The 115,343-nt window shown below is 50.8% G+C and carries 107 protein-coding genes, 1 tRNA gene and 1 pseudogene (2 of these 109 cut by a window edge); 65 read left to right on the top strand and 44 right to left on the bottom strand.

What is annotated here, in order from left to right:
* A protein-coding gene (locus tag A3193_RS10340; RefSeq protein ID WP_083218671.1) for a bifunctional diguanylate cyclase/phosphodiesterase crosses the window boundary here: on the top strand, window positions 1-886 show its final stretch. It extends 1,511 nt beyond the left edge of the window; the window shows 886 of its 2,397 coding nt (coding positions 1,512-2,397); its start codon lies off the left edge, out of view; the stop codon is at window positions 884-886.
* A gap of 438 nt (window positions 887-1,324) precedes the next feature.
* On the opposite strand, the gene A3193_RS20420 is transcribed toward A3193_RS10340, so the two are convergent.
* Window positions 1,325-1,648, bottom strand: coding sequence for a transposase (locus A3193_RS20420; RefSeq protein ID WP_141694613.1), 324 nt, complete (start codon window positions 1,646-1,648; stop codon window positions 1,325-1,327).
* 406 nt (window positions 1,649-2,054) lie between these two features.
* Here A3193_RS20420 and A3193_RS10330 point away from each other — a divergent pair, with 406 nt between their 5' ends.
* Both A3193_RS10330 and A3193_RS10320 read left to right on the top strand, forming a co-directional pair.
* Window positions 2,055-2,807, top strand: coding sequence for a hypothetical protein (locus tag A3193_RS10330; protein ID WP_069006743.1), 753 nt, complete (start codon window positions 2,055-2,057; stop codon window positions 2,805-2,807).
* Window positions 2,808-3,037: 230 nt separating this feature from the next.
* The gene (locus A3193_RS10320; RefSeq protein WP_141694612.1) at window positions 3,038-4,834 is read left to right on the top strand and encodes an alkaline phosphatase D family protein; all 1,797 of its coding nucleotides are present in this window, start codon (window positions 3,038-3,040) and stop codon (window positions 4,832-4,834) included.
* 208 nt (window positions 4,835-5,042) lie between these two features.
* On the opposite strand, the gene A3193_RS10315 is transcribed toward A3193_RS10320, so the two are convergent.
* Both A3193_RS10315 and A3193_RS10310 read right to left on the bottom strand, forming a co-directional pair.
* Window positions 5,043-6,881, bottom strand: coding sequence for a putative bifunctional diguanylate cyclase/phosphodiesterase (locus tag A3193_RS10315; RefSeq protein WP_069014644.1), 1,839 nt, complete (start codon window positions 6,879-6,881; stop codon window positions 5,043-5,045).
* Window positions 6,881-8,026: an FIST signal transduction protein gene (locus tag A3193_RS10310; protein ID WP_069014643.1), complete on the bottom strand. Its 1,146-nt coding sequence runs from the start codon at window positions 8,024-8,026 to the stop codon at window positions 6,881-6,883. The genes A3193_RS10315 and A3193_RS10310 overlap by 1 nt, the downstream gene beginning before the upstream one ends.
* Window positions 8,027-8,472: 446 nt before the next feature.
* Here A3193_RS10310 and A3193_RS10305 point away from each other — a divergent pair, with 446 nt between their 5' ends.
* The 5 genes from A3193_RS10305 (at window position 8,473) to A3193_RS10285 (ending at window position 14,989) form a co-directional block, all read left to right on the top strand.
* Entirely contained in the window at window positions 8,473-9,381 is a 909-nt protein-coding gene (locus A3193_RS10305) for a diguanylate cyclase (protein WP_069014642.1), read from the top strand.
* A 436-nt stretch (window positions 9,382-9,817) separates the two neighbouring features.
* The gene (locus A3193_RS10300; protein ID WP_083218670.1) at window positions 9,818-11,140 is read left to right on the top strand and encodes a heterodisulfide reductase-related iron-sulfur binding cluster; all 1,323 of its coding nucleotides are present in this window, start codon (window positions 9,818-9,820) and stop codon (window positions 11,138-11,140) included.
* Between the two features lie 504 nt (window positions 11,141-11,644).
* The gene (locus tag A3193_RS10295; RefSeq protein ID WP_069006736.1) at window positions 11,645-12,613 is read left to right on the top strand and encodes a TAXI family TRAP transporter solute-binding subunit; all 969 of its coding nucleotides are present in this window, start codon (window positions 11,645-11,647) and stop codon (window positions 12,611-12,613) included.
* 98 nt (window positions 12,614-12,711) lie between these two features.
* Window positions 12,712-14,445, top strand: a complete 1,734-nt coding sequence (locus A3193_RS10290) for a TRAP transporter permease (RefSeq protein ID WP_305782018.1) — start codon at window positions 12,712-12,714, stop codon at window positions 14,443-14,445.
* Between the two features lie 10 nt (window positions 14,446-14,455).
* A complete protein-coding gene (locus tag A3193_RS10285) occupies window positions 14,456-14,989 on the top strand; it encodes a universal stress protein (protein ID WP_069006735.1) in 534 nt (177 codons plus the stop codon).
* Window positions 14,990-15,947: 958 nt separating this feature from the next.
* Here A3193_RS10285 and A3193_RS10280 read toward each other — a convergent pair.
* From A3193_RS10280 to A3193_RS10270, 3 genes are all read right to left on the bottom strand, one after another.
* Window positions 15,948-18,245, bottom strand: coding sequence for an efflux RND transporter permease subunit (locus tag A3193_RS10280; RefSeq protein WP_069014640.1), 2,298 nt, complete (start codon window positions 18,243-18,245; stop codon window positions 15,948-15,950).
* Between the two features lie 519 nt (window positions 18,246-18,764).
* Window positions 18,765-19,820 carry a sulfotransferase family protein gene (locus tag A3193_RS10275; RefSeq protein WP_083218496.1) on the bottom strand — a complete coding sequence of 352 codons (1,056 nt, stop codon included), beginning with the start codon at window positions 19,818-19,820 and terminating at the stop codon, window positions 18,765-18,767.
* 1,032 nt (window positions 19,821-20,852) lie between these two features.
* Complete coding sequence (locus A3193_RS10270; protein WP_069006732.1) at window positions 20,853-21,269, bottom strand: hypothetical protein; 417 nt, start codon at window positions 21,267-21,269, stop codon at window positions 20,853-20,855.
* Window positions 21,270-21,836: 567 nt separating this feature from the next.
* Here A3193_RS10270 and A3193_RS10265 point away from each other — a divergent pair.
* Window positions 21,837-22,631, top strand: coding sequence for a DUF2189 domain-containing protein (locus A3193_RS10265; RefSeq protein WP_069014777.1), 795 nt, complete (start codon window positions 21,837-21,839; stop codon window positions 22,629-22,631).
* 62 nt (window positions 22,632-22,693) lie between these two features.
* Here A3193_RS10265 and A3193_RS20415 read toward each other — a convergent pair whose 3' ends face one another.
* The 7 genes from A3193_RS20415 to A3193_RS10235 all read right to left on the bottom strand — a co-directional run bounded on the left by A3193_RS20415 (window position 22,694) and on the right by A3193_RS10235 (window position 28,767).
* Window positions 22,694-22,885 (bottom strand): hypothetical protein, encoded by a 192-nt coding sequence (locus A3193_RS20415; protein WP_139117092.1) that lies wholly within the window; start codon window positions 22,883-22,885, stop codon window positions 22,694-22,696.
* Between the two features lie 178 nt (window positions 22,886-23,063).
* Window positions 23,064-24,140, bottom strand: coding sequence for a dissimilatory-type sulfite reductase subunit beta (gene dsrB, locus A3193_RS10255; protein ID WP_069006730.1), 1,077 nt, complete (start codon window positions 24,138-24,140; stop codon window positions 23,064-23,066).
* A gap of 11 nt (window positions 24,141-24,151) precedes the next feature.
* Entirely contained in the window at window positions 24,152-25,414 is a 1,263-nt protein-coding gene (gene dsrA, locus A3193_RS10250; RefSeq protein ID WP_414630417.1) for a dissimilatory-type sulfite reductase subunit alpha, read from the bottom strand.
* A 186-nt stretch (window positions 25,415-25,600) separates the two neighbouring features.
* Window positions 25,601-26,563 carry a YeeE/YedE family protein gene (locus tag A3193_RS10245; protein WP_162273703.1) on the bottom strand — a complete coding sequence of 321 codons (963 nt, stop codon included), beginning with the start codon at window positions 26,561-26,563 and terminating at the stop codon, window positions 25,601-25,603.
* Between the two features lie 72 nt (window positions 26,564-26,635).
* Window positions 26,636-26,953 carry a thiosulfate oxidation carrier complex protein SoxZ gene (gene soxZ / locus A3193_RS20060; protein ID WP_071933791.1) on the bottom strand — a complete coding sequence of 106 codons (318 nt, stop codon included), beginning with the start codon at window positions 26,951-26,953 and terminating at the stop codon, window positions 26,636-26,638.
* A gap of 31 nt (window positions 26,954-26,984) precedes the next feature.
* Complete coding sequence (locus A3193_RS10240; RefSeq protein WP_069014637.1) at window positions 26,985-27,452, bottom strand: thiosulfate oxidation carrier protein SoxY; 468 nt, start codon at window positions 27,450-27,452, stop codon at window positions 26,985-26,987.
* A 433-nt stretch (window positions 27,453-27,885) separates the two neighbouring features.
* A complete protein-coding gene (locus A3193_RS10235; RefSeq protein ID WP_235614952.1) occupies window positions 27,886-28,767 on the bottom strand; it encodes a phosphate ABC transporter substrate-binding protein in 882 nt (293 codons plus the stop codon).
* A 598-nt stretch (window positions 28,768-29,365) separates the two neighbouring features.
* Here A3193_RS10235 and A3193_RS10230 point away from each other — a divergent pair.
* Window positions 29,366-30,520: a diguanylate cyclase gene (locus A3193_RS10230; RefSeq protein ID WP_069014636.1), complete on the top strand. Its 1,155-nt coding sequence runs from the start codon at window positions 29,366-29,368 to the stop codon at window positions 30,518-30,520.
* Between the two features lie 234 nt (window positions 30,521-30,754).
* Here the strand turns inward: A3193_RS10230 and A3193_RS10225 are convergent, their stop codons facing one another.
* The 8 genes from A3193_RS10225 to A3193_RS10195 all read right to left on the bottom strand — a co-directional run bounded on the left by A3193_RS10225 (window position 30,755) and on the right by A3193_RS10195 (window position 41,359).
* Window positions 30,755-32,350 (bottom strand): thioredoxin-like domain-containing protein, encoded by a 1,596-nt coding sequence (locus A3193_RS10225; protein WP_235614951.1) that lies wholly within the window; start codon window positions 32,348-32,350, stop codon window positions 30,755-30,757.
* A 158-nt stretch (window positions 32,351-32,508) separates the two neighbouring features.
* A complete protein-coding gene (locus tag A3193_RS21090) occupies window positions 32,509-33,573 on the bottom strand; it encodes an ATP-binding protein (protein WP_071938092.1) in 1,065 nt (354 codons plus the stop codon).
* A gap of 10 nt (window positions 33,574-33,583) precedes the next feature.
* A complete protein-coding gene (locus tag A3193_RS10220; protein WP_069014635.1) occupies window positions 33,584-34,357 on the bottom strand; it encodes a TorD/DmsD family molecular chaperone in 774 nt (257 codons plus the stop codon).
* The gene (locus A3193_RS10215; RefSeq protein WP_069006526.1) at window positions 34,357-35,022 is read right to left on the bottom strand and encodes a 4Fe-4S dicluster domain-containing protein; all 666 of its coding nucleotides are present in this window, start codon (window positions 35,020-35,022) and stop codon (window positions 34,357-34,359) included. The genes A3193_RS10220 and A3193_RS10215 overlap by 1 nt, the downstream gene beginning before the upstream one ends.
* Window positions 35,023-35,039: 17 nt before the next feature.
* Complete coding sequence (locus tag A3193_RS10210) at window positions 35,040-37,604, bottom strand: molybdopterin-dependent oxidoreductase (RefSeq protein WP_069006527.1); 2,565 nt, start codon at window positions 37,602-37,604, stop codon at window positions 35,040-35,042.
* Between the two features lie 25 nt (window positions 37,605-37,629).
* The gene (locus A3193_RS10205; RefSeq protein ID WP_069006528.1) at window positions 37,630-38,421 is read right to left on the bottom strand and encodes a hypothetical protein; all 792 of its coding nucleotides are present in this window, start codon (window positions 38,419-38,421) and stop codon (window positions 37,630-37,632) included.
* Between the two features lie 117 nt (window positions 38,422-38,538).
* Entirely contained in the window at window positions 38,539-39,549 is a 1,011-nt protein-coding gene (locus A3193_RS20700; RefSeq protein WP_201258778.1) for a hypothetical protein, read from the bottom strand.
* Between the two features lie 1,030 nt (window positions 39,550-40,579).
* Window positions 40,580-41,359 (bottom strand): hypothetical protein, encoded by a 780-nt coding sequence (locus A3193_RS10195; protein ID WP_069006529.1) that lies wholly within the window; start codon window positions 41,357-41,359, stop codon window positions 40,580-40,582.
* Between the two features lie 203 nt (window positions 41,360-41,562).
* Between A3193_RS10195 and A3193_RS10190 the strand changes: the two genes are divergently transcribed.
* Window positions 41,563-43,419, top strand: coding sequence for an ATP-binding protein (locus tag A3193_RS10190; protein WP_069006530.1), 1,857 nt, complete (start codon window positions 41,563-41,565; stop codon window positions 43,417-43,419).
* The gene (locus A3193_RS10185) at window positions 43,416-44,783 is read left to right on the top strand and encodes a sigma-54-dependent transcriptional regulator (protein WP_069014633.1); all 1,368 of its coding nucleotides are present in this window, start codon (window positions 43,416-43,418) and stop codon (window positions 44,781-44,783) included. The genes A3193_RS10190 and A3193_RS10185 overlap by 4 nt, the downstream gene beginning before the upstream one ends.
* A gap of 9 nt (window positions 44,784-44,792) precedes the next feature.
* Here A3193_RS10185 and A3193_RS10180 read toward each other — a convergent pair whose 3' ends face one another.
* Window positions 44,793-45,125 carry a c-type cytochrome gene (locus A3193_RS10180; RefSeq protein ID WP_068987239.1) on the bottom strand — a complete coding sequence of 111 codons (333 nt, stop codon included), beginning with the start codon at window positions 45,123-45,125 and terminating at the stop codon, window positions 44,793-44,795.
* A gap of 42 nt (window positions 45,126-45,167) precedes the next feature.
* Window positions 45,168-45,539: a hypothetical protein gene (locus A3193_RS10175; RefSeq protein WP_069006532.1), complete on the bottom strand. Its 372-nt coding sequence runs from the start codon at window positions 45,537-45,539 to the stop codon at window positions 45,168-45,170.
* A 37-nt stretch (window positions 45,540-45,576) separates the two neighbouring features.
* On the opposite strand from A3193_RS10175, the gene A3193_RS10170 reads away from it, so the two are divergent.
* A complete protein-coding gene (locus A3193_RS10170) occupies window positions 45,577-46,035 on the top strand; it encodes a hypothetical protein (protein ID WP_069014632.1) in 459 nt (152 codons plus the stop codon).
* A gap of 41 nt (window positions 46,036-46,076) precedes the next feature.
* Here the strand turns inward: A3193_RS10170 and A3193_RS10165 are convergent, their stop codons facing one another.
* From A3193_RS10165 to A3193_RS10145, 5 genes are all read right to left on the bottom strand, one after another.
* Window positions 46,077-46,403: a c-type cytochrome gene (locus tag A3193_RS10165; protein WP_235614950.1), complete on the bottom strand. Its 327-nt coding sequence runs from the start codon at window positions 46,401-46,403 to the stop codon at window positions 46,077-46,079.
* Between the two features lie 114 nt (window positions 46,404-46,517).
* Window positions 46,518-47,330: a hypothetical protein gene (locus tag A3193_RS10160; protein ID WP_069014631.1), complete on the bottom strand. Its 813-nt coding sequence runs from the start codon at window positions 47,328-47,330 to the stop codon at window positions 46,518-46,520.
* Between the two features lie 47 nt (window positions 47,331-47,377).
* Window positions 47,378-48,631 (bottom strand): sulfate reduction electron transfer complex DsrMKJOP subunit DsrP, encoded by a 1,254-nt coding sequence (dsrP, locus tag A3193_RS10155; RefSeq protein ID WP_069014630.1) that lies wholly within the window; start codon window positions 48,629-48,631, stop codon window positions 47,378-47,380.
* Between the two features lie 14 nt (window positions 48,632-48,645).
* Window positions 48,646-49,674 (bottom strand): 4Fe-4S dicluster domain-containing protein, encoded by a 1,029-nt coding sequence (locus A3193_RS10150; protein ID WP_069006536.1) that lies wholly within the window; start codon window positions 49,672-49,674, stop codon window positions 48,646-48,648.
* A gap of 53 nt (window positions 49,675-49,727) precedes the next feature.
* Window positions 49,728-50,063, bottom strand: a complete 336-nt coding sequence (locus A3193_RS10145) for a hypothetical protein (RefSeq protein ID WP_069006537.1) — start codon at window positions 50,061-50,063, stop codon at window positions 49,728-49,730.
* A 653-nt stretch (window positions 50,064-50,716) separates the two neighbouring features.
* Between A3193_RS10145 and A3193_RS10140 the strand changes: the two genes are divergently transcribed.
* Window positions 50,717-51,907, top strand: a complete 1,191-nt coding sequence (locus tag A3193_RS10140) for a M23 family metallopeptidase (RefSeq protein WP_069014629.1) — start codon at window positions 50,717-50,719, stop codon at window positions 51,905-51,907.
* A 134-nt stretch (window positions 51,908-52,041) separates the two neighbouring features.
* On the opposite strand, the gene A3193_RS10135 is transcribed toward A3193_RS10140, so the two are convergent.
* Complete coding sequence (locus A3193_RS10135; RefSeq protein ID WP_235614949.1) at window positions 52,042-52,581, bottom strand: DUF1287 domain-containing protein; 540 nt, start codon at window positions 52,579-52,581, stop codon at window positions 52,042-52,044.
* Between the two features lie 277 nt (window positions 52,582-52,858).
* On the opposite strand from A3193_RS10135, the gene A3193_RS10130 reads away from it, so the two are divergent.
* From A3193_RS10130 to A3193_RS10120, 3 genes are all read left to right on the top strand, one after another.
* Window positions 52,859-53,059, top strand: coding sequence for a hypothetical protein (locus A3193_RS10130; RefSeq protein WP_069014627.1), 201 nt, complete (start codon window positions 52,859-52,861; stop codon window positions 53,057-53,059).
* A 118-nt stretch (window positions 53,060-53,177) separates the two neighbouring features.
* Entirely contained in the window at window positions 53,178-53,507 is a 330-nt protein-coding gene (locus A3193_RS10125; RefSeq protein WP_069014626.1) for a helix-turn-helix domain-containing protein, read from the top strand.
* Window positions 53,501-54,796 (top strand): type II toxin-antitoxin system HipA family toxin, encoded by a 1,296-nt coding sequence (locus A3193_RS10120; protein WP_069014625.1) that lies wholly within the window; start codon window positions 53,501-53,503, stop codon window positions 54,794-54,796. The genes A3193_RS10125 and A3193_RS10120 overlap by 7 nt, the downstream gene beginning before the upstream one ends.
* Window positions 54,797-54,933: 137 nt before the next feature.
* Here the strand turns inward: A3193_RS10120 and A3193_RS10115 are convergent, their stop codons facing one another.
* On the bottom strand, window positions 54,934-56,124 hold the full coding sequence (locus A3193_RS10115; protein ID WP_083218474.1) for a serine hydrolase: 1,191 nt from the start codon (window positions 56,122-56,124) through the stop codon (window positions 54,934-54,936).
* Window positions 56,125-56,626: 502 nt separating this feature from the next.
* Here A3193_RS10115 and A3193_RS20555 point away from each other — a divergent pair.
* On the top strand, window positions 56,627-56,788 hold the full coding sequence (locus A3193_RS20555; RefSeq protein WP_155523057.1) for a protein-tyrosine phosphatase family protein: 162 nt from the start codon (window positions 56,627-56,629) through the stop codon (window positions 56,786-56,788).
* On the opposite strand, the gene A3193_RS10110 is transcribed toward A3193_RS20555, so the two are convergent.
* Window positions 56,767-56,853: transfer RNA gene (locus tag A3193_RS10110), tRNA-Leu, on the bottom strand. The genes A3193_RS20555 and A3193_RS10110 overlap by 22 nt on opposite strands.
* A 161-nt stretch (window positions 56,854-57,014) precedes the next feature.
* On the opposite strand from A3193_RS10110, the gene A3193_RS10105 reads away from it, so the two are divergent.
* From A3193_RS10105 to ndk, 5 genes are all read left to right on the top strand, one after another.
* The gene (locus A3193_RS10105) at window positions 57,015-57,848 is read left to right on the top strand and encodes a M23 family metallopeptidase (RefSeq protein WP_069006543.1); all 834 of its coding nucleotides are present in this window, start codon (window positions 57,015-57,017) and stop codon (window positions 57,846-57,848) included.
* A 111-nt stretch (window positions 57,849-57,959) separates the two neighbouring features.
* Window positions 57,960-59,279: a TolC family outer membrane protein gene (locus A3193_RS10100; protein WP_069006544.1), complete on the top strand. Its 1,320-nt coding sequence runs from the start codon at window positions 57,960-57,962 to the stop codon at window positions 59,277-59,279.
* Window positions 59,280-59,299: 20 nt separating this feature from the next.
* The gene (gene aroC / locus A3193_RS10095) at window positions 59,300-60,391 is read left to right on the top strand and encodes a chorismate synthase (protein ID WP_069014624.1); all 1,092 of its coding nucleotides are present in this window, start codon (window positions 59,300-59,302) and stop codon (window positions 60,389-60,391) included.
* Window positions 60,392-60,408: 17 nt separating this feature from the next.
* Window positions 60,409-61,575, top strand: coding sequence for an MFS transporter (locus A3193_RS10090; RefSeq protein ID WP_069014623.1), 1,167 nt, complete (start codon window positions 60,409-60,411; stop codon window positions 61,573-61,575).
* 256 nt (window positions 61,576-61,831) lie between these two features.
* Complete coding sequence (gene ndk / locus A3193_RS10085; RefSeq protein ID WP_069006547.1) at window positions 61,832-62,260, top strand: nucleoside-diphosphate kinase; 429 nt, start codon at window positions 61,832-61,834, stop codon at window positions 62,258-62,260.
* On the opposite strand, the gene A3193_RS10080 is transcribed toward ndk, so the two are convergent.
* Complete coding sequence (locus tag A3193_RS10080) at window positions 62,257-63,144, bottom strand: LysR family transcriptional regulator (protein WP_069006548.1); 888 nt, start codon at window positions 63,142-63,144, stop codon at window positions 62,257-62,259. The genes ndk and A3193_RS10080 overlap by 4 nt on opposite strands.
* A gap of 123 nt (window positions 63,145-63,267) precedes the next feature.
* Here A3193_RS10080 and leuC point away from each other — a divergent pair, with 123 nt between their 5' ends.
* The 13 genes from leuC to gspC all read left to right on the top strand — a co-directional run bounded on the left by leuC (window position 63,268) and on the right by gspC (window position 78,607).
* Window positions 63,268-64,671, top strand: coding sequence for a 3-isopropylmalate dehydratase large subunit (leuC, locus tag A3193_RS10075; protein ID WP_069014622.1), 1,404 nt, complete (start codon window positions 63,268-63,270; stop codon window positions 64,669-64,671).
* 75 nt (window positions 64,672-64,746) lie between these two features.
* Complete coding sequence (gene leuD / locus A3193_RS10070) at window positions 64,747-65,385, top strand: 3-isopropylmalate dehydratase small subunit (protein WP_069006550.1); 639 nt, start codon at window positions 64,747-64,749, stop codon at window positions 65,383-65,385.
* Window positions 65,386-65,397: 12 nt separating this feature from the next.
* Window positions 65,398-66,474 carry a 3-isopropylmalate dehydrogenase gene (gene leuB, locus A3193_RS10065; protein WP_069006551.1) on the top strand — a complete coding sequence of 359 codons (1,077 nt, stop codon included), beginning with the start codon at window positions 65,398-65,400 and terminating at the stop codon, window positions 66,472-66,474.
* Window positions 66,475-66,622: 148 nt separating this feature from the next.
* Window positions 66,623-67,738, top strand: a complete 1,116-nt coding sequence (gene asd, locus A3193_RS10060) for an aspartate-semialdehyde dehydrogenase (RefSeq protein ID WP_069006707.1) — start codon at window positions 66,623-66,625, stop codon at window positions 67,736-67,738.
* 338 nt (window positions 67,739-68,076) lie between these two features.
* Complete coding sequence (locus A3193_RS10055) at window positions 68,077-70,851, top strand: FimV/HubP family polar landmark protein (RefSeq protein ID WP_069006552.1); 2,775 nt, start codon at window positions 68,077-68,079, stop codon at window positions 70,849-70,851.
* A gap of 220 nt (window positions 70,852-71,071) precedes the next feature.
* The gene (truA, locus tag A3193_RS10050; protein WP_069006553.1) at window positions 71,072-71,824 is read left to right on the top strand and encodes a tRNA pseudouridine(38-40) synthase TruA; all 753 of its coding nucleotides are present in this window, start codon (window positions 71,072-71,074) and stop codon (window positions 71,822-71,824) included.
* A gap of 87 nt (window positions 71,825-71,911) precedes the next feature.
* Window positions 71,912-72,538 carry a phosphoribosylanthranilate isomerase gene (locus tag A3193_RS10045; RefSeq protein WP_069006554.1) on the top strand — a complete coding sequence of 209 codons (627 nt, stop codon included), beginning with the start codon at window positions 71,912-71,914 and terminating at the stop codon, window positions 72,536-72,538.
* A 4-nt stretch (window positions 72,539-72,542) separates the two neighbouring features.
* The gene (trpB, locus tag A3193_RS10040) at window positions 72,543-73,739 is read left to right on the top strand and encodes a tryptophan synthase subunit beta (RefSeq protein WP_201258744.1); all 1,197 of its coding nucleotides are present in this window, start codon (window positions 72,543-72,545) and stop codon (window positions 73,737-73,739) included.
* The gene (trpA, locus tag A3193_RS10035) at window positions 73,736-74,551 is read left to right on the top strand and encodes a tryptophan synthase subunit alpha (protein ID WP_069006556.1); all 816 of its coding nucleotides are present in this window, start codon (window positions 73,736-73,738) and stop codon (window positions 74,549-74,551) included. Before trpB ends, trpA begins: the two co-directional genes overlap by 4 nt.
* 21 nt (window positions 74,552-74,572) lie before the next feature.
* Complete coding sequence (accD, locus tag A3193_RS10030) at window positions 74,573-75,433, top strand: acetyl-CoA carboxylase, carboxyltransferase subunit beta (RefSeq protein ID WP_069006557.1); 861 nt, start codon at window positions 74,573-74,575, stop codon at window positions 75,431-75,433.
* Between the two features lie 71 nt (window positions 75,434-75,504).
* On the top strand, window positions 75,505-76,779 hold the full coding sequence (folC, locus tag A3193_RS10025; protein WP_069014620.1) for a bifunctional tetrahydrofolate synthase/dihydrofolate synthase: 1,275 nt from the start codon (window positions 75,505-75,507) through the stop codon (window positions 76,777-76,779).
* 193 nt (window positions 76,780-76,972) lie between these two features.
* Complete coding sequence (locus A3193_RS10020) at window positions 76,973-77,560, top strand: SPOR domain-containing protein (protein WP_235614948.1); 588 nt, start codon at window positions 76,973-76,975, stop codon at window positions 77,558-77,560.
* A gap of 96 nt (window positions 77,561-77,656) precedes the next feature.
* Window positions 77,657-78,607 carry a type II secretion system protein GspC gene (gspC, locus tag A3193_RS10015; protein WP_069006559.1) on the top strand — a complete coding sequence of 317 codons (951 nt, stop codon included), beginning with the start codon at window positions 77,657-77,659 and terminating at the stop codon, window positions 78,605-78,607.
* A 120-nt stretch (window positions 78,608-78,727) separates the two neighbouring features.
* On the opposite strand, the gene A3193_RS21015 is transcribed toward gspC, so the two are convergent.
* The 3 genes and pseudogenes from A3193_RS21015 to A3193_RS10005 all read right to left on the bottom strand — a co-directional run bounded on the left by A3193_RS21015 (window position 78,728) and on the right by A3193_RS10005 (window position 80,346).
* Window positions 78,728-78,988, bottom strand: a complete 261-nt coding sequence (locus A3193_RS21015) for a MoaD/ThiS family protein (protein ID WP_305782032.1) — start codon at window positions 78,986-78,988, stop codon at window positions 78,728-78,730.
* Window positions 78,989-79,018: 30 nt separating this feature from the next.
* Window positions 79,019-79,366: pseudogene (locus tag A3193_RS21010) on the bottom strand (gamma-butyrobetaine hydroxylase family protein); the annotation flags it as partial.
* A 131-nt stretch (window positions 79,367-79,497) separates the two neighbouring features.
* On the bottom strand, window positions 79,498-80,346 hold the full coding sequence (locus A3193_RS10005; RefSeq protein WP_069006561.1) for an SDR family oxidoreductase: 849 nt from the start codon (window positions 80,344-80,346) through the stop codon (window positions 79,498-79,500).
* Between the two features lie 198 nt (window positions 80,347-80,544).
* Here A3193_RS10005 and pomA point away from each other — a divergent pair, with 198 nt between their 5' ends.
* The 7 genes from pomA to nudB all read left to right on the top strand — a co-directional run bounded on the left by pomA (window position 80,545) and on the right by nudB (window position 86,363).
* Entirely contained in the window at window positions 80,545-81,303 is a 759-nt protein-coding gene (pomA, locus tag A3193_RS10000; protein WP_069006562.1) for a flagellar motor protein PomA, read from the top strand.
* A gap of 2 nt (window positions 81,304-81,305) precedes the next feature.
* Complete coding sequence (gene tssL, locus A3193_RS09995) at window positions 81,306-82,172, top strand: type VI secretion system protein TssL, long form (RefSeq protein ID WP_069014618.1); 867 nt, start codon at window positions 81,306-81,308, stop codon at window positions 82,170-82,172.
* A 15-nt stretch (window positions 82,173-82,187) separates the two neighbouring features.
* The gene (locus A3193_RS09990; RefSeq protein WP_069014617.1) at window positions 82,188-82,811 is read left to right on the top strand and encodes a PilZ domain-containing protein; all 624 of its coding nucleotides are present in this window, start codon (window positions 82,188-82,190) and stop codon (window positions 82,809-82,811) included.
* A 313-nt stretch (window positions 82,812-83,124) separates the two neighbouring features.
* Window positions 83,125-83,385: an FmdB family zinc ribbon protein gene (locus tag A3193_RS09985; RefSeq protein ID WP_069006565.1), complete on the top strand. Its 261-nt coding sequence runs from the start codon at window positions 83,125-83,127 to the stop codon at window positions 83,383-83,385.
* A gap of 20 nt (window positions 83,386-83,405) precedes the next feature.
* Window positions 83,406-84,032, top strand: coding sequence for a DUF502 domain-containing protein (locus A3193_RS09980; protein WP_069006566.1), 627 nt, complete (start codon window positions 83,406-83,408; stop codon window positions 84,030-84,032).
* A 48-nt stretch (window positions 84,033-84,080) separates the two neighbouring features.
* Window positions 84,081-85,868: an aspartate--tRNA ligase gene (gene aspS / locus A3193_RS09975; RefSeq protein ID WP_069014616.1), complete on the top strand. Its 1,788-nt coding sequence runs from the start codon at window positions 84,081-84,083 to the stop codon at window positions 85,866-85,868.
* Between the two features lie 45 nt (window positions 85,869-85,913).
* Window positions 85,914-86,363: a dihydroneopterin triphosphate diphosphatase gene (gene nudB, locus A3193_RS09970; RefSeq protein WP_069006568.1), complete on the top strand. Its 450-nt coding sequence runs from the start codon at window positions 85,914-85,916 to the stop codon at window positions 86,361-86,363.
* A gap of 55 nt (window positions 86,364-86,418) precedes the next feature.
* Here the strand turns inward: nudB and A3193_RS09965 are convergent, their stop codons facing one another.
* On the bottom strand, window positions 86,419-87,015 hold the full coding sequence (locus A3193_RS09965; RefSeq protein ID WP_083218475.1) for a peroxiredoxin family protein: 597 nt from the start codon (window positions 87,013-87,015) through the stop codon (window positions 86,419-86,421).
* A gap of 361 nt (window positions 87,016-87,376) precedes the next feature.
* Between A3193_RS09965 and A3193_RS09960 the strand changes: the two genes are divergently transcribed.
* The 3 genes from A3193_RS09960 (at window position 87,377) to A3193_RS20645 (ending at window position 88,660) form a co-directional block, all read left to right on the top strand.
* Window positions 87,377-87,838, top strand: coding sequence for a hypothetical protein (locus tag A3193_RS09960; protein ID WP_069006569.1), 462 nt, complete (start codon window positions 87,377-87,379; stop codon window positions 87,836-87,838).
* A gap of 5 nt (window positions 87,839-87,843) precedes the next feature.
* On the top strand, window positions 87,844-88,224 hold the full coding sequence (locus A3193_RS09955) for a tautomerase family protein (RefSeq protein ID WP_069006570.1): 381 nt from the start codon (window positions 87,844-87,846) through the stop codon (window positions 88,222-88,224).
* 208 nt (window positions 88,225-88,432) lie between these two features.
* Window positions 88,433-88,660 carry a YceK/YidQ family lipoprotein gene (locus A3193_RS20645; RefSeq protein WP_162273741.1) on the top strand — a complete coding sequence of 76 codons (228 nt, stop codon included), beginning with the start codon at window positions 88,433-88,435 and terminating at the stop codon, window positions 88,658-88,660.
* Between the two features lie 46 nt (window positions 88,661-88,706).
* Here the strand turns inward: A3193_RS20645 and A3193_RS09945 are convergent, their stop codons facing one another.
* Together A3193_RS09945 and A3193_RS09940 are read right to left on the bottom strand one after the other, a co-directional pair.
* Window positions 88,707-89,336, bottom strand: a complete 630-nt coding sequence (locus A3193_RS09945; protein ID WP_069006572.1) for a dUTP diphosphatase — start codon at window positions 89,334-89,336, stop codon at window positions 88,707-88,709.
* Window positions 89,333-89,830 (bottom strand): C-GCAxxG-C-C family protein, encoded by a 498-nt coding sequence (locus tag A3193_RS09940; RefSeq protein ID WP_069006573.1) that lies wholly within the window; start codon window positions 89,828-89,830, stop codon window positions 89,333-89,335. The genes A3193_RS09945 and A3193_RS09940 overlap by 4 nt, the downstream gene beginning before the upstream one ends.
* Before the next feature lie 234 nt (window positions 89,831-90,064).
* Between A3193_RS09940 and A3193_RS09935 the strand changes: the two genes are divergently transcribed.
* The 8 genes from A3193_RS09935 to A3193_RS09900 all read left to right on the top strand — a co-directional run bounded on the left by A3193_RS09935 (window position 90,065) and on the right by A3193_RS09900 (window position 100,735).
* Entirely contained in the window at window positions 90,065-90,925 is an 861-nt protein-coding gene (locus A3193_RS09935; protein ID WP_069006574.1) for a DUF4743 domain-containing protein, read from the top strand.
* 330 nt (window positions 90,926-91,255) lie between these two features.
* The gene (locus tag A3193_RS09930; RefSeq protein ID WP_235614947.1) at window positions 91,256-93,244 is read left to right on the top strand and encodes a carboxy terminal-processing peptidase; all 1,989 of its coding nucleotides are present in this window, start codon (window positions 91,256-91,258) and stop codon (window positions 93,242-93,244) included.
* Between the two features lie 477 nt (window positions 93,245-93,721).
* Window positions 93,722-95,347 (top strand): glutamate--cysteine ligase, encoded by a 1,626-nt coding sequence (gshA, locus tag A3193_RS09925; RefSeq protein ID WP_069006576.1) that lies wholly within the window; start codon window positions 93,722-93,724, stop codon window positions 95,345-95,347.
* Window positions 95,348-95,428: 81 nt separating this feature from the next.
* Window positions 95,429-96,619: an O-succinylhomoserine sulfhydrylase gene (locus tag A3193_RS09920; protein ID WP_069006577.1), complete on the top strand. Its 1,191-nt coding sequence runs from the start codon at window positions 95,429-95,431 to the stop codon at window positions 96,617-96,619.
* On the top strand, window positions 96,616-97,212 hold the full coding sequence (locus A3193_RS09915; protein WP_069006578.1) for a class I SAM-dependent methyltransferase: 597 nt from the start codon (window positions 96,616-96,618) through the stop codon (window positions 97,210-97,212). The genes A3193_RS09920 and A3193_RS09915 overlap by 4 nt, the downstream gene beginning before the upstream one ends.
* Before the next feature lie 324 nt (window positions 97,213-97,536).
* Window positions 97,537-97,845, top strand: a complete 309-nt coding sequence (locus tag A3193_RS09910; protein ID WP_069006579.1) for a tetratricopeptide repeat protein — start codon at window positions 97,537-97,539, stop codon at window positions 97,843-97,845.
* A gap of 87 nt (window positions 97,846-97,932) precedes the next feature.
* Window positions 97,933-98,868 (top strand): oxygen-dependent coproporphyrinogen oxidase, encoded by a 936-nt coding sequence (gene hemF / locus A3193_RS09905; protein WP_069006580.1) that lies wholly within the window; start codon window positions 97,933-97,935, stop codon window positions 98,866-98,868.
* Window positions 98,869-99,121: 253 nt separating this feature from the next.
* A complete protein-coding gene (locus tag A3193_RS09900; protein ID WP_069006581.1) occupies window positions 99,122-100,735 on the top strand; it encodes a cation:proton antiporter family protein in 1,614 nt (537 codons plus the stop codon).
* Between the two features lie 65 nt (window positions 100,736-100,800).
* On the opposite strand, the gene A3193_RS09895 is transcribed toward A3193_RS09900, so the two are convergent.
* Window positions 100,801-101,178 carry a winged helix-turn-helix transcriptional regulator gene (locus A3193_RS09895; protein ID WP_069014614.1) on the bottom strand — a complete coding sequence of 126 codons (378 nt, stop codon included), beginning with the start codon at window positions 101,176-101,178 and terminating at the stop codon, window positions 100,801-100,803.
* A 95-nt stretch (window positions 101,179-101,273) separates the two neighbouring features.
* Here A3193_RS09895 and A3193_RS09890 point away from each other — a divergent pair, with 95 nt between their 5' ends.
* Complete coding sequence (locus A3193_RS09890) at window positions 101,274-102,278, top strand: alpha/beta fold hydrolase (RefSeq protein WP_083218658.1); 1,005 nt, start codon at window positions 101,274-101,276, stop codon at window positions 102,276-102,278.
* 107 nt (window positions 102,279-102,385) lie between these two features.
* On the opposite strand, the gene A3193_RS09885 is transcribed toward A3193_RS09890, so the two are convergent.
* Window positions 102,386-103,198, bottom strand: a complete 813-nt coding sequence (locus A3193_RS09885; RefSeq protein ID WP_069014613.1) for an ABC transporter permease — start codon at window positions 103,196-103,198, stop codon at window positions 102,386-102,388.
* Window positions 103,195-104,130: an ABC transporter ATP-binding protein gene (locus tag A3193_RS09880; RefSeq protein ID WP_069014612.1), complete on the bottom strand. Its 936-nt coding sequence runs from the start codon at window positions 104,128-104,130 to the stop codon at window positions 103,195-103,197. The genes A3193_RS09885 and A3193_RS09880 overlap by 4 nt, the downstream gene beginning before the upstream one ends.
* Window positions 104,131-104,479: 349 nt before the next feature.
* Here A3193_RS09880 and A3193_RS09875 point away from each other — a divergent pair, with 349 nt between their 5' ends.
* The 8 genes from A3193_RS09875 to A3193_RS09840 all read left to right on the top strand — a co-directional run bounded on the left by A3193_RS09875 (window position 104,480) and on the right by A3193_RS09840 (window position 111,382).
* Window positions 104,480-105,730 (top strand): outer membrane beta-barrel protein, encoded by a 1,251-nt coding sequence (locus A3193_RS09875; protein WP_162272497.1) that lies wholly within the window; start codon window positions 104,480-104,482, stop codon window positions 105,728-105,730.
* Window positions 105,727-106,575, top strand: a complete 849-nt coding sequence (locus A3193_RS09870) for a prenyltransferase (protein WP_069014610.1) — start codon at window positions 105,727-105,729, stop codon at window positions 106,573-106,575. Before A3193_RS09875 ends, A3193_RS09870 begins: the two co-directional genes overlap by 4 nt.
* Window positions 106,572-107,441, top strand: a complete 870-nt coding sequence (locus A3193_RS09865; RefSeq protein ID WP_069014609.1) for a bile acid:sodium symporter family protein — start codon at window positions 106,572-106,574, stop codon at window positions 107,439-107,441. Before A3193_RS09870 ends, A3193_RS09865 begins: the two co-directional genes overlap by 4 nt.
* A 188-nt stretch (window positions 107,442-107,629) precedes the next feature.
* Entirely contained in the window at window positions 107,630-108,244 is a 615-nt protein-coding gene (locus A3193_RS09860) for a DUF938 domain-containing protein (RefSeq protein WP_235614946.1), read from the top strand.
* A 95-nt stretch (window positions 108,245-108,339) separates the two neighbouring features.
* Complete coding sequence (locus A3193_RS09855; RefSeq protein ID WP_069006589.1) at window positions 108,340-108,876, top strand: glycine zipper 2TM domain-containing protein; 537 nt, start codon at window positions 108,340-108,342, stop codon at window positions 108,874-108,876.
* A 159-nt stretch (window positions 108,877-109,035) separates the two neighbouring features.
* Window positions 109,036-109,302, top strand: coding sequence for a PepSY domain-containing protein (locus A3193_RS09850; RefSeq protein ID WP_069006590.1), 267 nt, complete (start codon window positions 109,036-109,038; stop codon window positions 109,300-109,302).
* 66 nt (window positions 109,303-109,368) lie between these two features.
* Window positions 109,369-110,049: a response regulator transcription factor gene (locus tag A3193_RS09845; protein ID WP_069006591.1), complete on the top strand. Its 681-nt coding sequence runs from the start codon at window positions 109,369-109,371 to the stop codon at window positions 110,047-110,049.
* Complete coding sequence (locus A3193_RS09840) at window positions 110,033-111,382, top strand: ATP-binding protein (RefSeq protein WP_235614945.1); 1,350 nt, start codon at window positions 110,033-110,035, stop codon at window positions 111,380-111,382. Before A3193_RS09845 ends, A3193_RS09840 begins: the two co-directional genes overlap by 17 nt.
* Before the next feature lie 70 nt (window positions 111,383-111,452).
* Here the strand turns inward: A3193_RS09840 and rsgA are convergent, their stop codons facing one another.
* The 3 genes from rsgA to A3193_RS09825 all read right to left on the bottom strand — a co-directional run bounded on the left by rsgA (window position 111,453) and on the right by A3193_RS09825 (window position 114,087).
* Entirely contained in the window at window positions 111,453-112,448 is a 996-nt protein-coding gene (gene rsgA / locus A3193_RS09835) for a small ribosomal subunit biogenesis GTPase RsgA (protein ID WP_069006592.1), read from the bottom strand.
* Window positions 112,449-112,538: 90 nt separating this feature from the next.
* Window positions 112,539-112,826 carry a c-type cytochrome gene (locus A3193_RS09830; RefSeq protein WP_069006593.1) on the bottom strand — a complete coding sequence of 96 codons (288 nt, stop codon included), beginning with the start codon at window positions 112,824-112,826 and terminating at the stop codon, window positions 112,539-112,541.
* 13 nt (window positions 112,827-112,839) lie between these two features.
* Window positions 112,840-114,087, bottom strand: coding sequence for a M48 family metallopeptidase (locus A3193_RS09825; protein WP_069006594.1), 1,248 nt, complete (start codon window positions 114,085-114,087; stop codon window positions 112,840-112,842).
* A 314-nt stretch (window positions 114,088-114,401) separates the two neighbouring features.
* Here A3193_RS09825 and orn point away from each other — a divergent pair, with 314 nt between their 5' ends.
* The gene (orn, locus tag A3193_RS09820) at window positions 114,402-114,950 is read left to right on the top strand and encodes an oligoribonuclease (RefSeq protein ID WP_069006595.1); all 549 of its coding nucleotides are present in this window, start codon (window positions 114,402-114,404) and stop codon (window positions 114,948-114,950) included.
* A gap of 18 nt (window positions 114,951-114,968) precedes the next feature.
* Window positions 114,969-115,343 carry the start of a VanZ family protein gene (locus tag A3193_RS09815; RefSeq protein WP_069014607.1) on the top strand. 732 nt of this gene lie beyond the right edge of the window, so only the first 375 of its 1,107 coding nucleotides appear in the window; the start codon lies at window positions 114,969-114,971; its stop codon lies off the right edge, out of view.

Below are 115,343 nucleotides of genomic sequence, written 5' to 3'. Positions count from 1 at the left end.
AATGGAAGATGAGAATGCAGACGACATCCTACGTCATGCAGATACCGCTATGTACAGGGCTAAAGAGGCAGGGCGCAATACAGTGCGTTTCTTTCTGCCAAGTATGCAGCATGCGGCAGAAGAACTGCTGCGCCTGAAGAATAATATACAGCAGGCGCTGGAGAGACGGGAGTTCCAATTGCACTATCAGCCCCTGGTCGATCATGCTAATAATCTACTGGGATTGGAGTCATTGATACGTTGGCAACACCCAAAACGGGGGCTGATTCAACCCGATCAATTCATTCCTGTGGCCGAGGACACAGGACAGATTCTGAAGATTGGCGAGTGGGTCCTGGCAAACGCGCTCCAACAATACAAAACCTGGACACATTTCCCAGGATTCCCGCTGCCTAGCAGAATGTCAGTCAACATCAGTCCACGGCAATTCCTCAATCCGGATTTCGTCATAAAGGTTGAGCGCCTCCTCGCAGAAAGTGATGTTGATCCTGCCTGCCTGACACTTGAAATCACCGAAGGCGTACTTGTGAATAAGCTGGATATGGCACGGGACAAGATGCTGACATTGAAGAAGTTGGGCGTTCGTTTCAGTATTGACGATTTCGGCACTGGATATTCATCTCTAGCATACCTGCGCAGATTACCTGTGGACGAGATCAAGATCGATCGTTCCTTCATTCGTGATATCAGCAACGATCCCGAGGATGCCAGCCTGGTCGAGACTATTATCACGCTCGCAGATAAACTGTGCCTCCAAGTGGTTGCTGAAGGAGTGGAGACTGAAGAACAGTGCCGTTTCCTGAGAGAATGCGGCTGCAGTTGTTTCCAAGGCTATTATTTTCACCGGCCTCAATCGGCTGATACATTGGAGGCATTGTTCAAGTAGTGTTAACTGATCCAATCTCGATCGGGGAAAAGGGAAAAGGGGTCAGTACCCTTATTTCACTTATTAATTACTGTTTTCTTTTTATTTGGGCGTCCTCTTCTTGCCTGACATACTTTACACTCTAGTTGCTTTTTAAATCTGCTCGCAAAAGCGAGCACTGCCAAGGGTGTGCCGGTTTAAACAGTCGCACGGATATCGTGAACCCGATCAGCTGCTAGCGCATTGCAGAATAATTTAAGATAAAAAAATTGCCTGTCTTGGTAACCCTGGGCAAGTTGTCGATATACAGCATGAGGAGTAGGCAATTTGTCAGTGTACTGGGTGGCGTTGCCCGATAACTGGACCAACGATAATTGATTGGTTTTTTTACCATACCCGCCCGAACTGGATTGAGTTCTATGTAACGCATACAAGACAATAGATACGTGTCACTGTCAATTACGCATCCTTTGTAGCGGCCTTCCCGCAATGTACCAGACCTACTGTAGGTATATTATTGATATAGGGGACATAATGGCGGCCTACGAACTGCATGATTTTACTGATCGCCTCAGATGATTCGGGTGTTAGAAGTAAATGGACATGATTAGTCATTAAACAATAGGCGTGGATGGCGCAACCGTGCTTGTTCGCACCCTCTTTCAAGCATCCCAAATAGGCCTGATAGTCATCAGATTCAAAGAATACGGGTTGGCGACTATTGCCACGCTGGATCACGTGGACCGGGATACCTGGTAAATAGAAACGGCGTTTTCTTTGCATTTGAATATCCTTGTTCAGATGGCTATTGAAGAATGATTGAACTAACTATATGGGATTAAGGGTACTGACCCCTTTTCAACCTTTTCAGGGACGTCGCTTTAAAGTGCGAATGATATATCGACTCTGACTCCACGTGATCAGTATCAACGCCATCATTCGCTGCTACACTCAACAGTAAAGGAGAACTCATTTAACCATTCATGAGGAGTGCTCGTCGGCCAGCCCATATTGCCTGGCATACGGATTTACAGAGTGACTTCACTGAATCCAAGTGTACTTACGGATAGAGCATCGGCGAAATAATCACCTATAAGCCAAGGGCCGACAAGGTGCATTGAGATTCACGATTCACACTCAAACGAGCACGGGATCTAGCGGATAAACAATTAACATGGAGTGAAGTGACATGACTAGAGTATTTCGAGGTGTTACCACCACACCAGAAAAGCTTATCAAACGTCATGGGTTCAAGGCATGGCAGTCTTTGGATAGAAATGCCGCGCTGAATGTGATTGCCTCATATTGCTTGAAAGGCACATACAATCCTCCAAATGTGAACAATGCATTAGTTTCCAATATGCTGAAAAGGCAAATAGATCTTGCACTCATTCGACGACCGACTGAGGGCGAGCAAGATTACCAGCGTCGAAGAGAGGCGTTTTGCCCCAACCTCAATGATCTCAGGGTACTTGTTAAGAAGGAAAAGCGGAATGACACATTTTGGATCTCCACGGATCCAACACCTGCCTGCGGCGGATATGCCGGCAACTACGTATACTGGATTGAACTGCCTGAATTGAGAGTTGTCAGCCCAGGCTTTAAGCACAAAGGCATTTCCATAGGTAACCGGCAGGGGAGATTTGCCAAGCTTATGACCGATGGCTCCGGACAGGTCGTCGCCCTCGATCTGTACGGAAATGCGGGCGCGGAATACGCATTCCTAACCGGTATCAAATTGGACTGGATAAAGTATGTAAAGCATAAGCAAAGGAGTGCAATTCCGGAATCATATGAACTTGTAACGGGCCTGGAATTTGAAGGACCCTGGTATAAAATGCCAACAGGCTGGCAACACAATAAGGTGCAACCCAAGCCGCCAACAGCAAGAACAAAGCCTCCAAGACCGGACAAGAGGAACCGGCCTAGAATTACCAAATAGAAAAGCCCCTATGCCATTAGTATCGGGTTAAAATTACAAGGACAGGCATCATTTGCACATTCTGAACACGCATTTCCATATGCTGTTTATGGATGGCGTTTACACTAATGATCACTTTTCTGATCCCAACTATCGATAGGAAACCTTCCTGTCGCCGGAATGACATAAATATTTCATGTCCACTGATTAGAATCGCGTGCTTCCTCACGCCACCCATATGAGCCATCAGCATGAAAATCAGTCGCCGGGATCTGTTAAAATTGGGCACTTACTCCACCGTTCTGATCACCTCCTCAGGCCTGCACGGCTGTAATCACGAGGATGGTGACTACAGCTTCGATCATGGTGTCGCCAGCGGTGATCCACAGCACGACAGTGTGGTGATCTGGACCCGCGTGACACCTGCAGAAGATGAAGATGAGGCCGTTATCGTCAGTTGGCAGGTGGCAACCGACAGAAATTTCAAGGATTTGGTCAATGAGGATTACACACAGGTTGATGCGGAGCGGGATTTTACCGTAAAGGTGGACGTACAGGAGCTGCAGCCCAACAGGCGCTACTATTATCGGTTCAAGGCGGGCACTGCCGAATCCCCGATTGGACGTACCAAGACACTACCGCTCAATGTAGTCTCCCAGGTTCGCCTGGCGGTGGTCTCCTGCTCCAACTATCCGGCAGGCTACTTCAACGTCTACCGTGAACTGTCACTGAAAGACAATCTGGATGCCATCGTCCACCTGGGCGACTACATCTACGAATATGGTCGTACCGATAGTGATGGCTCCCCGGCGTATGCCAGCGAGGATGCGGAAACCCTGGGGCGTCAGGTGGAACCTGAAAGTGAACTGCTAACGCTTGCTGACTACCGCACCCGTTATGCACAGTACCGCAGTGATCCCGACCTGCAGGCCGCCCACGCCAAACACCCGTTCATTGTCGTCTGGGACGACCATGAAGTGGCCAACGATACCTATATTACAGGTGCGGAGAATCACGATGACGCCACTGAGGGTAGCTTTGAAGCTCGCAAACAGGCTGCCATCCAGGCCTATTTCGAGTGGTTGCCGTTACGCCCCCTGACTCCCGATTCAGAGGGACGAATCTACCGCCAGTTCGAATTCGGCAGCCTGGTCAACCTGATGATGCTGGATACCCGAATCATCGGTCGAGATCTGCAACTCGACTATGCAGATTACATAGATCCTGCAAATGGTGATTTCGATGCCGCCACCTTTACTCAGGATGTAAGTAGTAGCCAGCGGACCCTGCTCGGCGCAGAGCAAATCGCCTGGCTCACTGACCGTATGAATCATTCCACCGCCACATGGCAGGTGATGGGCCAGCAGGTATTGATGATGCGTATGCTGTTGCCAGCTGTAACGCTGACTCCGGACCCGCTGGCGCCAACAGTCAGCCTCGCCGAGTATGGTGTAATCGCCACCGCCGCCTTGACCTATCAGACCCTGGTGGCGAATGGTGTCGACGGCTCTGATCCTGCCGCGCTGCTGGCTGCCGGCATGACTGAGGAGCAGCTAGCCATAGTCAACGATCCGTTACAGATGTCTTATCTCGAGAGTCCTTCGATCCCTTACAACCTGGATGCCTGGGATGGTTACGCCTATGACCGGGAGGTGATCCTGGCCAACGCCAAAGCGGCTCAGAAGAACCTGATCTCCTTCGCAGGCGATACTCACAACGCCTGGGCCGGCCGCCTCACCGATGCAGCTGGTGATACAGTGGGCATCGAGTTCGCCACCACTTCCGTTACATCCCCCGGTCTGGAGGAGTACTTGAACTTTACCACCGTCGAGGAAGCCCGCGCCAACGAAACAGGTCTCACCCAGATGGTCAGCGATCTCGACTACTGCAATCTTCGTGAACGTGGCTATATGGTTGTTACCTTCAATCCCGACAGGGCCGAAGCGGAGTGGCATTTCGTCGATACGATCAAGCACTCCAGCTACCAAATCGTTACTGAACTCGACAAGATGCTGATCCTGTCGGCAGGCGAAACAACTCTGCAATAGGCCGGATTTTGATTAAAGCAAGATTAAAGGGGTCAAAGCCCTTTTTCTACACCAGACGTGGTCTGGTTCGAAGGCAATTGCCGATTATGAAGTCGATCGTAAACACCGTCTGGATGTTGAAGCAGAACAATCCCATCGAATTAAATGCAAACGATTGTGCAGCTGATCAGGGCCGCCAAGTCAACACTTTCAAGTGTGCTGATAAACCCTAGCTCAATGCCAGAAATGATTCCAGAGGCATTGGCCGATGGAACAGGTAACCCTGAAACTGGTGGCAGCCCATCGCCACCAAGGTTTGCAGAGCCTCCGGCCGATCAATTCCTTCGGCAATCACCTGCATGTCGAAATGCCGCGCAATCGAGATAATCACTTCGACTATGGCCTGATCATCCGTACTGGAATCGATGTTGGCGACAAAAGCACGATCAATCTTGACCCGATTGATGGGCAATCTACGCAGATAAGCAAGCGAAGAGTAACCGGTACCGAAATCATCTATGGATATCTCTAATCCTGCCTCTCTCAGCCGTTGCATTTTTTCGATCGCTTCCTCTACATTATCAAGCAGAGTCCGCTCAGTCAGTTCCAGTTCGATCTGTTCTGCCGAGATATTCCGTTCCTTGATCGTCGTCAGGACTCGATTTACAAAATCGGGCTGATGAAACTGTTTTGCGCTGAGATTCACCCCGAGTTTCGCCCCGGCAGGCCAGGTACCTTGTGCATTCAGCAACCTGATCAGTCGACAGGCTTCAATCAATACCCATTCGCTCAGCGGCACGATGAAACCGGATTTCTCTGCCATCGGTATGAAACTGTTGGGTAATAGCAGTCCTTTGTCCGGGTGGTTCCATCGAATCAGGGTTTCAGCCCCGATCATCCGGCCCAGTTGATCGACCTGGGGTTGTAACCAGAGCTGAAAATCACCGGACTTGAGTGCCGAGCGCATATCGGAATCCAGACTCAGACGGTGACTGGTCTCCTCATCCAACGAGGTATCATGCAGATGAATGGTATTACGGCCTAGCGATTTGGCACGGCGAAGTGCCGAACGGCCATGACTGAGCACCGCCTGAGGCTGATCGTCATCAGCCTTGAAAATGGCGATGCCTGCACTGGCGGCAACAGTGACTGTGCGCTGATCGAGTTCACAGGGTTGCTCAATCTGTAGCAAAAGCCAGCGGGTCAATGCCACGACACGTTCGCTTGCCGCTGATTCTTCAGCGGACAGGTCGGTGATCAGAAAACCAAACTCATCCCCATCCAGTCGAGCGGATGCCGCGAGTTTCTCATCGGCAATAACAATCCGCTTCGAGATGGCGCCCAGCACGGCATCACCAATCTGATATCCGAGAGACTCATTGATGTCACTGAAGTTATCCAGGCCCAAATAGATGAGCGCACAGTAACCCTGACCTGATCCACCCACTTCGCACAGTTGATTCAGCTGTTTGAGCAAATGTCTTCGATTTGGCAACCCGGTCAGATCATCATGAAAGGCAAGGTGCTCGATACGCCTTTCAGCGACCCTCCTGCGCTCCACCTCATGGATGATCTGCTCGTGTTTGATGGCGGCTTCGCAACCCTGACGCAAGCGCTCGAATACCGGAGTCAGTGCACCCACCAGAATATCCGGCAGCGGGGTATTGCTACGGTCGAGTACCAACACGCCGTTGTCGGCAAGTGGATAGGCATAGACAAACTGTCGTCCAAACTGAAATACAGTCACCTCCACTGAAGTCAACTCCCCACGGAAGAAGTCAACAATCCACTCACCCACTTGCGGTGTTTCGAGAATTTCAGCCTGATGGTCAGCTGGCATGGCAAAAAAGACACTCTTCTCGGGTCCAGAGCAAGCTTCGACAGGCAGTAATTCATCATCGTCAAGACGCAGAAATAGATAAGCGCGGCGCACGGAAAGACGACGCAGACAGACCTTCATCAGATGCCGTACCATCGGTACCAGTTGAGAATCAACGCCGATATTCATCGCCAACTCATGCTGAATGGAGATCAGGTTCAGAGTGTCGATCTGGCGTGAATCGCTCATCAGGCCAGGCCCCCAATTACGGTCGTCTTATTCAACCACTGAATCCCTCCCTGATGGGAGTTGGCTATCTCCCCAATGGAGAGAATACCCAATACTGAGACGTTGTTCGGCAGATGCTGGCGTATGATTGCCAACTCATCACCGTAGTCTTCACCCAGTACCATGCGGCGTGAGATACAGTCGATCAAAAACACATTCAAGCCTGTCTCCTGGCCATACCGGGAGGAGAAACGACCACGCAGATCAGTGACAGCACTGCCTGCGGCTTCCACCAGATCATGCGGGCTGGCATGCAACAGATAGACCATGGCATTGGTCGGAACGGCCCCGGCAAAAACAATGGCGTTCCCCACACGATTGACCGGGTCACGCACCAGAAACTCACTGTCCAATTGAGCCATACCAAAAGGATAGTGATTCGCCAATGCCGCAAACTCCTCAACCGCCACCGCACGTCCTAGGTGTTGGGCGAGAATGTCCAGGTAAAAAGGGAAGGCCGGTTGATAGTTGATCTGCTGAATCTGGTTGTCCGAGGCGTCCGTGATCAGAAACGGGCCCTCTACAGGCTCCCAACCATGGCTCACACTGGTCACCAGTTCCATGGTGGTGAACAGCAGTAGCGCCGCATTCGACAGCAAACCATCGGCAGTGATCAGATTCGGCTGCAGAGAGAAATCTCTATAGCCGCAACCGGCACCTATGACCTGCACATCAGGCCCGATACAGTCGTGCAGGGTGGTGACAAAATTATCCACACCCCGGGAGAGACCATCAATCACGATCAACACCCCCGAGGGGTTGGGGTTCATGCTCAGTATCTGCTGTATATCGTGATTGAGCTTCTGCTCCGATCTGTTGATATCGGGCACCACGGTGGCTGCTGACGTGGATGTAAGGCCACACACTGCAATCCCATCCTCATAAACTTGATCCTGAAGCAGCACGCCCGGAACAACCACTCCCACAGCGGGTATAGCAAGTTCACGCAACAGATTTGGGAGTTGTTTGAAATCGATCTTGTTGGCACTGCCTATCAGCAGTAAAAGCCCCTTCGCGCCTTGATTGATTGCTGACTGCAAGCTGTCTCGAAGACCCGAAACTGTACCGCTTTCATCGAGCTGAACACTGGAAAAGACTCTGTTCATTAGCGTCTGCGGATTACGTGATTGGGAAGATGTAGTCTATATAACCACGTAAGGCAATGATCGCCAAGTCTTTTAGTGACTGGCCGTGGCGATCTACAGTCACCTGCTACGCTCAAAAGCGGCTGTTGATCACAGGTCAATATGAAGCGGGGTTCCTCTCTGTTACCTCAACAGATAAACAATCACCTGGCTCGCATGAATTCAAATATGTGATCCCATTTCTTGCCTTGTACGGTGCTAGCAGTCGCTTTGGACCAGTCACTGAGTTTTATATTACGGCTGTGTCCCGCTTAGTAGTCCGCCATCATGACAGTGAATGCCAGAACCGGTCTCTGTGTATCATTCATAGAGATTATTACTACCTGTTTTTTTGTTTATAATACTCATGACAAATAACAATTGAATATACTGATTGGAGCGAAGTTTTTTGTATTGGAGATGGGGCTATGTTTAGACTGGGTCATGAAAAGATAAAATACATCATTGAGCAGTTGGATCGTGCTATAGAAAATCACCAAATATGGTTTCAAAACGTAAATCGCTCTCTTGCCTGTCGCGTACCTTGCAAACCGGTGGATCTTTTACCGGATGCGCATCGGAACTGTGAATTTGGCAAGTGGTATTATCGATTGGATGATGAAATCCTTCTGCGTCACGATGGCTTCAATGCCATTGAGAAAGAGCACCATCATATGCATAATCTTGCTACGCAGTTGTTGATAGAGTGTCAGGATACCACTGTTTCGAAGGTTGATAAGTACGATCAATTTTCCAAGTCCGTTGAGCGTCTTCGCATGCAGATAATGAGCTTACAGCGTGAGTTGCAGGATTCCCTGTTTAATGTGGATTCCCTGACAAGCGCACGTACACGGTCAGGCATGCTGACAGAGTTACGAAGACAACATGAGCTGGTTAAAAGGAGTGCGTTTACATGCAGTATCGCCATGATGGACTTTGATCACTTTAAGCAAATCAACGACAAGCATGGTCATCAGGAAGGTGACATGGTGTTGAAGAGTGTCATCAGATACATCTTAGACAGTATCCGTCCTTTCGATATGGTGTTTCGCTATGGTGGAGAAGAGTTCCTGCTTTGTTTGCCCGGTACAGATCTGATTACAGCAAATTGTGCGGTCGAGAGATTGAGGAGCGGTATTGAAAATCTGATTATCTCAGGCATCACAAAAACAGAAATGCGAATTACGGCATCATTTGGCATGACAGCTTTATCAAACGAAATATTTATCGAAGAGTCAATTCATCGTGCTGACCAGGCGCTTTATCATGCCAAAACAACCGGTAGAAATCGCTTGATAGCTTGGGAGAACATGAACGCTGATCTTATCGAAACATGAAGTGATGTGCTGACTATTTGCTTAAAAAACTGCTACCTATGAAAACTCCTAGCCAACCACGCCAATACTCCTAGTTATCTTGCTTATATAAGGATGCATTACGGGTGTCCAAGCTTCTTCCTGCGGGTGTCCTAAACTTCATTCATCATCGGCTACAGCTCCACGCATCCCGTTGATGTGTTTGAGCAGATCCTGATGGAAGGCACCAAACCCTTTCACCGTCACTTCTCCAGATGCGTTCGTTGATCAGATAACACCAGATTAACGACACACACTTTAAACCCAACACTGAGTCGTTGTCTGTTTTGCGACAATTCGTCTGATCAAGGTTGAGGCAACCCATCTGAAACATGTGCCGTAACAATAATAAAATATAATAAAAACAATTAGATAGAATCGTGGTGTGGTTCTTGCTTCGGGTCTCCTATGACATTACTTGAGGTGCAGGCATTTGAATGATTTTGGTTTTGAATCTTTTTCCACCGAATATGGTTTCGAGGCTATTTCGCTCGATAATAACCAATCCCTCGGTCCTTATATCCCGGATACTCAAGAGTGCTTAAGTTGCGGTGTCTGCGTTGGCAGTTGTCCGACATATCGAATCAGACCGGAAGAAAACTATGGCCCTCGTGGCCGAATTCGCTTGTTGGAAAAAGCGGTACGAAGAGGCGAGACACTTGACGTGAATGAGCAGGCCGCTTTGGCAACCTGTACGCTGTGTCAAGCCTGTGAAACCGTATGCCCGTCAAAAATGGCGTTTGCTGAACTCTACCGGCAGGCGCTTGAGGGTGATCATTTCAAGCCAAACAGGAGCTTGCTGGTTTCATGGATACTTGCTTTGGCCATGGGAGGTGAGACGACCCGTCGACGATTGAATCGTTCGATCCGCATCTATCAGCGCAGTGGATTGCCACGACTCCTTGCGCTGTTGGCCAAGCTACCGTTACTGAAAAGCATTCAGCCACTATTGGTATTGCTCCCAACACCTCACAACCCACAGCCGGTTGCCGGTTTTACACAAACTCAGGTGGATCAGCCCCTGAGGGAAGTAACCCTGTTTACCGGTTGCATAGCCAATCTGTTTGATACACATACTCACAATGCGACCATCGCACTACTGTCCCGGATTGGCTGTGACGTGACTGTGGCTGAAAATCAGACTTGTTGTGGTGCTGCCTATGCCCATAATGGAGAGATGAGTCAGGCAAAAGCCTGCTTGAAACAGAATCTGACCGCCTTTGCCAATTCCAGTACTGTCATCTACAACTCAAGCGGCTGTGGCGCCTTTCTGAATGATTATCCGGCACTCATGGCGAGCGAGGAAAAAAATCCGCATGAATTACCATCATTCCTCGATGTTCTGGACTATTTAGAACAGAGCGATCGTTTCCATCAACTGAAATTCAAAACACTGCAGACGCAGGTTGTCGTGCACGAACCGTGCAGTCAACGCAATGCGCTGAAAACTCAAACTCTGGTTTATCGATTATTGGAAAAGATTCCCGGCCTTAGGATAACACCCCTTGCCGATAATCAGATCTGTTGCGGTGCCGGGGGTACAAAGATGGTAACTCAGCCGGAACTGGCCAATCCAATCAGAGATGAGAAGATCGCCGCCCTCTCATTGAGTGGGGCGGAGATACTGATTACAACCAACCATACCTGCGCACTGCACCTTATGAGCGGGGCTCGCGATGCCGGTTTTGAATGCCAGCTGATGCACCCGGTACAACTTCTGGCACAGCAGCTAATCAACTGATCATCTACAGAGTGCTGTGACTGGATTGTTTTTGGATTCATACATTCACTATAATGTTCAGTACGGGGGTGCGATAAAACATTAAAGCAAGACATCCATTCCTAAATCCTAAATGTCAAAGCGTTTGACCCCACCTTGACTCAACAAGCGCTATCAAGATCGGGTGGAGTGGTTAAGGACTGGGTGGTGTTGTTCTGGTTACCGAGAATGACGCTGTATGACAAGTTGTATAAAAACGTTCTGGATAACCAACGATACCAGTAATCACGCAAGGCAATGCTTTTTCGGGTTCCCGCCAGGGATTGTCAAGCAGATGGGTGGAATTCCGCCAATCTGCTTGAAGGCCTGTATTTTTACAATATTTTTTTTCTCTTTTAAATCAGTGATTTAAAAATTATTGATGTTTGCATTATGAACTGGCGTGACATTTGCGACTATCCTTTCTTCATTGCTCGAGTTTATCGAGTCAATTTCCCAATCAATAGAAAATAAATAGGTGGATCAATGAAAAGAAGAGTCTTTTTAACCAGTAGTGTAGCCTTACTGACAGCAGCTTTATCAATACCGATGTCAGCACAGGCGGCTAAAGAGCGCGTCGTCTTCAGTGGCGGCCCGGCAGGCGGTACCTTCCAGGTTGTCGCCAATGCTATCCAGGTTTACAAACCGATCAAGAGTTCGAAGGATTTCCGTGTTCGCGCTCAGTCATCTGCCGGTTCAGTGGAAAACCTGCGTAAGGTGAATTCCGGCAAGGCGCAGATGGGAACGGTCTATTCCGGACATGTCTATCTGGGTCGTAACGGCCAGATGAAGAACGATACCAAGAAGTACGAAAATGTCATGGCGGTAGCCTGGCTGTATGGTGCACCTGCACAGCTGGTTGTTCGCAAGGGCTCTGGTATCAAGAGTACCAAGGACCTGGCTGGAAAGAAGGTCGGTGTCGGTAATGCAGGTTCTGGTGCTTTCGCCAACTGTGAGCTGTTCTTCACCCATATGGGTGTTTGGGACAAGGTTGAGCGTAATGCAATGGGTTACAACGATGCCGCATCGGCATTCGGTAACAACCAGCTGGATGCGTTCTGGCTGTTTACCGCATTCCCAAGTGGTGCTGTGATCATGGCGGCGCAGACCAATGACATTGAGTTGATCGACCTGGGTAAGGATGCCAAGGAGAGTGGTTTCTTTGACCAGTACCCCTACTTCTCCCAACTCTCAGTGCCTGCCGGTACTTATCGTGGCGTTGATTACGACTCCCCATCATTCCAGGACTCTGCACTGTGGGTGGCGAACAAAGACGTTTCAGATGATACGGTTTACAAGATGCTCTCAGCGATCTATACCGATGAAGGTCTGGCGCACATGATGCAGCAGAAAAAAACCTTCAAAAACATGAGTCTGGAGACAGGTACCCAAGGTGTGGTGACTCCTTGGCATCCTGGTGCGATCAAGTTCTGGAAAGAAAAAGGCATGATGTAAGCCATACTCGACCTAGCCAAAGGGCGGGAATTACTCCCGCCCTTTTTTAACAGGGGCAGGTTTCAAAACAAAATAATCACAAAGAAAGAGGGTGGGGCATGCTGTTTAGTAAACTGAACAAGTTTGAGCAATGGGCATTCGATGCCATGGCCATAGGTCTGGTGCTGTTTTATTCCTATTCCGCAGTACTGGAGCCAGCAGCTACACAGTTCCATCGTGGTGTTTACGTCATTATCACCTATATCCTGGTTTTTCTGCTTTACCGCTCCAATTGGGGCGGTATCTACGGGCGCATTTGGGACTACATACTGATGGTGGTAGCCATAGTTACACTAGGCTATTGGATACTGAATTTTGAGGCCATCAACTATCGTGCCGGTGCAGAGACCGAACTGGATACCTGGATTGCAGTAGCAGGTGTGCTGGTTGGTATCGAGGTTGCCCGCCGTGTGGTAGGTACGATATTCGTGGTAATAGGTACCATTATGTTGCTGTTCGGGGTCTATGGTGATTCCGAATGGGTGCCGGAAGTGATTCAGCATGCGGGAGACACCTTTCCACTGTTGTGTGTCAGCATTTTCTATAAGAGTGATGGTGTCTTCGGCATCATGGCCAACGTGCTGGCGACCTATATCATCCTGTTTGTGATTTTTGGCGCATTCCTGGAGAAAAGTGGTGCGCAGAGATTTTTTATTGACTTCCCGCTGGCAGCGGTAGGCCACAAGATTGGTGGCCCTGGCAAGGTATCGGTGATTGCATCCGGATTGTTCGGGTCGATTTCGGGTAGTGCCATTGCCAATACGGTTTCCACCGGTGCATTTACCATTCCGATGATGAAAAAAGCAGGATTTCGTCCACATGTGGCAGGTGGCATAGAACCGGCTGCATCCCTGGGTGGCATGTTTATGCCGCCGATTATGGGGGCGGGTGGCTTCATCATGGCGGAACTGACCGGCTTGCCCTATTCGCAGATCATGCTGGTGGCGATATTCCCTGCGCTGATGTATTTCTTTAGCGTTTTTATGATGGTGCATTACGAGGCTAAGAAGGAAAATATCGTCGGTGAACCTAGTAAGGAAAAAGCAACGGATATCCTGAAAAAGGAGTGGTTTTATATTTTACCGCTGGTCATGATTACAATTTTCATGCTGGCGGGCTATTCACCGGGCTACTCGGCAATTCTCGGCATCGTTACCTGTATAGTTGTCAGCTGGTTTCGTAAAAATACCCGTATTGATCTGAAAGGATTCGTGCATGCCTCCCGAGCCGGAGCAGAGTCCAGTCTGAAAATTGGTGCAACGGTTGGCGTGATCGGCATCATCATTGGTGTACTGACCTATAGCGGCCTGATATTGACCTTTGCTGATATCGTTATCGAACTGGCGGACGGAAAGCTGTGGCTCACTATACTGTTTATTGCCCTGGCTTCACTGATTCTCGGTATGGGTGTACCCGTCACGGCCGCTTATCTGATCACTGCGGTGGTCGCGGTTCCGGCGTTGACTGAACTGGGAATTAACCCACTTGCTGCACATATGATTGTTTACTGGCTGTCGCAGGACTCGAATATCACGCCTCCGGTCTGTATTGCAGCCTTTGCCGGTGCGACAATCGCCAAGGCGAATATGTGGGCAACTGCATGGATCGCCTTCAAGTTCGCCAAGTTCCTTTATCTGGCGCCGTTTATATTCGGATACGTTCCCGCGTTCTCCCTGGATGGAAGTGCAACAGATATCGCCGTGACCTTTGTACTGGTGTTTTTTGGTACCTGGGCTTATAGCTGGTTCCTAAGTGGAATCTGGCTCAAGAGTAAAAAGCCGGCCACCACTTGAGGATAAAATGATGTCGAAATCAAACCGTTTAAAACAGATCGAATATAATAAAATTCTCTACGTGACAGACTTGTCCGAGTCTGGACGGGAGGGATTTCTGCATGCGGCAACCATTGCCCGCTACAATGATTCCGGACTGACTGTTTTTCACGTAGTGGACGACCGAGACCTGCAAAGCCTGGCGAGTTATATGGGCGATGACTTGTGGAAGGAACTGGTGAGCAGAAGCTTGGATGATGCCAGAAAGATACTGATCAACCGGAAAAGGGATGATGTTGCGATCAGGAATGTTGAGCAGTTTTGTAAGGAGTGCATCTCTGAACAACCTGAGCAGCCGGTGTTGAGCTATGAAGTGAAGGTCAAAAATGGTGGGGCTCTGGAGAAAATTCTTGAGGAGGCCCATACAGGGGCATACGATTTACTGGTGCTTAGCAAACATGGGAACCGAGCATCGGTAAAGGATGCTGTCATTGGCGATACCACGCGGCGTATAATCCGCCGATGTAAGATACCGGTTCTCGTTGTGCCGCTTGTTGAGGAATGACCGCTGTAGGCTGACAGAGTAGAGTAGGGTTGTTTATCTCAATACCGAGATCAAACAGTTGCTACTATACGGGATTGGATTTACCACCCGCTCGTGAATCTTAACTGCGCTTCAACAGAGTTAAGATTAAACGCCATGCCGAATGTAAAGTTCCTGACGTATAGGACATGTGCATATATGTCCATCCGCAAAGGGTTGACCGTATCCACAATCTCTACATTGGTTGCTGTTTGAAAGAATCACCGAGGCATCTTCGATATGGAAATCAACTCTACATATTTCGAACTCTGGATCTTCAAGGCAGGCATGGCAATCGTAACATTTAACTGCCTGATTTCGAGCAGCTTCACTAATCTCGAAAAGCGAATAACTTTCCATGCTCCCTCCTTTTTCCACAATGTCGATATCTATAGATTTTTCGACTCTTGTACAGAAACTTATACATGATTTCGCATTCTTGAGCATTAAAAAACGTCAATCAGGCTGATTTTTAGTAACTTGATCATTGGTCACCAGATTCATGCAGAGAGGTAGGCAACTGATTAACATGTAAACAGCCTTGTACCCAGCCTGCAGGAATTGACAGAACTGGTACATATGATCAGCTACTGTTTGCCAGTGCTCCCAGCAGATACGCAAAGCGTTCATATTGAAGATAATTTCGACTGGGAAGAGGATGGTTTTTTCCCAGTTGGAGATAGTATCCCAAGTTCAGCTTGTATGCCGGAGTCGCAACGCAGGCCTGTTAGTGATCAAAGTTTGATTGTCTTTTTCGCTGCATATAAAGCTGTTTAGAATTGCTCCTGATGATTTTCTCAGCCGCAAACTGGGGAATGAGGTCGGGAGACGGGTTTCTGAAGTGTATTTGGCCACCAGTTTTCCCCCTCGACAGGCAAAGAGGTTGCGGATATTCTCCCAATTCTTGCAAATGGGAGACATGAACAATATTTTTCGCGTTCTATGATCGTTTGAATGTCACTACCTGCACGAGCCCACTTTGCCGACTATTGATCCATTTGCAGCTCAATAGAAGTGGTGTGATAACGAAGGCGCCTAACAGGGCCAATAGCATGACCAGTGCGCTTAAAAGACCGAATAACGCAACAGGTGGAAAAGTTGACAATGCCAAGGTTGCAAATCCCATCGCCAAGGCCAGTGCAGTTGAGTAGATCGGCAGGGATTCATGACGGATGACTTGGGTGATTGAATCTGTTATAGACAGGCCATTATTCAGCAGACGTTGATATCGTGTTATAAAGTGCATGGTATGATCAACCCCGATACCAAGCGCTATGGCGGCAATCATGATGGTTCCCGTATCGAGTGGGATCTTCAAATATCCCATCAATCCAAACAACATACTAATTGGATAGAGATTGACCAGCACAGCAACCAATCCAATTCTGACATCCATCAGCATTAGACTGATTATGCTGAATATGATGATCAGCATAAGCAATAACGAACGAAGTTGCCCGTCTGCCATATAGTCAACTGCCTGGCTATTAAGATAACTCTCACCTGTAACCTGAATAGTGAGATCGCTATCAATCGAATCCCTGGCAAACGAGTGGATGGCGGCGATTGCCTGGTTAAGCTGATTTGATGAGTTGATTGAGTGCCTGATAATGATTCTTGCCTGACTATAGTCCGGTGATACAAAAGATCTGGCATTGGTATGGCCCAAGAGTGCCATATAATTGCTGATCTGATCATCACTATCCGGTAGATAGGGGGTATCCGACAGTTCCCCGTCAATTCCACTGTGAACAACGGCCATATAATTTGCGAAAGAGAAGCTTTTGTCGAATAAACGAGAACTTTCTATGTATTGTTGTATTTTTTGAAGCTGTTTTAAATTGTCCAGCTTCAGGAATGCATCCTTACCGCCGCTGACAACAACAGACAGAGCATGTATACCGGAGAGTTTCTGCTGCAGTAGATCTACTTGTAAGGGTAATTCTGACGTGGAGTCAAAATAGTCCATGACATTGTTGTTGATTTCAATACTACTTGCCCAGTATCCACTATACAGAATACATGCCATCAATATAGAGATGTATAGTTTTGGTTTGCTGGAGATATGGCCAAATATACGTAACGCTAATCTGTAAAAACCGTAGGCACGTTCATGCTTTTCTGTCAGGGGCTGTGGAGTCGTCAGTTGCAGGCAAGCCGGAACCAGACTGATGGTAATAATGAAGTTCAGCATCAAGCCAACCGCTGCAACCAAACCAAATTGCTGTAGCAAGTCGATCTGGTTGAGTGTGATGGAGAGAAAGCCAAGGCAGGTAGTGACAAATGTCAACATTATCGCTGTGCTCATGTGTCGGGACATAAGATGATTGGCATCGATTGCGTCAAGACCTTTGGCAATGCCTGACTGGTATTCTGAGATTAGGTGAATATCTTCGGTGGAACCCACGATGATCAGTATCACAGGAACGATTGAGGTCATGATATTGACCGGTATTTCCAGTACGGCCATGATGCTCAGGATCCATATCACACTCAGAGTGGCTGTGAGAAGCGGAATCATCGCTGCTGTGAATCGTTTCAGCATTATGCCGAGAGTGAGAATCAATACCAGCAACGCCATCGGTAAAATGATCTTTTGATCCCGCCTGATCTGTTCGGATATTCCGGTTCTAATGGATGGATCACCGATATGAAATACCTGCTGTAAACGTTGTTTCAGTGGTGCCAACGCAAGATCCAGTTCATTGGCTATCTTTTCATCAAATCCGCTTTTACGCTCTGATTTATCGAAAAAGACATTAAGTGCCATAACGCTGCCATCATTGGAGAGTAGATTTCTTTCAACTAATGGATTTGAACGGGCGGCACGGGCTGTTGACAGGATTCCAGCACTTGTTTCAGGTATCGTCTGGAAGTAGGGGGTTGTGTGGATGTAACCTTCCACAGTGCGAAGATATCTCATGGAGAAAAGACTGGTTACTTCCGAAACACTCGCTATGGCCTCTATCTTACCGGCCGCCTTCTGTATAGCAGCCAGATTGTCAGAAGTCAGTAATTGCTCATCCCCCAGGTAGATCATAGTAGCGTTTTCACTGCCAAAGGTTTCGACGGTTGTGTCATACAGGGATAGGGCCTGGGGGTCGTTGACCATTATCCCATCAGCAGAAATCTCTATTTTTAACTCAGGCAGTTGGAGTAGCGCGATCGAGGTGACAATACCTAGCAGAGTAATGATAAACCAGGGATAGCGTGCTGCATGTGTCATCAGGATATTCATGCACACCTCCTCTCCTTGATTGTTGTTCCTTCTCTTGAGGTAGAGTCAGTGTTTCATGTTATGAATTTTCTTCCTATGGCATTATAAACAGCTTATTTGTGACAAATTCACCATTCCTGGACCAAGCTGATCTATGATTGAAATGAGGCGACTTGTCAGTGATATCGTCAGTGGTAATCCATTATAAGCTGAAGACTTACGACCCATGTCATATTTGAACTACTGGAATTTATCGGCAAGCTGACCGCGCTGGTATTCATACGTAGGGTAAATCCGGCCCGGTTCATGGTACGAATAACTGAACAACAAGTATCGTATCGATGTGACGCCGGCCGAACAGGCCAAAGACAACCCAGTTCAATCTGATTAGGATGAAACACCGAACAGTGCTACCAGGCCGAGATATGAGCTTAATGCCTAAATTGGGTATTCAATTTCAAGCGTTTGCTACAAAATGTTTATACAGCAAATGTAGAATTAGATTTGTGATTCTTGAATTTCTCATTATAAGAGAATAATTCAGTAAGTATATATTTGAGGAAGATGCCAATAATTCCTATTATGAAATCGATGTACTCGCCTTAAGTAATCAGCTAATTTATAGGGATTAAAGGTGATTGTATTGAATTCTATTCTGCTATCTTGCTGAATGGATCTTGGATATGCTAAATACTCTAATAATTCCCCGAAAGATCGGGGTGTGTCTGGATTGATATCGACTCTTCTTTTTAATTTAATTTTATTTAAATAGTTTAGCTCGCCCTTGGTGAGTTTTTCTTTATATTTTCCAATTGATTTTGTGGAAATTGGATCTGATGGAGTCTGGTTCCAGGCTTTTGGTTCGCTTCGCTCTGTCCATTCCTCGTAATACGATCCAGGTACTTCTTTATTAGAGTTGAGTAAATCATTCGCGGTTTGGGATACATTGAGATAGGAAAATAATTCATTTAACACGTTGTCCGGTTTCGAAACAAATTCCTCATAGCGAAGCTCCATATAGTTTGGACTGTTACGAGCCTCCAAGCCTTGTACTGTATCATATAACCATCGAGTTCCAGCTCCGAACAGATTCCATCCTCTGTTCATCAAAGAGCTTACAACATCGCGCCCATCACGCACCATATGCACGAGCTTGACATCATTGAGGACTTTTCCAGCAGCGTTTAAGCAGTATGCATTAGTTGGTGATTTCTCAAAAAATATTTCACATTTAAAATGATCAAGCAAATGGTCTCTCAATAAGCAGGTAAACTCAATTGAGCTTGAACTTTGTGAAATCCAATCATCTACTAGTTCATGAGTTATTCCATAATGCTCCTGAAACGTCATAAATACAGGAACATCGACATAACCTGATGGCTTTGCTTTACCACCTTGCAAATGTGTTAACTGATTCTTGAATGAATCAAAATCATACAATTCATGATGATTAAAACAGTTAAATTCTGGTCCGGAACCTATTTTTTCGTGTTTACTAACGATATGAGCCAATAGTGTTGTGCCACTGCTGCCACAACCACCTACGATACACAAATCAGAAAGACTATGAGGTTTTTCTTGGCTTAATTTGTTCATACATTTAAAAACATGAAATACTAAATAATAACAATTAGTTACAAATGTATTTGAATAGCAAATCTTAACTGCTACTTATTAATTTTACAATATTTAATTACCGTATAAAACTCAGTCGAACAAATCTTAATCGAGCCCACAAGTTATCGCGGTATTTAGGGGAGAGCATGTGGCTCATGAAATAACTACAATTTTGTATTTCACACCTTACGTTGATGAAAGACCGTTACAACTGACACAATGCCAATGTAACGGGTGAGTAGAGGATAAAGCAGTAGGAGAAAAGATTGTTGAAGAAGGGATTCACAGACCGGACTGTATATTAGTAGATAGAATGATTTTTACATGACCGTTAATAATAATTGATCAAACGTAGTGCCACTAATGTACTTGGTTCATATGCAAAACCTGGGCTGTTATTAAAACTGCCTTAGAGACATTTAAACAAAATCAATCCGATAAATAAAATATTACATGTGTAAGTGTAAATTCTTTTTGTTACCACAATTATGGTGCTTTGCTTGTAAAGATATTTTGAAGATTCGACAATTAGAGACTAAGTGAAGCACACTATTAGAAGACGGCGTAGCATAGTTTAAAAGTGTACTATAAGACTCATATCAACTCAGACTCACTACGCCCATTCCGCCTTGCTGGACACAAAAACAGTCCAAGCAGGGCCTATTGGATTCGTGATAACAGGCCCTAGCAACAGTACCAAGGAATGGGGTGCACGTTGTCTCGTGGCGACCACGTGCTGTTACCAAGTAGCCCACTCTAAAAACGATATATATCAGAACTGATGCGCTTTTAGCACTTCAATGAGGAGCATCACTTGGCGTTCTGATAGATGATGCCCAGGCAGGTCATTCGTTGCCTCTATACATACAACAGAAATCTGCCGACCATGACAATGATTTGTCGGTAATGTGGATAGGGGATTCGTGTGGGGTTGCTACAACAGATCAATATTTTAACGATCAACTGGCGATATCGATATTAATCCGATGAGTCAAATCAAGCTCCAAGAGATCAGAACGAAGTGCGAATACCCATTTTTTCTAAGAGGACGCTTTTTCCAGTACTTAGGAATAGTTTTAACTCGTTCCTGGCTTCTTCTGTAGAGACGCCCATCTCAACCAATTGCGCCAATAGATTGTCAAATAACTGCCGTCTTTGTAAACCAACCTCTGATGTATCCCGGCGGTCTGAAAAAAACTCCATCAAGGTAGAGCCACAAATACAGTTCCTATAGAGTTCTACGATAGGCTCATCTCCTTCATCAGGGCAACCAACATTCTCCATGAGTCCGCTACGTCCTTCCAACTGTTGAGTTTCATAGATGAAGGTTTGTAAATCTGGATACTCCTTACCGCAGTTGGTACAGACGCGGGGGAATGCGGTATCCGACAGTTCCTGAAGTCCTTCTAGCAAGGTATTGTAATCCATGGCTGGTCGTTCGTGATGTTTATTCTAAAAATTTAGTTGATTCGTAAACTGTTTAGGAGTCAACTGATGATTGGGTTTATTTTCCCAGTCATAATACTATTTTCTGTACTTATGTTTTTTTATCGGTAAACCTGTAAAGGACTTGAGGACAATATCTCGGAATCCTTCGATTCCTCAGATCGTCGTATGAAGTGGGGATAGAATTTACACCAGTCCCGGTTTTTTGATCCGCTCCAGGGTAACGATGATAAAACAGATAATATTCACGCCACTACATCTCATGCCCACAATCAGAAGGAATTGACGAGCAGGAGCCTTTGTTTTCACTATTCCGACGCAGTACGAATCGTATATTTTACTATGACATAAGGTTCTACTTTAGACAGCTCTTTTTTTAACTATATTAGTAAAAAGCCAAAAATTAAAGTTATCCACCGTCAGTCCATATTAAAAGTGATTTTCAATACATTCACTAGCAGATCGTGGTGAAACAGAATGACCATCCTATTTGTCCTAATAATTATCATCCCATGATTCAACGGGATCAGAAAATCTATGGAGGAAAAAATGAGTCATACTGTCATTCACCATTATGATGCCAGGCCAGTTACCATTGCGCAGGTGCGTGATATCGGCACAGACCACCCATGGATGTGGTTGTCCGCTGGCTGGCAGGACATCAAAGCCGCACCCGCTCAAAGCTTGGGTTATGGACTGGTATTGGCGATCATCAGCTACCTGATAACCATATCTGTTGTATCAAATGGTATGTTCTTTCTTTTTCCACAGCTCGTAGCGGGTTTTTTCCTTATTGCGCCCCTGTTGGCTATCGGTTTATATGCGATCAGCCGTCAGTTGGAGGCTGGCGAGGAGCCTTCACTACGAATGGCCATGAAGAAGGTCTGGAAAAACAGCTTCCATACTTTCAATATGGGGCTGGTGTTGATTGTAGCGCTGATTGCCTGGGTGACCCTGGCTCAGCTAATCGTTGCCCTGACATTCACTGGTATCACCCCTGCAACATGGCAAGGTTTCCTGACATCCCTGTTCGGTAGTTGGCAAGGGCTGCAGCTGCTGGTGGTCGGTGTCAGCTGTGGTGCCGTGATCGCTTTCATCATATTCAGTATCAGTGTCGTATCGGTTCCCATGATGGTGGATCGAGACTGCAATGTATTCGATGCGATCCAGACCAGCTGGAACGCAGTACGCTACAATTTTCTGGCTATGTTCTTGTGGGCGGCTATCCTGGTGACCATCATTATTGCAGGATTCGTAACCCTCTACGCCGGTCTGGTGTTTCTTTTTCCACTCGCTGCCCATGCTACCTGGCATGCTTATCGAGACCTTGTAGAACAGAAATGATGAAGAATAAAATAACACCGGACCCATGGGGTCCGGTGTTTGTCTGTATGAAAATGCGGGGATTACTTGCCGAAGCGTACGACAGGGGTCTGTTCAGCGGTCTTCTGCTTGTATACATCCCCGTAAAAGGCGTCATTGTAATCTTCGATGCCGTAAAAGCCGTCGAAGCCGGTGGTAGCCCTGGGTTGAAGTTTTTCGGTCGTATTGGCAGAAACCAGACCAGTTGTTACAAGAAGGAGAGTAGCAATCAGCAATTTGTTCATCCTGTTATACCTATATACCTATATAGCTTAAAGATGAATACATGATAGCATATAATAATATGCTAATAAACTAAATAAATAGATTAGGCATTTAATTCTGATAGCGGCTTCACAGTTTCAGGGGTTGATGCCTGGGATTTGAAGCCCTATAACTCCCTGAATCTTACGGTCAGAACCTAAGATGTGTAGAGGCATTCAGGCTCTTCTGTTGACCTCTCCAGTTATCAATATGGAATTTGGTGAAAGGCAATCCGGTCAATTCGAAGAATCGCGGCCAGCCGATACGCTCCACCCAATCATTGATCCGCTCCCAGTCTTTGGCATGGGTCTGATAAGCCTTGAGAATCCGTTTGACAATGGCTGTGGCCTCCGGCCAGCGTGGTGGATTGTTGGGGATACCGGCTGCCACCAGTTTTTGGAAAGTGGGCCGAGCCCGGGCATTCGAGTGGTTGCCGCCAACCCATACCGCCAGCTTTGAGTGTTCCGGATCATTGATCTGCATCGGGGGGCAGGGCGGATAGCAGGCGCCGCAACAGACACATTTCCTCTCATCGACCTCCAGGGAGGGTTTGCCATTGACCATCGCAGGTCGTATCGCCGCTACCGGGCAGCGCGCCACCACCGATGGCCGCTCACAAACGTTTGCCACCTGGGTATGGTCGATTTTTGGGGGTTTGGTGTGTTGAATATTGATCGCGATATCCCCCTGGCCGCCGCAGTTGATCTGACAACAGGAGGTGGTGATGTGAACCCGGTTGGGCATGTTCCATTGACGAAACTCATCCACCAGCTGATCCATCATCGATTTAACCACACCAGAGGCATCCGTGGCGGGTATGTCGCAATGCAGCCAACCCTGGGTATGTGAAATGGCCGCGACCGAATTTCGTGTGCCGCCAACCACGAATCCATTGGATTCCAAGGCTTCGACCAACGCGGCCACACGATCTCCGTCGGAGAGCATAAACTCGATATTGCTGCGGATTGTAAAGCGTATATAACCATCCGCGAATTGATCACCGATCTCGCACAATTTGCGCAGCGTAAAGAGATCCAGAATCCGTTGGGTACCCGCTCTCACCGTCCAGATCTCATCGCCGCTATGAGCCACATGACGAAGGACTCCCGGCCTGGGATCTTCGTGGTATCGCCAGTGACCGAAATTCTCGCGCATCACGGGATGCATATACTGAATACCGTCGGGACAGCCGCTTTCAATCGGGACTCTACGCTCTGCGTTCGCCATCAGATCACTCCTCAAGCCACATCCGCTGACGGATCGTCATTGGGATGGTGTTCAAACCACTTCTGGGCCTCTTCCTCCCACTGATCGGTGCGCACATAGGAGTTCTCCCGTGGATGCACGATCATATTGGGGTCCACATCAATACTCAGCGCTTCGATGAAGTTCACCAGACCGATGCGTTCAATCATCTCACCGATGCGCTCATGCTCCAGGGCATTTTCAGCAAAGAAGTCGATGGTCTCCTCTGCCAGAGCGACCAGTTTTTCATAATCCGACTCATTCTCGAGCTTCATGAACGGGATCATCATGGTGCCGAAACGATCCCCGATCTTCAGGGTTCGTTTACCACCGATCAGCAGGCTGACGCCTCTATCCTTACCGGGGGAGAGCGCCTTGGGCATCACATTGAGACAGTGCATGCAGCGCACACAGTCGGCATTCTCCACCTCCAGTCTATTCTCATCGGTCAGTGAGAGTGCGTGGGTGGGGCAGCGGCTGATGACGTGGTCGATGATGTATTGCCGGCCTTTATCAGAGAGATACTGTTTCACTTCTGTCTGATCCACCTGCATATCGTCTCGCCAGGTACCAATTACCGCAAAATCGGCACGCTCGATGGCATTCATGCAGTCGTTTGGGCAGCCGGAAACCTTGAACTTGAATTTATACGGTAGCGCCGGCCGGTGCATCTCGTCGAGGAAGTTGTTGACCAAGCGACGATGGATCTCATGTTCGTTGGTACAGGATTGCTCGCAACGACCGGATCCCACACAGGACTGAGCAGTACGCACACAAGGTCCGGCACCGCCTAAGTCAAAACCATATTCATTGATCTCGTTGAAGAAGTGTTGGGTGTTTTTTGTGTTCGCTCCGATGAACATGATGTTGCCCGTCTGACCGTGAAAGGTGACCAGGCCGGAGCCCCACTTCTCCCAGCTGTTTGCCAGTTGCCGCAGGATATCTGTGGTGTAGTAGTTTCCCGCAGGGGGTTGTACGCGCAGTGTATGAAACTCCTTCGATTGCGGAAACAGATCGCCAACGCTTGAGAAGCGGGGAATGATCCCGCCTCCATAACCAAAAACACTGACCGTACCCCCTTTCCAGTACCCCTTTCGGGTCTCATAGGAGTACTCCAATTGACCCAGCAGGTCATTGGTGGTTTCTCTAATTCGGCGATCGGGATGGGTGTCACGCAGTCTTTTGATGCCTGTGACAAAGCTAGGCCATTCGCCACTTTCCAGCTGATCGAGCATAGGTGTCGGGTGAGACTTCATCAAAATGTCTCCTGTTCCTGGCTGCTCAACCCATCAATCCCGGCTGATGCTGTGCCATTTTTACCGAACATGATTGTCGTCTGTATCCCCCAATAATAGTTGATTAAAAAAGTAGGTTAATATCACCTTTGGAATAGACAGACTCAATCTCTGTTGCAAAAATCAGGCTTTGAACCCCCATCAGGGTTATTTGGTTCTTTTATTTATCCATGTCAACGTCAATGACATTCCGGACAAAATAGCGCCAACCGCTATGAGTGATGTGATCGAAAACGTGGAGAGGCCGGAGAGTCCCTGTCCAATATTGCAGCCACCGGCAAAAACCGCCCCAACCCCCATCAGGATACCGCCCAACAGATAGCTGCCAACCATTGAACCTGCAGGGGGTACCCATTGAAATCTGCCGGATATGAGTGCGCTGACGAAAGCGCCTATGATCATTCCCGGTAGTAGATAAAAGGCGAAATGGTTGCCTGTAACCTCACCTGTCGATATATAAACCGCACCACGAGAAAGGGGGCCCGCGACCGCGATGGAGGTGGGTGGCAATTCAAAAAAATCATCCTGGCCCAGTACGCCGGTTATCCACCAACTGATAACGACACATAGGCCGATGCCGCTACCATAAAAGATATAGGACCAGTTGTTTTGTTCTCTTAAGTGACGGTAAAGATAGATTATGCCTGACACTACTACCATAACTGGCAGCAGATAGTGAGGTTGACCAATCAATTTGGAGAGTGAGGCATCACCTGGTTCAAGATCAATGGCTGATGAGGCAACCCACGCCCTGGCTGGGTCCAATATACCAATCAATGTAGCCATCCCGGAGAGTGCAAATGCCAATAGGGTGACAATTGCACCGATATTGCCTTCTGCAGACCGAACCAAAGTTCTCGACGCGCATCCACCGGATAACATAGCTCCGATACCGAATATGAGTCCGCCAAACAGTGCACCAGCCCAATTAAAGGTCGGACGTCTGTAGAGAGATGTGCCAATATCGACCAAACCGATCAATTCGAGAATAAGCGTTCCGGATAGTGCAACAAGGATAGCGGCAATGTAGCCATCCAAATGCCGGTAGTCCCCCATCAATTTTGAGTTACTGATCGCAGAGACCGCACAAAATCCTGATCTTTGTGCCAAAAGACCGAAGATTCCGCCTATGACCAACCCTCCACCGATTAGCCATGCTTTGGATAGTTCATCCATAATGTTTTATTTAATCGTCGTAGTTATCATGTTTGACTTGCCCAAGTTGTCTGTCCAGGTGATAGTTATTGCTTCTCCTGCCTCTCCTGAAAGCAATCTGAATGATAGATAGGGATTTCTCGATACTCCCCAACCCCAATGACATGAAAGTACGACAACTCCTCTATGTTCACATGTCAACTCTCTGATAAAAAAACGTGGAATCTTCACTTCGGTTACTTTGTCTCTACGATTGCCTGTTTCCATAGGGTGTCTGAGGAGCATGCGTACTTGTACATAACCCGATTTTTTTCTCGCCAGAAGCTTATGCTTTTGTGTAGACATAACAATAACCTCAAATTCAATTGTGGGAGACTCAGGTACATCCTCCTGAGGTTACTTTGATCTTTTTGCTCGCGCTGAAATAGCCGTTGTCAGTCTCGACTACTGCTATGATGGACCCGGATCCCCCCATCTTGATTCTTGTACTGATTGTTGGTGCGATATTCGAAGTCATTTGATATCTGGCAATGACTGGATTGGGGTTTTTGTCAGATAAAACAGTGATTGTCTTTGTTGCTTTAAGTTCACTTGTAATTGTGACCGGAACGGTACTTCCATCCTCAACGATTTTATCCACTTTGAGTTTCACTCGATCACTGGTTTGTAACTTGTGAAAGGGTTGCCCGGTAATCCCTTTAATTGCACGATCAATCGTGTCTGTATGGAAGAGATGCTTTGGCCAGTTTGCACTGATTTTGGATGAGTAAAACCCGAAACCAGACAGGACAAAGGTGTATAGACTTAGCATGATTCCTGACTTTAAGAGTTCTCTTCGCTTCATGATATTCACCCTGACATGGCCCATAGATGGTCATCTTTCCGCATTCACTGATTGTGAAATTGTTTTGGTTCAGACCTGTGTGTTTACGATATCGTATAAACCAGGATAGTCTTTCTCAACTTAGATCCATGTCGTTTTAGTTTTTTCAAATACTCCCTGCATAAGTTTGCCTCTTGTTTTGACTAAAAAAGAGGTACAAAAATTCACTTTTTGAGTTGCAGGCGATTAACTATATTTAAATAACGTTATAAATAGAGGATCTACAGACCTTGGTTTTATATTACAGCTTCTTATATGCAGAGGAGGGGGTGATTAAATCAACTCTAAGGTAATGAATCTACTCATTATATTGGTAGCTAGAAGGGAACTGTCAGGCTTTTGTTACGAAATAAGTGGTGTGGTAGGAGAAAATCTCAATACCGATTGGCTCAACTCAATTTCTGATCTTCCTTGAGTCAGACCATTGACGCTGTAGATTACTGCTTAACCAGACCGCTTCGAGATAGGGTACAACGCCATTATCACGCATAATATCGCGTCCTTCCCGGCTGTGTGTAAAACTCAGAAAGCGTTTGACCTCGGCGTAGTTGTCACTCTCTCTGTTGCTTATGATATAGAGGGGGCGATACAGGGTATAGGAACCATTTTTGATATTCTCAAAACTGGGTTCTTTACCATCCAGTTTGAGGATTTTGAAGTTACGCTTACGAGCACTGCTGATTCCGGTCATACCGATTGCATTTGGATTTTTCTCTATCGCTTTTTCCAGTGGCCCTGAAGAAGGGAAAAACGCACTGCCCTCAAAGCTCATTTGTGGATTGTTGAACAATAACTGTCGAATCGTATGCCCGACACCGGATATCTTTCCTTCACGCACATAGAGATCCAGCGGTTGGTCAGAACCGCCCAATTGAGACCAGTTGTTGATTTTACCGGTATAGATGTCACGCAGTGATTCCAGGGAGATGGAATCGATCTGATTGGCTTGGTTGACCACAACTGTCAAGGCATCCCAAGCCACTGGATTGAACTTGATCGAGGCACGGGATGCATCGTCATCATTCACACGGAAGCGGCATGATCCGCCTACATCGACGGACTTTGAAATGACTTTCTGAATCCCCTTGGTGGCACCACCGCCTTCCAACTCTATCTTGATGCCGGTTTTTCGCTCATAAGCAGAAGCCAGTTCGGCCATGAAAGCCTTTTTGGTAATGCCACATCCTGCCCATTTTAGCTCAAGTCCATAACTTGAAAGTGAAAAGCTAAGCATGAGTAGAAAGATCAACTGTTTTATCGATATCTTGACACTCACCGATGCACCTCAGGGTAGAAAGACCCTTAACCAAGCACCCGGGTCAATAAAATGGCTCGAATATCCTGATCGAGTTATTTAGATATTGAGACGATCATAGAGCATGTCTACCAAAGGTAAATTATGGTTTTCCATAATTAGTAGTCCTGATCACCATAAAAAAGTTTATTCATTGATGCTGGTTCGTAAGAGGTTTTCCATGATTGACTATGCTAATAATTATACTAGTGTCTATTGGATTAGTGTTTACAGGCCCTAACTCGATGAGCTTGGGTATAAGCTAAAATTATATTCAGGCACTTAGCAGCGCAACATGAGGTTGTCTGCTTAAGTTACGATTAGATGGTATGTGTGGTGTCTCCGGTAATGTGTGGCAAGCCTCAAGAATTGCCTTGTTGCCTGTCAGTTTGTTACGAATTATGACAATTCAATCAAAAGTGGCATGAGACAGATCAATTAAACTGGAAATTCCAATTATCACTCTGCTATCGTAGGTTTCTCTGGTGAAGTAATGTCATATACTGGATTTATGAAAATTCCGCCAGTGGAAGATCAGAGGTCTTCTAAGCGAAACCTGATCTGATGATTTATCTGTATCATGCAGCCCCAAGAAAGAACCGCAATCCTTAATCAATTTGTTCTGCTCTCAGCTCTGTTTCTTTTTGGTATGCTTCTGTTGCTCTCCTATTTCTATGGGAACCTGTCAGATAGCCTTCTGCAAAAGCACAAAGACGATGCCCGTGAAGTATCACAAATCGGCATGGGTGTGATCCGTTATTTCTATAAGCTGGAAGTGGCCGGGGAACTGTCAATGGCTGAGGCAAAAAGACTTGCAGCCAATGCACTGGAGAATGCTACTTATAAGAAAAATGGCTACTACTGGATTAACCTGGGTAACGGAACCCTCTACATGCAGCCTCACACTCCGGAACGGGTAGGTATCAATCAAATAGACTGGACTGATATCAAAGGCAAACGGATTTTTGAAGAGTTCATCCATGTCGCCAAGCGAGGTGGTGGCTGGGTAGAGTATTACTGGAAAAAGCCACATAACAGTATGGAGTTCCATAAGGTTTCCTATGTTGACTATTTTGAACCCTGGGATTGGGTTTTGGGAACAGGTAAGTATCTTGATGATATCGAGCAGGAGACAGAGGATATCATTATCAGAGGATCAACACTGGCGACCATACTGCTGCTGATCTTCATCGGATTTTCAGTTTTCTTCGGCTCCCAATTGATCGATAGATTAAGTCAGCTGGCAGTCAGGGACTCTCTTACCGGTCTTTACAGAAGGCGCTACTTGATTGAGAGCATTCCATCCCTTATCAAACTTCAGCAAAGAGAGTCCAACGGTCTGATGGCAATTCTGTTCATGGATATCGATCATTTTAAAAAGGTTAACGATACTCATGGACATGCGGCTGGAGATGAAGTGCTTACCACGATTGCTGGTTTGCTTAGACAACGCTCAAGACCCAGTGATCTACTGATCCGCTATGGTGGTGAAGAGTTCGTCGTCGTGGGGCAGTTTGATAATGAGGATGCAATCTTAAGTTATGCTGAACGTATACGTGATGTGATTTCCGACTATCAATTCGTTGTTACAAAAAATAGCTTCAAGATGACCATAAGTATTGGTATTGCGGTTTTCATCCCCGGCGAAGAATCGTTTGAAAAAGCAATACAGAGAGCAGATACCTATCTCTATCAAGCAAAACAAAACGGTCGGGATCAAGTGATAATGCAATAGATGTTCAGAGCTAACCAACTGACAAATTAGCAGGCATCTCTTAGACTATTAAATCAGGTTAACTTTAGTTGTTTGAAATAATAGGATTGGTAGGAAAGGTGTTTTCAAGGAGTGTCGATTTCAGCACTCATATTCTCAGCTGAGACATGCTGTATATGTGAACCATTGTATGGTTCTATCTTGAATTACTAGGTTTCATATCTTAGATATATTCAGATTTGTGTGAAGTCATAATTACTGAATAGGTTGAATATTAAGCAGCCTCGGTTCTCCACTGTCTATGTCGTATACAACAATACGATCGTTATTTGTATCTGTGATATAGAGTCTGTCCTCATAAAGTGCCAACCCTCCTGGTTCGTTTAGCTGCAACTGACCATCTACAGTACTAAGAAATCCTGGTTTGCCATCACCAATCAGCGATTCCACTGAGGATGACTCAAGGTCGATTCTTTTGAGTTTATGATTGTAAGTGTCAGCGAGGTAAATCGAGGTTTGGTCTTTCACCGATATACCGAGTACATGTTGTAACTTGGCGCTCTGGAGATCACCATCTCTATCTCCAAAATCGAATAATCCCGTACCCAACAGAGTTTCTACCAGATTATTTTTGAGGTCAATCCGTCGTACTGCTGAAGCTTCGGAGTCAGCAATATACAACCAGTCATGGTCAATGTTCAGCCCGCTCGGTTGGCTGAAGGTTGCCTGTTCTACATCACCATCCTGGATGCCCTCACGCCCTGATCCGGCGAAACGACTGAGCTGATTGCTGCTGATGTTGTAGACCCAAATCTGATGGCTACCGGCCATTGCGATAAATAATCTATCATCCAATAAAGCGAGTGCCCAAGGTGAGGCCATGCCGATTGAGTTGGCCTGGAATTGACCACTGCGTTTTCGCTCTAAAGAGCCGTTTCCAGCTATGGTAGTAACGCTGTCATTATCGAGGTCTATTAATCTAAGCAGATGGTTGCCGGTATCCGCTACATAGATATGATTGTTGTTGAATAGCACTCCTTGTGGTGAGCTGAAACTGGCATCGGTGAAACTGCCATCTTGTTTGCCAGGAGTGCCGGAACCAACGATATGTTTGATCTTGCCACTGTGATTGGTAACGATAATCCGATTATTGAGGGAGTCGCTAATCGCGATAGAGTTACTGTTTACAGCGACTTTTCCCGGTGCCGACAGGAGTGTTGTGTCATCTTCTTCGCGCTCCAGTTTTACAGGTATGGGTGAAGGATTAAGAACTGCCTCATGCTGAGCTAGAAGCTCGGATATCTTATCATCGATCTGAGTATACCGACCTTCTCCGACCACTTTTCCGAGAACCTCACCCTTGGGGTCGATTAGTACTCGAGTAGGCCATGCCCGCATTCCATAGTAGCTGGCGAGTAATCCATTTACATCATTGATCACAGGGTGGTCGACACCGTATCGGATCACGATTTTTTTCAGGGTTTGCAGGTTTTTCTCATTATCGAATTTTGGAGTATGTACACCGATGACCAGTAATTGATGGCCATACTTATCTTCCAGTTTTTTTAGATCCGCCAGTACATGGATACAGTTGATACAGCCATATGTCCAGAAATCCAGGATAACAACTTTGCCCAACATGTCGTCAGCGGTCAGCGGGCGTTCAACATTTAACCATGGTAAGCCGGGAGCAAAATCGATTTGCTTCTTGACGGGTTTACTCTGATTAACGATTCGTTGTTCAGGCTCCGGAGATTCAGATGAGCAGCTGGTAGCAAAGATCGCCACCATTACGAGAATGGAAAGTTCTAAGTAGAGGGCAAAACATGCAGATTTACGCAAATTAATCATAGTCTTATGTTTCCGATCTTCTGAACCTTGAATTGAAGTAGAGCATAGGAAAGCAGATAAGTCTGTAGCGTAGGAGAAAATGTTATGAACTTGTTATATTTATCTTATCCATGGCCTATTGGGTCCTGTTCACAGGAACCCAATAACTCTTCGGACTGTTAATCCATTACTTGATAAAGGTTACTCTGATGATTGACTTGAACACAAATTCTGCATATTGATTGGTGATTATCTGACGGTGAGTGCGCCGGGTTGCCACAGCTCGAACACGTAAAGGTATTCAGAGCCAGTGTCTGTTGTGGCAGATTTGTCCACTTCATGATAGTGATCGCCTGTCTCTCACATACGTCCCGACAAATCCCACATTCAGTACAGGCTTCAGGCCGGATTTTATAAAATTTACTCTCACTTTCGGTGATTAGCCTGATCGCATTGTGTGGGCAGGTATTTACACATGCGTCACAGCCATCGCACAGGGTACTGTTAATCTGTGGTACATAGGGCCAGATTGTTGTTCTATTCTCGTTCGGCATTAGCTTACCTGGTGGAATGGCAGTCGTTGCTGGTTGTTTTTGTTTAAAATGAGTGGATGGACCATTGACACTGTTCTCCAGTGCTCCTCTTAAGAAAGCTCGGCGACTGAGATTTTCTGACGGATGGGTGTCCTCCGCCCTTGACTGGATACGTTGCCATTGTACGGAATCAGTTTCGTGATAGTCGATGCGTGGAAGTCCTTCCTCAACCAAAGCAAAATTAATCTGTTGAATTCGCTGGTAAAGGGTAGTACTAGATCCTCGTTGGCACTCTGAGCAGTTACCGGTTGCACACACCCATTGTATATAGCCCTGATTATAGAGATTGAGTATATCGTTGAGACTGATCAGGTGAACGCAAGGTAAAACGCCTTGGTTGTCCTTTATTCCAGTATGTTCGCAGGCAGAGAGTGCGATCTTTCCCTTTGCCAGGTCACCGGTCAATATTTCATATTGGATTGAGACAGCACTTTCAGGACAGACGGGTAGACAGAGTCCACAGCCATCACAAACAGACGCATCGAAGAGTAAAGCTTCGTCATCCAGGGCCCAGGCCTGTGTGGGGCAGACATCCACACAAGCAGAACAACTGGCGATTTCAATCAGACTATGTACGCATCGGTCAGGGTCTACAACCGGTAATCTCTCTTCCTCTCGTATCCGATTGAAAAAATCCTTGAGAAATGGCATATGGGGAACACTAAACGGCAGGTCCAATACCTGGCATATAGCTCATTGTTACTTCTTGACTCACCGAATTGGACTTCATTCTCTCTTCTATCTCCTCCGCAGATGGTCGGGGGAGGTTGGTGATTGTGGCAATGAGATCCCTTAACTCCTCACAATAAGCCCCTGTCAATAGGGCGATACCTGCATAGTAGGGTGTCGCTGAACGATGGACCACTCGTGATGTAAATTGGCCAAGCCAACGCAATAGATGTTCATCCATGAATCGCGCAATATCCTCTAGCTCTTTTATCGATTCAGAAATCGAGAATAGGTGAGAAATGAATTGAAGTTGCAGCACCAAGTCATCATCTGGACGGATACGCCAGTTTTCCGCTTTCAGACCATAGCTCTCATACCAGGCTCTAACCTGAAACATGCTCTCTTGACAGGTCAGCTTCTCTTCGTCGATCCATACAGACTCCAGTGGTGAAGCCTGCAGGCTATGATTCAGATAGATATCTGCAAAGTCTGCTGCTAACGTATCGAGATACTCATCATCAAACTGTTCAGGCATCATTTCAATAACACGCTGCATAAACTGGTTAGCCTTTTTTCCCTCTTCACTGACCAGATTTAGCGCCATAGTGCTGGGGAATTCATATTCCACCAATAACTCAAGAAAATCCGCATCCGGTTCCTTGGCGTGTAAGCGAGTCAGCATTAGAAAGTCATCCGAGATTACTTGCAAAAAGCTTTTGATCTGCGAATGATTCGAGTTGTCGTTCGGGTCAGTAACCAGCTTCATTATTTGACCTTTCCTTTGCTATGCGCCACAAATCCGATCGATGGTTTGGTCAGCTCTATGTTTGCCATGTTCTTGACTTGTTTCGAGACTTTGTCTGTAGGACCGACTGCTACGGTGTCTAAGCTACCCCTCCAGATTTCATCGATGGACCCGATATCCAACACCCGCATCATACAGGCCATGACACAATATGGCTTACGCCCCGCCTCGATCTCATCCACGCACATATTACACTTCTTGACGATGTTATCGTTTGGATCAAACTGTGGCGCACCAAATGGACAGGCCGCCTCACAACGTCGACAACCGATACACAGCGTGGAATCGATATCGACGATGCCATCCTCCTGACGTTTGAATATCGCCCCTGTGGGGCAGGTTGGCAGACAGGCTGGTGATTCACAATGGTTACAGGACATATTGACCTTATAGGCATAGACGTCCGGATAGGTGCCACCTTCGATATATTGAACCCGTCTGAACCTTGGTCCGGCCGCCAGTCCATTTTTATCTTTACAGGCGATTTCACAAGCCCGGCAGCCGATACAGTCGACATTGTTGTGTACAAATCCAAGCTGTTTATCGGGTACAACCGGTGTATAGGTCTCACGTTTACGACGCTTTACCGCAGCTTTAATCCTGGCTTTGTCTTTATTGCTTGTCATCGATCTCTCCTCCAGGACTAAAGGTCACGCCTAAACACATGTGCTCGGGATGTGGCCAACTGGTCCCAACCAGGCCGATGTTCCAGGTCCGTTTTCTTGATATTGCACAATACGGTATTGTACGCGAATGCTCCGGCTGGACTTGGCTCGTCCAGGGTCAACATGTCCGGGTTACCCGCCCGGTCGACACCCTCAGCGTCCAGATCGATCCATACTCCCTCATGCAGTACTGCCACCCCTGGCATGCAGCGCTCTGTAACATAGGTCGGTACCACAACCCGGCCACGTTTGTTCCAGATTTCAACTGTATCACCGGTTCTGATACCAAGTTTTTTAGCATCTGCGGCATTCAGTGTTACCTCTTGTTCGTAAGTCTCACGTAACCAGCTGCAGTTGTTGAATATGGAGTGGGTTCTCCATCGAGGGTGGGGTGAGATCAGGTGAAAGGGAAATTCACTGGTCTTTGGACTGTTCAGAGATTCCCAGGGCTCGATCCATTTAGGTATGTAGGGGATCTCGTAGCCATACATGGTTTTCTTCCAATCGGTGATCTGTGCCAGTTGTGAGGCCAGTATTTCAATCTTGCCGGAAGGGGTCTGGAACGCTTTACCGTTCTCTATTTGTTCCCTGAAGGCAACGTGCGGTTGGTCGAGTTTGAATTTATAGACGCCTCGTTGTTTGAACTCATCCCAGGACATATCCACATGCTGGTGGCCTATCACTTTCTTTTCCCACCACTCCTTCAGATAGGCTTCATCCACATTGTCATTGACATGAAAATAGTCTCGGTTTGCTTTTGGGTTAAAGGCCTGACCGAATACATCACCACCGATTCGGTAGGCGAGTTCAGTGAAAACCTGGAAATCAGTTTTCGATTCACCCATCGGCTCTATCACCTTGGGACGATGGATGTAGTAGTGCCCTTTATACCAGGGCAGTGCCACATCATGGCGCTCAAAGTGCGTAGCTATGGGCAGCAGGATATCGGCATACAAGCCCGATGGAGTGATGGTTGAGTCCATGCAGACCACCAGTTCCAGCTTGTTGATCGCCTCAATCTCTTTATTGATGTTTGTAAGTTGATTGAACCAGTCGGACCCCTGCCAGAAGATGCCTTTGATATTCGGGATCTGCCCGTCGGTATTGTCCTGGCGGGGCCATAGTCCTATCTCTTCTCTTTTTACATTAGGATAGTTGAGTACGCAGTGGGCCCAGCGATCAGATTTTATGGACTGAAACCAGATGTTGGAGTATTGATCGTAAGGGTATGCCACTGCTTCGGCATGCCAGGCCTTGCCAACACCCTCAGCACAGCCACCAAGGATGCCGATATTACCGGTCATCGCCTGCAGGGCAGCAGCCATTCGGTTGTATTGCTCACCATAGGCATTTCTTCCCGGTGCCCATGATGCCTTCAGTGCCGCAGGTTTGGTACGGGCATACATATCCGCCAGTTTGATGATGTCTTCGGCCGGCACACCGCAGATTTTTGAGGCCCACTCCGGTGTTTTGGGTTCATTGTCATATTTGCCCAGGATATAGTCCTTGAAATTCTCCTTATCCTTGGCCCAGTCCGGCATTGTCCCAGCGTCCATGCCTTGACAGAATTTGTCGATGAACTCCTGGTCATGCAGATCGTTGGTGAAGATATAGTGGGCCATGCCCGCCATCATCGCCGCATCCGTATTGGGTCGAATCGGAATCCACCAGGCGTCGTAAGCGGCTGCAGAGTCGGTGTATTGGGGATCGATCAAGACAAATTTACAACCGCGCTGCTTGGCCATGCGCATGTACATGAAGGTATTGCCGCCATGGAAGGTGTAGGCGGGATTCCAACCCCACATGATCATCAGATCCGAATGGGCAAAGGTATCATCCTCATTGCCATCCTCAATGGTGCCAAAGGTCATACGTGAGCTGAAGGTGGTTCCCTGGTAGGAGGGTACCGACCATGAGCTTGTTCTACAGCCAAACATACCCAGAAAGCGGCCGAGCAGGCCCTCGATCTGATCGGATTTATGCAGCACCCCATAAGAGGCGCCGGCGTAACTTTGGTCTACCAGAGCGGTAGGCCCGTAAGTGTCCTTGATCTCGACCATTTTACTGGCTACATGCGTCAGGGCCTCATCCCATGAGATACGTTTGAATTTCCCCTCACCCCGCTTGCCAACCCGCATCATGGGGTAGAGCAGGCGCTCAGCTGAGTAGAGCCGTTGCCGATAGGAGCGCCCTCGAAGGCAGGCACGCAGTTGCGGTTCTTCGTTATCGTCCTTACCGAAGTGGCCATTCCGCTGGTAGCGACCATCGTCCGTGGAGAGACGCACGATCACATCATTCCACTTATGGGCGACCAACATATGCCTTGAGCCACAATTATGGGCACAACTGGTTACCACCGTTTCGAGTTGATCGTCTGTCGGATAGGGTTCGTAGGCAAATGCTTTGGCCTCCTTGGCAGTCTTCATTTCCACCAAACCACCGGCAGCCAATGATGCGCCACCCACGGCTGCAGATTTCAGGAATGAGCGCCGGGAGAGATTCAATCGCTCATTCAGACTCTGGGTCAGTTTTTCTATACTCATCCGTACCTCACGCTGTCAGCGGTTGCTAGTTTGCTGCCTGCTGGATCTCTTTCCGGAACCTGGGTTCCGATTCGGTTGGTCTATCCCTGGCCCATCCTGGGGTGACTTTCGACATGCTTTTCCAGGGATGTCGGGGGTAGGGGTAGGCAATGCGATACCATTGACGACCACCATGACAGCCGTAACAGACATCTGAATTCGCTTTACCGGCAGCCTCTATGGCTTCCGCTTTCAAATAGTTGACCTGGTGCCGCTCAGTGCGGATATAGGAGTGACAGAGAAGGCAGTTGTTTTGAAAGTTTTTTCGCGATTCTCTCCATGGAGCGGGAAGGCCCATCAGTTCATAGGCATTCGCTCCGTGGCACATCAGGCAGATGTCCGGATTGACCGATTTACGAAGTGTCAGATCCTGGTTGTCATGGTCTGGTGGTATCACCGCCTCTTCTCTTAAATCATTACCCTGGTGGCAGGTGTTGCATTTTAAATCCATCAGCTCGGTTGCCAGTGGTGTCACCAAATGGCGGCGATGAAAGGTCTCCTGCTCACCTTCATAGGTCGACAGGGTTTGATACCAGGCCAAAACTTCTGTCGATGTAATGCCTGCCGGTGACTGATTCAGTACCTTCCTGTCCAGTATCTCTTGATGGCAGCTGAGGCACTGTTCATCTTTTGCGTTATCGATATCCGGTTTGAAATGAATTGGGTGCCAACGTGATCGTTCGTAATCTTCAGGACCAATATCACGGGCAAAAGCCGGATCAATTGATAACAGCATCGGCAATAGTAGTGGAATCAAGGTCCTGATGGGTAAAATCATTAGATCTTCCTCAGATGAAGCCCTATTGGAAAATATGAAATTTAATTATTAGGATTCGAGCGCGTCCCTGCGCTCTGGGGAGTGTTATGACTGGATATACCAGTCACAAACAGTCGACTAACGCCAGCCACTCATTCCTGACATGCCATCCATACCTGACATACCGGACATGCCACCCATACCGGACATGCCACCCATACCGGACATGCCACTCATGCCACCCATACCGGACATACCACTCATGCCACCCATACCGCTCATGCCAGACATGCCGCTAGCCGGGTAGAAGAAGATCTGTCCCTGGGGGGTGATCTTGAAGTAACCGGACATGCCGCCCATACCGGACATACCGCTCATGCCGCCCATGCCACTCATACCGCCCATGCCGGACATGCCACTCATACCGCCCATGCCGGACATACCACCCATGCCGGACATACCGCCCATGCCGGACATACCGCCCATGCCGGACATACCGCCCATGCCGGACATACCGCCCATGCCACCCATACCGGACATACCGCCCATGCCGGACATACCGCTCATGCCTGAAGGCTGCCAAACCCACTGGCCGCCCATGCCACTCATGCCGGACATACCGCCCATGCCACTCATACCGGACATGCCGCCCATGCCGCCCATGCCACTCATACCGGACATACCGCCCATGCCACTCATACCGGACATGCCGCCCATGCCGCTCATACCGGACATGCCGCCCATGCCACTCATACCGGACATACCGCCCATGCCACTCATACCGGACATACCGCCCATGCCACTCATACCGGACATGCCACTAGCAGGATAGAAGAAAATCTGTCCCTGGGGGGTGATCTTGAAGTAACCGGACATGCCACCCATGCCGCTCATACCGGACATACCGCCCATGCCGCTCATACCGGACATGCCACCCATGCCGCTCATACCGGACATGCCACCCATGCCGCTCATACCGGACATGCCACCCATACCGGACATGCCGCCCATGCCACCCATACCGGACATGCCGCCCATACCGGACATACCACTCATGCCTGCGCTAGCGAGCGGGGCAACAGCAAGTGCTACGACCATCCCCATCGCTTTGATCACTCCTTTCAGGTTTGGCATTCGAATAATTTTCATAGTTTTCGCCTCTAGTTGTAGTAAATTTTTATACCTTAAATAAAGAACCGTTCACTGCTTTGTAGTCGCCACATCAATCGAGCTTGGTTCTATTTGATACCAACGCTACTGATGCCATTGACGAATATCATATGGACCTCTCATGCCTGGGCGGGTGAAAGGTGTGTACCAGTTACCTTGGTTGTCAAGGAAGTGGAGACTTCTGGGGTAGGGTTGTTGAACACCTGTCAAGGATGATTGGTACCAAGCTTTATTACGCGATACCTGTTTCATGACCGGTGCATTCATTGGCCGTTTGGAAGGCTCTAGACCAGCTACGGGATAACCAGCCATGAGCTGTAGTGGAAGTAATACAAACAGACCAGTGCAGGCAGTAGCTAACAGCCGCATTCTAAAACCCTCCTCGATTCGTCTTTGTTATCAGTACAGGTTGGCAAGAGTTACAAGGCAAGGGCTATGCCAGTGAGTAGGTTTTAGATTTTCTCTATTGATTTCTAAGGGTTTTTTTTGATTTTAAAGCTCTATCTCAGATAATGCCTGAATCTATTACTCTGACGATTTGTCATGCTGTAGTGAGTCGGTTTAAACATGTTGCGATTGCAGAATCGTCAAGGATTTGGGTTGAGATAGAATTTAAATATTATTTTTCATTCGCTTAGACGATATTTAGCAGTTTACATTTCAGCTTTGGATAAGATTTTGATTGACTGACATTTCGTCATACAGGGCTGTTACCCCTATGCAATTTGCAGGCAGACCCAAACCGGGGAGTGGAAGGATGGTGTTTACCAACCACTCCTCATGTCTGTTTTAAGGGCCTGTTAGGACGATTTCAATCGACTCTTTAATTATGGAAAAGGGTCCATCAATTAGGGGGAGTGTTCGGCTGTTCCTCCTTTTCCCTGATGACAACCGCACCACACCCATTCTGTCGTGCTGGATGAAAATGAACCTCAGCCGGGCAGATCGGTTTCGTAATAACAGGCCCTAGATAGAGATGAATTATGATCAGGGTATTCTATCTCTATCACTACTCAATTAGGACGACGGACGCATCGGAAGCACGAATTGCCAGTTGGTGTTCGAGTGGGTAGGGTTCAGATTCTCCAACAATGCTGACCAGATAGATGCGATTTATCTTACGGATGCGGCCCACCTGAAGCCCCGTCGCTCCCGTTGTGTTGAGCCACTGTTTTGCAACATCCTGTGCTTCAGACCATTGATCAACCGGCAGCGACCCACTGGTAAGTTGGAAGTGATCAATGCGGCACTCTGTTTGTTGTATATTAGTAGATGCTTGTGGTTGATCTTCTAAGGCAGAAATATCCACCGGATGAAAAAGCAGTGCTCCCCGCTGATCTCGCTCGATATGCCAGTATTTAAAGCCTGACAAGTCACTTGGCAGATTGTCTGTCATAGTCTCAAACGGAGCTGTGGTTATCTGCGGAGTTGCATTCGGGCTCTTATCTGAGGGGGGCGTTGTCGTTGCAGGGATCAAAATTAATGTGTTATCTGAATCCCATTCAACCTGCCATCCGTGGTTCTGCAACGCTTCTCCAAACTTACGTATCTCAGCTGTTTCTCTTTTTCCTGACGGAATGTCAGTGGCAATCTCTTTTTTCGGTTGACGATAGATAACACTACCATCCGCAGCGGTGTACTCCTGCCATCCCTGCTGTTGCAGGGATTCGCGTAACGACTCACTAAGGTTATTGGCCGGTTCCGCTAAGCCCGCAATTGGTAACCATAAAAAGGCCCACAACAGCTGGGTTGTGATGTGGAAATCGGAAATTGTATTTTTTTTTCTCATTCTCGCTCCTCCTCCAGATAGGATATTGCGTTCAGATTCCCAATTTATGAGCAAAACACAAGCCAAAGAGCTGAAATTGAGGCTTCAAGGAGAAAAGAATCATTGGATTCTCCTTTGAAACATGACAAATTGTCAGAAAAACGGGTTTTTTTTAATATTACAATCAGGACATCTGATCCTGAGCAACTGAGTTGTTACAAGTGATGAACTGGATAAGCGACAGCCTGAATAGAAAATTCATCCTCGGTACCACATCAGGTCTCGTCATAAGTACCCTGGTATTTCTATTGCTCTACATACCGATCTATCAATCGGAACTGGAAGGTGCGAGAGCGGATACCGCCAACCAAGTCAACAAATTGCTGCAGGTTTCCCTGGAGAATGCCATGCTCAAGCGAGACTTGCCTGGCTTGAGTGAGATGGTGAAAAAGCTCGGGGAACAAGAGGGTATCGTCAGGGTTTTCATCACCAATCCGGCCGGTGAGATCCGTTTCAGCAGTCGTGAAGGGGATTTTGGTAAAAAACTGGAATCCCCCTACCTGGCCAGTCTTCAAACAACCCACTTCATACAGAATGAGTCACAGCAGGAGTTGCTGCGCAGCATCAATCCCGTACACAACAAGCCAGCCTGTAAAGAGTGTCATGGTCCGGCTGAGCAGAATCCGATCAACGGTATACTCTATGTCGACTACGACGCCAGCCCAATCAGACACAAGGTAAGTACTACCACCCTGATGCTGATGAGTGCAGGATCCCTGATTGTGATTCTCAACCTGGTCGGTGGCTGGTGGTTCATACACAGTCATATTCTCAGACCGGTCAATCAGCTCACTAATGCAAGTCAGGAGTTGACGGGTGGGAATTTACAAACCCGGGTCGACATGCAGGGGTCAGATGAACTCAGCCGACTTGGCTCTACCTTCGATCTGATGGCAGAGCGGTTGCATGAGAAAATGCTTGAGTTGGAGGAGCAGCGGGGATTCCTGCAGGCACTGGTTGATGCCATCCCGGACGGGATCAGGATTATTGATGAAAACTTCAAAGTTGTGCTCGTCAATAAAGCCTATTGCGAACAACACAGGCTTGAGGATAGATTGGAAGTCGGTGCAACCTGTTACGGTGTCACGCACAACTGTAACAAACCCTGTCCGCCAACGCTGATCAACTGCCCGATTCATGAAATGTCGCTGAGCAAAACGCCGATCAAAGTGGTGCATCAACACCACCGCTTGGATCTTACAACCTTTGAGGTGGAGATTTTTGCGGCGCCGATGACGATTCGGCAGGGTGGGAAGGAGAAGACCCTGATTGTTGAATCAATTCGTGATCTTGAAAAAGCGGTTAAATATTCCCAGGAACAGAAACTCTCAGAATTAGGGCGTCTGGCCACAGGTGTGGCTCATGAGATTCATAATCCTCTGGCATCACTTAAGTTGGCAATGGATGCCACCAAGAACGAGATTGTTGTCAGAAACAACTTCACGGATAACATCAAACAAAATTTTGAACTGATTGATGATCAGATCAATACCTGTATTGAGATTACCGGCAAGTTGTTGAAGCTGGGTGCCTTGCCACAGGAAAACTTGGAGCTGGTCGATGTTGCTGCTGCTATCAATGACACACTTGCGCTGATCAGATGGCAGGCAGATGAGGCGAACATCACAATTGAAGAGAAGTATGAGAATGAGACCCTCAGGGTCCTGGCCTCTGACAGTGAAATCAGGATGGTAGCTCTCAATCTCACGCAGAATGCATTTCATGCCATGCCGAGTGGTGGCATTTTAACGGTTTCCGGCTCGGTCGTTGAGGATAAGGTTCAGATGGTTTTCTCTGATACCGGTGCTGGGATCCGGCCTAAAGATCTACCCTATATTTTTGACCCATTCTTCTCGCGTCGTGCCGACGATGTCAGAGGTACGGGTTTAGGTCTTTCAATCAGTTTGGCGATAATAGAAAAATATGGTGGGACCATAAATGTGACCAGTGAAGTTTCTATTGGCAGTGTGTTTACTGTGGTACTGCCGAATGCTCAGAACGAACTGGAGGGGGATAGATGAAATCCAAACTCGTAGTAGTAGAGGATGACGATACGCTCAGGACTCTGATGATACAGCATCTGTCTAATATGGACTATGAGGTGGAAGGGCTGAGTCGTTGGCACAGTGTAATGGACTACCTGGAAAAGTATGAGCCATCGTTGATTATTACTGATGCCCGTCTGCCTGATGCCAATAGTCTTGAGTATATTGAAAAAATATCGGTCAACTATCCAGTTATTGTTTTGACTGCATTTGGATCGGTGCGCGATGCCGTAAGCGCCATAAAAGCCGGCGCAGTGGATTATATATTAAAGCCTGTCAGTCTCGATACATTGACAATAACCGTTGAGAGGGCACTCGATAATGCTGCCTTGCGTAGAGACCATATGTTCTGCAAAAGGCAGTTGGAGCAGAGTATTCAGCGCAACTCCTCCCTGGTTGGAAACAGTGCTGAAATGGCTGAACTGAAACAGATGATCGGTGCTGTGGCGCCTAACGATATTACTGTATTGATACAGGGGGAGAGTGGCTCAGGTAAGGAATTGGTGGCACGGGCCATCCATGCGCACAGCCATAGAAAAAAACACAACTATGTTGCCGTTGACTGCTGTACGCTCCAGGAAAACCTGTTTGAATCAGAGTTGTTTGGCCATGAAAAAGGCGCATTTACCGGTGCTGACAAGCAAAAGAAGGGCCTGATCGAAGGGGCAGAGGGCGGCACGCTGTTTCTTGACGAAATTGGTGAAATCAACAGTAGCGGTCAGGCCAAACTTTTGCGTGTACTCGAAACCGGGCAATACCGAAGGTTGGGAAGTACCAAGGATCTGACAGCGAATGTCAGAATTGTCGCTGCTACGAATCGGGATTTGGAAACCATGTCGGCTGAAGGTAACTTTCGTTCCGATCTGTTTTTCAGACTCAATGCATTCAATATTGTTATACCGCCATTACGTGACAGGCGTGACGATATACCGGAGTTGGCTGCGCACTTTGTAAGAAATCACAATTTCTCGACACGCGTTATCAAGAACCTCTCTTCATCCGCGATTCGTTCGTTGGTCTCATATGACTGGCCAGGTAACATCAGAGAACTGAAGAATGTGATCGAAAGGGCAATTATTCTCTCTGGTGACCGACAGATCATTAAGCCTGAGCATTTTTCATTTAGCCGTATACTTGGCAAGAGTGAAGGAGCTGTCACTCTGAGTTTTGATCACGATCCTTCCATGGAGGAACTGGAAGCACACTACTTATCCTATCAGTTAAAGAAATACTCCGGGCGTCGGGGCAAAGTGGCCGAAGTCATGGGTATCAGTGAGCGAAGTATCTATCGTATGATCAAACGCTACGAGTTAGATGAAAATAGTTACAAAGCAAGCTGATCGAGATAGCTACTGTTTGGCTAGCCAAACTGAAATGAAACGTATCTCCTGCTCACTGACTGCGCTCATGATGCCTTTCATCACACTTGACATACTGTTTGAACGACTGCCGTTCTTGAAATCCCTCATCTGATTGTAAAGGTAACCCTCGTTTTGCCCAGCTATGATTGGGTAATAAGGTGTTGTTGGTGTTCTGCCATCCACTCCATGGCAACCGGCACACGCTTTCGCCAGATAGAGACTGGCAATATTGCCATCTGAATTCTCTGCATAAGCGCTGGAAATCGCTATTGTGGCGATCAGAAGAAAACTGGATCTACCAATGTATTTTGATTTTTTCATATCAACCTCTGAGGCTAACAAAAATCTGTATAATTTCTGTACTCATTCGAACTCTGTCTCATCGCTCTGAAACATTCTGGCGACTTCAAAACGAAGCCGTTTTTCAATGCCAAGGCCTTGCCAGCCATGGTTATGATTTTTCACTCCCAATGCCAGGGGGAGTCCGTTACTGTTTCTGATAAGTAACGTTTCAGTCTCATCATCCGAAATCTGGCTGATGATTTGCTCTCCGTACTGATCCTGATAGTCCACATCACCCTCTGTGTCCCATAGATCACTCTGTCTATCATCAAGGGTAACCACGGCCAATGGTTTTCCATCCATCATGCGGATGAACTGATTTATCTCATCCATGGTGCGAAGTCTGGATTCTTCTACAGGATCTTCGCTAAACTTCAGAGTGTATTCAGGCATACGTTATCCTTGTTGGAGAAACTAATGAGAGATTGTCATGACAGATCATAAGCCCAAGGTCAAAAAACGAGCGGGGAAGGTCGTCCACAGTGCTGTCTCGCTGCACGCCCGGGAAAAAGCGGAAGAGATACGCGGACGCTATGATCGGGTAATTGATTACCAGACTGTACTTGAGATGCTTGAGGATCGAAAATCCGTCCGCTATCCGGTAGAGCTCAGATTTGTCTCCGAGGGTATCGATCCCGGTATGTTTGCCAGAACTGAACCAGTCTCGGAGAATCCCGAAGACGGTTACACCATCATGCTGCATAGCTATTTTGAAAATCGGCACGACGATCTTCCTATGCTCATCCTCTATCAATTGGTGCTGGTCAACTATGGCGATCTCGCTACAGCCAACGATGCAGAAATTTTCGGTGCAACCATCCTCGGGTTGGACCGCGATACCTATTATCAGCAGGTTGCTGCTTTGGTTGATGACGTCTGGTCTGATTGATGCAGATGATTCAACCAATTGGCGCTGTTTGGATCTAAAAATCATTCAGACAGTGACGCAAGCCATTTTGCCAATACGGCAATCTCTTCGTCACTCACCAGGTGCATGACATTTTGCATCGCGACAGAATGTGCGTTTGTCCTGTAACCGTTCTTGATATCTTTCATTTGCGTCAAGAGATAGGCCTCAGCTTGGCCGGCTAATTTTGGATACTCATCCATCACAGGCTGTTTGCCATTGGCGCCATGGCAGGCAATACAGGTTCGTTCGTGATAGAGCTCCGCTGCATCCATGGCCATTGTGCAGACCGGTAATATAAAAAGGACGATAAATAGAGTTGCGCTGATCATTCTGGGTTGACTTATCATGACAATTTTCCGTGTATAAACTGGATAGGATCCGAGTATGGAGTAAACGAGCCTTGCTTTATAAACACTGGATTCATCGTATGTTATTTGAATGCATAGATTCAGCCTGTGGCATCACTCATGACCTGTTTCATCCGGGTGTGCCCCATGATGCATCCGTTCGTGATCCGCATTGACCATTCCCTTGGGCAGGTTAGGCGCCGGTTCTGGACGTAACTGAGCAAAGCCTGAGTTTCTCTCCTTCTGTTCAACGTCGTGTGGATTATGACATTCAGTACAGACCCACCAGCGTTTCTTTCCTCCTTTGTCCCACATACCGATACGCTTGCCATGGAGACCATCCCGCCAGGCCCGATAGACCTGCCCATGGCATTTTCCACACAGCTTCTGGGGCTGGTTGAAACTGATTGAGTAACCGAAATTGTCAATCAGTTTGGTGCGTTCCACCAGATGGTGACAATCCAGACACCAGATGTTTCCCTTACCATGCTTGAGATTCATCGCATCTGGTACCGTGTCCAGATGCATTTTAAGTGGGCGTGGAGTCTTGCTATGGGGAATCGGTACATAGTTGCCATCATGACAGGCCATGCTGCATATGGTCAGCATTTTATTTTTATCGAGTTCTGGCTCACGGGGTTTCACCACCGCCTCTTCATTGGAGTAATCTGCTTCGATATCCATATCTCCCATAGGAATGGTGCCTGCAAACGGGTCACCCCACCAGAGAACGCCCCCGGTGGTTGATGAGCACTTGACATTAACCAGCCCAGGGCTGATTTCACGAACCCTGACCTGTGACATGCCGTCCCGGCTCTCGAAACACTCCTGGTCAGTCTGATTTTCTGTGGCCAGCAGAGGGCTGGTGAATAGAAAAAGCAGCAGACATAAACCAAACAGTGTCTGATGATTTCGATAGCATGTCATGTTTTTCTCCAAATCGAGTATGCCTGTTCATTCCAAGCTTCATTCACTCAGGTTGCTGCTTCTGCCTGCTGCTCTGAAACTGCCTGTTTGCTGGTTTCGGTTCTGTAACGAACCTCTCCCTGCAGTACCGCCACTGCGCCTTTCAGCATGAAGGTGAGCAGGAAGAAACCAATTGCCCAGATACCACCCACCACCATCAATTCAATATGGCTTGGGGTATACTCTGCGAACTCGCCAACCGGGGTTGGAATCACGCCGGGCAGCATCAATCCCATACCTTTTTCGATCCAGATGCCGACGAATGCGGCAATACAGACGAACGGCAGCAGGGTAAGATTTTTTCTTATCCTGGGGATCAGCAGCAGTATGAAGGATCCCACCATCAATGAGAGCGCTGTCCAGAAAAAGGGCACCAGACTATTCAGACCATTGTGTCCAAACATCAGATATTGTAGTCCCAGGGAGTGTTCGGTCGCGGGGTAGAGTTCAGTCACAATTTCCGACATGGTCAGAAACAGTGCGATACCAAGACACCAGACCACAATCTGTGAGAGTAGATGGAAGGCTTCATCGGCGATCTTCATGGGGGTGAAACGGCGTACCAGTAAAAACACAACAATGATGAGTGATGGTCCGGCAGCAAATGCGGTGGTGATGAACTTGATTGGCATCATCGAATGGAACCACATAGGACGTGCCGGCATGGTATTGATCAGGAATGCAGTCACAGTGTGGATACTCAATGCCCATACAATGGCAATATAGACAACCGGCAGATAGAAGGATTTATTGATTTCACCACCACTATATTTCTTATAGAGGTAGTAGTAGCCTCCAATGATATTCAACAACAGATAGCCATTCAGCACGATCACATCCCATGTCAGCATGGCATGTGGAAAGTTGAAAATGCCGATAACCGGCAGTAGATGCCAGAGTCGGTCGGGTCTTCCCATATGTGCAATCACAAACAGCAGGCACATGACTACCGCGGCAATGGCGATCATTTCACCCAGCACCACGATTCGATGAAGCTCTTTGTGTTTATAGACGTAGGCGGGAAAAACCACAGTCACTGCAGCCGCTGCCACACCTACCATGAAGACAAAATTGGCCAGATAGAATCCCCAACTGACTTGATCGTTAAGATTGGTGACAATCATGCCATTGGCGATCTGTACATACTCGCCATAACCCCAGAGCATGATGAAAAACAGCAGGAACAGCATCCAGAGCCAGAATAGGATACCGCCGGTAAACCCTGCCTTGAGGTAATCGACCACAAACTGAAGAAAGCGCATTATGGGGTCTCCCATTAATCCATGTAGTAGAAAAACTTTGGATAGGTGTTGAGGTCTGCTCGCAGACGGAACACCTTCTTCTTGGCCAGAACCTTACGGATTTCACTGTTCGGATCCAGCAGGTTGCCGAATTTGCGGGCTCCTACCGGGCAGACCTCGACGCAGGCCGTCCAGCGGCCCTTGCGGGTACGTTGAACACAGAAGCTGCACTTCTCGACAACCCCTTTCATACGTGGACGATTACCAAGATAGTGAGTGACAGGATTCATCTCCTCCTTGGGTAGATTGGGTTCACCCCAATTGAAACGCCTTGCCCAGTAGGGGCAGGCGCCAATACACATACGGCAGCCAATGCACCAGTTGTAGTCGATGACGACGATACCATCCGGATCACGGTAGGTTGTTCGTACCGGACAGACCTTGACGCAGGGTGGCTTCTCACACTGCATACACTGCATGGGAAAATAGAAGGCGTCCTTTTCGGGAACCTGTTCCGGCTCATAGTAGTGTTGGCCTTCCAGTACAACACCGGCTGGTTTGTAGGCATTTCCGCCGACCTGAACGCCAAATGATTCCGGATAGCCATGCTGATCCCTGTCCGCTTCTGAAAACTTTCCCTTTTCCATGCGCAATACCCGGATCCACTCGATCTGCTGCTCATCTCCGCGGGACTGATTATTCTCGGCGACACAGGCCTTCACGCATCGACGACAACCGATACACTTCTGAATATTCAGTGCATATCCGAACAGAACCCCCTCGATGGAGGGGGTGCCATCGACTGTAACCTGTTTGCCGTACTCTTCGGAATAGCGGGTCTCGAGGCGTTCGATGGCCTCTTGTTTCTCCTCGTCTGTCATCAGTCGATAGTTCTTCTGGAAGTGCTCCTCCCAGGTCACATTGGCCTTTGCCGGTTTCGGATCGGAGAGCAGCATTGCTGCGCCGGAGAGTGAGGCCACCGTATAATTTCCTGCACTGCGCAGGAAATCCCGGCGGCTGGTGAGTTTGTTATCTTTTGTTTTGCTCGAATCTTGTTTCGGCATGGTTGTCCTCTGATCGAGTGGCTATCAAATAGGCGTGAACCAGCTCATGCTGCTCAGGTTTTGTTGTTGTAGTTATCAATGAACGATTGCAGCATTGCCTCCTTCTCCCGGTTGGTCATTACCACATATTCTCTCTGACTGAGTTCTGTCTCTCCTTGTGTGGCATCTTGATGGTATTTCTGTTTCAAGTCGGGCTCTGGAACCGCATCGACAACGCTCTTCGCCAATCCTGCGGTTCCAGTGACACCTGCTGCACCGATGGCTGCCTGCCTGAAGAGTCGTCTGCGGACTGGATTGGGCTCATCAGAGCTTTTCAGATCAGATTTCTGCTGATTTTTATAATCACCGAACAACCATTGCTCTATTTGATTGAGCCACTGTTTAATCATCTAGGTCACCCCATGGCCTGTGTCAGTTTTCAAATGATTCTGTTACAGGTCACAATGCCAGCCGGCATCGATTCACTGTTGGCAGTAAGCAAGCCCGATTGGTACAACACGCTGTGATGTTGGCTTTTATGGCAAACGTGCGAACTGATTCATAAGAAAACAGCAAACCTTATGCCAGGTATGCGATGGTGCAGATATCCCTTTGTCTACTATGGAAAAAAATTGAACGGCGGGGATACCATGCAAACCAAGAACATGACAAATTGTCGTGTCAATCCATGGGGTAATTGGTAACTACTTGTTATTTAAAGAAAATTAACATGCCAAATTGGCGGGTCCGGATTTTTAACTGAACGTCCCGGTTAGAGCGCCGCTGTCGTGAATATTCAATGGTTTGTGGCAGGATGATTGATGCATCGGCAAGCCCAACATCAACAATTCGGTGGCGCTGTCACACTTAGAAACAGGAGTTTAAAAATCCGTTCACTGGTAATAATGAAAAAGTGGCCATCGGAAGAGCCTGGCTCAGATTTTACTGATCTTCCGGAGGTGTGAAGTAGGGACATGTTCTGCTCCTGAATGCCTAAAAACCACATGAATGGTAAGTCTATACTTCCAATAGGGTTAACAGAACACCATAAGGGGAGTGCGCCATGTCCAGCTCCAATATCTCGAATCAGATCGCGATAGGAAAAGTTGCTTGGTTCCTGGGAGTGCTTCTCTTATTGACGATCGGTTGTGGAGGGGGTGGTGGAGGTGGCGAGAATAGTGACAGCGATACCCAGACTGATACTGACAGCGTGGATGAGACAACACCGGATACAGACAATCAGTCAACAAGCTTCAATTTCCCGCCACTGGACCTGTCGAAGGTTGAGTTCATACTCCCGCTCGGAGGGATGATCGGTAATCATGTCACTCCAATCGATCACCAGTACTATGTAGCCCCGGATTTTGGTGAGAATGAAGCCATAGAGATCGATGTCTATGCGCCGGCTGATGGTACAGTGACCAGCATTCAACACATGGGGAATTTCAATAACGATGACTACAGGTTTGTTGTCGATCACGCAAACAATCTGCAATCGATCTACATCCATGTGGATAATCTTTCTGACAAACTGGCTCCCTACGCACCGACAGATGGTCAATTTATCAATACCAACATCACAGTCACAGCCGGAGAAGTGCTGGGCAGCTATTCTGGTTCTGTGGATTACAATCTGGTGGATTACAACATGACCCTGACGGGATTCATCAACCCCAGTAGTTACAATGCAGAGCCCTGGAAGATTCACACGCCGGATCCATTTGACTATTTTAACGACACCATTCGTGCCGCCCTGATTGCCAAGTCCCTGAGAACGGTGGAACCCATCGGTGGAAAGATCGATCATGATATCAACGGCCGGCTGGTGGGTAACTGGTTCGAAGAGAATACCAATGGCTATGCCGGCCTGGACCAAAACAACTACTGGCTAGGGCATCTATCTTTTGCCTATGACTATATCGTACCTAGCCACATCATCGCCTCTTTCGGTGACTATGCGGGTGAGCAAAAACAGTTCGGGGTACTGGGAAACTCTCCGGATCCGGCGGAGGTCTCAATTTCAAGTGGTCTGATAAAATATGACCTGGTCAGTTACGACTACTACGACAATGGCATACCCTGGGACAGATCCAGCTTCACTCAGGGACTGGAGATGGATAACTACACGTTTATCGATGCAGTCGTGCTGGTTCAACTGTTGGAAGCGGGGCGTCTGAAAGTCGAGATCTTTCATGGTCAGACCTCTACTGATGTATCCGGCTTCACAGAGGATGCCAAAATCTATGTCAGGTAGAGGTAGCGCTTAAGACGGTCTCGGTTGTTTACTGCCTTAGCCAAGACGAAACTGCTCGTGTCCCTATCGACATCCCAACGAATCTCGGGAATCTGCTGGATCGGCCAACCAATACGAGATCTCGATGGTCCAGGCTAGCGATCAGGCCAGTAGCGATAGTGCCCGGTAATCTGATAGTGGAACAAAATATCCTCGACAACTGGACCGGCACCAATGTTATGCACAATGAGAGGGGTGCGACTACCCTGATCGAGTTGATTACTGACAATGCCGATATGCGGGAGGTTACCCGGTAACCGCCAGGTTACCAGATCGCCGGCCTGATAGTCTGCGGCATTTTGAGTCACCGGCAATGCAATACCGTGTCGGCTAAAGAAGGTTTGTAAAATTGGTACCCGTCGATGATCGATATTCGGATCGGGCCGGGTCAAACCCCAGATTCTGTGTGAAGGGTACTCACTGAAATGTTTGGCAATGTCCTCATGCACGAGCTGTTGCAGATCCAGATCTAAAGCGCGATAGCTGCGAATAACCAGATCGGTGCAGACTCCGGTGTTGGGGGGAACATCTCCACCGGGGTAGGGAATCGAATGGTAGGAGCCATCATATCGCACGCTGTGTTGGGTACGTTCCAATGCGGCTGTTACCAGTGCGGTCTGGAAGGCATCAGCCAATACAGGTGTCGAAAGCAAAAACAAGATGACGAGAATAGAGCCAGTGCAATGTTGTGCAATATAAGGGCTGAAAGGTTTCATGTCGTTACAAAAAAGTGCTCTGGATTATTTGATCTGTCTACTGATGATAATCGTACTTTGAAGCCGAATAGATCGACAACAGTTTGTCAGTAACCGCTTCCGCCCGGGATTGGTTTGAGACTATCGACTGAATTTCAGTGGATAGGGCAGCGTCATCTCCAAATCCGGGAGATGGTCGGCTGAAGGAAAAAGCCAGGTGCTTGAAGCGAGTAGCCTTCTGCTGAAAAAAACTGTTTTGTGGTTCAGGCAACAGAGAGACGATGGGGTATGGGTGAAAACTTTGTCAGCACGCCAAGCAGTGAATTCCTGTCAATACGATAAAAAACAGGTTATAGAAAGTATACAAAAGGAAAAAATATACCTATTAAAACCAAGAAAATGGATGAAAGATAAATAATTACCCATAAAATATTGAGTTTGTGTATGGTTATGGCTAATATAAGGTAAAAATATACCTTTAATGTGTTATTTATCATTATAAAAGGAAGAAAATGACCTCTAGAAGCCTTTATAGGATGAGTGATCTGGCTCTGGCATCGGAAGTGGGGGGGCGCATCGAACAGCTGCGCCTTGAGGCCAATATTACCCAGAAGACGATTGCTGACCAGTTGGGTATAACCGCAAAAACCTACCGCTCGACAATCCAGGGGCATGGCAAGTTTGAGACCATGATCGGAATTTTACGGGTATTGGGTAAGCTGGAACTGGTGGATGCTTTTGTACCTGAGACTCCGTTAAGTCCGCTGATGCTGATGGAACTCAAGGGGCGTAAGCGGAAGCGGGCTGCACCCGCAAAAGAAGAGGTCGTGAGTATGGATGATGAAAAGGATAATCTGGGATGGTAGATAGGATCCAGATAGCTCAAGTGAAACTGTGGGATAAACTGGTTGGTGCGTTGGCATTTGATGAGCAGACGGGGCTGGGTACATTTGAATTCACCAAAGCGTGGCGGGAGAGTGGGCTGCAGATATCACCACTGCATCTGCCAATCAGTGATCGTAAATATCAGTTTCCCGAGTTGAACCGGGCTACCTACAAAGGTTTACCGGCGGCCTTTGCCGATTCGTTACCGGATGATTTCGGTAATGCCGTGATTGATGCCTGGCTGGCGCGTCAGGGAAGGGATCCTGGCTCCTTCACCCCGGTTGAACGGCTGCAATATATGGGGCAGCGAGGCATGGGAGCACTGGAATATTTCCCGCAACCGGGTGATCGACCCAGGAAAGCGGGAGAGCTCAATCTTGAGAGTCTGGCAGAGATGGCTCAGAAGGTGATCGATGGTCGTACCAATCTGCAACTGGATGCAGATACAGATGGTCTGGAAACCCTGTTTCAGGTCGGGACTTCAGCCGGCGGAGCCCGGGCAAAAGCGGTTGTTGCCGTCGACAAGGCTCGGCGTAGAATTCGCAGTGGTCAGGTGGTGCTGGAAGATGGCTATGAGCACTATTTGCTTAAGTTCGATGGGATTGTGGAGTCAAACCGAACCCAACAGACATTCGGCGATCCTCAGGGATATGGCCGGATGGAATATGCCTACTACTTGATGGCCAGAGCGGTCGGTATTGATATCTCTGAGTGTGAGTTGCTGCAGGAGGGGGATCGGGCGCATTTTCTAACCAGGCGATTTGATCGGCAGGGGGATCGAAAACTTCACTACCAATCTCTTTGCGCCATGGATCATGCGGATTACAAGCAGCCTGGGCACTACAGTTATGAAGCGCTTTTCGGCGTATTACGCAGTTTACGTTTCAATCGTCCGACAGCATTGGAACTCTACCGGCGGATGGTTTTCAACATCGTGGCTCGCAATCAGGATGATCACACCAAGAACTTTGGCTTTCTGATGCAGGAAGATGGCCGTTGGACTCTGGCGCCGGCTTTCGATCTCGCCTACAGCTACAGAGCGGACTCGAAGTGGGTCAACAGTCATCAGTTGACACTGAATGGCAAGCGGGATGACTTCACCCGGGCTGATCTGTTACAGCCTGCAGAACGATTCAGGCCAGAGGCGAAAAGAATCATCCAGCAGATCACCGACACAGTAGCCGATTGGTCCGGTTATGCAGCAAAAGCAGGGGTACCTAAGAAGCTTTCAGAGGTAATTAAAAAGAATCATCGCCTGCATCTGAATTGAGAAACAGAAGTGAGCTTTTTTTACCTGAACAGGCTATCATTCTATCCTTTGCCGACAATTTGTGGTTTTGATTTAAACCGGTTTCCATGATTGTTCAACAATCTGTCATGCCAGCGAAAGGGGGGAGTTGAAAAGTCTTAAGCACCGTTGTGTTGGGCTATGACCCCTTTGTATACAATCGCGGAGACATTGCGAATGATTTCACTGCGTGAGCGTATCCAGCTGGTGTAGTTCTGAGCGCTGCGCTGTTTTTCTATAATGCCGATCAGAATATAGGGGTAGCGTTTACCATCTGCGCCTTTGACGCTTAAGATCCCCATATCGCCGCAGACTCGCGCGGTGCTGCCGGTTTTATTGTAGACACGGGTTCCCTTAGGGACTTCAGGTACACCGGTATAGATGCGGTCTGAGCTGGGCAGGGCCATCAGACGCTTGATCTCCCGGGCGCCAGCGATCTTTTTGTTCCAGACGGCATACAGGAATCGACTGTAGTCATGTACCGACGCCCTGTTTTTGTAAGTGCGTCCGTTTGCAGGGATATACTCAACCAGCAAGGTATCCTGAAAGATCGCTGGATAGTTTTTCTCAAGAATCTTTTGAACACTTCTGGGGCCTCCAACCTGACGAATCACCCAGTTGGTTGAGGGATTGTCGGAGTGTTGGATCATGCGTTGCATGTGCCGACGGCTTTTCGGTCCATACACCAGTTTTCCCTGCTTCACTTTATGGAAAAACGCGGCAGCGATAAAAGGCTTGACCAGACTGGCGGCCTGGAACTGGGTGTCCTCGTTGATGGTGACCAGTTTCTTACCTGTGGTGAAGTCGAATACGGACCAGCCGGTCCGTTCATCTCTGGCGATCTTGCCGGTACGACGCAACTCACCAATATAGGCTTCCACAGCCGTTTCGAGATCCTGGATCTGCTTGCGTTGCGAAACCGTCTTGACCGGTTTGCTGGAAGGCTCGATCTTCTGGGGCAGGGTGGCGTTACCTGCGAGTTGCCAGTTGCGTGCCTTGATCGGGCTCACGGCATCCAGCCCCCTGGCGCGCAACAGTTTCGAATGGGCTTTAACAACCCGTGTCGTGGATTCGTTGTTGCCGTTACGCCGATAGATCAGGCCATACAGGTCACCCTTGGTGACGACTTTCAGATGTTTGCCCACTCTGGGGCCCAGTATATGGGCAACCTGGTCCCGATAATCCTGAACGCTGCTTAGATTGCGCGACCAGACATAGGAGATATCGTAACCCTGGGCTGCCACGACAGGAAGTGACAACAGGAGTGAGAGTAGCAGAGCCGCCAGAGTGGTGTAATGCTTTGAAAACATGGCCTGGTAATTTTGATATTCAAAATTAAATCAATGAATTACTGATCTATTTTAGAGTAAATTCATGGAAATTGGCAAGTATTGGCCAGCGGACGGCGAAAGATCACACCTGATTGATTAAGAGAGGATCTGGATTTGAGGTGATTCAAGCGATTGAATCCAATTAAATCCGGCACTCTGAAATGGTATACCCAATGCCACTTGCGCAAGCGGATGAAAAATCTGCAGACCAAACAATCGACGTTAAACACAGTATGATGAGTTTGGCGTTTGGTCCCATTCCTTGTGCCGAGTGGGGATCGAGTTCAGTAATCGATCGATATGAGATATTCAGCAACTGTAGTTGACTGACGGGATGAGACACGATGATGAATATATTGGAAATCGCCAATGCTTGGGGCAAGAACATCTTGCTGAGTACAGTAGCCTAAAAATAAGGAAGACTGACTGTTATACGTGTGGTCATCGAGCAGGATTGGGATCATTGAAATAAGATAGAGCTATGGAATTTATCGCTTTAAATAAATTAAGAATGGCTGTCGAGAGCGTCACAAACTACAGACGGGTATCGGACTGGATAGCATCTTCCGGGCAACCGGATGAGAATCAGTTTAAAGAGATCGCTCAAGCCGGCTATAAAGATGGTGCCGAGGAGAGGACTTGAACCTCCACGGGGTTGCCCCCACTAGCACCTGAAGCTAGCGTGTCTACCAATTTCACCACCTCGGCATGATGTGGTTTGCCGATGCTGATCGGCTGGAGACCGCGAACTCTACAAGCAGTTTCGGTGTCTGTCAATCTTTGGTTTGGATTCGTTATGTTGTAGGCTCGCCACAGTGGCCTGCCTGTCCCGGCTCAGAACAATTTAACCTAATAAAATGGACCCGCATATGATCTTCTCATCCAACATCAAAGGCTCATCCTTCCGCGGATTGTTACTCTTGCTGCTGCTGGCGCTACAACCAGCTATGGCGATGACCCTGGAGGGGGATTATGTTCAAGGTGGGATGTTGATCGGTCAGGTTGAGCCGGGCAGTCAGGTATCGGTCAACGGTAAATCGGTAAAGGTCTCCAAAACAGGGGAGTTTCTGGTCGGTTTTGATCGGGACGCCCCATTACAGTACAAGTTGGTGGTGAGCCGGGATGGCGAGCCCAGGCAGACCCGCCAGTTCACCATCAAGGCCCGCGAGTACCAGATACAGCGTATCGATGGATTGCCTCCGAGCAAAGTCACTCCGCCAGAACGGAACTGGGAGAGAATCAAAAAGGAGGTTGCACTGGTCAAGCAGGCGCGCGAGCTGAATGAGGATCGCACCGACTTCCTCAACGGTTTCATCTGGCCATCAAAGGGGGTGATTTCCGGTGTCTTCGGCAGCCAGCGTATTCTCAACGGAAAGCCAAGGCGGCCCCACTATGGTGTCGATGTCGCGGCACCGGTTGGTACACTGGTGGTCGCCCCGGCCGCTGGTGTGGTGACTCTGGCACATTCGGATATGTTCTACTCCGGGGGAACCTTGATCATCGATCATGGTCTGCAACTGTCGTCCTCTTTCCTGCACCTGAATAAGATCCTGGTGCAGGAGGGGCAGGTGGTAAAGCAGGGTGATCCGATCGCTGAGATAGGTGCCACCGGTCGGGTGACCGGCCCCCATCTCGACTGGCGTATGAATCTCCGAGCCGCCCGCATCGATCCGCAACTGCTGGTTCCACCCATGCCTGAATAGGACCAATCGGCACTTGATCGTGACCAGACCCTGATACTTATGGCCTGGTTAGTATGATAAAGTGCCCGTCATTCCAAAATCGATTAATTTCACGTTATCAATGGAAAAACAATGAGACCGACGAAGCACTTGGCGATACTTTTCCTGTTTCTATGGATGCCCCTTTCTCAGGCAGATGACTTGATGTCAGTCTACCGACTTGCCCTGGAAAATGATCCTCAGCTTCAGGCCGCTAAAGAACAGTTGAATTCGGCCCGTGAGTCGAAGAGCCTGGCCCGTTCCCAATTGCTGCCCACGATCGGTTTGGGTGCCACCTATGATGCGGTGCGCAGTGATGTAAAAACCCTGCAGGGCGCCTCGGTGGATGACACCAGCACCTACCGGGAGAGTGGTCTCGGATTGAATTTGACCCAACCGATCTATCGACGGGATCGGCTGGTGCAGCTGGAACAGTCAGACAGCACCATTGCCCAGGCGGAGGCGGACTTTGCTTCTGCTGAGATCGACCTGATGGTTCGCAGCACCACCGCCTATTTCGACATTCTCTCCGCTGAGGATGATCTGCGGGTGGCCAATGCAGAGCGCGAGGCGACCGGAAGACAGCTCGAACAGGCCCAGCAGCGTTTCGACGTGGGCTTGATCGCGATTACCGATGTGCATGAAGCCAAGGCGGCCTACGACGCAGCCCGGGCATCGGAAATTGCCGCAGAAAACAGCCTCGACAACGCCTGGGAGGCGCTGTTCGAAATCATTGGCTCTAAAGCGAAGAGCGATCTCGCCAAGCTAGGGGATGGATTGCTGCTCAATCCACCGGTCCCCAACAATCTTACGGATTGGTCGGATACCGCTCAGCAGCAGAACTACACCATCATCGCTGCCCGTTCCAACCTCAAGGTGCTCGAACAGGAGATTGATGTGAGCAAATCGGGACACTATCCAACCCTTGACCTGGTGGGTGGCTATTCCATTAACCGCAGTGACAGTGATCGGGCAACCGAAGCGGATACCGCCCGGGTCGGCCTCGCTCTCGAAGTGCCGATCTATACCGGTGGGGCTGTGAGCGCCTCAACCCGCCAGTCCCAGGCCAACTATCGTGCTGCCCAGCAGAGTCTCGATCAGACCCGCAGGGCGGTTAACCGTCAGGTTCGGGATGCCTTCCGCGGGGTGCTCTCCACCATCAGTCAGGTGGAAGCGTTGAAAGCGGCCACGGTCTCTGCCCAGAGCGCCCTGGAGTCGACTCAGGCCGGTTATGAGGTGGGTACCCGTACCATCGTGGATGTATTGAATGTGCAGCGTAACCTCTTCTCATCCCAGCGTGACTATCTAAACTCCCGTTATGGCTATATTCTCAACGGATTGGCGTTGAAATCCGCTGCTGGCAATCTCAGTGAGAGTGATCTGGAGACGGTCAACGGCTGGTTGGAAAAGTGATTCCCAAGAGGTAGGTTTCAGTGTCAGGCAATAGTATCGGCAAACTCTTTACAGTGACCTCATTTGGAGAGTCCCATGGACCCGCCATCGGCTGTATCGTGGATGGTTGTCCACCCGGGCTGGCGCTTAGTGAGGCGGACCTTCAGCATGACCTGGATCGCCGCAAGCCTGGCACTTCCCGTCATACCACACAGCGTCGTGAGGCCGATGAGGTGGAGATTCTGTCCGGGGTATTCGAAGGCAAGACCACCGGCACTCCGATCGGTTTGATGATCCGCAATACCGATCAGCGTTCCAAAGACTACTCCGACATCATGGACCGTTTCCGGCCGGGGCATGCGGACTATACCTATAACCAGAAGTACGGTTTCCGTGACTATCGGGGGGGCGGTCGCTCATCCGCACGGGAGACTGCGATGCGGGTGGCCGCCGGCGGTATCGCGAAGAAGTATCTGCAGCAGCGCTACGGCATCCAGGTGCGTGGTTATCTCTCCCAGATCGGGCCGATCCGGGCGGAGCAGTTTGATTGGGATCAGGTGGAGCAAAATCCATTCTTCTGCCCGGATGCCTCCAAAGTGGCCGAGATGGAAGCCTACATGGATGAGCTGCGTAAAGCAGGCAACTCCATCGGTGCGCGTATCAATGTCGTCGCCAGTGGCATGATTGCCGGACTCGGCGAACCGATCTTCGACAGACTCGATGCGGATCTGGCCCACGCTCTGATGAGTATCAATGCAGTCAAAGGGGTGGAGATCGGTGACGGTTTTCTCTGCGTGGAGCAGAAGGGCACCGAACATCGTGATGAGATGACACCGGACGGTTTTCTCACCAATCACGCCGGTGGCGTATTGGGTGGGATCTCCAGCGGCCAGGATCTGGTGGCTTCAATTGCGCTGAAACCCACATCCAGCCTGCGACTGCCCGGCCAGACGGTAAACCGCTCGGGTGAACCGGTGGAGGTGGTCACCAAAGGGCGCCATGATCCCTGTGTAGGCATTCGCGCCACGCCGATTGCCGAGGCGATGATGGCGATTGTGATCATGGACCATCTGTTGCGTCATCGTGGACAGAACATGGATGTGGAGTCCGGCCTTGCAGATCTGGAAAAGTAGGGCCTGGTAAAAACAGGATGCCATACTGGCGCCTCTCCGGTTTCTACTTCTTCTACTTCGCCTCTCTCGGAGCGATGTTGCCGTTCTGGGGGCTCTACCTGCAGGATCGGGGTTACTCCCCGGCAGAGATCGGTGAGTTGATGGCGGTGATCATGGTCACCAAGTTGATTGCACCGAACATCTGGGGGTGGATTGCCGACCATACCGGGCGGCGCATGCCGATTGTGCGTCTCGCTTCCCTGTTCTCAGTGATCTGTTTCATCGGAGTCTTCTTTGTTGAAGGCTACTGGGCACTGGCGCTGGTGATGATGCTGTTCAGCTTCTTCTGGAATGCCTCACTGCCCCAGTTCGAGGCAGTCACCATGAGCTATCTGCATGAACGGATTCAGCACTACAGCCGGATTCGTCTGTGGGGTTCGGTCGGTTTTATTCTGGCCGTACTGGCGCTGGGCTTCATGCTCGAGCAGTGGGGAGTTGGACTGGTACCGAAAGTGGTACTGGGACTCTATCTGGGAATCTTTCTCTACAGCCTGCTGGTACCGGAAAAAGGAGCCGGTGTGGTCCAGCATACACAAGGTTCGATTCTCGATGTGTTGAAACGCCGCGAGATCATCGCCTTTCTGCTGGTCTGCTTTCTGATGCAGGCGAGCCATAGCGCCTACTACGCCTTCTATTCCATCTATATGGAGGAGATCGGTTACAGCAGCAGCCTGATCGGGCAGCTGTGGGCTTTGGGTGTGGTGGTTGAGGTGTTGGTATTCCTGGTGATGCACCACCTGCTGCATCGTTGGGGTGCTCGAACGGTGCTGATTGCCAGTCTGGCAATCGCGGTGGTCCGCTGGATGCTGGTGGCGACAACTTCAGATCAGATGCCCATGGTACTGCTGGCTCAGGTGATGCACGCAGCGACTTTCGGTACCTTTCATGCCGCAGCTATTCATATGGTGCACCACTACTTTGTTGGCAAGCACCAGGGACGGGGACAGGCACTCTACAGCAGCATCAGTTTTGGCGCAGGCGGTGCTTTCGGCAGTCTGTTGAGTGGATATCTGTGGAGCGGCATGGGGCCGGAGGCACCTTATTGGGTTGCTGCTGGTTATGCGCTGATCGCCGTGATCATCGCCATGCGCTGGCTTGATCCTCGTGACGCTTCGTCAGGTCAGGCAGCGAAACAGGGTCAGTGAGTCGAACCGCAAATCACAGCAAAGCATCGCCAATAGGTTGTGTTGCTTTTCTGCTTTTATTGCGCTGCAGTGGTTACTTTAAATCGCAGCTAAACTGTATTTGCGCCAATTCGCGGTGATTCGTGCCCATTCGCGGCCAACTCAAGCTTGACACCATCCAGACAGATGAGTATTTTGCGCATCTGCTGCGCTGCAGCATGGATTTCCAGCCGGCAGCCGCTTTTTCTCAACCAGATTCTCTTCGGAGCCCTAAGCAATGGCCATTGAACGCACTTTTTCCATCGTCAAACCCGATGCGGTAGCGAAAAACCTGATCGGTAAAATCTATGCACGTTTCGAAGGCGCCGGTCTTAAGATCGTTGCTTCAAAGATGCTGCATCTCAGCCGTGAGCAGGCCGGGGAGTTCTATGCCGTACATAAAGAGCGTCCCTTCTATAATGACCTGCTCGATTTCATGACCTCCGGTCCGGTGATGGTTCAGGTGCTGGAAGGTGAGAATGCGATCAGCCGCAACCGTGAGATCATGGGCGCCACCAACCCCCAAGAGGCCGCATCAGGCACCATTCGCGCCGATTTCGCCGAGACGGTTGATGAGAATGCTGTGCATGGATCCGATGGTCCCGATACCGCCAAGGTAGAGATTGAATTTTTCTTTCCCGAAGGGATCTGCGAGCGTACCCGCTAAGCGACCTGAAGATTGCTCTGTGCCAGCAGCTGCTGGCGCATGGCATTTGCCACATTTGAGAGGGTTCGCTTGCGATGAGTCACGATCCCCAGTGAGCGACTCAACTGCAGTTCAGGCACCTCAAGTTTCAGAATCTGCCCCTCCTCAAGCAGTATTTCCGGCAGCAGGCTCCAGCCCAGGCCGATACTGGTCATCATTTTCAGCGTCTCCAGATAGTCTGTTGCCAAGGTGCAGTTGACACTCAATTGTCTGTCGTTGATCGACTGTTCCAACAGTGTGCGGGTATAGGTCCCCTTGGTTGGCAGTACCGCCGGATGGCTGACCAGCTGCTCGACACTGGTCGATTGCTGCTGCGCGAGATTATGATCTGGTCCGACTGCAAAACAGAGCGGGTCATGCCAGATCTTCAATGCATCAAGTGCCTCGATGGGATTGAGGGGCAGGGTGACCACAGCCATTTCCAGCTCACCATGTTCCACCGCCAGGCAGGCCTTTTCCGACTCCATGAAGCGGATATCCAATTCGGCTTTCGGATAGGCATCTGAAAAATTTCGCAGCACCGATGGCAGACGATGCAGACCGATATGGTGACTGGTACCCATCACCAGCCGACCCGAGATCTCCCCGGAGAGATTGGAGAGACCCCGTCGGATATCGGCCATCTCCTGCAGAATCTGCTCGGCTCGTGGTAGTAGTTGCCGACCCGCCTCGGTGAGGAGAACCTGTCTGCCCACCCGGTCGAAGAGGCGTACCGACAGCTCCTGTTCAAGTGCCGCGACCCGCTTGCTGACGGCGGGTTGTGTCAGGTAGAGGCCTTGGGCTGCATTGGAGAACGATCCTTCCCTGGCTACCTGGACAAAAGCGCGTAGTGATGCGAACTCCATAACTATTCCTAAAAAGAATGGAAAAAATGAAAAATATGAATTTGTATTATGTAGCACACTCCCCTATGTTTTGACTACCCGCCGTGACAGACGCTGTACAGCAGACCAGTAACAGGAGCAACAATGAGTGCCAAGACGCTTTACGACAAACTTTGGGAGTCCCATCTGGTGCGTACCGATGAGGATGGTACTGCGCTGATCTATATCGATCGCCACCTGGTGCATGAAGTGACTTCGCCCCAGGCCTTTGAAGGTCTGCGTCTGGCCGGGCGTAAACCCTGGCGTACCGAGGCCAATCTGGCCACCCCGGATCACAATGTACCGACCACCGAGCGTTCGGGCGGGGTGTCGACCATTGTCGATCCGGTCTCCCGGCTGCAGGTTGAGACCCTGGATCAGAACTGCCGGGATTTCGCAATCACCGAGTTTGAGATGCTCGATCCCAGACAGGGAATCGTGCATGTGATCGGTCCGGAGCAGGGGGCCACTCTGCCAGGTATGACCGTGGTCTGTGGTGACTCCCACACTTCAACCCATGGTGCCATGGGTGCCCTGGCTTTCGGTATCGGCACCTCTGAGGTTGAGCACGTTCTGGCAACCCAGTGCCTGATTCAGAAAAAGTCCAAGTCGATGCAGGTACGGGTCGATGGCCAGGTCGCTCCCGGGGTTACCGCAAAAGACATTGTGTTGGCGATCATCGGTAAAATCGGTACCGCTGGTGGTACCGGATACGCGATCGAGTTTGCCGGGGATGCGATTCAGGCACTCTCCATCGAAGGTCGTCTGACGCTCTGCAATATGGCCATCGAAGCGGGTGCCAGGGCCGGTTTCGTGGCGGTTGACCAGAAGACCATCGACTATGTCAAAGGTCGACCCTATGCCCCGCAAGGTGATGATTGGGAGAAGGCAGTAGCCTACTGGCAGACCCTGCACACCGATCCGGGTGCAGAATTCGACAAAGTTGTGACACTCGATGGGGCCACTATCAAACCTCAGGTAACCTGGGGTACCTCGCCTGAGATGGTGGTTGGCGTCGACCAGACGGTACCCGATCCGGCAGCTGAAGCGGATAAGGTGAAGGCGGACGGTATGCGCCGGGCGCTTGATTACATGGGGCTGGAGGCAGGTACTCCAATCTGGGATATTGCGGTGGATAAGGTTTTCATCGGTTCCTGCACCAACTCCCGTATCGAGGACCTGCGCGCGGCTGCAGAGGTGGCGAAAGGTCAACAGGTGGCATCCAACGTCAAGCTCGCTCTGATCGTACCGGGTTCGGGTTTGGTCAAGGCGCAGGCCGAGAACGAGGGTCTGGACCGGATCTTTGTCGAGGCGGGATTCGAATGGCGTGAGCCCGGGTGTTCCATGTGCTTGGCGATGAACGCCGACCGCCTGGAGCCGGGTGAACGTTGTGCATCCACTTCAAACCGCAATTTTGAGGGCCGACAGGGGCAGAGGGGGCGTACCCATCTGGTCAGTCCCGCCATGGCTGCAGCAGCGGCTATCCACGGTCATTTCGTTGAGATCTGATTAAAGAATTAACATTAGGTATTGTCTGTAATATACGGAAATAATTAAACTAATACTGAATTTGAGGAATAGAAGATGGAAAAATTCGAGACCTTTACCGGCACCGTCTGCCCCTTGGATCGATCCAATGTGGATACCGATGCCATCATTCCAAAGCAGTTTCTGAAATCGATCAAACGCTCCGGTTTCGGCCCCAATCTGTTCGATGAGTGGCGCTATCTGGATCATGGTGAGCCGGGTATGGATAACAGCAAGCGGCCACTGAATCCCGATTTCGTACTCAATGATCCCCGTTATCAGGGAGCTCAGGTGTTGCTGACACGGGAGAATTTCGGTTGTGGTTCATCCCGGGAACATGCTCCCTGGGCACTGGACGACTACGGATTCCGGGTCATTCTTGCCCCAAGTTATGCCGACATTTTCTTTAATAACTGTTTCAAGAATGGCATTCTGCCTGTTGTTCTTGATGAAAAAATAGTGGATGAACTCTTCGCTCAGGCAACCCTTGAGCAAGCACTCACCCTGACTGTGGATCTGCAGCAACAGCAACTTGTGGTCGGCGATTCCCAGCCCATCCCATTTGAAGTGGATCCTTTCCGTAAACACTGTTTGCTCAACGGGCTGGATGATATCGGCCTGACTCTGCAACATGTGGATCTGATCAAAGCCTATGAAGCGCGTCGAGCCGATGAAGCGCCGTGGCTCTTTTCTTGAGGTAATTTAGCGATGAGCAAACAAATTTTGATTCTGCCTGGTGACGGTATCGGGCCTGAGATTGTAACTGAAGCGGTGAAAGTGCTGGCGGCACTGCGCGATCGGTTTGGCTTCGATGTCGAGATGGATGAGGCGTTGGTCGGTGGTGCTGCCATCGATGCCACCGGTGGACCCTTGCCTGATGCGACACTGGATCTGGCCAAAGAGGCGGATGCCATACTGCTTGGAGCAGTTGGTGGACCCAAATGGGAGCAGCTCGACATCTCCATCCGTCCGGAGAAGGGATTGCTGGGTCTGCGTTCCGCACTCAATCTGTTCGCCAATCTGCGTCCGGCGATTCTCTATCCCCAGCTGGCGGATGCATCCAGTCTGAAAGCCGAGATTGTGGCCGGACTCGATATCATGATCGTGCGTGAACTGACCGGCGGTATCTATTTTGGGCAGCCCCGAGGTATCCGGGAGCTGGAGGGGGGAGAAAAACAGGGATTCAATACCCTGGTCTATCAAGAGTCTGAAGTCGACCGCATTGCCAGGGTGGCCTTTGATATCGCCAGAAAGCGGGATAGTCGTGTCTGTTCCGTGGACAAGGCCAATGTGCTCGAGTGTACCGAGCTCTGGCGGGAAGTGGTTACCCGTGTCGGTGAAGAGTATGCCGACGTCGACCTGAGCCATATGTATGTGGACAATGCGGCCATGCAGTTGGTGAAATGGCCGAAACAGTTCGATGTGATGGTCACCACCAACATGTTTGGCGATATCCTCTCCGATTGCGCTGCCATGCTGACCGGATCCATCGGCATGCTGCCTTCCGCCTCATTGGATGAGCAGGGCAAGGGCATGTATGAGCCGATTCACGGTTCAGCCCCCGATATCGCCGGGCAGGGCGTGGCCAATCCTCTGGCTACCATACTCTCGGTGGCGATGATGCTGCGTTACAGTCTGAATGAGCCGGAGATGGCTGATCGGGTGGAAGCGGCTGTCGACAAGGTATTGGACCAGGGTCTGCGTACCCCCGATATCTTTGCTGAGGGGATGACTGAGGTAAACTGTGAAACCATGGGTGATGCAGTTGTTGCTGCGTTGGATTGAGTGTGGTGGTATTAAGGTCTGGTGTCGGTGTGGCGAGTAGGCAGTGGCTGCTGAGGCAGAACTGATACCAGACTTCACCTATTTGATATAAGGTGTTAAACAGTCAGGGATGGTCCTGATCGATTAGTTTTAAACGGGTTTATTGAAGATGAAAAGAGTCGGTTTCGTAGGTTGGCGTGGCATGGTGGGTTCGGTACTGATGGGCCGGATGCGGGATGAGGGGGATTTCTCCCTGATCGATGAGCCGGTCTTTTTCACCACCTCCCAGGTCGGGCAGGCGGGCCCGGATATCGGTAAACCGATTCCGTCATTGAAGGATGCAACGGATATCGATGAACTGATGGCGATGGAGGCTATCGTTACCTGTCAGGGCGGTAGCTACACCAATCAGGTCTATGATCAATTGCGCGCCGCCGGCTGGCAGGGTTACTGGATCGATGCGGCATCCAGCCTGCGCATGAAGGATCACACCCTGATCGTGCTTGATCCGGTGAATGAGTCGGTGATCCGTGACGGTCTGGCTGATGGCCGGCGTGATTTTATCGGTGGCAACTGTACTGTCAGTCTGATGCTGATGGCGCTTGGCGGTCTGTTTCGTGAGGACCTGGTCGAGTGGACCACCTCCATGACCTATCAGGCGGCATCCGGTGCAGGAGCGCGTAACATGCGTGAACTGATCAGCCAGATGGGCGCTCTTGAGACGGCGGTACATGATCAATTGGTCGATCCCGCTTCTGCGATTCTGGATATCGATCGCAAAGTGGCCGATACCATGCGCGATGACGGATTCCCAACAGATAACTTCGGGGCTGCCCTTGCCGGAAGCCTGATCCCCTGGATCGATGTGCCGCTGGAAAACGGCCAGAGTAAAGAGGAGTGGAAGGGATTTGTTGAGACCAACAAGATCCTGGGACGAAGTGAGAACCCGGTACCAATCGATGGAACTTGTGTGCGAATTGGTGCAATGCGCTGTCACAGTCAGGCGTTGACCATAAAGTTACGTAAGGATGTGCCGATAGACGAGGTGGAGTCAATACTGGATGGCGCCAACAGTTGGGTAAAAGTTGTTCCCAACGAACGTGAACTGACAGTCGATGAGCTGAATCCCGCCAAGGTAACCGGCACACTGACTGTCCCCGTTGGGCGTTTACGTAAAATGAATCTGGGTGAAGAGTATCTGAATGCCTTCACTGTGGGTGATCAGTTGTTATGGGGAGCTGCAGAACCATTGCGGCGCATGTTGAGAATTCTGCTGGAAGGGTGACATGAAAAGCCAGCAGCTGTTCCTGAGTGTGCCATTATGGCAGTTCTGAGTCGGCCAGAGGGGGGTTGATCCTTCCCTCTGAGACCGGTCGTGCTGATTGTGAAAAGTAAGACCGATTTCTCACTTTTAGCGGTTATCGCCATCAACATGTACAGTATTGCAATATTTCGTGTGATGATCCTTTAACTTTTGGTAAAAAGATCATTCATAAGCTATAGTTAGCGACTGATTATTAAGTTTATTCTAAAACCGATCGGGGCTGTACGGCGGGCCTCTGACCCACTGTGTCAAGGTGACTTTCATTGACTGGTGGATATGTTTTCTGGCAAGGAGGAAGCATGATTCGTAAGCTGTCTTTGGCAGTGGCTGTTGCAACAGCCTTATCACCATTGGGCGCATTAGCCCTCGGACTGGGTGAAATCCACCCTCAATCGGCACTCAATCAAACCTTCAAGGCCGATATCGATCTGCTTTCCGTTACCCAGGAAGAGTTGCAAGATGTACGTGTCTCGCTGGCTTCACATGAGGCTTTTAAAAAGGCGGGCATGGACAGGCCTTTTCATCTGTCCAGTTTGAAATTCACTCCCCAGCTGACCGCATCGGGTAAACCGGTGATTACGATTACCAGTCGGGATGCGATCAGGGAACCCTTCCTGAATTTCCTGGTGGAAGTCAATTGGCCGAAAGGCAGGCTGGTCAGGGAATTCACCGTACTGCTTGATCCTCCGGTGACTTTGAGCCGTAAGCCGACGCCGGTCGCTGCTCCGGTTGCCAAAGGCTCACCGGTGGTGAGCAAAGTCATGCCGAGTCGCAGGGCGGCTGCACCAGCTACCTCGATGCCGCAGAGCAGCATGAGTTCCACAGGTGGCAGGGAGTACGGGCCGGTACAGCCGAATGACAATCTTTGGAACATCGCCAAGCAGATGCAGGAAAGCGATGAGTCCATTGAACAGGTAATGATGTCATTGCTGGATCATAATCCATCCGCCTTCATCAACAACAATGTGAACAACCTGAAGGTTGGCAAGATACTGCGTCTGCCTGCGGATGCGGAGGTCACTGGACTCTCCAAGCGGGCTGCCCGTGAGGAGTTTCTTGCCCAGACCAGAGAGTGGAAATCGGGCACAAGAGCTGCGGCTCCAAGTCGTCAGGAGAAAGCTGCTGAGGCGCCTGCGCCATCTGCGGCACCGGCTCCAGAGGATCGTCTGAAGCTGGTCTCACCCAAGCCTGGTGCCGGCGAATCGGCCGAGCGGGAAGGTCAGGCTGAATCCGCTGAGATTGAGCAGCTGCAACAAGAGATTATGCTTGTCCGGGAGTCCAATGAAGGGGCCCTGCAGGAGAACAGCGCACTGAAATCCCGTGTTCAGGAACTTGAAAAACAGATCCAGGACATTCAAAGGTTACTGACCCTCAAGAGTGATCAACTTGCCGAGGTGCAGGCTGCACAAACTATGGCGGCTGAAAAGATGCAGGAGATGGAGCCTGCAGCTGAAGCACCCATGGCGGAACAACCTGCTGAAGCAGTGGTACCGGCTGAAGAGATGGCAGCGGAAGAACCGGTGGCTATGACCGAGGCCGAGCCGACTGCACCAATGGAAGAAGCCGCAGAGCCGGTTATTCCAGTACCGGAAGGCACGGTCATCGAAGAGGTCGATATTGAGGCGAAAATTGCTGAACAGCAGGCCAAGGACCAGATGGCGGCGCCACCGGCCGTGTCCGAGCCTCCAGCCGTTGCAAAAGCGCCGGAGAGCAAACCGGCGATGCCGGAGCCCGATTTGGCAGAACCTCCTGTCGCCAAACTGCCCGAAAAGAAAGTCAGCTATTTCGATGGCTTGAAAGAGAACAGTACGATGGTGGCCATCATCGGCGGTGCCGGCGTACTGTTGCTTGGTCTGTTGGCGATGATCATGCGTCGTCGAAAAGAGGCCGAAGCGGAATTTGCCGAAAGCATTCTGGTTTCGCCGGATAGTGATATTGCACCGTCCGGTGTGGACGACAGCAGCTCGCTGACTTCGCCCACGGATGAAACCTCTTTCATGAGTGATTTCTCACCCAGCGATATCGATGCCTTGCAGGATGAGACGGGTGAAGTTGATCCGCTCTCCGAGGCAGATGTCTATATCGCCTATGGGCGTTATCAGCAGGCTGAAGAGCTGATCAATCAGGCGATTGAGAAATATCCTGAACGGGAAGAGTTGAAACACAAACTGCTTGAAATCTACTTTTCGGCGAAGAAGTCAGATGCCTATACCGGCCTTGCTCAGCAGTTGCATGACAATGGCCTGGAAGAGCAGCAGCCCGATGCCTGGTCGAAAATCGCGACCATGGGTAAAGAGCTCAATCCCGGTTATGCTCTGTTTGCCGGTGCTGCAGGACTTGCCGCAGCGGATATGGCTGATGATATGGATGACCTGGGTCTGGATCTGGGCCAGCTGTCAGAAGCGGATGTATCGACACCGGCTGTGGAGGAAGCGCAGGCAGTAGCGGAAGACGTATCCGATGAGCTGGATTCCATGGACCTGAGTGGTCTCGAGAACCTGGATGAGATGGATTCAGAAACCCTCGAAGCCGATCTCTCTCTGGATTCAGAATTCCTGAACAAAATGGACGGTTCCGAGTCTACACCAGCGATGGAGGATTCCGATGCGCTGGATATTGATCTCAGTGATCTCGAAGTCGAGTCAGTGCCTGCCGGGATAGATTCCGCACCGGTCGCCGAGGAGACGAATGAGGACCCACTGCCTTTCGATCTCTCCGACGTCGATGATAGCGAAGTCATCGATGGGATTGATGACCAGGTTGAAATGGAGGATTCAGAGGTGCTGGACAATCTCGATCTCGAAAGTATCGAGCGTGAGTTGGAAGGTATCTCATCCGATCTGGACAACGAGGAGTCCAATGACGGTGATGAGCTGAGCCTGCTGCAGAGCCACAGCGAGAACCTTGATCTGGATTCCACGGATGAGATTACAACCAAGCTCGATCTGGCCCGGGCCTATATTGATATGGGCGACAATGAAGGGGCCAAGAGCATCCTTGAAGAGGTTGTCGGTGAGGGTAGTGAGAATCAGCAGAAAGAGGCGCAGGATCTGTTGAGTAATCTCTCCAGCTGATTGTTATCCACCTCGGACAGACTCTGTCCGAATCGATTAAGGGGCGCACAGAGTGCGCCCTTTGTATTTCAGGAGCTTTCAATTCGAAAATGTATCCACTCGTTTTTTGTTCTATTTACCCGTTAGCCAAAACAACACTGCTGTTGAGGCCAATCGCGGGCAGCCAGATCCGGATTGACAGATGGTCTGCCGAATCTGATAACGGTAGGCAGATCAACCAATGAGAGTGGCATTGGGGGTTGAGTATGACGGTACCGCCTTTCATGGCTGGCAGTTCCAGGGTGACGTGCGCAGTGTTCAGGAATCACTGCAGATCGCGCTCTCTAAAGTTGCTGACCATGAAGTGACGGTACATTGTGCGGGACGGACCGACACCGGTGTTCACGCAACGGGACAGATCGTGCACTTCGATACACCATCAATAAGAACAGAACGCTCCTGGGTGTTAGGCACAAATGTAAACCTGCCTGCGGATGTCAGTGTCTGCTGGGCGAAGCAGATGCCCGAGGAGTTCCATGCCCGGTTCAGTGCAATCGGTAGACACTACCGCTATCTGATTCTCAATCGGACCTACCGTTCCGCATTGTGGCGTGACCGGGCTGTGTGGGTTCATAAACCCCTGGATGAACAGGTGATGCACCGGGCCGCTCAGTACCTGGTCGGTACCCACGATTTTTCATCCTATCGGGCACTCGGATGCCAGGCGAAACACCCGGTCAGGACCATGCACAGTCTGTCGGTCACCCGTCAGGGGGAGATGTTGAGCATCGATGTCCATGCCAACGCCTTTCTGCATCATATGGTGAGAAATATTGCCGGCGTGCTGATCGCCATCGGCAAGGGGGAGCAGTCTGAGAGCTGGGCCGATGAGATCCTGGCCCTTCGTGATCGCACCCTGGGTGGGGTGACAGCACCACCTCAAGGGCTCTGTCTGACGCAGGTGGATTATCCGGAGGAGTTTGCATTGGGCTGATGGCCTTGTCGATGTCATGGGTAAAGCGTGGAAAACCGCTTCTGGTCATAGCGTCGGCTATTCGCTTGCTGTATCTTTCTGCAACCTATGAGAACCAGAATCAAAATTTGTGGAATTACTCGGACTGAGGATGCTCTAACAGCAATCCGCTTCGGTGCGGATGCCATAGGGCTGGTCTTCTATCCTCCCAGCCCCCGCTCGGTCAGCGTTGAACAGGCGCAGCGGATTGTGAAAAGCCTGCCGCCTTTTGTTACAGTTGTCGGTCTGTTCGTGGATGAGGATAGGGCGGTTATCGAACAGATCATGAATCGGGTCCCCCTCGATTTGCTGCAGTTTCACGGTGATGAATCCGCAGCGGATTGTAGCGGCTTCGGCAGGCCGTGGATCAAAGCGATCCGGATGCGCCAGGAGACAGACCTGCTATCCCTGGAACAGCAATATGCGGACGCATCGGGACTGCTCCTGGATACCTATCAGGCCGGTGTGCCTGGTGGAACCGGCAAGACTTTTGACTGGGATCTGGTACCTCAATCCCTGGCAGGGAAAATTATTCTCGCCGGGGGATTGAATAGTGAGAATGTGGCACAGGCCGTAGAGTCACTGCATCCCTATGCAGTTGATGTCAGCGGTGGTGTGGAAGCGGCGAAGGGAATCAAAGATGCAGCAAAGATAGAGGCTTTCATTGCGGGAGTGATGCGTGGTGACAACGACTGAAAAGATGATTGGGAACTATCCTGACGAGCGGGGACATTTCGGACCCTACGGTGGACTGTTTGTCTCCGAAACTTTGATGGATCCCCTGAATGAACTGCGTGAAGCCTATCAGCGCTTCATGCAGGATGACGCCTTTCTCAAGGAGCTGGATGAGGATCTGAAACACTATGTGGGACGACCCTCGCCCATCTACCACGCCAAGCGATGGAGTGAAGAGCTGAATGGCGCTCAGATCTATCTCAAGCGTGAAGATCTGAATCACACCGGGGCACACAAGGTCAACAACACGGTAGGTCAGGCACTGCTGGCCCGGCATATGGGCAAGACCCGGATTATCGCTGAGACCGGAGCGGGGCAACATGGTGTCGCTTCGGCCACGGTCGCAGCACGCCTCGGACTGGAGTGCGTGGTCTACATGGGGGCAGTGGATATCGCCAGACAGGAGGCGAATGTCTATCGGATGCGCCTGCTGGGTGCAGAAGTCAGATCGGTGGAATCCGGCTCCAAAACCCTCAAGGATGCCCTCAATGAAGCAATGCGTGATTGGGTGACCAATGTGGATAACACCTTCTATATCATCGGCACCGTGGCTGGCCCCCATCCCTATCCTGCGATGGTGAGAGATTTTCAGGCGGTGATCGGGCGGGAATCGCGTCGGCAGATGCCGGAACAGGCGGGACGCCAGCCGGATGCTCTGGTTGCCTGCGTTGGTGGAGGATCGAATGCGATCGGTCTGTTCTATCCCTATCTGGATGACCAGGAGGTTGCGATCTACGGCGTCGAGGCGGCAGGCAGCGGCCTGGAAAGCGGTCAGCATGCCGCCCCGCTGTGTGCCGGCAAGCCTGGTGTACTGCACGGTAACAGGACCTATCTGATGGAGGACAAGGATGGCCAGATCGTTGAAACCCATTCGATCTCTGCCGGTTTGGACTATCCGGGTGTCGGCCCCGAACATGCCTGGCTGAAGGATACCGGTCGAGCCAACTATGTGGCGGTAACCGACCAGGAGGCGTTGGCCGCATTTCACGATCTGACCCGTATCGAGGGGATTATTCCGGCCCTCGAATCGAGCCATGCACTGGCCTATGCTGCCAAGCTGGCCCAGACCATGCGGCGTGACCAGATCGTACTGGTGAATCTCTCAGGTCGCGGGGATAAAGACATGCACACCGTAGCAGCACAAGAGGGACTGAAGATATGAGCATGCTCAAGGAGAAGTTTGCCCAGCTTCGGCAGCAGCAGAAAACCGCACTGGTTCCCTTTATCACCGCCGGTGATCCACTGCCTGAGATCACCGTCGATCTGATGCAGGATCTGGTTGCCGGGGGTGCAGACATGATTGAGCTGGGTATCCCGTTTTCCGATCCGATGGCCGATGGTCCGGTAATTCAGCGGGCAAGTGAGCGGGCACTGGAGTATCATGTCAGTCTCAGAGATGTGCTGGAAATGGTCAGTCGTTTCAGGCAGATGGATCGTGAGACACCGGTAATCCTGATGGGTTATCTGAATCCGATCGAAATCATGGGCTACCAGATTTTTGCCGAACAGGCAGCTGAAGCGGGTGTGGATGGTGTGCTGGTGGTCGACCTGCCACCTGAAGAGGGTCAGGAGTTCCAACAGACACTGCAACAGCATGGTCTGGATCAGATCTATCTGGTGGCGCCCACCAGTACAGCGTCTCGTATTGAGCGGATCTGTGAACTCTCCGGAGGCTTCGTCTACTATGTCTCTGTGAAAGGGGTTACCGGTGCCAGCCATCTCGATATAAAGAGTTTGGATGAAAAACTTAAGCAGATTCGTGAAAATACCGATCTGCCGGTAGGCGTGGGTTTCGGAATCAAGGATGCTGAGACGGCTGCGGCGGTCTCCCAGGTGGCCGACGCTGTGGTGGTGGGCAGTGCGCTGGTATCCCGGGTTGAGGCACTGGCCGATCAACCGGAAAAGATCGGTGCTGCGTTGCGGGAACTGCTCTCAAACATGAGGCAGGCGATGGACAACGCTGTACATAAATAACGATAAAGGTTAACTACATCTATGAGTTGGTTCGAAAAACTGATGCCAAGCCGGATCCGTACGGATGCCGGCCATAAACGAGCAGTCCCTGAGGGATTGTGGGCCAAGTGCCCCGGTTGCAGTGCAATTCTCTACCGGGCGGAGATGGAAAGAAATCTGGATGTTTGTCCGAAATGCCATTACCACAACCGAATCGGCGCCAGACGGCGGATTGAGACCTTTCTCGATCCTGAACCTCAGGAGGAGATCGGTGCCAATCTCGAGTCTGTCGATCCGCTGAAATTCAAAGACAGTAAGAAATATAAAGAACGCCTGACCCAGGCACAGAAAGGATCGGGCGAGAAGGATGCTCTGGTCGCGATGCGGGGTCAGCTGAAAGGGATGGATATCATCGTTGCCTCCTTCGAATTCAGTTTCATGGGCGGATCCATGGGATCGGTGGTCGGTGAACGATTTGTTCGGGCCGTCAACATGTCGCTGGAGCGCCATACCCCTCTGGTCTGTTTCTCCGCCTCCGGTGGAGCACGCATGCAGGAGTCCCTGTTCTCTCTGATGCAGATGGCCAAGACCAGTGCAGCACTGGAACGTCTGCAGAAGCGTGGTTTGCCCTTCATCTCTGTGATGACTGATCCAACCATGGGTGGTGTTTCAGCCAGTCTGGCGATGCTGGGCGATATCAATGTCGCGGAGCCCAATGCACTGATCGGTTTCGCAGGGCCCAGAGTCATCGAGCAGACGGTGCGTGAGAAGTTGCCGGAAGGCTTTCAACGCAGTGAGTTTCTACTCGAACACGGCGCCATCGATATGATTATCGATCGACGTGATATGCGTGATCGTATCTCAGACCTGATCAGCATTCTGATGAGTAAACCCCGGGCCTGACCGGCTGGTATGTCACTTATCTGCAGTGGTGGGTTGGATCTACCGCTTTGATCCACTTGCGATAATCAGTAATGCGCTTCAACTCCCTCGAGCAGTGGCTCGACTGGCAAACAACCTTGCACCCCAAGGAGATAGAACTCGGCTTGGAACGGGTAGCCAGTGTCTGGCGACGTCTCAAACCCGCAGGCCTGCAGTCACTGGTGGTGACCATCGCGGGCACCAACGGCAAGGGTTCCAGCGTGGCCATACTGGAGAGTATCTACCGCCAGGGTGGCTACCGTGTAGGAGCCTATACCTCTCCACACCTGATGCGATACAACGAACGTATCCGGATTGACGGTCGGGAGGTGAGTGACGAAGCGCTCTGCCTGGCTTTTGAGCAGGTCGATCAGGCCCGTGGTGAGACGGCTTTGACCTACTTCGAATTTGCCACCCTGGCTGCACTGAAGATCTTTGCAGAGCAAACGCTGGATCTGGTGATTCTGGAGGTCGGCCTGGGGGGCAGGCTGGATGCGGTGAATATCATTGATGCCGATCTGGCGCTGATCACCACGGTGGATCTGGACCATACCGATTGGCTTGGCAACAGCCGGGAGGAGATCGGGCTGGAGAAGGCCGGTATCATGCGTCCGAAACAGCCGGTTGTCGTCGGCGAGAACGAGACTCCGCAGAGTGTGTTGGGATACGCAAAGCAGATTGGTGCCGAGCTCTACCTTGCCGGCCGGGATTTCAATGCCAGTCAGTCAGATGATCGCCTTCAATGGCAGAGATCAGGGCGTGAGCCGTTGACACTGCCTCAGGCTCGTCTGACAGGTCAGGGACAGTTACACAATACCAGTGCCGTCGTGATGGTCAGCAGCCTGCTTCAATCCAGGCTGCCGCTGGATCAGGATCAGCTCTCAGAAGGTCTCAGGCAGGTCTCACTACAAGGGCGTACACAGTTGATCGAGGGACAGCCCAGCCTGTTGCTGGATGTGGCACACAACGCCCAGGCCGTGGCTTCATTGAGGCGCTATCTCGATCGTCTGGATTGGCCGGCTGAGGTCTATGCGCTGTTCGGCTTGCTGAAGGACAAGGATACCGAGGCCATTGTAGAGTGCCTCCATTCCGCCATATCCGGTTGGTATCTTGTTGATCTGCCCGGGGCGAGGGGACAATCGGCTGAGCAATTGGCCAGGGTAGTCCGGCAGCGTGGGGAGAAGGTACCTGTGCACTGTTATTCGGACTTTTCAAGTGCATACGAATCCATTCAGGGCACTGCCAAGGGAGAAGATCTGATCGTGATATTCGGCTCCTTCCTGGTTGTCGGCGATGCCCTGGATGTTATTGATCCAAAAACAGAATAGCTCGCTTGACCTTGCCTGACAGAATGCTCATCAACCCGGCATGAGGTCGCATAAGGGAACTGATATACTTGCATAACGATGGATGTTGAAGCATATATCAACTGGCGACCGATCATATGTCTGAGCGGACACCTGTTCCGAGTTTGAAGCCACAGTTATGAGTATTAACAGGTCCTAGAGGAATAAAGAAGATATGGCTCTGGAGGAGAGACTGAAACAGCGGATGCTGGGTGGCGCCGTGCTGGTAGCACTGGTGGTCATTTTTGTACCGATGTTGATCGAGGAACCGGTTGAGCAAAGGGATAAATCCACCCATGCCATACCGATCAAGCCTCAATCCCGGCAAGATCAACCGGTTGCCAGCCAACCCCCTGAAAAACCAGAGCAGAAAATGGTGGTGAAGCCACCGGCACCGAAAGCGGCGGCTGAAGCAGTCTCAAAACCCGAGCCCGAGCCGAAAGCAAAACCGGTTGTCAGCAAAAAACCGGTCGAAAAGAGTGTGCCAAAACAGAGTGGGAAGGGAGATAAACCACGTCCTTCTCCTACGGCGTGGATAATCCAGGTGGCCAGTCTGACGAATGAAAGCAACGCAAATAAACTGGTGCAAAGATTACGAAAAGCGCAGCTGCCAGCACAAATGGCGCCGGTTAAACTGAACGGAAAGCCACACTATCGTGTCAGAGTAGGTCCTGAGGTGGATCACAGACTTGCTGAAAAGATGCTTGCTAAGATTAAGAGAGAATTTAAACTGAATCCGAAACTGATGCGCTACCCTGAATAGGGGAGGTTGGCCAGAGGTTCTAGGGCCTATTGGATTAGTACTAACAGGCCCTAGGCTGATTGGATTAGCGGTAACAGGCTCGAGTGGATAATTGAGATGAATTTTGCAACACGTGCACAATCCTATCTGGATGGATGGGTAGGCGATAAGAGTACCCCCAAATGGTTGGAGGGCTTCGTCAGCAATCAGTTGCCCATAGTTGTTGCCATACTCTTGATCCTGCTGATCAGCTGGCGCGCGGCTGATCTTACCTGGGGTCTGATACCCGTACCGGATGTGCCTTATCACCGTGCTCCCACAGAGACCCAGCAAACCGCCTCCGTCAATTCATCAGCAAGCAGTGATACACGACTCTCAAAGGTCTCGGATCTGCATCTGTTCGGTAAAGCCGGAGCCGTTAAAAAGCCGAAGAAAGTCGATAAAAAAGCACCGGAAACCCGCTTGAATCTGACCTTGCATGGGGTTTTCGTTGCGGATCTGCCGGAAAACGGTGCAGCCATCATCGCCAAGGGCTCAGACCAGAAATATCACAAAGTGGGCAGTGCAATCATGTCCGGTGTCACGCTTCAGGCGGTCTATACAGACCGGGTAGTGCTGTTGAGAAAGGGACAATCTGAAGTGCTGCGTTTCCCCAAGTTGAAAAACAACAGCGCTCCCAGTCAACGAAGGTCCGGGAAATCCGCAAAAAGAACGGTCAAGTCCACAGACAATTTTGGTCCAGGTCCGGTATCCCGTAATCCCAATCTGAGTAAATATCGGGATATGTTGAAGCAGGAGCCATTGAAGGTCTTTGAGTATGTCAGGTTTGTGCCGGTGAAATCACGAGACGGCATGAAAGGCTATCGAATCCTGCCACAGAAGAACCGGGAGCTCTACAATCAGCTTGGGGTGAGACCTTCGGACCTGGTTACCGCAGTGAATGGGGTGCCATTGACCAATGACAAAGAGGCCATGAAACTGATGGACCAGCTGAAAGATGCCTCGAACCTCCAAGTGGATATCATCCGTAACGGTCAAAGCCGCACCTTGAGTTTCGATCTGAATTAGTTGTTTTTCGACTGATAAGGCTGCAAAGCACCGTAAAGTGACGCCAATAAGTCATTTGTGTGTTTGCGGTGCTTTGCCCATTCGCGGCTTGTATTGAAGATTATTCCGCTGCGATCGTGGTCAGATATCGGCTGTCGCCGGAGGCGTAGGCTGGTTGGGCACCAGGGCCACTTCGTCACCATGATCCAGGTGAGTGAACAATTCGGCGAACTGTTTATTTACAATCGGGCGGAGCAACGCCTCGTCAAATACAGGCGCAATTTCAGGTCGACGCATGCTCAAAAGCTTCAGCAATTCGGCAATGGTTGTGACCGACTGAGGCAGCTCTATCTCCTCGGACTGTTTCCCGGTTTTGTTAGCCAGCCAGGCGAAGTAGAAGATTTTTATTGATCGATTCTGATGTTCACTCGCTTGGCGTTGATAACCCAGCGTGTCGAGCTTTGTCAGGTAATTGTGCCAGTTTTCCTGATAGTTGCTGCCGAGCTGATAGAGGGTCTCCCAGGAGTAGATCCCGGTGTCATGTCCATCATCGAATACCAGACGGACAGCATAATGGCCCTGGGGCTCGATTCTGTCGATATTCACATGCTCCTTGCCGGTGATCGGGGTGTCGCTCGCCTTGACCTCTGCCGCTGAGGAAAAAACTCTCAGATATTCACAAGGAAGTTCGAAATTACGGCCATCGGAGAAGCTCAGCAACAGCAGCCGTCTCTTGCGGTGCAAGTTGATTTCGACAGGTATCGGGCCCTCAGTTGTCATAACGATCCGCCAGGGGTTTGCTCAAGGGTCAGGGATCATGTCATACAATGGTTTGCTGCTTCAACTTGCCCCTGGCAACTATTCATCCGCCAGCAAAACAGCTCGGTCCTTTTCTGCCTGAAAAAGCTGTCTCAGCGTTTGCCGCTAGCGGATACCTTGAGCAGCACCCGGTCCATGCCCCGACTGGTCAGGACTCGTCGCAGCATGCCAAACAGGTAGGTAGGGAAAGTGACCGGATAGCGGACTTTGGGTTTTGGGCTTTCAAGGGCATGGATGACTTTTTTCAAAACGGCCTCAGCCGGCAGAGTGAATGGGGTCGCGGCTCCCTGTTTGCGAAGTCGCTGCAGCATCGATTGGTAATATACCCTGTGCGCCGATCGCTCCGGGTCGATGTTTTTCTGCCACATCGCCAGGGCATTGTCGCGGAACCGGCTCTCAATGGGACCCGGTTCAATGAGTGATACTTTGATGCCCGATTCCGCCAACTCCATGCGCAGGGTGTCTGTCAGTCCCTCCAGAGCATATTTGCTGGCCACATAGGCGCCCCGGTATGGCAAGGTCATGAAGCCGAGAATCGAGCTGTTCTGAATGATGCGTCCTGTCTGCTGTGCTCTCATCACCGGGATTACCCGGCAGGTCAGGTCGTGCCAGCCAAAAAAGTTGGTCTCGAACTGTTCACGCAATACCGCAACGCTCAGGTCCTCTACTGCACCAACCTGGCCGTAGGCACCATTATTAAACAGTGCATAGAGTGTTCCGCCGGTATCTTCCAGCACCTGTTCCATGGTATTCGCGATACTCGCACTCTCCGTCAGATCAAGTCTGTATGACTTGAAACCCTGTTGCTGAAGCATGCTGACGTCTTCCGCCTTGCGTGCGCTGGTATATACCGCGTAGCCACGCTCCTTCAAGCCTCTGGCGACACACAGACCGATGCCGCTGGAGCAGCCGGTAATCAGTATGCTTTTGTTATCTGTCATTGTTATGACCGACCTTTCTTTGTGGTTAATTGACTGGGCAAAAAACAAGCCTGTCAGACTCAATCAGGAATTAAAGTTTGTCTTAATCTGACCGCTAAACCAAACAGATTAAATGTTCAGAGGCAAATCTCAACAACCGAGCTTGAAATTTGTTCTCAATGGACAGAATAACGGCAACGGAGTTTCGGAGAAAACTAGGTGGACATTGCGACACTGGTTGGTCTATTAGGTGGTTTCGGCATTATCATCGGGGCGATCGCTTCAGGTGGCGATGTCATGCTGTTTGTCAATGTTCCCTCGCTACTGATCGTTGTGGGTGGCACCTTCATGGTGACGCTCATGCAGGTGTCACTCGGTGACTTCCTGGGATCATTCAGCATCGGTATGAAGGCCTTTTTCTACAAGACCGATGATCCCAAAAAACTCATCGAGGAAGCGGTTGAGCTGGCGGACATCGCCAGAAAGAACGGTCTGCTGGCGTTGGAGGGGCAGGAGATATCCAACGGTTTTCTCAAACAGGGAATCGGACTCTGTGTGGATGGTCACGATCCAGTGCTGGTCAATAAGTTACTCACCAAGGATATTGATCTGACCATTCAACGCCATGAGGTGGGTCAGACCATGTTCAAAAACATGGCCACCATGGCACCGGCCATGGGCATGATCGGAACACTGGTGGGTTTGGTGCAGATGTTGGCGAACATGTCTGATCCGGCGAGTATCGGTCCTGCCATGGCGGTGGCTCTTTTGACTACCCTCTATGGCGCAGTAATCGCGAATGCCTTCGCGACACCGATGTCGGAAAAACTGGCCAGAGCCAGCTCCATGGAGAAGACCAACAAGTCGTTGATCATTGAAACCATCGCAGGTATTCAGGAGGGGATGAATCCAAGGGTACTGGAGCAGCTTCTGAGTACCTATCTGCCCACCGGTAAGCGTCCTGTACAGGAAGGCTGAGGATGGCTGACGAGTGCCCCAAATGTCCTGAAGGGCTACCCCCTTGGCTGGCGACATTTGCCGATCTGATGTCACTGCTGATGTGCTTCTTCGTGCTGCTGCTCTCGTTTGCCGAGGTGGATGCGCAACGCTTCAAGAAGATGGCGGAATCGATGAAGGATGCCTTTGGCGTACAGCGGGAGATTCCTGCCGTGGAGATCGTCAAGGGCACCAGCGTGATCATGCAGGAGTTCAGTCCCGGTAAACCGGAACCCTCACCGATCGAAGACATTCGACAGATTACCAGTGATCTGGAACAGGAGTTTCTTGACCGGGAATCGAAGGATGCTACCGATGTGGATGAAGCCAAGGCGGCGATGCAGGCAGAGCTGGAGCGAGAGGTGCAGGCTCAGGCCGAAGAGCTGCAGGAGATGCTTGAGTCTGAGATCAGTGACGGGCTGATCGATGTGGAGACAGAGTCGACCAACATCATCATCCGTATTCAGGAGAAGGGTTCATTCCCCTCAGGCAGAGCCAACCTGAATCCGGAATTCTTTGAAGTCATCTCAAAAATCACTGAAGTGATCGCCACAACACCGGGTAAGATCATTGTCGCCGGGCATACCGACAATATTCCGATTTCCACCAGGCGGTTCCGCTCCAACTGGGAGCTGTCCTCAGCCCGCGCCGTGACGGTGGTGCACGCCATGTTGAGCAATGCCTCCATTGAAGAGGAGCGTTTTCTAATCCAGGGCTATGCAGATTCCCAGCCACTGGTGGACAATGACACCTCTGAAAATCGGGCTCAGAACAGACGGGTTGAGCTGGTGATCAGGCGTGGTGAGGATGTTGAACTCGATCCTGAACCGACCGAAATCCCTGAGGAATAAATAGGAGCCAGACCGATGTCTATCGATGATCAGGAAAAAACCCAGGATGAACGCAGGGAGTTTTTCCGTATAGACGATTCGATCCGAGTGAGTTACCGGGTGATCCCGGTGGCCGATATACCGACCAGCATTGACGAACAGCTGAGAGCAGGGGAGCGGTTTACTGTCATGACACGCCTGCAGGAGATCAGTCAGCACCTCTCCGCCTCAATGCATCGTATCGAACAGCGGGATACCGATATCGCCGACTACCTGAAAGCGCTGGATGAAAAGATCAATCTGCTGGGTCGCAGTTTCCTGACAGAAGCCCGGGAGCTGCTCGATCAGCCCTCACGGCAGGTTAATCTGAGTGCCGGTGGCTTGGCAATGGATATCACCGAAGCGGTTGAAGTCGGGTCCAAAGTGGAAGTCAAGATGCTGTTGCTGCCCTCATTTTCCGGCCTGCTGGCGTATGGAGAAGTGGTTGGAACAGAGCCCTCTGAGGGGGAAGATGAAGGCTACCCCTACCATGTGCGGATCAATTTCACCATGATTCGGGGTTCGGATCAGGATGCGCTGATCAGACACATAACCCGTCGACAGGGTGAGATGCTGAGGCACCGCCGCGAGATGAAAGAGCTGGAAGAGGACGGTACCTGAAGGGTATTTCAGTGCGAATGAGCGCGAATTACCTAAAATTCGCGCGAATTTGATCCAACATTAATTCCAATCTTTTTCCGGCTTAAAAGCACTCAACGAGATACAAACCAGACTCTGATTCATCTGTTCAACGGCATTTTTCGGTGCTTGGCGTCTAATTGCGGTAAACACTCTCTTCGAATTTCCATGGTCAGGCTTAGAATTTAAATAGCCTTGAATATTAGTCTGTCGTTCCCAATATGGTAGGATTCAGCAATTCCAGGTGACTGAGCCCGATTCAGTCGTCGAAGCCGAATATTGAGGAAGCACGAAAATGCCAATTTATGAGTATCGTTGCCAGGCCTGTGACCATGAGTTGGAGGCGATGCAGAAGATGAGCGATGAGCCCCTGACCGAATGCCCTGAATGCAACCAGGAGAGTCTCAAAAAGCTGATCTCAGCTGCCGGATTCCGTCTCAAGGGCAGTGGCTGGTATGAGACGGATTTCAAGAGCGGCACTAAGAAAAATGTCCACGATAGTGGTAAATCAGCAGGTAAATCAAAGGGCTGTAGCGGCGGCTCTTGCGGCTGTTAAGACAGCTTTTGGATCTCTGAATGACATACTTACGTCGTTACCTGGTAGCGGGTCTGCTGGTCTGGTTACCGCTTGGGGCGAGCTATTTGGTGGTCAGTCTGCTGGTGGATTGGATGGACCGCAGCCTGCTGCTGCTTCCACAAGCCTACCGCCCGGAGAGTCTGCTGGGATTTCACATCCCGGGTCTGGGCGTCGTGCTCTCTCTGGTGATACTGTTCGTTACCGGCCTGGTGGCGGCAAATCTGTTCGGCCGACGTCTGGTGAAACTGTGGGAGGCGATGGTATCCCGTATTCCACTGGTCAGATCCGTCTATTCGGCAGTCAAACAGCTGGTGGAGACGATGTTTGCCGACAACGGCAGGTCGTTTCGGAAAGTTGTGCTGGTGGAGTTTCCCCGCCGGGGGCTCTGGACCCTGGCCTTCCTCACCAATGAGGAGAGTGGTCCGATCCAGGAGGCGCTCGGGCGCGAACTGGTCAGTGTCTACATTCCCACTACACCCAACCCCACAGGGGGCTATTTCGTGCTTCTACCCAAGGAGGAAGTACGGGAGTTGGAGATGAGTGTGGATGACGGATTGAAAATGTTGCTCTCGATGGGAGCGGTAAACTCAACCTCCGGGCTTGCAGAGGCGCAAGCCAAGCCGTAACATTCCCGCTTTTTAGCCGTTCCAGCGAAATCTCACAGGATAATACCCATGCGCAGTCATTATTGTGGACAAATCAATAGCTCCCATATCGACCAGGAAGTTGAAATTTGTGGATGGGTGCATCGCCGTCGTGATCATGGTGGTGTGATTTTCATCGATCTGCGAGATCGTGAAGGTCTGGTGCAGGTGGTTTATGATCCGGATCTGCCGGAGATTTTCTCAATCGCCGAGCAGGTGCGTAATGAGTTTGTGCTGCGTGTGAAAGGGCGGGTCAGAGCCCGACCCGAAGGTACCGTCAACAAGGATCTGCCCACTGGCGAGATCGAGATTCTCGGTCTTGAGCTGGAAGTGCTGAACCGTTCCGATACGCCCCCATTTCAACTCGATGAGCATGAGAAGGCTTCGGAAGAGATTCGCCTGCGCTATCGCTATATCGATCTGCGTCGTCCGGAAATGCTGGAGAAGATCCGTGTCCGTGCTCAGGTGACCAAATCCCTGCGTCGTTTTCTCGAAGATCAGGGTTTTATGGACATCGAGACACCGATGCTGACCAAAGCTACCCCGGAAGGGGCAAGGGACTACCTGGTGCCGAGCCGTACCCATCCAGGCGAGTTTTTTGCCCTGCCTCAATCACCACAGTTGTTCAAACAGCTGTTGATGATGTCCGGTATGGACCGCTACTACCAGATTGTGCGCTGTTTCCGCGATGAGGATCTGCGCGCCGACCGGCAGCCTGAATTCACGCAGCTCGATATCGAGACCTCCTTCATGAGTGAGGATGAGATTTTACAGCTCAATGAGGAGATGATTCGCCAGCTCTATAAAGAGGTTCTGGATGTCGACCTGCCGAATCCATTTCCACGCATGACCTATGATGAGGCGATCTCCCGGTTTGGTTCCGACCGTCCTGATCTGCGGGTTCCTCTGGAACTTGTCGACCTGGGTGATCTGATGCAATCGGTGGAGTTCAAGGTCTTTTCCAGTCCTGCCAAGGATGCCAAAGGCCGGGTTGCGGCCATGATGGTGCCAGGTGGTAGTTCACTGAGCCGTAAACAGATCGATGAATATACCAAGTATGTGGCGATCTACGGTGCCAAAGGGCTGGCTTATATAAAAGTCAATGAGCTGGCCAAGGGCATTGAAGGCCTGCAGTCCCCGATTCTCAAATTCCTGCCGGACGAGGTGGTGAATGCGATCCTTGAGCGTACCGCAGCCAAGGATGGGGATCTGATCTTCTTCGGTGCCGACAAGGCCCATGTGGTCAATGAGGCGCTTGGTGCCCTGCGTGTCAAGGTAGGCCAGGATATGGAGCTGATGCAGGGCGATTGGCGCCCGCTGTGGGTTGTCGACTTCCCGATGTTCGAACGGGATGAGCAAAACGACCGCTGGACTCCGCTGCACCATCCTTTCACCTCCCCTAAACTGGATCAGCTGGAGCTGCTCGAGAGTGATCCAGGCGCCTGTAAATCCCGTGCCTATGACATGGTGATGAATGGTGTTGAGCTGGGTGGTGGTTCGATTCGTATTCACCAGCAGGATGTACAGCAGAAGATCTTCCAACTGTTGGAGATCAGCGATGAAGAGGCCGAGGAGAAGTTCGGTTTTCTGCTCAGCGCTCTGAAATTCGGCTGCCCGCCCCATGGGGGATTGGCGTTCGGTCTCGATCGTCTGGTGATGCTGCTGACCGGTTCATCCTCAATTCGCGAGGTAATGGCTTTTCCAAAAACCCAGACCGCTGCCTGCATGCTCACCTCAGCGCCATCGGAAGTGGCGCCGGATCAGTTGCGGGAGCTCTCCATACGGGTACGTAAACCAGCAGCTGAAGAGGGGGCTTGATTGCCGCTGACAGCTGCTATCAGCACCAGATGATCAGATAGAGATATGGCTGGCAGAGACTATAAGCGACCAGAGTCTGTGCTGGTGGTGGTCTATACCCTGGCTGGTCAGGTATTGATCATGCGCCGGGTCCGGCCGAAGCACTTCTGGCAATCGGTCACCGGCAGTCTGGAGTGGGGCGAGTCAGCTGCACAGGCGGCCCGACGGGAGCTCTATGAGGAGACCGGAATCATGGCCGGGAGTCGATTGATCGATCTGCACCAGCAGATCAGCTTTCCCATTCTTCCCGCCTGGCGTGCCCGATACGCCCGGACAGCCCATTGCAACAAAGAGCACTGGTTTGCTTTGCAACTCGCCACTCGCCGAATCCCAAAGCTGCGAGCGGATGAACACAGAGAATATCGTTGGGTCTCTTCGGACCAGGCCCTGCGGCTGGCCAGCTCATGGACCAATCGTAAGGCGATCCGCTATCTGCTGAGAAGCTGTTCTTGCTGACTCTTTGTCAATTCGCTGCCCTAGCAGGTTGATTGACCTCCTACATTGCTAACGCTCAAGTCAGAATCTTTTGCAGTTGAGGAATGAACTCGTCGGGTTCGATATGGAAATGGTTGAACACCACCTTGCCTGAGGGATCGATGATCACCACCCACGGTGTTCCCCCGGTACGGTAGTCCCGCATGGTCCGGGGATAGGTGTTTGTCTGCGGATCACCCGGATCATGCCCCATCATGATCGGTAGTTCATAGCGCAGTTGCAGTTCCCGCAGATGCTCTTTGGTATTACTACTGTAGCCTTCGAAAACGGTTTGAACGGCGAGTACCTCAACCCGATGATCACCAACAAAAGCGTCGGCAACCCGTTTCAGGGCCGGGAATCCGTACTCATGACAGCCTGGGCACCAGTTCTGAAAACATTTCAGATAGACCCACTTGCCGGATAACTGCTGCTGCTTGAAGTCGCTGGGCCGACCCTGCGCATCGATCCAGTAGTCCACCTGCAGCGGCGGTGCCAGCCTGCCTTTGATGCCATATCTTTTATTATCGTCGTCGCCCATTACCTGGGGAGTGTAGCCCAGCGGCAGCAGCACCAGTGGAGCCAGGGGTGTATTGATTATGAAATCTCTACGTGACAGGTTTCGCTTTCCCATGAAGTCTCTCCTGATCGGAAATTCAATGGTTTGAGGGCCTGAGCCCGGCGGTTTAGCTCGAACAATCCGGCACCGATAGGGCTACTGCAGCTGAGTATCTCTATCACTCTACTCCTGAGATTGGGATTTGGATTCACCCGGCTGAGAAATATCTACCTGGGAGTGTCCAGTTTCAGAAGGTGTTTCGCCATTTGCAATAGGTGAATGGAAGCCGGCATTGAGCTCGATTCCCGGCATATGGCGAAAAACAGACTAGACTAATTTAACTACGAACTCTTAGTGTCTGCTGACAAGCCAAAATCTAAGAAATCTGTAGGTTGGTTGTTTAATACAGCCGGAGTCGATCAATTGAGGCTGGAGTATGAAAAAGAAAGAAAAAAAAATGAAAAAGAGCGGCAAGGAGCAGCTCAGCAAAAAGAATAAAACCATTGGCAAACAGGTCAAGCAGAAGAGCGCAAAAGTCACTGAACTGAAGCGCAGGATCGAGATGCTCGAGGCGGTGGTTGAAAAACGTGAACGAACCATAGCCAAACTGAAAACCAAGCTGGATGAATCAGAAAGCCATAAAGAGAAAAAGCGTAGAAAGCGGAAGTCTCCCGGTGGTGCAGCAAAACTGCTCAGGTCGCAGCGCTCATCACGGGTTGGATTGAATCAACGGGATGCCTGGCGGCGGCATGGCTATCTGCGCAGCCGTTATGAGTACTACCTGGAGCAGAACGAGGAGAAGACTGTGGCAAGACAACATGCAGGAGAGGATCTGGTTGAAAAGTTCGGTGAAGAGGCGGGCTATACCGAGTTACAACTGGAACAGATACTCTCCTGATACGCATGCCGTTCATTCACATCAAATCACTGCCTTTCGAGCAACCGCGGGACATCAGCGAAATCCTGCAACGGATCACTGAGGATTTCTCTAACGTAAGCGGCATCGACAAGCAGCATATTACGGTTACCTGGGATCTCCTTTCAGCTGGTCACTATGCGGTGGCAGGCGAGGTGAGTGAGTTTCAACCTGAGAGTGCTCATCCCCTGCTGGTTGAGATGCTACTCCCTGACTTCAACAGCCGTGAAGCGATTGGCGAGTACATCAAAGCGGTGGCTGAGAGCCTGTCCAGGCATGCACAGATTCCCATCAATAATCTGTTTGTCAACTGTCACCTTGCCAGGTCGGGTCAGGTGTTTGATGCCGGTGAGATGGTTCATTGGTGACTACCTCGCAGAATCGTCTAAATCATTTTCACTCTTTATGATTAAGGGAAGCGACAGCGGATGAGCGTCGCAGGGGCTATTGATGACAACGGAGGTTATGAGGATGGGAGGATTCAGAGCGAAGAAAACCCAAAAGGGCTGCTTTCAATCATTCTACAGAGCTCTACTGGTGGCCTCCATTATCAGCTTGTCAGTGGGTTGCTCGACCGTGAAAGTCCATCTCAACGATCACGATATCCTGCATCCCTACCTGGGAACCAAATCAGCGGTAAAGAACTTCATCAGGAGTTTTTCTGATTTCTACCTGTACGGCCAACAGGTGGTGATGGCAACGGATGTGCCGTTCTGTTTCATCGCGGACACTCTGCTGTTTCCCTATGACCTGATGGTTAAACTCAGAAGGCATCAGCGACAACGACCAGTGCCGTCCGGTTAGTTGCTGAATGGCTGAGATCAGCGATCGAGTTTGTATGAACTGCTCGTTAGTTCTGGTAAGTCGATTCAGCCGGGTAGTTTTGCTGCAACTGCTGATATACCTGGTCACTGAAATCGGCGCTGTCCGGATCGAGCTTGCTAAGGATCTCCGACAGGTACTCATTGTCCTCCCGACCATCCCAGACCTTGATATAGCTGCCCTCTTTGTAGCCGTGATCCTGACGGAAGAAGTTGAGTACGTTCTTGCCAATATAGGTCTTGTAGAGATCATCGAAGCTGAGTTCGGCCGCCTGCATCATGGTGGCAAAGTGGCCAATGTCGGCTGACTCCGTCTTGATGCTGTACATCGCCAGCTGTTCAATGGAACTCCGAAGGTCGACCCCATCGGTTGCCTGATTCAGACCCTCGAGCGCTTGTTCTGCGGCGCCTTCCAGGGTGGCATTGTGCAGGATCAAATCGCTCAAAGCGAAGTGCCAGATGTCAATGATCTCCAGATGAACCTGTTCCATGTCGGGTTTCTGATGCTTCCACCATTTCCAGCCATAGTGATCGAGCATCTCTGCACACTCGGTCCAGATGGCCCGATACCAGGGGTAGCCGGCATCACGCCAGTCATCATTGACTTTGCAGTTCATCGCATCCTGCAGCTCAAGCATGTTGAGGATCTTATCTTTCATTCTGTATGTTCACTTTCTTCTAGTATTCTGTTGAGCAGCGTGACCACTGTCTCGACATAGTCCGGACATTGGGTTTTGAATAATCCGAGAGATTTAGCCTCTTGATATTCTGCGGGGATACTCAAATCCTTTTGCAGCAGTTCCTTGCAGCGATTACTGCCATGGCGTGCCATGAATCGTTCCTGCAGCAGCCGGGTTGCGTTATAGGTTGCCTCTTTGGCACTGACGTCATCTGAGGTTTTCGGCCCCATTTGCAGACCCAGAACCAGCGCAGCGCCGGAGAGGGTACCACAAATATCCCCCATTCGGCCTACGCCACCGCCAAGACCGGAGCTGATTCGCATCGCCAACTCCGTATCAACGCCATAGCGATCGGCAAAACTGGTGATCACCGCCTGAGCACAGTTGCAGCCGTTGCAGAACCGTTGTACCGCAAGCTGAGGTTCCGTATCAGCACTGCTGAGCTCATCATCGGATCTCTGACTGTTACTCATCGTTTTATCTGTTCCGTGCTAGGGGGAGTCAACTTTACCAGTTATTGACCGGGTAACTAAACTCTCACAATTTGCAGATTGCAGGCTTTTCTGATGCTTTTGCACAGCTCCATTGGATTTCCCCAATTTGAATGACATCTTGAAAAAAGAGTGCTTTACCCCCATCAAAGTGAGCTTAGGCCGTCACCATGCCATATAATCAGGGTCAATCCGAACGCGGAACTGCAATAAAAGATGAAATTACAAGGATATCAACGACATATAGATAGGTTGAATGAATGGAATCGGGATAACTTCAAAGCCCTTTACTTCGATTCTCATCTTGTGGGCTATCTAAAAGAGCCGGTATGGTCCTTTTTGAGCAGCCGGTCCGACCTTTTTACAGTGAATGAGAGAGAGGTCAGTTTAAATCCACAAATCAATAGCTTCGAGCAGAGGACTGAGGTTCTCGATGAGGTAGTGAATGGAATGGTGGAATCCTCTGTGATGACCCATCGGCATGGTGAACGATATCCGGTCACCCATGCCGACAGGGATTCTGCTCTGGCAACCATCGACCGCGCGGCCGCTGCCTATTTCGGATTGCGTGCCTATGGGCAGCATTTGAATGGCTATGTACGTAACGGATCTGAGCTGTTGCTCTGGATTGCCAGGCGCTCAGCCGACAGACGGGTTTTTCCTGATCACCTGGATAATATGGTGGCCGGAGGTCTGCCCCATGACATCTCACTGGCGGATAATCTGCACAAAGAGTGTCAGGAAGAGGCGAGTGTGCCATCCCATATTGTGGCACAGGCGGTACCGATCGGTGCGATCACCTACTGCACGGAAACGCCGGTCGGTCTAAAGCCCGATACTCTCTATTGTTATGATCTTGAACTTCCCTCAGATTTTGTCCCCTATAATTCAGATGGTGAAGTGGCGGAATTCATGCTGTTACCGATCGAAGAAGTAGCTGAGCGGGTCGCCAACAGTGACGATTTCAAGCCTAACTGCAATCTGGTGGTGATTGACTTTCTGGTGCGGCATGGGATTATAAATCCTGAAACGCAGGGATATCTCAAATTAATCAATGGGCTGCACGAGAAATTGTGAATAAAGGTGGTAGATTCAAGGGGACCGGTTCGCTTTTCCAGAGTGTGCGGAACCCGGTGACTGGAAATTCAGTCCAAAGCATATTCAAATTGTAGCCAGGGCCTGTCAGTTCTAATTCCAGGGCCTGTTAAACCTGAAAAAACGCCAATCAGGGCCGATTGGATTCGTGTTAACAGTCCCTAGGGGGGCTCTCAGGGAGCTTTCCCAGTTTCCCGCAATGACCAGGTAGGATGAATGAAATATCTTAAAGTGAAAGGGTTTTGGTGGTTGATTCTTATCCTAGTATCAGCACCAGTTTGGGCCAATCGACAGACTGTTCCGATACAGGAATTGCGGCCGACCGCAGAACAACAGCAGACTGCCAGCGTCATCGTCAAGGTTATCGCCAAATACCACTATAAAGAGGTCGCTTTGGATGACTCGATGTCAGAAATGATCCTGCAGCGCTACTACGATACCCTGGATCCAAACCGCTCATTCTTCCTGGCCGGTGATGTGGTTCATTTTTCAGGTTATCGGGACAAGCTGGATGACTATCTGAAAAATGCTCGGATTGAACCGGCATTCGAAATCTATCGTCTCTATCGGCAGCGTGTCAGCGAGGCGGTCAGCCATGCCTTGAAACTGGTGGATGGGGAGTTCGACTTCACCATCGATGAGGTCTATATCTACGATCGAGAGGATCAACCCTGGGCGCAGACACGAACTGCGCTGAACGACATCTGGCGCAAGCGGGTGAAAAATGACTTTTTGAATCAGCGTCTGATGGATAAGGAAGATGCTGAGATCAAAAAGACCCTGAAGGAGCGCTACGAGAGACTGCTCTCCAGGGTCGAACAGTTTGACAGCAATGATGTGTTTCAGACCTTCATCAATGCCTATACATTGAGCCTGGAGCCCCACACCAGCTACATGTCTCCCAGTACATCTGAGAATTTTGATATCAGTATGAGGCTCTCTCTGGAGGGCATTGGCGCGGTTCTGAAAGATGAGGACGGTTACACCGTAGTACAGAAAACCATCATCGGTGGTCCGGCGGAACAGAGTGATCTGCTGCATGCCGGTGACAAGATTGTCGGTGTGGGCCAGGGCCTGGAAGGGGAGATGATCGATATTGTCGGTTGGCGGCTGCAGGATGTGGTTGAACAGATTCGTGGTCCGAAAGGTTCAGTGGTACAGCTGGAGGTCTTGGCGAAAGGAGAGGGATCGAACCGTAAAACCATTACCCTGGTACGCAACAAGATCAAACTGGAAGAGCAGGCGGCAAAGAGCCATATCATCGAGAAACTGGATGGTATGGGCAAATATCGCATCGGTGTCGTTGAAGTCCCTACCTTTTACAGGGATTTCGCAGCTGAGGCTCGTGGTGATGAAGATTTCAGGAGTACCACCCGGGATGTGCGTGATCTGCTGGTTGATCTGAAAAAGCAGCATGTTGACGGAATCGTCATCGACCTGCGGGAGAATGGCGGCGGTTCCCTCTCGGAAGCCACCGAGCTGACCGGCCTGTTCATCGACTCCGGTCCGGTAGTACAGATCAAGGATGCCTTTGGCAAGATCGAGGTTGAGCAGGATCCTGACCAGTCGATCGCCTATGAGGGGCCTCTGGCCGTGCTGGTTGATCGTAACAGTGCTTCCGCGTCAGAAATATTTGCCGGTGCGATCCAGGATTACAAAAGGGGGATCGTGATTGGTGAGCCCACGTTCGGCAAGGGTACGGTACAAACCCTGGTCGATCTGGGGCGCTTCGTTCCGGGACGCAAAAAGGATCTGGGTCGTCTGCGTTTGACCATGGCGCAGTTTTTCCGTATCAACGGTGGCAGTACCCAGCATCGTGGTGTGGTACCGGATATCCAGTTTCCGACCGCCAGATACTCGGAGGAGTATGGCGAGCGTTCCCTGGAAAATGCACTGCCGTGGGCACAAATAAGACCGGCCAATTTTATCACCAAGGGACAGTTCACCGTACCAGAGCTGATGGACAGCCATCTGTCACGCATCAAAACCGATGCAGGATTTGAGATGCTGGTCGATCAGGAGAAACGCTTCCTGGAGCTGGATAAGCGCTCAGAAGTCAGCCTGTTGGAGAAACAGCGGCGGACAGAGTGGCAGGAGCGGGAGCATGAACGGCTACTGCACAAAAATCGCTTCCGCGCATCCCAGGGACTGAAGGTGGTCAAATCCACGGATGAAACAGATCTTGATGATGAGCCTGACGAGAAGGAAAACGAGGCGACCAGTCGCATCGAACTGAATGAAGCGGCACGAATTCTGATGGACTCGATTAAAGTCGCACAACCGATGGCGGTGATGCGCTAAACCGTAGACTCAGTCAATAGACCGATCCCCTCCTGATGCCCGCTTGACTGACCCGGGGATTGGTCTCTATCTGAACTGATATTCTCGTTCCAAGCCTTGGATCCAGCCTTTCGCTGCAGCGCTACTATAGCGCCTGATGGCAGGGTATAATCCCCGGCTTTTACGCCAGTTGCCTAGGGCCTGTTAACACGAATCCAATACGCCCTGTTGTGCCTGAAAAAGCGCCAATCAAGGCGCGAGGAGTGTAGTTTGGTTATTCCAAATGAACGACGAGCAACGCCGAGTGGCGCTTTTTCAGGCGCACCCCGAAGGGCTGGGCCTGTTTTTGCGCCCAGCGGCGTTATCATTCGCTTATGTAGAATAACTACACGACGCTCATTCTGCCTTGCTGGGCACAAAAACAGACCCAGCAGGGCGTATTGGATTCGTGTTAACAGGCCCTAATACTATCCACACCCCAGTAGGGATTGATCCGGTTTGTATACAACACTCGACAATCGATTGAAACGCTTACACCAGGCCGGTCAGCTTGATCTGTTGCGCGGGGGCATGATCGGTCTGGAAAAAGAGGCCTTGAGAGTCTCTCCGCAAGGTTGTATATCGAGCCTGGCCCATCCGGAAGCTCTGGGTTCCCCCCTAACCAATCGTTATATCACCACCGACTACTCCGAGGCGTTGACTGAGATTATCACCCCGCCTTCCACGGATCGTAATGAACCGCTGAAGTTTCTGTTTGAAGCCCATCGCTTTGTGTATGAGCATCTGGATGATGAGATTCTCTGGTCCACCAGCATGCCCTGTGTGGTCGAGGATGATGAACGTATCCCGATTGCCAACTATGGGAACTCAAATGCCGGCATGATGAAGACGGTCTACAGACGGGGCCTGGGGCATCGTTATGGCCGGGTCATGCAGGTGATTGCCGGGGTGCATTTCAACTATTCGCTGCCCCAGGATTTCTGGTGGGTCTACCAGCAGCTCGAGGGGGACAAATCGGATACCCAGGGATTCATTTCAGACAACTATTTCGGCATGCTGAGAAATTTACAGCGGCTGGGTTGGTTGGTTCCCTATCTGTTCGGCGCCTCTCCGGCAGTCTGTAAATCATTTCTGGGAGGTCGTCCCACATCGCTGGAGTCGTTTGACGAATTTACCTACTTCTCACCCTATGCCACCTCATTGAGAATGGGGGATATCGGTTATCAGAACAGTAAGGAGCAGGGGACCGGTATCAAAGCCTGCTACGACTGTCTCGATGCCTATGTTGAGACCCTGTCCCGTGCCATTGAGACACCCTGCCCAATCTATCAGGCAATGGGGGTGAAAATCGATGGGCGTTATGAACAGCTCAACGCCAACATTCTGCAGATAGAGAACGAGTACTACAGCACCGTCAGACCCAAGCAGATTCCGGAGATGATGGAGAAACCGATCCATGCGTTGCAAAGACGGGGCGTACGCTATGTGGAGTTGCGATCACTGGATGTGAACGCTTTCCATCCATTGGGAATCGCCGATGAGCAGGTCTACTTTATCGAAGCGCTGATGCTGTTTTGTCTGCTGCATGAGAGTCCCTCGATCAATGTTGCCGAACAGAAGAGCATCGACTGGAATGAGCTGGCTGCCGCCCATCAAGGAAGAAAACCTGGACTCGAGTTGCAGAGAAAGGAGTCGATGGTCAGTCTGCGGGAGTGGGGGCTTGAGATCTGTGAGGCCCTACTGCCGATTTGTGAGATCCTGGAGAGCGGACTGCCCGGGCAACCCTACACCAAGAGCCTGCAATTGCAGAAGAGTCGATTGCAGGACCCTGAAATGACCCCATCCGCCCGCATGTTGCGGGAGATGAGAGAGAAGGGCGAGGGTTTCTTCCATTTTGCACAACGTATGTCGAAACAGCATCGGCACGATTTCATGCAGCAGCAGGGCTCGTCAGAGGATCAGAAGCTGCTGAGCCAGGAGGCAGTGGATTCATGGCGAAGACAGCGGGAGATCGAGGCCTCTGATACACTGAGCTTTGATCAGTTCCTGGAAGACTACTTTGCACAGCAATTGAACAGTGAGACCGGGGATATGAGCAGCAGCAAAAGTGTCTCTGCAAAGTGAGAATCTATATAAAATGCTTGGAACAGAGCATCCTGGCAAATGGTTGTTCGATAGCCGGGCAAACAAAGATGAGGATTAAAGATGGAGGAGCAGCATGAATCAGGCCTGGGGTTTTCGACCCTAGCCATTCGCAGCGGACATCATCGCACGCCCGAAGGGGAGCATGGTGAACCGATTTTCCCCACATCCAGTTTTGTCTTCAGCAGCGCTGCTGAAGCCGCGGCCCGCTTCAGTGGTGATGAACCGGGTAACATCTATTCCAGGTTCACCAATCCGACGGTGAGGAATTTTGAGCAACGACTGGCTGCGCTTGAGGGCGGGGATTGCTGTGTGGCCACGGCCTCCGGTATGTCCGCCGTACTGGCTACCTGCATGGGTTTGCTGGAGTCCGGCGACCATATCGTCTCATCCCGCAGTCTGTTCGGCACCACCGCGATCCTGTTTGAGAAATATCTGAAGAAATTCGGTATCGAAACGACATTCGTGCCGTTGGATGATCTGGCTGCCTGGCAATCCGCAATTCGCCCGCAGACCAAACTGCTGTTTCTCGAAACCCCCTCCAATCCGCTCACCGAGGTGGCCGACATCCCGAAACTGAGTGCACTCGCCCATGCCGAGGACGCTCTGCTGGTGGTCGACAACTGTTTCTGCACCCCGGCACTGCAGCGTCCGCTGAGTCTTGGAGCTGATGTCGTGATTCACTCTGCGACCAAATACCTGGATGGCCAGGGGCGGTGTATCGGCGGCGCCGTGGTCGGCAGCCACGAAATCGTTGGTGAAGCTGTGTTCGGTGTTTTGAGAACGGCAGGTCCTACACTCAGTCCCTTCAATGCCTGGGTGTTTCTGAAAGGGCTGGAAACCCTCGATATCCGGATGCAGGCCCATTGCAAAAATGCCCAACAGCTGGCTGAGTGGCTGGAGAGCCACCCGAAGGTCGAGCGAGTCTATTACCCGGGTCTGAGCAGTCATCCGCAACACGATCTGGCGAGGGCGCAACAGAGTGCCCCTGGCGGTATTGTCGCTTTCGATGTCAAAGGGGGGCAGACTGCTGCCTGGACCCTGATCGATGCCACCCGGCTGCTCTCGATCACCGCCAACCTGGGGGATACCAAGACCACCATCACCCATCCTGCCACCACCACACATGGACGTCTGAGCCCGGAAGAGCGGAGCCAGGTGGGTATCGGCAATGGACTGGTGCGGGTTGCTGTCGGCCTGGAGAACATCGAGGATATTCAACGGGATCTCTCCCGGGGACTGGATAGTCTTTGAACCGGCAAACGAATGATCCATCACAACAGCTGCGTATCAAGTGGGATCAACGCTACGCCGATGAGGAGAAGATCGCCCGTCCGGCTGAGGTACTGCTGAACAATGCTCACCTGCTGCCGAAACAGGGCAGCACGTTGGATCTGGCCTGTGGCCTGGGTGGAAATGCACTGTTTCTGGCGAGCCGGGGATTTGTGGTTGAAGCCTGGGATCTGTCTGCGGTTGCCATCCAGCGATTGGAGCAGAGTGCCCGGCAACAGAATCTGAACAATCTTCATGCTCGGGTGCGTGATGTGGAAAACCATCCACCCTCAACAGAGCAGTTTGATGTGATCGTGGTCAGTTACTTTCTGGAGCGGGCTTTGATACCCGCCTTGATCCAGGCTCTGAAACCGGATGGATTACTCTTCTACCAGACCTTTACCCAGCTGGCCGTCTCCTCGGAAGGACCCCAGAACCCGGCTTTTCGCCTGGCGGATCAGGAGTTGCTGCAACTGTTCAGGGATTTGAAAGTGCGTCTCTACCGGGAGGAGGGGCGATTGGGTGATCTCTCTCTCGGCAGTCGGGATGTGGCCATGTTAGTGGCGCAAAAGTAACCAGGCTGAAGCTGCCGAACCTGACTGGTAGATCTCAATGGAGCCAATGGGTAAAGTCGGTAACGGGTCAGGCCAAAGGTCTCAGATCATGCTCCCTTATCGAACGTCATTTGGTTTTCAGTCAGATGGGACTGTTACAGACACAATTTACAGAATCGCGTAATCACTATTTTTTAATAGTTGACGGCTACGATATCCATGTTTTGTCTCTGGTTGTATGGCTGAATTCTGACCCGCATCTGATAGTATCAGGCTATTCACAGACCCTAAGGATTCGGTTAAATGGTCATGATCCGATTCTGCCCGCAATCACAATGAGGTCATATGATGGACCAGGTCAATCTGGAAAAGATGTTGGAGCAGGGAACAGACAATGCGCTGTTGCGCTATACCCTTGGCACCCTGTTTCTCAAACAAAAAGCCTATGCTCAGGCTGTTGAGCATCTCACTCAAGCGGTGACACTCGATCCTCAGCACTCAGCCAGCTGGAAACACCTGGGTAAGGCATTGACGGGGATGGAGCGTATCGAAGAGGCGGTGGAGAGTTATCAGAAGGGGATAGAGGTTGCCGAGGCAAAAGGGGATATACAGGCGGCCAAGGAGATGCGTGTCTTTCTGAAAAGACTGGAGTAGTCTGCGAACAAGTTATTAACCCGGCACCTTGCCAATAGCGGATTATTGGGATCGGCTGTGCCATCAATACCTAAAACAACAAGAGATATGACGACCTTGAGTGAAGAACCAAACAAATCCCAGGTGAAGGAGTACCTGTTGAATCTGCAACAGACTATTTGTTCTGCCCTTGAACAGGAGGATGGTCACACCAGTTTTCTACAGGATAGCTGGCAGCGGGAAGCGGGGGAGCGACTCGGGGGGGGCGGGATCAGTGCGGTGCTTCAGGCTGGTGATGTGTTTGAGCAGGCCGGGGTCAACTTCTCCCATGTCAGTGGCAGTCAGTTACCCGGCTCGGCGACTGCCCATCGACCGGAGTTGGCGGGGCGGGCGTTCGAAGCCATGGGCCTGTCCCTGGTGATACATCCAAACAATCCCTATGTACCGACCTCACACGCCAACGTTCGCTTTTTTATCGCCGAAAAAGCCGGGGAAGCTCCGGTCTGGTGGTTTGGCGGTGGTTTTGACCTGACTCCTTATTATGGCTTCGATGAAGATTGCAGAGCCTGGCACCAGGTTGCTAAAAAGGCCTGTCTGCCGTTCGGCGAGGATGTCTACAGCCGATATAAAAAGTGGTGTGACGAATACTTCTATTTAAAGCACCGGCAGGAACCACGAGGTATCGGAGGTCTCTTTTTTGACGATCTGAATGAGTGGGGGTTCAGTAAGTCCTTCGATTTCATGCAGAGTGTTGGTGACCACTATCTGGACGCCTATCTGCCGATTGTGCAGCGTCGACGGGATACGCCCTACGGTGAGCGGGAGCGGGATTTTCAACTCTATCGTCGCGGACGCTACGTGGAGTTTAACCTGGTCTATGATCGGGGCACGCTGTTTGGTCTGCAGTCCGGCGGGCGTACGGAATCGATTCTGATGTCCCTGCCTCCACTGGTACGTTGGCAGTATAGCTGGTCTCCGCAGGCAGGTTCGGAAGAGGCTCGTTTGTATGAGCATTTCTTAAAACCCAAAGATTGGGTAGACTGACACCAGTTTGCTTTTGGCTTATGACGATAAACCCGTCGAGTCTGCAGGGAAAGTCACTCCTGCCGCAGCAGAGGAGACCTTGACTGCGGACCCAAATAAATGAAGGTTAATAACAAATCAGAAGCCGTTGGTTCATTGCAAACCTTAAGCATCATGTTTATACCGTTTATTTCAGTAGTTTATGATTGCAGATATCATTGGTTGGAAAGCCGGTGTTTTTTCCTAAATCCCCTGGATTAAGTTAACCTTACTTATGGACTCCCTCCTGCTATCAATAGATCCACGTGAACCGTTGTGGATTGGGTTTGCATTTGCCTGCGGGTTACTGGTAAGTCACATTGGTTTACCACCATTGGTTGGCTTTTTACTGGCCGGTTTTATGCTCAATGCTGCAGGTGCCGAAGGCGGTGATTTTCTTCGTATCACCGCTGACCTGGGCGTTACGCTTTTGCTGTTTACCATTGGTTTGAAGCTGCGCCTAAAAGTATTGCTGCCGCCCCATGTCTGGGGTGTGGCCATTTTACATATGGCTCTGGTGGTTGGTTTGATGACGTTGTTTGTGGTTTTTCTCTCCTCATTTGGTTTACCACTGGTCTCGGGGATTGAATTACAAACAGCGTTGATCATCGGTTTTGCCCTGACATTTTCCAGTACGGTATTTGCGGTTAAAAGCCTTGATCAGGCCGGAGGGAGTGGTTCGTTTTATGGCTTAATCGCCATTGGCGTGCTGATCATACAGGATATAGCTGCAGTGGCGTTTCTTGCCGTATCTGCGGGTAAACTGCCATCGCTATGGGCATTTGGGTTATTGGCGCTCATTCCGCTGCGTTACTTGCTGTTTGCAGTTCTGTCGCGAACCGGTCACGGCGAATTATTGGTGCTCTACGGTTTTGTATTGGCACTGGGTGGTGCCGACCTGTTCGAGCTGGTTAATCTCAAGGGAGACTTGGGGGCGCTGGTGGTTGGGATGCTGCTGGCTGGTCATCCCAAGGCTAATGAAATGGCCAAAAATCTACTTGGTTTCAAAGAGTTGTTTTTAGTGGGTTTTTTTCTCAGTGTCGGTATGGCCGTGCCACCAAGTTGGAATGCGATTCTGTTGGCCTGCCTCTTCCTTCTCGTGCTACCAATCAAGACCGCGTTGTATTTCGGCCTGTTTGCTGCATTTAAATTGCGAGCAAGTACATCCTGGCGTTCTTCCCTTGTATTGGCCAACTACAGCGAGTTTGGCTTGATTGTCGGGTCGGTATCGGTCGCAGCCGGTTGGCTTCCAGCTGAATGGATGGCGGTATTCGCCATTCTGCTGTCGCTCTCTTTTATCGGTGCTGCACCGATCATAGATAACGGTGAGCGTCTGTATACATTGTGGCGACCACGATTCAAACGCATGGAGCGTAAACAGCGTCTCTCTGGAGAGGAAGATATTCAGATAGGTGATGTCCAGGTGCTGGTGTTTGGAATGGGGCGTGTTGGTAGTTCAGTCTACGATTCACTTGCCGTAGACTTTCCTGGCAAAGTGCTAGGGGTCGACATGGATGATTTCCAGGTCGAGAGACATCTGGCCCAGGGTCAGCAGGTTGTCAAGGGAGATGCTACCAACCCCGATTTCTGGTCACGTGCACCCGATCTGGCAGCGAAGTTGAAATGGGTAATTCTAGCATTACCCAGACACCCGGCGAACCTGGCCGCTGCTGAACGTTTGCGTGAGATTGGATTTGAAGGGCATATCGCTTCAACATCCAAGTTTCATGATGAAATTGCCTCGCTGAAGAAGCTAGGGGTAAATTTTGTTTTCAATATCTATACAGAGGCCGGCAAAGGTTTCGCTGAGGATTTGAAACAACATTTCAATACACTCGATAAAGCTTGAAACTCATTCATCACGCAATCACTTTCAGGCAACGCCAGAGTTAATGGTCATGAAGCCAGCAACTCTTATGGTTTCGCCTCTTTCGCCGGTATTATCTGAGCTTTTGTGCCGGGTAGATGCTTTTCACCCCACTGAACCATAGTCATTAAAACAGGGCCCAAATCCTTGCCTTTTGCGGTGAGTAGATATTCATAGCGCACAGGATGATGTTGGTATGGTTTTTTCACAACGATCTCATACTCAGCCAGCCGTTTTAGCCTATCTGCCAGAATATTGGTCGGAATTTTCTCGGGAGATCCCTGAAATTCACTATAGGTTCGCTTGCCGGCAAACAGATCCCTGACAACAAGCAGGGTCCATTTATCGCCGATGATGTCGAGTGTGGATGCCACCGGGCATGATGATCTTTTGAACTTCTCGCTGCTTTGATTCTGCTTTGCCATGATTTCAAGTTAGCATGCTATCTAGTAACTTGCAATTAACAAGTAAGTTGGCTAGACTGAAGTAACTTTAAAAAAGAAAGTGACAATGTGAGGCAATGAAAATGGAATTACGGGTCTATAAGTCGGTGGCGATCGGTAAAATTGCTTTCTTTATGCTGTTGTTGAATGGTTGCGCAAGCGTGGATCATAGTGGCTACTTTCAAGCATACGAAGAGCGCTACCAGGCGGAAACCGAATATCGCATACATCGACTGCCTCGGGACGGTTTTGAGATCCATGCCCGTGAATACGGGATCCAGCGCGATAAACCGACCCTGGTTATGATGCATGGCTTTCCGGATAGCATGCACCTCTATGACAGACTGGTGCCACTGCTAGCTGATCATCGTCATATCATCACTTTCGACTTTTTAGGCTGGGGCGACTCAGACAAACCTGAGCAACATCGATATGACGTCACCAGTCTGCGCCGGGACCTGGAGGCGGTAATAGATCATTTCAACCTGAACCAGGTTGTACTCGTCATGCACGATGCGTCCGGTCAACCCGGCATTGACTGGGCTCTGGATAATCCGCACAAATCTTCAGGCCTGGTTCTACTCAACACCTACTACGCGCCATCACCCACGTTAAAAGCGCCTGAGGCGATCAAACGTTTTTCAACGCCAGGTATCTATCGAGACATATCGGTCTGGGCAACCAGCCACTTCGATAGTCTCTGGATGCAAGGCTACAACCAGCAGATTGCCAAGTTCATCACTACAGAATCACTACGGGAACCGTTTCAAAAGATACTCGGTTATCAATCACTCCAGATCCGTCCCGCCTTTTTCAGCCTGAACCGGGTATTGAATGAGGAGATCGAAAAGCGTCAGGAGATGATTCCGGCGTTAAAGAGGCTGCAGACTCCAGTGCGGATCATATTCGGTAATGACGATAAGGACCTGAACGCCGGTGTGGCGAAAGAGTTTCATCGCCTGCTTCCCAACTCTGAGATCCATTTAGTCGATGGTGCAGGGCACTTTGTGCAGATCGATAAACCGTCGGTTGTGGCGTCATTGATTCGTGATTTTCCAATCTCTGATGGTGAAGGGCAATAAGCCTGCAACCCTGAGTGAGATTCCGATATCGGTATCCGGTATGTCGATAGGCATCGGATTGTTCCGGCGGCGATTGGATAGGCCAGGGAGCGAATTGCCATTCGGCTTCATCTCTCCCCCAACACTCTGCGGCGTAACAGCCGCAGGTCGACCGGTAACAGAATAAGAATCATCAGAAGGAATAAAAACACCGCCATAATCAGGTGGTAACTCCAGATACCTGACAACATTAACAGCCGTATCCCCTCCGCCAGATGGTGTAGAGGATTGATCATCAACCAGGCCTGGGCCAACAAGGCATCACTCTCCAGAGGGAAGTAGGTGTTGCTGGCAAAACCGAGAGGCATGATCACCAGATAGAACGGGATGTTCATGTGATCGATGGTCGGCACGATTGCTGTGAACAGCAGACCCAGGCCCGCAAAGGCGACTCCAGCAAGAAACAGCAGTGGCAGGGTCGCAATCACGCCGGTCCAGTGAAGGTCGAGCCACCCCCCCAGATTAAAGCCGAGCAGTACGAAGATTACGATAACCGCATAAGCAAGGCCCAGGCTGGCTGACCAGAGCGCTTCACCCCAGACTACATGTTCCAATCTCACCTGGGTGGTCAGCTGACCGTCCCAGGTCTTCTGGTAGTGCATGCGGATGTAGGCGGCAAACAACGCCTGAAAAAACGCTGTCATGAAAACGGTGTAGGCGAGAATGCCGGGTGCCAGATAGGCCAGATACGAAACATTCTGCGACTTCCAGTCGAAGTCGGGGATATTACTCCCCAGACCGACTCCGAAGACCAACAGCAGGATGATCGGTTCAAAGATCGGTGGCAGCGCGGCGGTGTGCCAGTTACGCAGGTAGACGGTCAAATGACGCCGCAATACGGCCCAGCTCTGCCAGGCTGTCATGGCCAGATAGAGCCTCATGAGTCGTCATCCGTCAATTGCAGGAACAGATCATCGAGATTGGGTGGCCGAACTTCAAACCGTAACTGCCCGAAGGCGGCGGAGAAGCGAGCCAGTCCCGCACCGTCGAGGGCAAATTGCCATGTGTTCAGAATTCGCGTTGGTTCGCCAAATCCCTCCTTATCAAGCCAGGACTCTATCATCTCTGCCTGCGGGATCTTGGCATCCAGCACCACAACGTGCTCACCCACCAGATCCCCTAAAACCGTACGCGGTGCTCCCACCGAGACCACCTGTCCCTCCTTCAGGACCAGCAAATTGTCCGATAAACGTTCGGCTTCATCCATGTAGTGGGTGGTCAGTACGATTCCCAACCCTTCGTTACGTAATCCGTCTACGAGCTCCCATACCGCCATCCGTGCCTGAGGGTCCAGTCCGGTTGTCGGTTCGTCCAGGAAAAGCACTTTAGGCTGGTGCACCAGGGCTCTGGCGATCATCAACCGGCGTCGATAGCCGCCGGAGAGGGTGTCCGGTTTAGCCTTCGCGTAACGGGTGAGATCGAAACGATCCAACAGCTCCTTAACCCGGGACTCAAGGTCAGTCGGTCTCGGGCGGAAATAGTGTCCGAACCAGAGCAGGTTGTCCCGCACGGTAAAATCGGTATCAAAGGTATCATCCTGGGTACAGACACCGATCTGGCGATTGACCCCGTCCGGGTCTTTCTGCCGTTCGACTCCATCGATAAACACGCTGCCTTCGTCGGGCTGCAAAAAACCGTAACAGAGACGCAGCGTGGTGGTTTTACCCGCGCCGTTGGCTCCCAACATGCCGAGGATTTCTCCGGATCGACACTGTAGATCGACCCCATCCACGACCCGTGTGGAGCCGAAGTGCTTTACCAGCCCATGGGCAGCCAGTAAGGGTTTTGGATTATTTTGAATTACTGCACTCATAGAGTTTTTCTGGCCTGTTATCCATGGGGGTGATGATGACGAACAACGTCATCTCAGTATTGCCAACTCGTCTCCGGAATAGCTTCAATTGATCTGGGATCCTACCCTGACTTTGTCAGTGGTGAGAGTAGCGTTATTCACAAATTCTCAACCTATGGCGATGTGAGATATTCTGATATCAGTCTTGGTCATTCAGGTGCATGGCAAGTTCTACGGAATGCATAGAGACGATACCCATTTTACATTTTCCACTCATGCCTCGATCGGAATGCCGATGCTGTGATTTGTCACAGATCAAGCCGGCTCGGTCTGTAATGGCATAGAGTAGCGGCCCAATATGATTCAGGCTATGACAAAATCGGTAATCTCTTTTCTATTACTGGGATTCACACTCTCCACGTGCCAGGCTTCCGCCTGGCCCACATTGCAGAGTCGCATCCAGTTCGGCACCATTGCCAATGACACGCCGTCGGAGAATGTTTTCCCGTCAGGATTTCTGAATTTTGATGAAGGGATCAACCTCAATCGGGCGGAGTTGATCATCGAAAAGTCACCGAACTCCAATATCAAACCCCGGATCGGTCCCTTTCCCGGTCCCGCACTGGCAGAGTCCGACTGGGGTTTCGAAGTCGACTTGCGCTACGGTGAGGACGCGGCCATTACCTACGGTCTGGATGACGAACTCGCTATCAACGAGGACAAGGAGCGGCTGTTTCTCATACCCCAGTGGTTCCTCAGCGGTTACCTGCCGCTGGCGGACGGTTTTTCCTGGATTGCGGGGAGCTGGTTCACCTCTCTGGGATATGAGATCGGTGCTCCGGTCAATCCGCCAACCGGCTTCTATACCCACTCTTACGCCTTTGTCTATCAACCGGTCAAGCATGCGGGGGTGATGGGGGCGTTAAAGCTGCCGATGGCCGCAGAGCTTGGTCTCTGGTCTGTCGGTCTGGGATTGGTGCAGGGTTGGAACAACCTGCAGGACAACAACGATGACAAGACGCTGCTGTTCGACATTCGTTGGCGCAGTGCCGATTTCAGGACCTGGCTCGATATTGAGAACATCATCGGCTACGAACAGTCGGAAGATGGCCTGACTGAACAGACACGGCCGTTCAACGCGGTCAGCACTACGGGCGAAAAGCTCTTGCGCCGCATGCACTCGGTGTTGTTGAGTCACCGTTTCAATCCGATCCACCGGGTCGCGCTGAACGCAGTCTACGGCTATCAGGAAGGTGGCGATCTGCTGGCGGACGACAACAACCCACCCGGTTTTCTGATCACCCGGGACAGCCGCTGGTACGGCGCCAATCTGAACTGGTACCTGCAGTGGTGGGAAGAGAGTCAGATCGGATTGAGACTGGAGTGGTTCAGGGATGCGGATGGGGCTCACGCACTGCTGCCAGCGGGTATCTACCGGGGGGTAACCGCCAATCTCTCCTGGTGGCTGGAAGAGGGACTCAGGATTCGACCTGAACTGCGCTATGATCACTATTCCGGTTCCGGCGCGCCATTCGGTGGCCGGGTGCCGACAGCTTTCTTTGGAGAGGAGAAGCACCAGTGGGTGGTCTCTCTCGATGTCACCTGGTCATATCGTCTATGAGTGGTAAATACAGTTTTTTCGCTGCCATGCGGCCCTTTTCCCTGGTGGTGGCCATTGCCACCTGTGGCTTGGGTGTCAGCCTGGCGCTGATCGACCAGGCCGTGGATGGCTGGTTGGCCTGGCTGGTGCTGTTGACCGGGGTGTTGCTGCAAGTGGCAGTGAATCTGATCAATGACACGCCCGATCTGCAAACCCCCGGACTGGAACCGGCGCTCAGGCAGGCGATACGGCGTAATGCCGCCATAGGCTGGGGGGTGATGTTGCTGGCCATCGCCCTGGGGCTCTACATGGTGAGCATCCGGGGCTGGCCTCTGTTGCTGCTCGGGCTGATCGGGGTGGCCGGCGCCTGGGGTTACACCGGCGGCAAGGTCAACTACAAACAGCGGGGACTGGGTATTCTGCTGGTGTTCCTGTTGATGGGGGTGTTGCTGATCGGTGGTTCCTACTACGTACTCACCGGCATCTACACCCTTGAGGTGTTCTGGCTGTCACTGCCGTTCAGTCTGTTGTCCTCCTTGCTGCTGCTGAGTAATGAACTGCGGGATTACGAAGCGGATCGTGAGGCCGGCATCCGTACTTTGATCGTGCGTATCGGCTACCGCTCCGGTATCAAGCTCTACTACCTGCTGGTGAGCCTGGTCTATCTGATCAGCGCCTTGCTCTACTGGACCCAGATGTTACCGGGAATCGTCATGTTGCTGGTGACCTCTATCGCCCTGGTCGGCCCGATCAGCCTGCTCACCGCCAATGTACCCCAGCGCCGCAGGCTGACGCCGCTGACCGGCCGTTTCTATCTGCTGTTCGGCGCCACCTACCTGGCGACAATCTGGATGCAACTGCCATGAATCACGACATCGTACTGCAACTGGCGCTGCCGGTAACCCTGTTCTGCATCATGTTCAGCATGGGCAGCAGTCTGGTGGCCGCCGATTTCAAGCGGGTAGTGCAAACTCCGGCAGCCGTCATCACCGGGGTGGTCAGTCAGATGGTCGTCCTGCCGTTGGCGGCATTCATCATACTCTCTCTGCTGCAATTGCCGCCTGAGCTATTCATCGGTTTCATGATTCTCGCTTTCAGTCCCGGCGGCACCACATCGAATATGTTCTCCTACCTGGCGCAGGGTGATGTGGCCCTCTCCATCACCCTGACCGCGATCGTCAGCCTGGTGACGCCGTTGACCATCCCGCTGCTCGGGGGGCTGGTACTTGAATGGCAGCTGGGTGATCAGAGTGAAATTGTTCTTCCTTTCCTGCCAACCTTCGCCAAACTGGTGGTGATCACTCTGATTCCAGTACTGCTCGGTATGCTGCTGCGTCACTATCGGGCGGCCTTCTGTCTGAGATTTGAGAAGTTGATGACCCGCGTACCCCTGCTCATGTTGCTGTTGGTGATTGGCGGAATTATCTGGCAGAACCGGACCTCCATGTCCCTGTTCCTGGATCAGACAGGTGTCCCCGCATTGCTGTTGTCGAGCCTCGCGCTGGGTCTGGGCTACCTGGCGGCGAAACTGGTCCGCTTGCAGCTCCGTACGGCCCGAACCATTGCCATAGAGACCGGTATTCAGAACGGTGGTACGGCGATTCTCATTACCGGCACGATTCTCAATAATCCCAATATGACCATTGCGCCGGTGATGTACGGCATACTGATGCTGATACCGACCTTCGCCTATATCCTCTGGCTCAACCGCAGGCGTGCTGTGATCGCATGATCGTTGTGCACGCTTGTCTGACATTGAGTAGTTGGCTGTTGAGTAGATCAGAACCGGAATATTGATGCCCGTTGGGTCTCCTACTGGTTGCAAGGGATTTTACTTGGAATCCGCATCTCTTGGAGCCTCAAAACAGACTAGCAGCTATAATCGGCAACTGTTATGGGATGCAACCATTGGAGTTCAAATTGAGTCAGGCAAACAAACCCTACGCCGAAGCCTGTGATGAGAACAAGGTGCCGATTCTGGATCAGCTGCAGCGGTTGTTCAGTGAGACAGGCTCGGTCTTGGAAATCGGCAGTGGAACCGGTCAGCATGGGGTCTTTTTCGCGGCGGCAATGCCGGATCTGACCTGGCAAACCAGCGACCGGGAGGAGAATCTCGAGGGCATCCGGGCCTGGTTGTCTGAAGCCGCACTGGACAATCTGCTATCCCCTTTAGCTCTCGACGTTACTTCTGTCTGGCCGAAGACCCGCTACGACGCTGTATTCAGTGCCAATACCACCCATATCATGTCATGGCCGGCTGTGATCAGCCTGTTTCAAGGGGTTGGCCGTGTGCTGCAGGCAGATGGGCGGTTTGTGCTGTATGGGCCATTCAACTATCAGGGGGCCTTCACCAGTGAAAGCAACAGTCGTTTCGATGAATGGCTGAAATCCCGGGATCCGTTTAGTGGCATCAGGGATTTTGACGATCTGAATGCTTTGGCCGAGGATCAGGGCCTGATCTTTGAAGAGGATATCGAGATGCCGGTGAACAACCGAATCCTGGTCTGGCGTAAACGGGTTGAACCCGTACGGTAAGAGATTCAGTTAGCGTTCAGTTTGACTCTCTTAAGCTGTAGATAACAACGGGTGAGCCACTCACCTGAATTATCTGTATCAGCCAGGAGAGCGTCATGAATAAAACCTCACTGATTACCGGAATCCTAACGCTGGCCCTGTCGATGAGCGCCACCGCCGGGCCAAGGGATCGCTATCAGGATAGCGCCAAGGTCATCGATGTGGAACCGGTCTACCGGACGGTGGAGATCACCGAGCCGGAGCGCCACTGCTGGGATGAAGAGGTCACCCACTACCAGCCCCGAGAGCATGGCTACACCGGTACGGTTCTGGGCGGTATCATCGGTGGTGTGGTCGCCAATTCCGTCAGTCGCGGACGCGGTAGAGGCAAGGATGCGGCAACTCTGGCCGGAACCCTGTTAGGTGGCGCCATCGGCCACGACCTGAGTCATCAGAAGCGTGGAGGAGGTCACTATTCAACTTCCTATGAACGTCGCTGTGAAACCACTCATCAGACCCACTATGAGGAGCAGCTGGCCGGCTACGATGTGACCTATCGTTATCGGGGCCGGGTCTTCACGACTTTCACTAAACAGCACCCGGGAGAGCGGATCCCTGTGCGGGTCAGTGTCAGGCCGATCCATGACCACTGATCTGAATTTGATTGTGCTGTGATTGTCTGACTGGAAAATCGCATTAAACTGACGAAAGAGGTATAACTGATAGACCATCTGCGGCGAGTCGGGGAGAGCCCCGGCTCGCCGCAGGAGGGAACTGAACAGGTTTCAAATCTACCATCGGGTTTTCATCCTATGAGGAAAAGCAGATCACATCTTTGGCGTACCCTGCTGCTCGGCTTGCTGCTGATGACGCTGAACCCGGCATTGGCCGAGGTAAGCCTCAACAAGGCGGTAGAGCAGGCTAAAAAGCGTACCGGTGGCCAGGTGATTTCGGCGGAAACCCGTAACCAGGACGGTCAGAGAGTGCACAATATCCGCATTCTGACGCAAGACGGTAAGGTGCGTCGGTTACGAATCAATGCGAACAACCGGGGTGGAGGCAATGGTGGCAGACGCTGATCGAGAGACGGATTTGCCAAGCCGATCCGGTTTTATTCCGCTGAACTGACGCTCGGAGGCATACAGATGCGTGTTCTGTTGGTTGAAGATGAAGCGGAAATCCGCGAACCGCTTGCCGCCCGACTGGCTGAAACCGGCTACACCGTTGACAGTGCGGAAGATGGTGCAGAAGGCCTTTTCCTCGGACGGGAGTATGGGATCGATGTGGGCATCGTCGATATCGGTCTACCGAAAATGTCGGGTATCGAGTTGATCCGTGAATTGCGAAAACTGGATAAGCACTTTCCGATATTGATACTTACCGCACGAGGCAACTGGCAGGATAAGGTGGAAGGCTTGGAGGCCGGCGCGGACGACTATCTGGTGAAACCCTTCCATGTGGAAGAGCTGCTGGCCAGATTGAATGCCCTGTTGAGACGCTCCGGTGGCTGGTCTCAGCCTGTGCTGTCGGGCGGTCCTGTCTCCCTGGATACCCGCACTCAGGCCGTCTCGATCAATGATCAGCCAGTGGAGCTGACTGCCTACGAATACAAGGTGCTTGAATACATGATGCTGCATGCGGGGGAGGTGGTCTCTAAGACCGATCTTACCGAACACATCTATGAACAGGACTGGGACCGGGACAGTAATACCATCGAGGTTTTTGTCAGACGCCTGCGCAAGAAACTCGACCCGGAGGACCGCTACAAACCGATTGAGACACTGCGCGGAAGAGGTTACCGGTTTGCCCTTGAGCGGAATATCTAATCTCTCGATTCGACAACGTCTGCTGTTGGCGGCAACCCTGGTGCTGGGCGCCTTCCTTGGCCTCACCGGTCTGTCACTGGATAAGGCGTTTCGCTCAGCCACGGTGGAGGCGCTCGAGGCCAGACTGTTAAGCAATGTCTATGCGCTGCTTGCAGCTGCGGAAGAGGGGAGTGAGGGACAATTGACCATGCCCAGGGTATTGACCGATCCCCGCTTCAATCGCCCCGAATCCGGTCTCTATGCCCAGGTGATCCAATATCCGGAAGGGTACAACTGGCACTCCGGCTCCTCACTTGGCCAGGCTTTGAGTTTTTCCCGTGACATCCCACCCGGCGAGTCTGAGAGCGGGCGCTACCAATTGGCTGTCGGGGATGTCATGGGCTTCAACTTCGCAGTGGTCTGGGAGGACTTCAATGGGCAGGAGTTGAAGTATGTACTGTCGGTGGCTGAGGACATGCAGCCGATCCAGGAGCAGATTGCCACCTATCGCGATACCCTGTTTCTCTGGCTGGGTGGTGCAGCCCTGCTGCTGCTGTTGGTGCAGGGGTGGGTTTTGAGTTGGGGGTTGCGGCCGCTGAGGGAAGTGGAAGAGGCACTCACAGAGATCGAGTCGGGGCGCTCGGAAAAACTCCAGGGGCGCTACCCGAAAGAGTTGAATCGACTCACCTCAAATATCAACTCCCTGATTCAGCATGCCCAGGCACGACAGCAACGCTATCGTGACAGTCTCGGCGATCTGGCCCACAGTCTGAAGACACCCCTGGCGATCCTGCAGGGTGTTGCCGACCAGCCCGGCAGTCACAGCGAGCAGACCGTGCGGGAGCAGGTCGAGCGAATGAACCAGATCGTCAGTCATCAACTGCAGCGTGCCGCCGCTTCAGGGCGACATCTGCTGACCCAGAGTCTGGAGGTCGGGCCGCTGCTTGAAAGACTGGTCAGGTCTCTGGACAAGGTCTATCTGGAGAAGGGGATCGAGTGGCAGACGTCGGTCGCTCCGGAGAGCCGCTTTTACGGTGAAGAGGGGGATCTGATGGAGCTGCTTGGCAACCTGACGGAGAATGCCTGTAAATATGGCCGCAGCCGGGTCCGGGTGACAGTGAGCACCGAACCCGCCCTGTCGATTCGCATCGAGGATGATGGGGAGGGGATTCCCCGGCACCTTCAGCAGAGCGTGTTTCAACGGGGCAATCGTGCCGATACCAGACAGCCCGGCCAGGGAATCGGTTTGGCGGTGGCCCTGGATATCGCACAGGCTTACGGAGGCGAGATCAAACTCGGCAAATCCGCCGATCTGGGTGGGGCTGCGGTGGAGATTCGCTTCCCGGAGAGTTGATACATAGCGCTGTCCGGCTGTGGGGCAAATCCATCCTAAGTAGACAGATCCAAGCCAAACAATGAATGGCCTATGATGCCTTGCTCAAGCGGAGAAAGTTCTCCAGTCGGAGCCGGGTTATCTCACCCTGTTCCACTGCACCCTGGATAGCGCAATCCGGTTCATGGCCATGGGTACAGTTGTGAAAGCGGCACTGCCCGATATAGGGGCGGAATTCGGCGAATCCCTGCTCCAGCTCCTCGCGGCTGAGGTCGGTAAGCCGGAAACTGCGGACACCGGGAGAGTCGATCAGTTTGCCCCCCTGTGGCAGGTTGTAGCAGGTGGCCGCTGAAGTGGTGTGGCGGCCCAGTCCGGTGGCTTCTGAGAGTCTTCCGGTTTCAATGTCGTGTTCCGGCAGCAGGGCGTTGATGAGTGAGGATTTTCCCACCCCCGACTGTCCCAGCAGAATGCTGGTTTCATCCTTCAAATGGTCAATCAATGTATCCAGTCCATGCTCACGCTTTGCACTGATGTTGATGATCGGATATCCGATCCTCGAATAGGTCTCAAACTGGTCGATGAAAGCTGATTCTGTCTCCTCGGTCAGCAGATCGATCTTATTGATCGCTATCAGTGGTGGGATCTTGATGGTTTCCGCAGTAACCAGATACTGGTCGAGTAGATAGCCACTGGGTTCAGGTTTGGGAGCAAGTACGACTACCAGCTGACTGATATTGGCAGCCAGCGGTTTGTGTCGTCCGCTGTAGTCCGGACGGCTGAGTACACTCTCACGTGGCTGCAGTGCGGTGACCACCCCGCTGTCTTCATCCACCTGTTGCCAGATGACCCGGTCACCGCAGACAGGATGGCCAATGTTCTGACGGGTCTGACAGCGGTAGATCCTGCCCGAACCGTCGTCGATACCCAGCGTCGCGCCGTGGCGAATGATGACCACACCCTCTTGTTCAGGTTGTTCGGCAGCACCGCTCAGGGCCTGGTTTGCCCGTTGATCCAGGCGTTGACGGCGTTTTTCCTGAATGGCCTTGATACGGTTTCTCTGTTGGATTGTCAGACGCCGTTTAGCCATGCAGAGGTAATCCTAAGCCGGAATTCGCAAGTTCACCTGAGCCGCACAAGCTTTTGATCTGTTCAGCGATGGAAACAGTCTCACCAGAGCCTAAGGTTTGAGGTCGAATTTGTAGTATTCCAGGTTGAGATAGGTAGCGGTGCCTTCGATCTGGTCTTCGAACCAGGTGAGGCCAAGATTCTGTTCGCAAAAACGTACTTGTTTGTGCAGACCATCGAGGCTTTTCACTCGACGGTTTGGTCGGGTATAGAGCTCACTGCCGTGACATTTCAGGCAGTGCGCTTCATTCAGCTGCTTACCCAGTTCCGCATCCCCCGCCATCAGGTTTGAGGCGGCAAGAATCAGCAATGAGGTTGCAGGTATCAATATCGTTTTCATCTACTCGCTCCGTCTATTGGGTAATCTGCTTGGAGATGTGGGCAATACGCACCGGTGCCGGTGGGTGACTGTCATGGAAGAATGAATAGAGTGGATCCGGTGTCAGTGTGCTTGCATTGTCCTGATAGAGTTTGACAAGCGCCTGAATCAGAAACTCCCCACTGCTCTGGCTGACGGCATAGTCATCCGCTTCAAATTCGTGGCGTCGGGAGAGAAAGCTGCCCAGCGGTGTGAAAAATATGGTGAACACAGGGATAGTCAGCACAAACAAAAGTAAAGCCGCGGCATTCGAGGGTTGAGATATACCCAAACCGTTATAGAACCAGAGTTGCTGGGAGAGCCAGCCAAGCAGTGCCATGGCACCAAGTGAGAGCAGCGCCATTACCAGCATCTGTTTGTGGATATGTTTGTAGTGAAAGTGGCCAAGTTCGTGGGCCAGAACCGCTTCCACCTCGTCCGCATTCAGGGCCTCCAGCAAGGTATCGAAAAAGACAATGCGTTTGGTTTTGCCAAAGCCGGTGAAATAGGCATTGCCATGGGCAGAACGTTTTGAACCATCCATGATGAAGATACCGTCGCTGGTGAATCCGCAACGTTGCAGCAGCTTGCCGATACGCTCACGCATCTCCCCTTCCGACAGTGGGGTGAATTTATTGAACAGCGGCGCGATAAAGCGGGGATAGGCCCAGGAGATGGTCAAGGTAAAGCTGAGCCATACCAGCCATGCGGCAAGCCACCAATATTGACCGGCACTGGCCATCAATTTCAGAATGATCCACAACAGCGGCAGGCCAAGCAGGATTGACAGCAGCAGTCCGATCAGTCGGTCTTTGATGTATTGCTGTGGGGTGTTGCGGTTGAATCCGAACAGGGCTTCCAAGCGAAAGGTCCGATAGAGATCGAAGGGCAGGTCCAGCAGAGAGCCGATAAAGAAAAAAGAGAATATAAACACAATCCCAGTGGTTAATGGACCCCATTGCATCCCGTTCCAGTACTGAATCAGCAGCTCCAGGCCTCCACCCAGGGTCCAGAAGAGCAACAGAGCCACCCCGATCAGGGCCTCGATAAAGGCTAGCTTGCCCTTCGCCTGGGTATAGTCGGCCGCTTTCTGGTGGTCCTCGAGGGGAACCCGGTCCTTGAAGGCGTCAGGTACCTGGCTACGATGTTGTGTGACATGCTGCAGATGCCGATAGAGCAACCACAGCTGTAGCATGGTGCCGAGAATCAGAAACAGTAAAAACAGTTGTGTAAAGAGTGCCATCAGTGGTTAATCAAAATTCCTGGGATTACGTGACGCGATCGATGCGGCGACTAATTATGTCGTGTTGAGCCCTGCTATGCCAGCCAACATGGCGGGATCCGTTTCCAGTTTTGCTCATTCAATATCTGCTCCAATGTTACCCCTTATCTTACTGTTGCGCCGGTTTGTCAGGGGGGAATGGGTTGTGATTTTGACAGGGGTTGCGAAGCAAAGGTTCGACAGTATCTATCTTTTGCATGAATTGCCATACAGTCTTAGGCAGCTTCCTGTTAGAATTTCGCCGCGTAGCGGTTCTGTAACAGAAGGATAACAAGATGCCTGTTGATGCCTCCAATCTGATTTGGGTCGACCTGGAAATGACCGGGTTGGATACCCAGCAAGACGAAATCATAGAGATTGCGACCATTGTTACCGATGTCAATCTGAACATTCTTGCTGAAGGACCGGTGATTGCCATCCATCAACCCCAGTCAATTCTCGATGCCATGGATGAGTGGAATCAGCGCCAGCACGGCGGCTCGGGATTGCTGGAGCGGGTCAAACAGAGCCAATACAGTGAAGCCGAGGCACAGGCAGAGACGATCCGCTTTCTGCAACAGTACGTACCTGCCGGCGCGTCACCCATGTGTGGCAACAGTATCTGTCAGGACCGGCGTTTTATGGCCAGGACGATGCCTGAACTGGAAGCCTACTTCCACTATCGGAATCTGGACGTCAGTACTTTGAAAGAGCTGATGAACCGCTGGTCACCATCATTGAGTGAGGGATTTACCAAACAGGGTAAACATCTGGCTCTGGACGATATCAAGGACTCGATTGCGGAGCTCCACTTCTATCGGAACCACTTTCTCAGGTTACCCTAGTCTGAATCTGGTCTATCCATGCTTGAAGGTTCAGGGAAGTACCCTCAAAGTTTATCGGTCCACTATCTGATCGCCATCTCACTGGCGCTCCTGAGCTATCTCTTTTTTGCCTCGGTCGATGCCTATGTGGTCGATGGCGAACAGCTGCTGGTCAACCCGGATTTCTCTCATCATCTGGCAGGCTGGCGGATCAGTGGTGATCAGGATCTGCTCCAGGTGGCAGATGGCACTGTGGAGATCCGCCACGATGCGCTATCCCAGTCCAATACACTCTCCCAATGTTGGGATCGTGAACGGTTTCCCGATCGGATACTGGTCGGCATCACTGCTTCAACTGCCGATTTGGTGCCCGGCGTAAAGCCATGGCATCTGGCCAAAGCAGGGCTGATAGGT

This window comes from Candidatus Thiodiazotropha endoloripes (assembly GCF_001708965.1).
GTDB lineage: Bacteria > Pseudomonadota > Gammaproteobacteria > Chromatiales > Chromatiaceae > Thiodiazotropha > Thiodiazotropha endoloripes.
The sequence above is the reverse complement of the archived record's forward strand: the minus strand, read 5'-3'. Positions and strand labels throughout refer to the sequence as shown.

Excerpts from the sequence above, each read along its gene's own strand:
- A3193_RS20420 (WP_141694613.1), bottom strand. The coding sequence starts at position 1,648 with ATGCAAAGAAAACGCCGTTTCTATTTACCAGGTATCCCGGTCCACGTG.
- A3193_RS10330 (WP_069006743.1), top strand. The coding sequence starts at position 2,055 with ATGACTAGAGTATTTCGAGGTGTTACCACCACACCAGAAAAGCTTATC.
- A3193_RS10320 (WP_141694612.1), top strand. The coding sequence starts at position 3,038 with ATGAAAATCAGTCGCCGGGATCTGTTAAAATTGGGCACTTACTCCACC.
- A3193_RS10315 (WP_069014644.1), bottom strand. The coding sequence starts at position 6,881 with ATGAGCGATTCACGCCAGATCGACACTCTGAACCTGATCTCCATTCAG.
- A3193_RS10310 (WP_069014643.1), bottom strand. The coding sequence starts at position 8,026 with ATGAACAGAGTCTTTTCCAGTGTTCAGCTCGATGAAAGCGGTACAGTT.
- A3193_RS10305 (WP_069014642.1), top strand. The coding sequence starts at position 8,473 with ATGTTTAGACTGGGTCATGAAAAGATAAAATACATCATTGAGCAGTTG.
- A3193_RS10295 (WP_069006736.1), top strand. The coding sequence starts at position 11,645 with ATGAAAAGAAGAGTCTTTTTAACCAGTAGTGTAGCCTTACTGACAGCA.
- A3193_RS10290 (WP_305782018.1), top strand. The coding sequence starts at position 12,712 with ATGCTGTTTAGTAAACTGAACAAGTTTGAGCAATGGGCATTCGATGCC.
- A3193_RS10285 (WP_069006735.1), top strand. The coding sequence starts at position 14,456 with ATGTCGAAATCAAACCGTTTAAAACAGATCGAATATAATAAAATTCTC.
- A3193_RS10280 (WP_069014640.1), bottom strand. The coding sequence starts at position 18,245 with ATGAATATCCTGATGACACATGCAGCACGCTATCCCTGGTTTATCATT.
- A3193_RS10275 (WP_083218496.1), bottom strand. The coding sequence starts at position 19,820 with ATGAACAAATTAAGCCAAGAAAAACCTCATAGTCTTTCTGATTTGTGT.
- A3193_RS10270 (WP_069006732.1), bottom strand. The coding sequence starts at position 21,269 with ATGGATTACAATACCTTGCTAGAAGGACTTCAGGAACTGTCGGATACC.
- A3193_RS10265 (WP_069014777.1), top strand. The coding sequence starts at position 21,837 with ATGAGTCATACTGTCATTCACCATTATGATGCCAGGCCAGTTACCATT.
- dsrB (WP_069006730.1), bottom strand. The coding sequence starts at position 24,140 with ATGGCGAACGCAGAGCGTAGAGTCCCGATTGAAAGCGGCTGTCCCGAC.
- dsrA (WP_414630417.1), bottom strand. The coding sequence starts at position 25,414 with ATGAAGTCTCACCCGACACCTATGCTCGATCAGCTGGAAAGTGGCGAA.
- soxZ (WP_071933791.1), bottom strand. The coding sequence starts at position 26,953 with ATGTCTACACAAAAGCATAAGCTTCTGGCGAGAAAAAAATCGGGTTAT.
- A3193_RS10240 (WP_069014637.1), bottom strand. The coding sequence starts at position 27,452 with ATGAAGCGAAGAGAACTCTTAAAGTCAGGAATCATGCTAAGTCTATAC.
- A3193_RS10230 (WP_069014636.1), top strand. The coding sequence starts at position 29,366 with ATGCAGCCCCAAGAAAGAACCGCAATCCTTAATCAATTTGTTCTGCTC.
- A3193_RS10225 (WP_235614951.1), bottom strand. The coding sequence starts at position 32,350 with ATGATTAATTTGCGTAAATCTGCATGTTTTGCCCTCTACTTAGAACTT.
- A3193_RS21090 (WP_071938092.1), bottom strand. The coding sequence starts at position 33,573 with ATGCCATTTCTCAAGGATTTTTTCAATCGGATACGAGAGGAAGAGAGA.
- A3193_RS10220 (WP_069014635.1), bottom strand. The coding sequence starts at position 34,357 with ATGAAGCTGGTTACTGACCCGAACGACAACTCGAATCATTCGCAGATC.
- A3193_RS10215 (WP_069006526.1), bottom strand. The coding sequence starts at position 35,022 with ATGACAAGCAATAAAGACAAAGCCAGGATTAAAGCTGCGGTAAAGCGT.
- A3193_RS10210 (WP_069006527.1), bottom strand. The coding sequence starts at position 37,604 with ATGAGTATAGAAAAACTGACCCAGAGTCTGAATGAGCGATTGAATCTC.
- A3193_RS10205 (WP_069006528.1), bottom strand. The coding sequence starts at position 38,421 with ATGATTTTACCCATCAGGACCTTGATTCCACTACTATTGCCGATGCTG.
- A3193_RS20700 (WP_201258778.1), bottom strand. The coding sequence starts at position 39,549 with ATGAAAATTATTCGAATGCCAAACCTGAAAGGAGTGATCAAAGCGATG.
- A3193_RS10195 (WP_069006529.1), bottom strand. The coding sequence starts at position 41,359 with ATGAGAAAAAAAAATACAATTTCCGATTTCCACATCACAACCCAGCTG.
- A3193_RS10190 (WP_069006530.1), top strand. The coding sequence starts at position 41,563 with ATGAACTGGATAAGCGACAGCCTGAATAGAAAATTCATCCTCGGTACC.
- A3193_RS10185 (WP_069014633.1), top strand. The coding sequence starts at position 43,416 with ATGAAATCCAAACTCGTAGTAGTAGAGGATGACGATACGCTCAGGACT.
- A3193_RS10180 (WP_068987239.1), bottom strand. The coding sequence starts at position 45,125 with ATGAAAAAATCAAAATACATTGGTAGATCCAGTTTTCTTCTGATCGCC.
- A3193_RS10175 (WP_069006532.1), bottom strand. The coding sequence starts at position 45,539 with ATGCCTGAATACACTCTGAAGTTTAGCGAAGATCCTGTAGAAGAATCC.
- A3193_RS10170 (WP_069014632.1), top strand. The coding sequence starts at position 45,577 with ATGACAGATCATAAGCCCAAGGTCAAAAAACGAGCGGGGAAGGTCGTC.
- A3193_RS10165 (WP_235614950.1), bottom strand. The coding sequence starts at position 46,403 with ATGATAAGTCAACCCAGAATGATCAGCGCAACTCTATTTATCGTCCTT.
- A3193_RS10160 (WP_069014631.1), bottom strand. The coding sequence starts at position 47,330 with ATGACATGCTATCGAAATCATCAGACACTGTTTGGTTTATGTCTGCTG.
- dsrP (WP_069014630.1), bottom strand. The coding sequence starts at position 48,631 with ATGCGCTTTCTTCAGTTTGTGGTCGATTACCTCAAGGCAGGGTTTACC.
- A3193_RS10150 (WP_069006536.1), bottom strand. The coding sequence starts at position 49,674 with ATGCCGAAACAAGATTCGAGCAAAACAAAAGATAACAAACTCACCAGC.
- A3193_RS10145 (WP_069006537.1), bottom strand. The coding sequence starts at position 50,063 with ATGATTAAACAGTGGCTCAATCAAATAGAGCAATGGTTGTTCGGTGAT.
- A3193_RS10140 (WP_069014629.1), top strand. The coding sequence starts at position 50,717 with ATGTCCAGCTCCAATATCTCGAATCAGATCGCGATAGGAAAAGTTGCT.
- A3193_RS10125 (WP_069014626.1), top strand. The coding sequence starts at position 53,178 with ATGAGTGATCTGGCTCTGGCATCGGAAGTGGGGGGGCGCATCGAACAG.
- A3193_RS10120 (WP_069014625.1), top strand. The coding sequence starts at position 53,501 with ATGGTAGATAGGATCCAGATAGCTCAAGTGAAACTGTGGGATAAACTG.
- A3193_RS10115 (WP_083218474.1), bottom strand. The coding sequence starts at position 56,124 with ATGTTTTCAAAGCATTACACCACTCTGGCGGCTCTGCTACTCTCACTC.
- A3193_RS20555 (WP_155523057.1), top strand. The coding sequence starts at position 56,627 with ATGGAATTTATCGCTTTAAATAAATTAAGAATGGCTGTCGAGAGCGTC.
- A3193_RS10105 (WP_069006543.1), top strand. The coding sequence starts at position 57,015 with ATGATCTTCTCATCCAACATCAAAGGCTCATCCTTCCGCGGATTGTTA.
- A3193_RS10100 (WP_069006544.1), top strand. The coding sequence starts at position 57,960 with ATGAGACCGACGAAGCACTTGGCGATACTTTTCCTGTTTCTATGGATG.
- A3193_RS10090 (WP_069014623.1), top strand. The coding sequence starts at position 60,409 with ATGCCATACTGGCGCCTCTCCGGTTTCTACTTCTTCTACTTCGCCTCT.
- ndk (WP_069006547.1), top strand. The coding sequence starts at position 61,832 with ATGGCCATTGAACGCACTTTTTCCATCGTCAAACCCGATGCGGTAGCG.
- A3193_RS10080 (WP_069006548.1), bottom strand. The coding sequence starts at position 63,144 with ATGGAGTTCGCATCACTACGCGCTTTTGTCCAGGTAGCCAGGGAAGGA.
- leuC (WP_069014622.1), top strand. The coding sequence starts at position 63,268 with ATGAGTGCCAAGACGCTTTACGACAAACTTTGGGAGTCCCATCTGGTG.
- leuD (WP_069006550.1), top strand. The coding sequence starts at position 64,747 with ATGGAAAAATTCGAGACCTTTACCGGCACCGTCTGCCCCTTGGATCGA.
- leuB (WP_069006551.1), top strand. The coding sequence starts at position 65,398 with ATGAGCAAACAAATTTTGATTCTGCCTGGTGACGGTATCGGGCCTGAG.
- asd (WP_069006707.1), top strand. The coding sequence starts at position 66,623 with ATGAAAAGAGTCGGTTTCGTAGGTTGGCGTGGCATGGTGGGTTCGGTA.
- A3193_RS10055 (WP_069006552.1), top strand. The coding sequence starts at position 68,077 with ATGATTCGTAAGCTGTCTTTGGCAGTGGCTGTTGCAACAGCCTTATCA.
- truA (WP_069006553.1), top strand. The coding sequence starts at position 71,072 with ATGAGAGTGGCATTGGGGGTTGAGTATGACGGTACCGCCTTTCATGGC.
- A3193_RS10045 (WP_069006554.1), top strand. The coding sequence starts at position 71,912 with ATGAGAACCAGAATCAAAATTTGTGGAATTACTCGGACTGAGGATGCT.
- trpB (WP_201258744.1), top strand. The coding sequence starts at position 72,543 with ATGATTGGGAACTATCCTGACGAGCGGGGACATTTCGGACCCTACGGT.
- trpA (WP_069006556.1), top strand. The coding sequence starts at position 73,736 with ATGAGCATGCTCAAGGAGAAGTTTGCCCAGCTTCGGCAGCAGCAGAAA.
- accD (WP_069006557.1), top strand. The coding sequence starts at position 74,573 with ATGAGTTGGTTCGAAAAACTGATGCCAAGCCGGATCCGTACGGATGCC.
- folC (WP_069014620.1), top strand. The coding sequence starts at position 75,505 with ATGCGCTTCAACTCCCTCGAGCAGTGGCTCGACTGGCAAACAACCTTG.
- A3193_RS10020 (WP_235614948.1), top strand. The coding sequence starts at position 76,973 with ATGGCTCTGGAGGAGAGACTGAAACAGCGGATGCTGGGTGGCGCCGTG.
- gspC (WP_069006559.1), top strand. The coding sequence starts at position 77,657 with ATGAATTTTGCAACACGTGCACAATCCTATCTGGATGGATGGGTAGGC.
- A3193_RS10005 (WP_069006561.1), bottom strand. The coding sequence starts at position 80,346 with ATGACAGATAACAAAAGCATACTGATTACCGGCTGCTCCAGCGGCATC.
- tssL (WP_069014618.1), top strand. The coding sequence starts at position 81,306 with ATGGCTGACGAGTGCCCCAAATGTCCTGAAGGGCTACCCCCTTGGCTG.
- A3193_RS09990 (WP_069014617.1), top strand. The coding sequence starts at position 82,188 with ATGTCTATCGATGATCAGGAAAAAACCCAGGATGAACGCAGGGAGTTT.
- A3193_RS09985 (WP_069006565.1), top strand. The coding sequence starts at position 83,125 with ATGCCAATTTATGAGTATCGTTGCCAGGCCTGTGACCATGAGTTGGAG.
- A3193_RS09980 (WP_069006566.1), top strand. The coding sequence starts at position 83,406 with ATGACATACTTACGTCGTTACCTGGTAGCGGGTCTGCTGGTCTGGTTA.
- aspS (WP_069014616.1), top strand. The coding sequence starts at position 84,081 with ATGCGCAGTCATTATTGTGGACAAATCAATAGCTCCCATATCGACCAG.
- nudB (WP_069006568.1), top strand. The coding sequence starts at position 85,914 with ATGGCTGGCAGAGACTATAAGCGACCAGAGTCTGTGCTGGTGGTGGTC.
- A3193_RS09965 (WP_083218475.1), bottom strand. The coding sequence starts at position 87,015 with ATGGGAAAGCGAAACCTGTCACGTAGAGATTTCATAATCAATACACCC.
- A3193_RS09960 (WP_069006569.1), top strand. The coding sequence starts at position 87,377 with ATGAAAAAGAAAGAAAAAAAAATGAAAAAGAGCGGCAAGGAGCAGCTC.
- A3193_RS09955 (WP_069006570.1), top strand. The coding sequence starts at position 87,844 with ATGCCGTTCATTCACATCAAATCACTGCCTTTCGAGCAACCGCGGGAC.
- A3193_RS09945 (WP_069006572.1), bottom strand. The coding sequence starts at position 89,336 with ATGAAAGATAAGATCCTCAACATGCTTGAGCTGCAGGATGCGATGAAC.
- A3193_RS09940 (WP_069006573.1), bottom strand. The coding sequence starts at position 89,830 with ATGAGTAACAGTCAGAGATCCGATGATGAGCTCAGCAGTGCTGATACG.
- A3193_RS09935 (WP_069006574.1), top strand. The coding sequence starts at position 90,065 with ATGAAATTACAAGGATATCAACGACATATAGATAGGTTGAATGAATGG.
- A3193_RS09920 (WP_069006577.1), top strand. The coding sequence starts at position 95,429 with ATGGAGGAGCAGCATGAATCAGGCCTGGGGTTTTCGACCCTAGCCATT.
- A3193_RS09910 (WP_069006579.1), top strand. The coding sequence starts at position 97,537 with ATGATGGACCAGGTCAATCTGGAAAAGATGTTGGAGCAGGGAACAGAC.
- hemF (WP_069006580.1), top strand. The coding sequence starts at position 97,933 with ATGACGACCTTGAGTGAAGAACCAAACAAATCCCAGGTGAAGGAGTAC.
- A3193_RS09900 (WP_069006581.1), top strand. The coding sequence starts at position 99,122 with ATGGACTCCCTCCTGCTATCAATAGATCCACGTGAACCGTTGTGGATT.
- A3193_RS09895 (WP_069014614.1), bottom strand. The coding sequence starts at position 101,178 with ATGGCAAAGCAGAATCAAAGCAGCGAGAAGTTCAAAAGATCATCATGC.
- A3193_RS09890 (WP_083218658.1), top strand. The coding sequence starts at position 101,274 with ATGAAAATGGAATTACGGGTCTATAAGTCGGTGGCGATCGGTAAAATT.
- A3193_RS09885 (WP_069014613.1), bottom strand. The coding sequence starts at position 103,198 with ATGAGGCTCTATCTGGCCATGACAGCCTGGCAGAGCTGGGCCGTATTG.
- A3193_RS09880 (WP_069014612.1), bottom strand. The coding sequence starts at position 104,130 with ATGAGTGCAGTAATTCAAAATAATCCAAAACCCTTACTGGCTGCCCAT.
- A3193_RS09875 (WP_162272497.1), top strand. The coding sequence starts at position 104,480 with ATGACAAAATCGGTAATCTCTTTTCTATTACTGGGATTCACACTCTCC.
- A3193_RS09870 (WP_069014610.1), top strand. The coding sequence starts at position 105,727 with ATGAGTGGTAAATACAGTTTTTTCGCTGCCATGCGGCCCTTTTCCCTG.
- A3193_RS09865 (WP_069014609.1), top strand. The coding sequence starts at position 106,572 with ATGAATCACGACATCGTACTGCAACTGGCGCTGCCGGTAACCCTGTTC.
- A3193_RS09855 (WP_069006589.1), top strand. The coding sequence starts at position 108,340 with ATGAATAAAACCTCACTGATTACCGGAATCCTAACGCTGGCCCTGTCG.
- A3193_RS09850 (WP_069006590.1), top strand. The coding sequence starts at position 109,036 with ATGAGGAAAAGCAGATCACATCTTTGGCGTACCCTGCTGCTCGGCTTG.
- A3193_RS09845 (WP_069006591.1), top strand. The coding sequence starts at position 109,369 with ATGCGTGTTCTGTTGGTTGAAGATGAAGCGGAAATCCGCGAACCGCTT.
- rsgA (WP_069006592.1), bottom strand. The coding sequence starts at position 112,448 with ATGGCTAAACGGCGTCTGACAATCCAACAGAGAAACCGTATCAAGGCC.
- A3193_RS09830 (WP_069006593.1), bottom strand. The coding sequence starts at position 112,826 with ATGAAAACGATATTGATACCTGCAACCTCATTGCTGATTCTTGCCGCC.
- A3193_RS09825 (WP_069006594.1), bottom strand. The coding sequence starts at position 114,087 with ATGGCACTCTTTACACAACTGTTTTTACTGTTTCTGATTCTCGGCACC.
- orn (WP_069006595.1), top strand. The coding sequence starts at position 114,402 with ATGCCTGTTGATGCCTCCAATCTGATTTGGGTCGACCTGGAAATGACC.